The following is a 112,540-nucleotide window of genomic DNA, read 5'->3' as shown; positions in this document are numbered from 1 at the left end:
GGCATTTCCCCCACGCGCAGGCGCTCGCGGATGAGCGCGTCGGCGCGCTTTGACCTAGAATCGGCAGTCCCTGAACTCGCGTCCGCGCCCGCCGATGAAAACACTGCCGTTATGGATCGCCGTCCTGCTGCCGCTGGCCGCCACCGCCGCAGGCGCCGGCGACGATCCCCAAGTGGTCATCAGCGCCGAGCGCGATTCGGAGTGGAACAGCTACCGCCATGCCTACAAGGCGGCCGCCTTCTTCGCCTACTACACCCGCAGCCGGCCGCTGATCCAGGCCCACATGCAGATCCGCCCGCTCGACCCGGCCACCCCGCTCGACGGCCTGAGCCTGCACCTGGTGGGCGAGAAAACCGACGCCACCATCGCGGTCGACGCCATCGGCCGCGCCGAGCTGCCCATGCTCAAGCAAGCCTACCAGGACGACGCCGTGCTGCGCCTGAACCGGCAGAAAGGCAGTTACTACTTCAGCGGCCGCTACTCGATCCGCGAGCACGCCGACGGCGTCTACGACCTGGCCGAGCTGCGCGCCGCCTGCGAACAGCTGATCGGCGCGCAGCGCGAATCGGGCTACCGCATGCGCCTGTCCGGCAAGCAATGCCTGGGCATCAAGTTCGTCTATCCGGCCGGCGCCGCGCCGGAGGTGCGCATCCAGACCGACGGCCCCGGCGGCGCCTTGCCGCTGGTCGACGCCCATCCGTTCGAAGGCAATTCGATGGGCATCTACAAGGTGGCGCTGTACCGCTACGCCGACTGGCCGCAGCGCGGCAAGATCCAGACCCTCAGCGCGCCGCTGGCCATCGGCACGCTGTACGACTGAGGGCCCGCCCCGCTGCCTACTGGTAAGCCTTGAAGAAATCGCGCGCCGCCACGTTGCAGCCGGCGAAGGCCATGTAGCCGTGGTAGTTGTCCGGGTCGGCGGGATTGCCGTTGGAAGCGATCACCAGCCGCTTGGCTTCCGCAAACAGGTTCTTGGCGCCGGCGTAGGGATCGTTGGCCAGCACCGGCGTGTCGACATCGAGCACCGTCACCAGGCCGGCGCCGACGCCGTGGGCGTTGAAGTAGGCCTGCGTCAAGCTGGCGTTGTTGAACGGCACCTCATCGTCGCCATTGCCGCCGCACATCAGCACCGGCGCGGTCGGCACCCAGGTCCGCAGATCGTTCTTGAACCAGGCGGCGCGCATCGGATGCGCGTGGGCGCAATCGAGCGGCGCGGTGGACGAGTTCACCGGGCAGGGATGGCTGACGATATCGTTCAGCAGCGCCGTCAAGTAAGCCGACTTGAGCAGACTCTGTTCCGGCGTTCCATACGCCGCCTGCTCGGCCGCCGGCAGGCCGGCATAGCCCGGCATGTCGTTGGCCAGCAGGTGCGGCGGCAGCTTGCCGGTGGCGATCAGCCGGTTGATCGGCAGCAGCGTCGGCGCCAGCGTCTCCATGCTGGCCGCGTAGGCGGGCTGGTACAGCTCGGTCGGCGCCGCGTACAGATTGCCGTAGGCCTTCTGCCACGCGGTGAACTGCAGTGTGAGGTCGAGCATGGATTCGGCGCCGACCTGGGCCAGCCCACGCAGCAAGTCCGGCGAGCCCAGGCTGGTTTCGTAGCCGACGCTCTCGGCATAGTTACCGCTCAGCGGAGCCGCCGCCGTGACGCTGATGCCGGCCGCCTGCATCGCCCGGTGCGTGGCCATCGTCACATAGCCGCCTTCCGAATAGCCGGTCAGGAACAGCTTGCCGCTGTCGGCCACCGGGTGCGGCAGCTTGGCGAAGGCCTTGCGGGCGGCGGTCAGCGCGTCGATCATGTCCTTGGCGTTCTGCTCGGCCACGTGGTGCGCGTGGTAGCTCAGGGGCGAGCTGTCGTAGCCGGCGTAGTTGGGCGCGATCACGATGTAGCCCTGGGCCGCGTACAGCGCGGCGGCGGCGGCGCTGGTGGCGGAATATGGCGCGTCCGGACTCAGGTCGCCCATGCGGACGTTGCGCTGCAAGGAGCTGCCGTGGCCGTACATCAGCACCGGGCGCTTGCCGCTGCAGGCCGGGTCGCTGCCGTTGGGCACCATCAGCGAGCCGGAGGCGGTGGTGGTTTCGCCGCCGGCGCCGACGGTGCTGTATTCGAACTGGTGGAAATCGATGCTGCACTTGGGCTGGCCGGCGGCGCTGAGGATTTGCGCGCCCACCGTGCCGAGCCGGCCGAGCGCCTGCACCAGGCCGGCCGGGTCGAGCGACTGCGCCAGCGGTGGCGGGTTGTACAGCAGCGCGCCGCGCGCGCCCGAGGTGTCGGCCACGCCGGTGGGCGGGGTCGGCGTCACGGGCGCCGGGCTGGGCGCCGGCGTGGCGGCCGCCGGCGCGCTGCCGCCGCTACCGCAGCCGCCGAGCGCCGCGAGCAGCGTGGCCAATAAGAGTATGGGACCGGTCTGGTTCATGGAGTCTCCTGCTTGAGTTGGTTTCGTGGCCTACTGGTAGGTCTTGAAGAAATCGCGCGCCGCCACATTGCAGCCGGCGAAGGCCATGTAGCCGTGGTAGTTGCCCGGGTCGGCGGGATTGCCGTTGGCGGCGACCACCAGCCGCCTGGCTTCCGCAAACAGGTTCTTGGCGCCGGCGTAGGGATCGCTGGCCAGCACCGGCGTATCGACATCGAGCACCGTCACCAGGCCGGCGCCGACGCCGTGGGCGTTGAAGTAGGCCTGGGTCAGCGTGGCGTTGAAGAACGGCACCTTGGGGTCGGCGTGGCCGCCGCACATCAACACCGGCGCGGTCGGCACCCAGGTGCGCAAATCATTCTTGAACCAGGCGTTGCGCATCGGATGGCGGGAGGCGCAGTCCAGCGGCGCGACGGCCGACGTGGCCGGGCACGGATGGGCGGCGATATCGTCCAGCAGCGCCGCCACGTAGCGCGACTGGAGCAGGCTCTGCGCCGGCGTGCCATACGCGGCCTGCTCGGCCGCCGGCAGGCTGGCGTAGCCGGGCATGTCGTTGGCCAGCAGATGCGGCGGCAACTTGCCGGTCGCGATCAGCGTGGAGATCGGCACCAGGGTCGGCGCCAGCGTCTCCATCGACGCCGCGTAGGCGGGCTGGTACAGCTCGGTCGGCGCCGCGTACAGATTGCCGTAGGCCTTCTGCCAGGCGGTGAACTGCAGCGGGAACTCCAGCATGTCGATGCCGTAGAGCTGGGTCAGGGCGCGCTGGGCCTCGGCCGAGCCGAGCGTGGCTTCGTAGCTGGCGCTTTCGGCGTAGCGGCCGCTCATCGGCGCCGCCGCCGTGACGCTGATGCCGGCCGCCTGCATGGCGCGGTGCGTGGCCATCGTCACATAGCCGCCTTCGGAATGCCCGGTCAGGAACAGCTTGCCGCTTTCCGTCACCGGGTGCGGCAGCTTGGCGAAGGCCTTGCGCGCGGCGGTGAGCGCGTCGATCATGTCCTTGGCCTGTTGCTCGGCCACCTGGTGCGGGTGGTAAGTCAGGGTCGAGGTGTCGTAGCCGGCATAGTTGGGCGCGATCACGATGTAGCCCTGGGCCGCATACAGCGCGGCCGCGGTGGCGCTGGTTTCGGCATACGGCGCGCCGGGCGTCAGGTCGCCCAGGCGGACGTTGCGCAGCGCCGAGCTGCCGTGGCCGTACATCAGCAGCGGGCGCTTGCCGCTGCACGCGGGATCGGCGCCGCTCGGCACCATCAGCGAGCCGGAGGCGGTGGTGGTTTCGCCGGCCGCGCCGACGGTGCTGTACTCGAAGTGGTGGAAATCGACGCTGCACTTGGGCTGGCCGGCGGCGGTCAGGATTTGCGCGCCAGCCGTGCCGAGCCGGCCCAGCGCCTGCGCCAGGCCGGCGGGGTCGAGCGACTGCTCCAACGGCGGCGGATTGAGCAGCAAGGCGCCGCGCGCGCCGGAGGTATCGGCCACGCCGGTGGGCGCGGTGGGCGTCAGCGGCGCCGAGACCGGCGGTGGCGTCGCCGCTACCGGTGCGCTACTGCCGCTACCGCAGCCGCCGAGCAGCGCGGCCAGCGCCGCGAGTATGAGAGTGCAGCCTGTCTTGTCCATGGGGTCTCCTGAATGAGGCGGTTCGTCAGTGAACCAGCCTGCATTCTGGAGACGCCCTCAAGGACGCGCATGTGCCGGAAGATAGACGCTCAGGAACGGCGCTGCTTGCGGCGCGCCACCAGCCCGAGCATGGCCAGGCCGGCGCCCAGCATCGCGTAGGTCTCAGGCTCCGGCACCGGGATGACGCGGCCGATGGCTTCGAACTCCGACACGGAAAAATGGTTGTCGCCGGCGCCGGTGGTGCCGGAAATCATGAAGGCGGTGGCCGTCACCGGCGCGCCCAGCACCACGCTGCCGTTGTCCTGGCCCCAGGAGCGGTTGGGCGAGATCACGGCGGCGTCGTGCCAGACGTTGGCGGTGTCGCGATACTGGATCAGGTAATTGTTGTCGTTGTCGGCCTGCAGCTTGAGCTGGCTGACCAGGGCGGTCTGGTTCAGCGTCACCATGACGGTATCGGCGCCGACGGCGCCGGTCCAGAACACGGTGCCGGTATTCCATTGCGTGCCGATCGGCAGGTAGATGCCGTCGGTGACCGTGGACGCGGCCGCCAGCGCGCCACCACCCCAGCCGTCGCTGTTGCCGAAGCCGCTACCGGTCAAGGTGACGGCGCCATTCAGCGCCACGTTGTCTGCCAGCGCACTGCCGGCGCAGGCCATGCAGGCCAGCGCAATCGCAAGAATTTTCATATCTTCTCCTTAGGCAATATGGAATCAACACGATAGAAAAATCAGGATAGCATCAGCTCGCTTGAGTGCAAGTCCAGGCGTCTCGCGTGCGCGACACTGTCAGGGAAGCGTGGCCAGCCTGACGCCGAACACCGGCCCCGCCGTGTGGCCGGGCTCCGGATCGAAGCGCACCACCACGCTGCCCTTGCCGTGGGTGAGACGCTCGGGCACCGGATATTCCCGGTCGATGAACAGGCCCGGATTGCCGCCGTCGAGCTTGACGCGAGCAATCCGTACACCGTCGATACTGATGTGGAAGTCGCGGTTGCGCTCCTCGCCCCAGTAGCTCGCCTGCAGCAGCAGCGGGCCTTCGGCGCACTTCATGCGGAAGCTGAAATAGCCGCCGGTGCGGGCATCGCGTCCGTTGCGGCCACGGTAGGCAACGGGATAGGAGATGTCCGATTGCAAGTCGTGATCACGCTCCGGCTGCATCTCTCCCAGGTGCATGACATCCACCGAGCGCGCGGCCAGGTCCTTGAGGCGCGCCTCCTCCTTGCGAAAGACGACTTCCGACGCGGCCCATTCGGACTCCGTGTAGACATTGAAGTACACCGCCGCGCGCCGCTCGTACTGCGAGAAGAAGGGCGCAAACTTCATGTCGCCCGGCCGCCCGCTGCCCACGCTGCGGTACACGGCCTTGCCCTTGTCCGCTTCCGCAAACGAAGCCAGGATGTTGGCGCCCACCAGCGCCGGCGCCAGTCCGTCGAACGGCTTGTCGGCCGCGCCCAGGTCCGCCGCCAGCACCATCGGCCCACGCAGCAGCGCCACCACGTGCTCGTTGCCGGCTGTAGCTTCCAGCCGCAAGTCCAGCGGCAGCGACAGGCGCACGCTGTCGCCCGCGCGCCAGCGCCGGCGCAGCAGCAAGTAGCCCTTTTGCTTGCTGGCGGTCTGCGACTTGCCATTGACCAGCACCTGGTGGCCGCTGGCCCATGACGGAATGCGCAGCGCCAGCGTGAAGTGGCGCGGCCCCGCCAGGCGGCGCACCTTGAGTTCGATCTCGCCTTCGTATGGATAGCGGGTGTTCAGTTCCAGCCGTGCAGCCTTCCACTCCACCGTCGACGGAATGTACAGGTTGACGAACAACGTGTCGCCGTTCTCCCAGTAGATCGAATCGCCATGCTTGGCGTGGCTTTCCATGCCGGACAGGACGCAGCACCAGAAATCATTCTCCTCGCTGGAATATTCCCGCGCCACGCCGGACATCAACGGCGTCATGTACGTGAACATGCCGGTGCGCGGATTCTGGTGCGCAAGGATGTGGTTCAAATGCGTGCGCTCGTAGTAGTCGAAGTAAGCGGCATCGGGCGCCCAGCTGTAGAGGTGGCGCGTCATCTTCAGCATGTTGTAGCTGGCGCAGGCTTCGCAGGTCTGCTCGGTGATGTGGGCGGCGATGCTGTCCGGGGCGGAGAAGTATTCGCGGTCGCCGTTGCCGCCGATGACGTAGCTGTGGTGCTGCGTGACGCGCTTCCAGAAGAAGCCGACGGCGTCGGCGTCGCTGCGGCGGCCGGTCAGCTCGTGCAGGCGGGCCAGGCCGATCAGCTTGGGGATCTGGGTGTTGGCGTGCAGGTTGGCCAGTTCGTCGCGGCCTTGCGTCAGCGGCAGCAGCACCTTGGCGTGGTACAGCCGCTGCGCCAGCGCCAGCCAGCGCTGGTCGCTGGTGCGCGCATAGAGCTCGGCAAAGCTTTCGTTGATGCCGCCATGCTCGCAGGCCAGCACCTGCTGCACCTGTTCGTCGCTGAGCGCGGCAAACACCTTGTCGATATACACCGCCAGGCGCAGCGCCACTTGCAGCGCCTGCTCGTTGCCGGCGTGGGTCTGTGCATCGAACAGGCCGGCGAAGACCTTGTGCCAGTTGTACAAGGGCACCCAGCAGCCGTTCAGGTCGAAGCCTGCGGACCGGATCTCGCCGCGCATGATCTCCGGGAAGATTTCCTTGCCGTCGACCAGCGTGCCGTCCTGGCGCTTGCGCATGAAGCCGGCCGCATAGCCATCGCCATGCGCCTGCTGCACGCGCGCCAGTTCGGCGACGATGTAATCGATGCGCGGCTTGAGCGCCGGGTTGCCGGTTTGCGCGTGCATCAGCGACAGCGCGGACAGATAGTGGCCCAGCCCTTCACCGGCGATGGTGTCGGACTCCCAGCCGCCGTAGACGGCGCCCTTGATCGGCAGGCCGGCGAAGCAATGATAGTTGTGCAGGAAGCGGTCCGCGCTCAGGCGCAGCAGATAGGCCTGGTTGGCTTGCAACGCGTCGGCGTAGACCGAAGGCAGCAGCCGGACAGACGACAGCGGCAGCGCCTGGGCGGTTGGTGGAACGTCACTCAGCGGAGCGCTCCTGGCGGCGGTGGTCCAGCCGGAGATCAATCCCAGGCCGGCGGCGCCCCGCAATATCTGTCGACGATGCATACCTACCTCATGGTAAACGGTTACCCATCAATGTACGTGCATAGCCGGTGGCCGTCTTGTGATGGTGCCGCTAAAAGGATGACGAAATCCGCACAATCCGGACCGTATCGTTCACCACCCCATTTTCTGGCGGATGAACGCCGTCAGCTGGGCCGCGTTGGCCTGGTGCTGTTTGACGCGAGGATGGCCGCCAAAACCGGTCCACGGGAACACGATGGTGTCGATGCGCCGGTCCCCGCCTTGCCGGAGCTGGTCCACCGCCGCGCGCACATAGCCCGGCCATTTGGAGCCCTGCTGCACTGCGTCCATGCTGCCCAGCGCGCACACGATGTAAGCGCGCGGATACAGCGCGCGTATCTTTTGCACGAAGCTGCGGTAGGCCTGCACGCGCTGCGCGTCATCCGGCGCCGGCGACAGGCGTTGCTCGCGGTCGATCAGCCAGCGGTCGTTCTGGAACAGGTTGATGACCACCACGTCCGGCGTCCACGCGCCGAAATCCCAGCGGGTGTCGTTGTTGCCGACGGCGCTGAGCTGGTCATAAAAGTCCGGCATGGTGAAGGGGAACCAGCTGATCATCACGCCAATGCCGCTTTGCGAGATGATGTGCGCCTCCGCATCCAGCGCCCGCGCCGTGATCGAGGAATAGGACATGAAGTTGTTCTTGTCCTTCAGCAGATGATCGGGGCCGTCGTCGGGCGACTCGTCGCCCATGCCGGTGGTGATGGAATCGCCGAAGAACTCGATGCGGCGCTGCTTGGGCGCCGGCGGCGGCAGCAACTTGCCGCCGTCCGCCAACTCCAGGCCCTGGAAGACCGTGCCGCCCTCCTCGCCCTCGGTGCGCTTGGTGATCAGGAAGCGGTGCGCGCCCGGTCCCAGGGCGCTGGCCACCGCGTAGGTCTTGCCGCCCTGCGCGGCTTCGATGACCACCGGCCTGGCCAGGTCGCCATCGATGAAGACGTTGAAGAAGTTCTTGCCCAGCTGGTCGTCCAGCTTGACCGCCAGGCTGGCGCCGCTGAAGTTGCCTTCAATGCTGGTGCCGGGCCACGACAGCATCGGCCGCGCGCGGTTGGCAAAGTCGATGCGTCCGGTGTACTGCAATTGCGCGTCATCCGGCTGGACCGCCACGCCGGCCAACGCCTGCCCGGCCAACAACAATGCCGCCAATCCTGCCCTAAGCTTCATCAACCATCTCCCGCAACTTATAGGAACCGAGGTGTTATTTCGCGAAATTCACGATGCCCGCGATCGTACCATCCTGATGGGCCTGTTTGATCGCGCCATCGATTTCAGCGAGCGTGACATGTCCCTTGCGCGACACCGCGCAGCGCGTCGCGAACGACATGACAGGCAAGGGCGGATAGAGCTTGAGCGGCGATGGGCGCAGGCGTTGGCGATAATAAAGCACGCCCTTGGCGATCAGGATGTGATGCACCCGCCCGCGCGCGAGCTTTTCGAGATTGATTTCCATGTTGGGCGCGTCGTCGCGCACAAAATCCTTGCCCAGCACCTGCTCCATTTCTGGATGAGCGTAGCCGAGGATGGTACCGACGGGCTGACCGCGGACATCCTCGATCGAACGCGGAGCGGCGACGCTGGTATCGGTCACCAGCACTTCCTCGGCGGTGAGTATGGTCTGGCTCCAGAGGTAGTCGCCCGGCAGCCACTCCGGCGCATAACCGCACAGGATGTCCGCCTCGCCAGCCTGCAGGGCATGTGCAATGCGCTTGCGTGGCAGGATGACAAAGCGCACGTTTCGGCCCAGCTTGCGCGCCAGTGCTTCGCCCAGGCCTTTGTGTATGCCCGCGACCAGACTGCCGGACGCGAAGCCCGCCATCGGCATGTCCGAAGCGCGATCCACGAGCACGACCAGTTCCGCGGCTGGCACAGCCAGCGCGGGCAGCAGGCAGCAAATCAGGCAGATTAGGCGACGGGAGCGCATCTGCGCATGGTACTCGCTTTATGGCTGGCTGGCACAACCACCGCTACGACGACACTCAATCCGGGGTGGCCGAAAGATGCAGATGCAGGCGGCGATCCAGGCCCAGCGCCTTGATATCGGCGCCGAATACCTCGTCAATCAGGCGTGCTTTGAGCCCTGTGGCTTCCGCTTCCCTCAAAGCCCGTTCGATGATGGGCCGGTAGCTGGCGGCCGACGACGCCAGATAGAAACCAAAGTCGCCGGGGTACTCCATCAGCAGGTTTTGTTCCACCACTAATTCGGGATGCCTGCGCGCTTCCGCCGACACCTCGATGACGCCGCGCGGCAGATAATCGACGTGCCGGTTTCCCGCCGCCACCATCGCGTATATCGTGGTCCACGGCGCGGCGTGCTCATACAGCGGCAAGCCCGTCGCCTTCCATACTTTGGCATCGCCCCAGCCGGCGCCGAAGCCGGCGATCAGCCGGGTACGCTTCAAATCGCCCACTGATTTAAGCTGGGCAAAGACTTCCGTATCGGCTGGGCGGATCAACAACACCCGCTGGCCGATCAAGCCATTGGTCAAAGCGTTGCGCACCGGGACGATCTGCGCCTTGCTGTCCTTATCCTTGGTGCGCATGCCATAGAAGAGGTTGATGTCGCCTTTGTCCAGCATCCACCACATGCGGCGGGCGGGTATGTCCTTCACGTAGTGGAGATGGTAGGGCTGATGGATCAACCGCAATGACTCTTCCAGCAGGCGGATGAAGTAGTTGGCATGGCCATCGGACAGGACCGCGATGCGTAGTTCAAGCGGCGCGACGTCGGACGCTGGCGCAGACGCCGTCTCCGCCGCTCCGAGCGCAGGGAGCGGCACAAACAGCATGCAGGCGAAAAAACAGGCGAACCGCGGCATGAGGAACATATTCGCGACTCCAGCGAACCATCGGGCCTTGTAGACTACCACAGGGCTTGCTCCGCAACAGCCAACGTGGCCCACCTGGAATCCGGACAGTTCTAACCGCGGTACCCCGCTAGCCCAGGTTCAGCTCAGCTAAATTTCGTGAAGTCCGGCTTGCGCTTTTCAAAGAAGGCGGTGAACGCTTCCTTCGCTTCCGGGGCGGCCAGCATGGCGCCGAAGAATTTGTTTTCGGCGGCGATGGCTTCCGTCACCGGGCCTTTGCGGGCGGCCTTCATCAGCTGCTTGGTGGCGCGGATCGAGCTCGCTGGCAGTGCCACCAGCTTGGCCGCCTGGCCTTCGGCAAAGGCGCGCAGTTCGGCGGCCGGCACGATCTTCGAGACCAGGCCCATCTCCAGCGCTTCCTGCGCCAGGAAGGCTTCGCCCAGCATCAGCTTTTCGGCCGCGCGCGGGTAGCCGGCGATCTGCGTCAGCAGGATGCTGGAGGCGAACTCGGGACACAGGCCCAACTGCACGAACGGCATCGAGAACTTGGCGTTGTCGGCCGCGTAGACCAGGTCGCAATGCATCAGCAGCGTGGTGCCGATGCCGACCGCCGCGCCGGCCACCGCCGCCACCACCGGCTTGGTCGAGCCGCTCAGCGCCATCATGAATTTGTACACCGAACGCTCTTCGATGCCCGAACCGTCGGCCGGACGCGCGGACTTCATGAAGTCTTCCAGGTCGTTGCCGGCGGTGAAGATCTCCGGCTTGCCGACGATCAGGATGGCGCGCACGGCGGCGTCCTGCTCGGCTTCGTTGATGGCGTCGGCCATGCTCTGGTACATCGCCGAGGTGATCGCGTTCTTGCGCTCAGGGCGGTTGAATTCCAGCGTCAGCACGCCGTTGGTCTTGCTGCTCAAAATATCCATGTGATCTCCAAATGATTAAAGGGCGCCGTGGTTGAACCGCAGCGCCCTTCTTATGATTCCGTGCTTAGTTTACACGCGCGCTTTATACACGCTCAATGATACCTGCCGCGCCCATGCCTGCACCGACGCACATGGTGACCATGCCGTATTTCAGGTTGTTGCGGCGCAGTGCGTGCACCACGGTCGCAGCGCGGATCGCGCCGGTTGCGCCCAGCGGGTGGCCCAGGGCGATCGCGCCGCCCATTGGGTTGACCTTGGCTGGATCCAGGCCCAGGTCGCCGATGACGGCCAGTGCCTGTGCCGCAAACGCTTCGTTCAGTTCGATCCAGTCCAGCTGATCCTGGGTGATGCCGGCAGCCTTGCACGCATCTGGAATCGCGAATTTAGGACCGATGCCCATGATTTCCGGTGGTACGCCCTTGACAGCGAACGACGAGAACTTGGCCAGCGGAGTCAGGTTGTGCTCGCGCAGGAATTTCTCCGACACGACCAGCAGCGCGCCGGCGCCGTCGGACATCTGCGACGAGTTGGCGGCGGTGACCGAACCCTTGGCGGCGAACACTGGCTTCAGCTTGCCCAGCGATTCAACGGTCGAATCGGCGCGTGCGCCTTCGTCGGTGTCGACGGTGCGGGTCTTGATCTTGATCTCGCCGGTGGCCAGGTCAGGCGTGCGGGTGATGATTTCAACCGGGGTGGTCTCGTCCTTGAAGAAACCGGCCTGCTGCGCGGCGATGGCGCGGCGGTGCGATTCAACGGCGAACGCGTCCTGCGCTTCGCGCGAGATTTTCCATTGGGTCGCCACTTTTTCAGCGGTCAGGCCCATGCCGTATGCCATGCCGACGTTCTCGTCGGTGAACATGTTCAGGTTCATCGATGGGTGGTGGCCCATCATCGGCACCATCGACATCGACTCGACGCCGCCGGCGATCATCGCATCGGCTTCGCCAACGCGGATGCGGTCGGCGGCCATGGCCAGCGCGGTGATGCCCGATGCGCAGTAGCGGTTGACCGTGACGCCGCCGATGGTCTTAGGCAGACCGGCCAGCAGCACCGCTTGACGGGCGATGTTGAAGCCCTGTTCCGCTTCCGGGAACGAGCAGCCGATGATGGCGTCGGTGATCAGCGATGGATCCAGGCCAGGCACTTGCGCCAGGGCCGATTGCAGCACGCGCACCAGCAGGTCGTCCGGGCGGGTCTTGTTGAACATGCCGCGCGGCGCCTTGCCGATCGGGGTGCGGGTGGCAGAGACGATGTATGCGTCTTGAATTTGTTTGCTCATTTTGTTCTTTCGAAAATTTTTGATCGAAGACTTAGCGGGACGATTACGCCCGCTTCTCGGATAAATACCAATCCACTTGAACCTGTGCGGCCAGCGTGCCGGCGGCGTCGAAGATGTCGACTTCCACCGGGAACGCCACCTTGCCCTGCTCTTTCAGCTCGGCCTTCAGCGCGGCCAGGTCGCCAGGGACGCGGCCTTCGGCGCGGGTGGCGCCCTTGGCTACTTTCTGGTACTGGATGCGCGATTCCTTGGCGACCGGGCGCAAGCCCAGGATCAGCTCCGCGAAGCCGCCAGCCATGGCCGCGCCGGAAGCCGTTTCGGCCAGCGTGAACAAGGCCCCAGCGTGCTGCGTGCCCAGGTGGTTATTGAGCTTCGGGTCCTCCGGCATCGACACTTTCGAAGTGCCGCTGCCGATCTCGTCGATCCTGATCCCCAGCAAACGCACGAAGGGCAAGGTGTCCATCATTTGTTGCTTGATACGGTCATACACCATGCTTGGCCTCACGCGCAGTAGAACTCTAAATACGATTTTCAGGATCGACACGCAGTTCCTCGACTAGGATTAGTTGCGGACTGGCTTACCGGTCTGCATCATGCCCATGATGCGTTCCTGGGTCTTCGGATGGTTCAGCAGTTCCAGGAAGGCTTTACGCTCCATGTCCAGGAACCACTGCTCGCTCACGAACGAACCCTGGTCGATATCGCCGCCCGACACGATCTCGGCGATCATCTCGCCCAGCTTGAAGTCGTGCGCGGAGATGAAGCCGCCGTCGCGCATGTTGACCAGCTGGGCCTTGATGGTGCCCCAGCCGTAGCGGCCGGTCACCTGCACCGGGGTCTTCAACGGCGGACGATAGCCCTTGTCGAACATGGCGCGCGCTTCAACCTTGGCCACGTGCAGCAGCTCGTAAGGGTTGAACACGATCACGTCGTCTTCTTTCAGGTAGCCCATGGCCTGCGCTTCCAGTGCCGACTTCGACACGTTGGCGGTAGCGGCATTGGTGAAACCGGTCTTCAGGAATTGCAGGATGTCGGTGCCCTTGGCTTCCTTGAACGCGCGCACTGCCGCTTCTTTCAAGCCGCCGCCCGCAGGGATCAGGCCGACGCCCACTTCCACCAGGCCGATGTAGGATTCGATCGAGGCCACGCGCTTCGACGCGTGCAGCGCCATTTCGCAACCGCCGCCCAGCGCCAGGCCAGCAACAGCAGCCACCACCGGCACGTTCGAGTATTTCATCGCCATGAAGGTGTCTTGCAGTTCACGGATGATAGGGTCGACCGCTTTGGCGCCGCCCTGCATGAACGCAGGCAGTGCCGATTGCAGGTCGGCGCCGGCCGAGAACGCGCCGCCGTCGGCCGCGTCCGCGCTCCAGATCACCAGACCCTTGAAGTTCTTCTCGGCTTCGGCCAGTGCCTTGCGGAAGCCGGCGATCACGCCAGGGCTGATCACGTGCATCTTGGTCTTCAGCGAGATCACCAGCACGTCGTCGCCCGAGTGCCACAGGCGCACGTCGTCGTCTTCATGCACGGTGGTGCCGGCGGTGCGGCCGTCGATGGCGCCCGAACCCAGTACCGGTGCGCGGAAGGCCTGACGGTCGTACACGGCCAGCGACGAGCGCGGCACGAACGATTTCGACACGGCGGACCACGAACCTTCAGCGGTGTGGACGCCGCCTTTTTCAGCGACCGTACCTTCGAACACCCAGGCTGGCAGCGGTGCGTTGCACAGTGCGTGGCCGGCGTCGATGTCTTCCTTGACCCAGGTGGCCACTTGCGACCAGCCGGCTGCCTGCCACGTTTCGAACGGGCCGACGTTCCAGCCGAAGCCCCAGCGCATGGCGAAGTCGATGTCGCGCGCGTTGTCGGCCACGGTGTCCAGGTGGATCGCGATGTAGTGGAAAGCGTCGCGGAAGATCGCCCACAGGAACTGGCCTTGTGGGTTGGTCGATTCGCGCAGGGCCTTCATCTTCTTGACCGGATCTTTTTCCTTCAGGATGCGGGCGACGATGTCGGCAGCCTTGCCGCCGCCGGCGACGTATTCACCGGTGGCGAAGTCCAGGCGCTGGATTTCCTTGCCAACTTTTTTGTAGAAGCCGGCGCCGGATTTCTGGCCCAGCGCGCCTTTTTCCACCAGGCCAGCCAGCACGGCCGGGGTCTTGTAGACGGCGGCGAACGGATCGTTCGGCAGGTAGTCCTGCATGGTCTTGATCACATGGCCCATGGTGTCCAGGCCGACCACGTCCGCGGTGCGGAAGGTGCCCGACTTGGCGCGGCCCAGCTTGGAACCGGTCAGGTCGTCGACCACGTCGCACGACAGGCCGAATTTCTCCGCTTCGTGCACGATCGCCAGGATGCCGAACACGCCGACGCGGTTGGCGATGAAGTTAGGCGTATCCTTGGCGCGAACCACGCCCTTGCCCAGGGTGGTGGTCAGGAAGCCTTCCAGCTGGTCGGAAATTTCCGGCTTGGTGAACTCGGTCGGGATGATCTCGACCAGGTGCATATAACGCGGCGGATTGAAGAAGTGCACGCCGCAGTAGCGCGATTTCAGGTCGGCGTCGAAGCCTTCGGACAGCTTGGTGATCGACAGGCCCGAGGTGTTCGAGGCGAAGATCGCGTTAGGGGCGATGTGCGGAGCGACCTTCTTGTACAGGTCATGCTTCCAGTCCATGCGCTCGGCGATGGCTTCGATGATCAGGTCGCACTCGGCCAGCTTGGCCAGGTCGTCCTCGTAGTTCGCTACTTCGATCAGCGCGGCGTGGTCCTTGTTGCCCAGTGGCGCAGGCGACAGCTTCTTCAGGTTCTCGATGGCGCGCAGCACGATGCCGTTCTTCGGACCTTCTTTTGCAGGCAAGTCGAACAGTACGACTGGTACCTTGGCGTTGACGCAATGAGCGGCGATTTGCGCGCCCATCACGCCGGCGCCCAGCACGGCTACTTTTTTAACGATGAAATTGGTCATGTCGTTTCCTTTAAGTTCTTAGAACAGGTCGGCGTCGAGTGCCATCAGGTTGGCGGAGCCCGAACGTGCCTGGCGAATCAAGGTTGCAGTTTCTGGCTGCAGGCGGGCGAAGTAGAAGCGCGCCGTGGCCAGCTTGGCTTTGTAGAAATTGTCGCCGCTGTCTTCTTTGGCCAGGGCGATTTTCGCCATCTGTGCGAAGAAGTAGCTGTACACCATGTGGCCGACCACGCGCAGGTAAGGTACGCATGCCGCGCCGACTTCGTCCGGGTTCTGGAAGGCTTTCATGCCGATTTCCATGGTCAGCTTGGTGACCTTGTCGCCCAGGTCGCCCAGCGGGGTGACGAATTCGCTCATCGCTTCGTCGGTGCCGTTGTCTTCCACGAAGGCTTTGATCTTCTCGCCGAACTTGCGCAGCTTGGCGCCGTTGTCGCCCAGGATCTTACGGCCCAGCAGGTCCAGCGACTGGATGGTGTTGGTGCCTTCGTAGATCAGGTTGATGCGGGCGTCGCGCACGTACTGCTCCATGCCCCATTCGGAGATGTAGCCGTGGCCGCCGAACACTTGCATCGCTTCCGAGGTGGCGATCCAGGCGTTGTCGGTGATGAAGGCCTTGATGACCGGGGTCAGCAGCGCCACTTCGTCGGCGGCTTCCTTGCGCACTTCTTCGTCAGGGTGGTGCAGTTCGCGGTCGATCTGCAGCGCCACGTACGAGGTGAAGGCGCGCGCGCCTTCGGCGTAGGCCTTGCCGGTCAACAGCATGCGACGCACGTCAGGGTGGACGATGATCGGGTCGGCCGGCATTTCCGGATTCTTCACGCCCGACAGCGAACGCATCTGGATGCGGTCCTTGGCGTAGATCAGCGCGTTCTGATACGCGATCTCGGTCAGGCCCAGCGATTGCATGCCCACGCCCAGGCGGGCCGCGTTCATGAACACGAACATGGCGTTCAGGCCTTTGTTCGGCTGGCCGATGATCCAGCCACGCGCGCCGTCCAGGTTCATCTGGCAGGTCGAGTTGCCGTGGATGCCCATCTTCTCTTCGATGGCGCCGCAGGTGATCGGGTTACGTTCGCCGACCGAGCCGTCTGCCTTCGGCAGGAACTTAGGCACCAGGAACAGCGAAATGCCTTTCGAGCCTTCCGGTGCGTCCGGCACGCGGGCCAGCACCAGGTGCAGGATGTTTTCCGCCATGTCGTGCTCGCCGGCCGAGATGAAGATCTTGTTGCCGGTGATCAGCCACGAGCCGTCTTCCTGTGGCAGCGCTTTCGAGCGCAGCATGCCCAGGTCGGTGCCGCAGTGCGGTTCGGTCAGGCACATGGTGCCGGTCCATTCGCCGGAGACCAGCTTGGGCAGGTAGACTTCCTTCTGGTGGTCGGTGCCGTGTTCTTTCAGGCACTCGTAGGCGCCGTGCGACAGGCCAGGGTACATGGTCCAGGCCTGGTTGGCCGAGTTCAGCATTTCGTAGAAGGAGTTGTTCAGCACAACCGGCAGGCCCTGGCCGCCGTATTGCGGATCGCAGGCCAGCGCGCCCCAGCCCGCTTCAACGTACTGCTTGTACGCTTCCTTGAAGCCTTTAGGCGTGGTCACGGTGTGGGTCGCTGCGTCGTGCTTGCAGCCTTCGCGGTCGCCCGAGTGGTTCAGCGGGAACAGCACTTCGGCGGTGAATTTGCCGCCTTCTTCCAGTACCTGGTTGATGATGTCGGCATCGACTTCGGCGTAGTCCGGCAGCGACTTCAGTTCTTCTTCCACTTTCAGAAATTCGTGCAGAACGAATTGCATATCCCGGATTGGCGCGACGTATTGACCCATGATTTTCTCCTGATGACTTTTGTAATGACTACGATGTGAATGAGTGTTTTATTGCTGTGCCACCACCGCGGACGGCGTTTGCGGATTACGGTAGGTTTCGATCAAGCGTTCGAAGCCGGTGCCGGCCCGGCCCAGGCTGCCCGGAATGCGCAGGAAGCGCGCATCGTGGTGCAGTGCCAGGATCAGGCCGTACATTTCGTACACCAGCTGTTGCGGGTCGGTGTCTGCCTTGAGGTCGCCGCATTCGACGCACTGCTGCACGCAGCGCAGCAGCGCGCCCTGCCAGGCGCCGACCATGGCCATCAACTCTTCGCGGATCGGACCTGGACGGTCGTCATACTCCACCGCGCCGCTGATGTAGATGCAGCCCGAGGCCACTTCCACGCTAACCCGCTTGACCCAGCGCGCAAACATCGACTTGAGCCGCTGGATGCCGCGCGGCTCTTTGACGCTGGGGAAAAACACTTCCTGCTCGAAACGATGGTGGTACAGCTTCAGTACTTCCAACTGCAAATCTTCACGCGAGCCGAAGTGGGCGAACACGCCGGACTTGCTCATGTTCATCCTATCCGCGAGCAATCCGATGGTCAGGCCTTCCAGACCATCCCGGCTGGCCAAGTCCAGCGCCACATCCAAGATTGCCGCGCGTGTCAGTTCGCCTTTGCGCATAAATTTAGTTGAGGTATTAATAAGATTGCATCCCAAGGTAACATTCATGTGGAGAAAAGAGTATTCTGCTCCACTTGAATTTACTCCGTGTGAAAAGAATTGCGAACGCTCGTACTATTATCCACTGAGGGGTAAAAGTCAAACGCTAGTGTTAGAGGCGGGGTTCTATTACTGCGGCACAGCAACTAAGCCCGCGCGGCGCCCTGCCCACGGATGGGGCCGGGCCCCTCCGACATGGGGGTTAGTCGCTGAATTTGCCCAACTGACGGCGGTCGCGCTTGGTCGGCCGACCTTTGAAATCCGCGCTTGGTTCGCGGAACATTTTGCGCTGCTCGGCCACGGTGGCGCGGCGCGCGACGCTGGCATCGGTTTCCTCGTACAGGTTGCGCGCGATCGGCGCGGCCGCCCGCACGTCGGACAAATTCATCACGTCGACTTCCCAGCGGTCGGAGCCGTTGTCGATGTCCAGCGTGTCGCCGACGCGCAGCGCGCGCGCCGGCTTGACCTTGTCGCCGTCGAGCTTGACCTTGCCGCTGTCGACCGCCTCGGTGGCCAGCGAGCGGGTTTTAAAGAAGCGCGCGGCCCACAGCCATTTATCCAGTCTGACACTATCGCTCAAGCGTATTTCCCCACTGCGAAGATCCGCATCACCATCTTGTACGCGAAAAACGCGATCTCGTAGCCGATGCGGCGGAAGCGGCCGACGTGCTCGAAGTCGGCGTCATTGACCACCACGCCGTCGGCGATGGCGGCCTCGATGTGCTGGCGCAGGTTTTGCGCGAAGACCGCATCCTTGATCACCACATTCGCTTCCTGGTTTAAAAACAGGCTCAAGCCGTCCACATTGCTCGAGCCCACGGTGGCCCAGTCGTCGTCGATCACCGCCACCTTGGCGTGCAACTGGGTCTTGTGATATTCCACCACTTTGACGCCGGCCGCAAGCAGCTTCGGGTAGAAGGAATGCGCGACCGCGTCCTGCAGCCAGATTTCGCCGACGCCGATCAGCAGCGTGACCTCGACGCCGCGCTGGGCGGCCGCCGCCAGCGCGTGGCGGAACCTGGCGCCCGGCGCGAAATACGGATTGGCCAGCAGCACGCTCTTGCGCGCGCGCCCCAGCGCGTGCATGTAGGCGCGCTGTATCGTCCTGCGGTTGCGGAAGTTGTCGCGCACCACGAAGCCGGCCTGCACCATGTTCTCGCGCGCGATCTGGTTCACCTTGCGCATGTCGCGGAACAGGCCGATCCGCTTGATGATGCCCAGCTTGCCCAGACGGCGCCACTGGGTCAGCGCCTCCAGCTGGATGGCCGCCACCAGCGGCCCGCGCACCTGCACCGCGAAATCCCAGCGCGGCGCCGACAGGCTGACCGCGTGGTTGTAGTCGCAGTACATATCGTCGTTGATGTTGATGCCGCCGACAAAGGCGACCTCGCGGTCGACCACGCAGATCTTGCGGTGGGTGCGGGTGACGCCGCGCTTGAACCAGGGATTGAAGATGCGGTGCTCGACGCCGGCCTCGACCAGCCTGGCGTGCATGCTGTTGACCTGGCGGCGGCCGGTGCCCCACCAGTCGGTGATCATGCGCACCTGCACGCCGCGCTGCGCGGCGCCGCTCAGCGCGGCCAGCACCGCGTTGCCGGTGTCGTCGCCGGCAAAGATATAGGTCTCGAAATACACTTCGTAGCGGGCGGCGTCGATCACGGCTATCAGCGCCGGAAAGAAATCGGTGCCCGTGTGGAGCAAGGTGACTTCATTATCGGCGATAAAATTTACAGTGCGCATAGCTGGATTCTACCCTTGAGTTCCGAAAAATGGCGCGTCGCTGGAAACAAGTCTATAAAAAATTGCAAGCTCCCAGGAGCGCGACGCGGGGCCGCAAATAGCTCAGGCCAGCGTCAGGCTGGCGACGATGGGCGCGTGGTCGGACAGCTTGGCCCACAGGCTGCCGTGCATCACCTCCGCCGCCTCGACCTTGAAGCCGCGCACGTAGATGCGGTCCAGCCGGAAGAACGGCAGCGCCGCCGGAAAGGTGCGCGCCGGGTTGATGCCGGGCTTGACGCCCGGATTGATGCTGGCTTTGCGGCTCAGCGTGCGCACGATCTCGTCGAGCGCGGAGTTGGAGCCGATCTGGTCGAAGGCTTCGACCACGCCGAGCGCGTTGCGCAGTTCGCCGCCGAGGGTGTTGCGCCAGTCGTTGAAATCGCCGGCAATGATGACAGGCTCGCCGTCCGGCGCGGAGGCGCGCACGGCCGAGATCAGCGCCTGGGTCTGGCGGCGACGGCCCGCTTCGAACAGGCCCAGGTGCACCACATAGCAATGCACCGTGCCGTGCGGCGTGTTGAGCACGCAGTGCAGGATGCCGCGCTGTTCGTAGGCGTGGTCGGAGACGTCGTGGTTGGCCTGGTTGGCGATCGGGAAAGCGCTCAGCAGCGCGTTGCCGTGGTGGCCGTGGTCGTAGATCGCGTTCATGCCATAGGCGGCGTGGGCGTGGCGCGACTCACCGGCGAAATACTCGTGCTGCGCAGCGGCGGGCCAGTGCTTGTGGCCGAAGTGTTCGGCGCCGTACTTGGCGGCGTTCAAGTCATGCTTGCCCTGGACCTCTTGCAAAAAAACCACGTCGGCGTCGAACAGGCCGATCGCCTGCTTGAGCGCCAGTACCCGCGGCTCGCTGCGGATGGCGGATACGCCCTTGTGGATGTTGTAGGTCGCGACTCGGATTTTCATGCGACCATTCTAACCCTGAGTCCGCGATCGCGGCGTACGCCGCCGCACATAGGGATGGTCAGGCCCAGGCCGAAGCGTACTCGGCAGTGTTGCTGCCGACCAGCACCGCCTGCTGCGGGCCGGCGGCGGCATGGGCGCTGCCCAGCAGCGACACCACCGTCTGGATCACCGCGGCTTCGTAGCCGATGATGCTGGTGTTCTCGTGGACGCCGTCGAGCAGCGTGCGCGTGGTGTCCGCGGCCGCCTCGCCGACGAAGCTGTCCTGCTCGGCCTTGGTGTCCAGCAGCGCCGTGAAGTTGGAGGCGACCAGCAGGCGGTTGTTGACCACCTCGCCATCCAGCAAGCCCTGCGCCGAGGTATTGCCTTCCGCTCCCCCCATGATGTCCAGCGCCGCCACGCCGCGCGGCAGGCCGGCGTTAAGCGCGTTGACCCAGAAGTTGCCCCCCGCGTCAGGCGCGCGGCCCAGCAGGTGGACATAGATCGAGCTGACGAACTCCTGGTTGGTGCCGTGGTACAGCGCGGCGGATTCGCCGCTGTTGCCGAAGTTGTCCACCAGCGCCTTGAGGGGGGCATTGGTGTAGTAGGCGGCGACCAAATCCCGCGTGGCGATGGGCGCGTTGTCGGCCTTGAGCTGGGCGATCACGTTGGTCAGGCCGCCGGTATCGGCCGGACGGCCGAAAAAGGCGACGTAGAATTTCTGCGCCAACGCGACATACTGAGCCTGGACCGGATCGTCGTCCACGCTGGTCAAGTTCAGCGCCATGGCGCCGTCGGCAAAGGCCAGCCGCTCAATATTGCTCAGGCTGTCGCTCTGGCCCGGGTCGGTGCGCGACGCCACCGTATAGCCGCCGCTGACGGCGGCCAGCGTGTAATTGCCGAAGGCGCCGGTGTAGACGGCGGTGTCAGTGCCGGCGCCGCCGTCGATGATGTTGTGGCCGCCATTGCCTTGCAGGCGGTTGCTGCTGCTGTTGCCGATCAGCGTGTCGTCGCCGCTGCCGCCGATGGCGTTTTCGATCACCGTGCCGTAGGCGATCGCCAGGTTGTTGGTGCCGTCGTAAGTGCCGACCGGCGGATCGGTCTGCCAGTTGATGCCGGCGCCGGTGTCGGACGGGATGTGGATGGACGAGTAATGGCCCTGCTGCAAATCGATCACCGAACCGTTGCTGAAGTTGGCGATCGAAATGGTGTCGTTGCCGCCGGCGTCCCAGATGGTGCTCAGGAAGGGCGTGGACGGATCGAAAGTATAGGTGTCGTTGCCGGTGTGGTAGCTGGTATTGGCGCCGTACAGGTATTGCATCACCGCGATGTCGTACAGCATCGGCGAATTCGGCACCACCGTATAGGATTTCCACGATGCCGAATTGCTGGTCTGGGTGACATCGACGAACAGGCTGTGGGGCGCGTCGGTGTAGGCCATCAGCGAATACTGGCGGTTGGCGTGCGCGCTGTCGAGCACGGCGCCATCTTCAAACGGATGCTTGAGGCCGAGCGCGTGGCCCAGTTCGTGGATCAAGGACATGTAGTTGTACGAGCCCACCGACCAGTCGTTGTTGCTGAGGGCGCCGCCCGGATCGGTGCTGACCCAGACATCGCCGCCGGATGGGTAGTAGCTGTCGGGATAATTAGCCCAGCCCCAGGCGCCGCCGCCGCTGGCCGTCTGCGTGGCCGAGGTCCAGGCAAAGCGGATGTCGCCGACCGAGGTGGTGGTGTCCGCCACCAGCACCGGCTTGATGTTGGCGACATTGGCCCAGGCTTGCAAGGCCGCGGTCGCCGCCGCCTGCTGTACCGTGTTGAAGCCGTAATGTTCGCTGGCATGCGGTTCGTTGAGATCGGAATAGCTGCTCCCGCCCGGCCCGCTGAAAACCGCCGAGCCGCTGGAAAACGGGAAACTGTAAGTGACCGTGACGCCGCTGCCGGCCGCGCCTCCCCATTTGTCGCCGCCCAGCAGGGCGTCGAGGGTCAACGTGCCGGTATTACCGACCGACGTGGTTGGGCTGGATGTGGTGGGGCTGCTCATGCCGATTCTCCTGCGTAGCCACCAAGCGCGGCCGGTCCTTCAATTCTATGCAAAAAAAATCGCGAGGAATAGGAAACTTGCAGTCTGACTCATTATGACGGGTGACAATATTTTCGCAATTGTAATATTGCTTCGGCGTTGGAGGAGGAGAAGCATTTGTCGGCCGCTTCCAGGTAGGGCAGCCAGACGTGGTTCAGGTGCTCGCGCGGGGCCAGCTTGATGGCGATGTCGCGCGAGACCTCGACGCTGAAGACGTGCTCGGTATTTTCCGTCACGCCGGGCGCGTAGCGGTGGCGCCACACCGGGTAGATTGTGTAGATGTTGGACAGCCGCCAGTCGCGCAGCACGATGGTCTCGCCGTCGGCGACGATGCCGGTTTCCTCGAACAGTTCGCGGCGCGCGGTGTCCAGCAAGGGCTCGTCGGGCGCGTCCAGCGAACCGGTCACCGATTGCCAGTAGCCCGGACGGTCGGCGCGTTCGATCAGCAGCACTTGCAGGTCGGCCGTGTGGATCACCACCAGCACCGACTCGGGAATCTTGTAGGGCTTCATAGTTCAGTTAAAAGAAAAGGCGCCGAAGCGCCCTTTCCATTGCAAATTAGCTGGCTACTTTTGGCTCAGCCGCGCGCAGACGGATATGCAGTTCTTTCAACTGCTTCTCGTCCACTTCCGACGGCGCCTGGGTCAGCAGGCACTGGGCGCGCTGGGTTTTCGGGAAGGCGATCACGTCGCGGATCGAATCGGACTTGGTCATCAGGGTCACGATACGGTCCAGGCCGAATGCCAGGCCACCATGCGGCGGCGCGCCGTATTGCAGCGCGTCGAGCAGGAAGCCGAACTTCAGGCGGGCTTCGTCGGCGTCGATCTTCAAGGCGCGGAACACCTTCGACTGTACTTCCTCGCGGTGGATACGGATCGAACCGCCGCCCAGTTCCCAGCCGTTCAGGACCATGTCGTAGGCCTTGGCGATGCAGGCGCCCGGATTGGTTTCCAGCCAGTCTTCATGGCCGTCTTTCGGCGCCGTGAATGGATGGTGGGTCGCGGTCCAGCGGTCGGCTTCTTCGTCGTATTCGAACATCGGGAAATCGATCACCCACAGCGGCGCCCAGACGTCGTCGAACAGGCCGGCCTTCTTGCCAAATTCCGAATGGCCGATCTTGACGCGCAGCGCGCCGATGGCATCGTTGACCACCTTGGCTTTGTCAGCACCGAAGAAGATCAGGTCGCCGTCTTCGGCGCCGGTCAGTTCCAGGATCTGGGCCAGTGCGGCGTCGTGCAGGTTCTTGACGATAGGCGATTGCAGACCGTCGCGGCCCTTGGCCTTCTCGTTGACCTTGATGTAGGCCAGGCCGCGCGCGCCGTAGATGGCGACGAACTGGGTGTAGGCGTCGATTTCCGAACGTGGCATGTCGCCGCCCTTCGGTACGCGCAGGCCCACAACACGGCCGTTAGGCATGTTGGCGGCGCCGGAGAACACCTTGAAGTCGACGTCCTTCATCACGTCGGTCAGGTCGGTGAACGACAGCTTGACGCGCATGTCCGGCTTGTCCGAACCGTATTTGCCCATGGCCTCGGCGAAGTCCATGACCGGGAACGGGTTAGGCAGCTCGACGTTCATGGTGTTGCGGAACACCTTGCGGATCATGTCTTCGAACAGGTCGCGGATTTCCTGTTCGGTCAGGAACGAGGTCTCGCAGTCGATCTGGGTGAATTCAGGCTGGCGGTCGGCGCGCAAGTCTTCGTCGCGGAAGCACTTGGTGATCTGGTAGTAACGGTCGAAGTTGGCGACCATCAGCAGCTGCTTGAACAGCTGCGGCGATTGCGGCAGCGCGAAGAAGTTGCCGGCGTTGACGCGCGACGGCACCAGGTAGTCGCGCGCGCCTTCCGGGGTCGACTTGGTCAGCATCGGGGTTTCGATGTCGATGAAGCCCAGCTCGTCGAGGTACTTGCGCACTTCCATCGTGACCTTGTAGCGCAGGCGCAGGTTGTTCTGCATCTGTGGACGACGCAGGTCCAGCACGCGGTGGGTCAGGCGCGTGGTTTCGGACAGGTTGTCGTCGTCCAGCTGGAATGGAACGGCCACGGAGGCGTTCAGCACTTCCAGTTGCGAGCAGACCACTTCGATCTTGCCCGACGCCAGGTTGGCGTTGACGGTGCCGGCCAGGCGGTCCTTGACCACACCGGTGACGCGCAGGCAGAACTCGTTACGCACGGCTTCGGCGGCTTTGAATACTTCAGCCTGCTCCGGATTGCACACGATCTGCACCAGGCCTTCGCGGTCGCGCAGGTCGATGAAGATCACGCCACCGTGGTCGCGGCGACGATGTACCCAGCCGCACAGGCTGACAGTTTGGCCAAGCAGCGCTTCAGTGGTGAGGCCGCAGTAGTGAGTACGCATTGAGGACATGTTTATTTCTCGGTTCAGGTTAAGTTACTCAGTTATTTTATTTGGCGATTTCGATGGCCTTGGGCGCGTCTTCCGGCGACACCACGCCCATCGAAACGATGTACTTCAGCGCCGCGTCGACGGACATGTCGAGCTCGACCACGTCCTTGCGCGCCATCATCAGGAAAAAGCCCGACGTCGGATTCGGCGTGGTCGGAATATAGACGCTGACGTAGTCGCCCACCAGATGATTCTTGACGTCGCCGCCGGGCGTGCCGGTCAGGAAGGCGATGGTCCACGAGTTCTGGTGCGGATACGGGATCAGCACCGCCTTGCGGAAGGCATTGCCGGACGACGAGAACAGCGTGTCGGACACCTGCTTGACGCTCGAATACAGCGAACTGACGACCGGAATGCGGGTCAGCAGTTTTTCCCACAGCTTGACCACGTAGTTGCCGACCAGGTTGTTGGTCAGCAGGCCGGTCACGAACACGATCAGGACCGTCAGCACCGTGCCCAGGCCGGGGATATCGAAGCCGATCAGGGTACGCGGCTGCCAGCGTTCCGGCACAAACAGCAGGGACTGGTCCATGGTGCTGATGACCAGGTTGAGCACCCAGGCGGTAATCGCCAGGGGCACCAGGATCAGCAAGCCGGTAATGAAATATTTACGCATCGATTACTCTTAGAGTGGGTGGTGCTGCGGGGTGCTGCGGTCCGTGCTCAGTCCGACTTCGTGCCGGACGCGGGCGCGGCAGGCGCGGCCGCCGGCGTCTCGCTCGGGGCAGGCGCAGCCGGTCCGGTCGCGGTGCCGGTCGCCGGCGGCGTGCCGCCACGGAAATCGGTCACGTACCAGCCGGAACCCTTCAACTGGAAGCCGGCAGCGGTCAATTGCTTCTTAAACGTTTCTTTGCCACACGACAGGCAAACAGTCAGCTGCGGGTCGGAAATCTTCTGCAAGACATCCTTGGCAAAACCACACGCCTCGCAGCGGTAAGCGTAGATCGGCATCTATTACTCCGCAAAAATCATCAAAACCCTGAATTATAAAGCTTTTTGCCGGCCGCCTGCCTGTTTCCTCTGGTCAAGGGCGGCGGCGCCAGGCCATCCAGCGTTCCTTGCCCTCGAACACGGGGATGGAATCGCTGACGGCGTCGTCGGCGATGCACTCGAAATCGGCCTCCAGCAAGGCTTGCAGCTCGGCGCGCGTGATGCCGAACGGCGGGCCCTTGGGGGCGTCGTCGAAGAAGAAGTAGCCGGCCAGCAGCGCCCCCGGCGCCAGCAAGGCCGCCCAGCGCGCCGCCACCTGCGGCCGCATCCCGCGCGGCAAGGCGCACAGGAAGGCGCGCTCGTAGATCAGCTGCAAGGGCCGCTGCGGCTGCCAAGCGAAGAAATCCGCCTCGACCACGCGCGCCGCGTGCGGCCCGACCGCCGCCTTGCCCGCCGCCACTGCGGCCGGCGAGAAATCGATGGCCACCGCGTCCCAGCCCGCGTCGGCCAGGAAGGCCAGCTCGTAGGCCGAGCCGCAGCCCGGTATCAAGGTCGTCAGCGGCGCGCTGGCGGCGGCGAAGTCGCGCAGCGCCTGCGGCACGCCGCCCCGGTCCCAGGGCGTGAACTGGCGCTCGAAGCGCTCGTCCCAGAACGCCGGCGAGCTCGGATCGCGCTGTGCGAAGTCCACCATGGTCAGAGGAAGTGATGCCAGCGCAGGTACAGCTGGTAGCCGGCGACGCCGATGCCAAAGGCGCCGGCGAAGTAGATCACCAGGCTCAGCAGACGGTTGGTGCGCTGCTGTTCGTGGATCAGCACTTTGATCAACTCGGTGTTATCGGCCGGCTTCTCGCCGCCCTGCTCCAGCGCGCGGTGCAGCAAGCGCGGCAGTTGCGGCAGGATGTGGGTGTAGCGCGGCGCTTCCGCCTTCAGGCGCTGCCACATGCCCTGCCAGCCGACCTGCTCGGCCATCCAGTTTTCCAGGTAGGGCTTGGCGGTCTTCCACAAGTCCAGGTCGGGGTCGAGCTGGCGGCCCAGGCCTTCGATGTTGAGCAAGGTCTTTTGCAGCAGCACCAGCTGCGGCTGCACTTCGACGTTGAAGCGGCGCGAGGTCTGGAACAGGCGCAGCAGGATCTGGCCGAAGGAGATGTCCTTCAGCGGCCGGTCGAAGATCGGCTCGCAGCAGGCGCGCACGGCGGACTCGAGCTCGTCGACCCGGGTTTCCTTGGGCGCCCAGCCGGACTCGATGTGGGCCTCGGCCACGCGCTTGTAGTCGCGGCGGAAGAAGGCCAGGAAGTTCTGCGACAGGTAATCCTTGTCGAAGTCGTTCAAGGTGCCGACGATGCCGAAGTCGAGCGCGATGTAGCGGCCGAAGGTGGCAGGGTCGATCGACACCAGGATGTTCCCCGGATGCATATCGGCGTGGAAGAAACCGTCGCGGAACACCTGCGTGAAGAAGATCTCGACGCCGTCGCTGGACAGTTTTTTCAGGTCGACGCCGGCCGCCTCCAGGCGGTCGATCTGCGACACCGGAATGCCGTGCATGCGCTCCATCACGATCACGCTGTTGGAGCAGTAATCCCAATGCATTTCCGGCACCAGCAGCAGCTTGGAATCGGCGAAGTTGCGGCGCAGCTGGCTGGCGTTGGCCGCCTCGCGCATCAGGTCCAGCTCGTCGTGCAGGTATTTGTCGAACTCGGCGACCACTTCCTTCGGCTTCAAACGCTTGCTGTCGGCCCAGATGCGGCCTATCCATTCGGCGGCGATGTGCATCAGCGCCACGTCCTCGTCGATGGACTTCTTCATGCCCGGACGCAGCACCTTGACCGCCACCTGCTTGCCGTCCTTGAGCGTGGCGAAGTGCACCTGCGCGATCGAGGCCGACGCCACCGGCGTGCGCTCGAAGCTGGCGAACAGCTGGTCGGGATGGGCGCCCAGCGACTTGCGGATCTGCGCGATGGCCAGGTCGGAATCGAAGGGCGGCACGCGGTCCTGCAGGTGCGACAGTTCCTCGACCAGGTCGGCCGGGATCAGGTCGCGGCGGGTCGACAGCACCTGGCCGAACTTGACGAAGATCGGGCCCAGGTCTTCCAGCGCCATGCGCAGGCGCACGCCGCGCGGCGCCGACAGGTCGCGCCAGAAGAACACGGTGTCGATCAGCTTGGCGATGCGCGGTTTTTTCAGGCCGGAAATGGCGATTTCGTCGAGGCCGTATTGCACCGATACCCGCAGGATCTTCAGCAGGCGTAAAAATTTCAACATCATTTGAGGTCCAATTTCTGTTCCAGTTTGGCCAGGCGCTTGGCGGCGCGCTCAACGTCGTCGCGCAGGCGCACCACGTCGGCCGAGAAGGCTTCCACCGTTTGCGGGCGGATCAGCACAGGTTTTTCGTCAAGCAGGAATTCAGCGACGTTTTCGGCCAGCTTCTGGTGGCCGTTCTTGACCGCTTCAAATACCGACCGGGCGCCGGAGACCATGCGCACGGCGGCGATCGGGCCCACCACTTTTTCCAGGTCGTGCTCGGCTTCCCAGCGCAGCGACTTGCTGAGGTTGGAGATGGCGTTGGCGAACTCGGCGTCGCCCTCGATCTGCACGTAGGAGAACGCGCGCTCGCGGTTCTGCGCGATCAGCGGCAGATCGGACAGCTTGACGCGAATGGTGACGCGGGCCGGCTCTTCCGGCGCCGCCGCTTCCAGCATGCCGTCGGCCGTCACGCGCAGGCGCAGCACGACGGCGCCGGTGTCGATGGCGGCGATCTTGCCGGCGTGGCGCTGCAACTCCTTGCGCGCCCACGGCTCCTGGGCCAGCAAGTGATTGATGGCGGCGCTGGCCGGCGCCGCGGCGGAGAAATTCGGTGGTGTCATTCGTCTACCGTGAAAACAAAAACCGCAAAACAAAACCGCCCGAAAATACGGGCGGTCTTGATCTTACCAGCTTGCCGGGAATTGTCGGCAATTACGCGAGCTGTTGAATACCAGCCAGCAGCCAGCCAGACGCGCCGGAGACTGGCTTGGACAGGTTCCACACCTCGTTGAACGGCTCGGCCAGCGCATCCGGCGCGGGCTTGATGGTGCCGGTGAACTTGACGCTGGCGAGGTAGTCGCTGTCGCTGGTTTCGATGCCCAGCAGCTCGGCGTCGATGGTGACGACGTCGGTGTAGTCCTTTTGCGCGCCGCGCTCGCTAATCTGCATCTTCAGCTCGGCAAACACCTCGGGGGTGGTGAATTCGCGGATATCGGCCGAATCGCCCTTGTCCCAGGCCGCTTGCAGGCGGATGAAATTGCTCTTGGCCACGCGCAGGAAGGCTGGCGCGTCGAAGTCGGCCGGCACGCCCCACGGCGTGTGGGCGACCGGCGCGGCGGCCTGCTGCATTGGCTCAGGCTGCAGGCGCGAACCGATCTCCGGCGTGCCGCTGGCTGGCGGCATCGCGTACACATTGTTGCCGCCGTTGTTGCCACCGAACGCGGCGGGCGCAGGCTGCGAACGGCCGCGGATCAGGCGTATGACGAAGAACACCACGCCGGCCAGCAGAGCCAGCATGATCAGCGAGCCGAACATGCCGCCCATGGCGCCACCCAGGCCGAAGTGCGAGAACAGTGCGCCGATGCCCAGGCCCAGCAGCGCGCCGCCCAGGATGCCTTTCCATGGGCTGGCCGGCTTCGGCGGGATCGCGGCAGGCGGAGCGGTCGGCGCAGGCGCGGCCTGGCGCGGCGCGGTCGGCGCCGGCGCGGCGGCCGGCGGCATGCGGTTGACGCTTTGCGATTGACGTCCGATCGAACGGCCGCCGCCCATCGGACGGGCCAGCGCCTCGCCCAGCATCGACAGTGCGGAAGCGGCCAATACGGCGCCGATCAGGATTTTCTTGATGTTCATGCTACTCCTATGACTACAGTTTGATACCGGTGTGTAAAGCGGCCACACCTGCCGTCAGGTTGTAATACGTGACCCGTTCCAGGCCCGCCTCTTCCATCATGGTCTTCAGCGTTTCCTGGTCCGGATGCATGCGGATCGACTCGGCCAGGTAGCGGTAGCTTTCGGCGTCGTTGGCGATCTTCTGGCCCATCCACGGCAGGATCTTGAACGAATAGAAATCGTAAGGCTTCTGCAGCGGCTCGGCCACTTTCGAGAATTCCAGCACCAGCAGCTTGCCGCCCGGCTTGAGCACGCGGCGCATTTCCGCCAGCGCCTGGTCCTTGTGGGTCATGTTGCGCAGGCCGAAGGCGACGCTGACGCGGTCGAAGTAATTGTCCGGGAACGGCAGTTTTTCTGCGTCACATAACAATGTGGGGGTCAACAGGCCGCGATTCAAGAGGCGGTCGCGGCCGACGCGCAGCATCGACTCGTTGATATCGGTGAGCCAGACTTCGCCGGTCGGGCCGGCCTGCTTGGCGAACACCTTGGCCAGGTCACCGGTGCCGCCGGCGATGTCCAGGCACTTGAAACCGGGGCGCACGGCGGCGTTGGCGATGGTGAAGGTCTTCCACAGGCGGTGCAGGCCGGCCGACATGACGTCGTTCATGATGTCGTACTTGGCGGCGACAGAATGGAAAACCTTGGCGACTTCGCGGACTTTGTCGTCTTCCGCGACGGTTTTGTAACCGAAGTGAGTGGTATTGGTCATGTTGGGCGGGCCTGTTAGTTTGCCTGCATTATACAAGACCCTACTGCGCATTCAGGTGGCGCCACTCCAGTCCCAGCGCGGTGCGCGGGCGAAAACCCTTCCACGGGGCCGGATCGGGCTTGATGGTGCCGTCCGCGCCCAGCGGCGGCAGCGCCAGATACGGCTGCAGGGGCTGCTGTTTGAGGTGGAGGCCGAGGAAGGCCGTGACGAAATGCTGGTTGATGTTGTTGATGCGGCGGCTGTCCCAGACCGGCTCGGAGTAGGACATGAAATCGTCGAAGTTGGCCAGCATGGCCGGCGACGGCGGATTCGGCGCGGAATTGTGGCGGCCGCCGACGTAGGTCAGCAGGTAGCGGTCGGCGTGGATGGCGCCCTGGAACAGGCGCAGCACGCCGTCCTGGTAGCCGGCCACGTCGTCCTGGTCGCCGCTGACGAACAGCGTCGGCGTGCGCACGCCGGCCAAGCCGGCCGGTTCCCACACTTGGTGCGCCCCGCCCCACGGCGCGAACGCCACCACCGCCTTGATGCGCGGATCGCGCCGCGCTTCATATTGCGCGTTGCCCCGCTGATTGACGGCCAGTTTGCCGCCCGGGACATAGGCCACCGCCACCGGGCTGACGCCGGCGCCGACGGTGTTGAGCGCGCCGTAGCCGCCCATCGAATAGCCGACCAGTGCCGTGTTGTCGGCGTCGACCAGGCCGGACAGGAAATGCCCGCTGCCCGGCTTGCCCCAGGCGGCCACGGTTTGCAGCACGAACAGATCGTCCTGCGCGCGGTTGAGCAAGGTGCTGGCGAAACCGGCCTTGTCGGCGCGGGTCGATTCGGGATGGTCGATCGCCACCACGATGTAGCCCTTGGAGGCGAGGTTCTCGGTCAGGTAGCTCATCTGCAGGCGCGAGCCGGGATAGCCGTGCGAGACGATCACCAGCGGATAGCCGCCGGCCGGCGCGGTGGCGGCAGGGGCCTGCGGCACCGCATCGCGCGCGGCGCGGCCGTTGAAGGTGAACGGCGTGTTGGGGCGGGCAGCATCGTTAGCGCCGGAGCCGAGCACATCGGTATAAACCGTATGTTCTTTTTGGCCGGACTGGAGCCGGGCCGGATACCAGACTTCCAACGTCAGCTTGCGGCTGTAGCGCGGGTTGGGCGCGGCGTCGCTGTAGCGCAGGATGTCGAGCTGGTCCGCATGCTCGGCGACCAGCGTGCGCACGCCGACCGGCAACGGCCCACGCGCCGCCAGCTCCGGCGCATCGGGCCGGGCATCGCCGAAATACTCTTGTGCGCCCAACGGCGCGGCGATCAAGGCCACGGCCAACATCAACACCTTGCAAACATCCTTCATGCCATCTCCCATCCAGCGCGATAAAACCGCCAACTATCCCACGACGCTGTGACAGCTTGATGAAATGAAGACGCGTTCGTTTGATATAGCCGAAACCGTGGCCATACGGACGGGCTAATCTGGCCGGAACCATCCGAGGTCCAGCCATGCCGCCAACCGTCTATCTCGACACCTCGGTCATTTTGCACCTGACCGATCCGCCGAGTCCCAACCCGATCACGCGCGCCTGCCAACAGCTGACTCAGCTTTGGTGGGATACCCGTTGCGATGCAAGCAGAACTTATGTTTCCAGGTATGTCATTGCAGAGATAAAGCATGGCGATCCACTCAACATGGCACGCCGCATGAGAATGATTGAATTTCTTCCCCGCCTGCCAGACGGCGCACGGACGGAAGGCGTTGCCGAACTTTTAATCTGCGGCGGCGGTCTAAACGCAAGAGCGATGAAATGCGCTGAACACATTGCTTGCGCAGCGCAAAACCGGAGTGAAATTCTTCTCACATGGAATTGCCGGGACATCGCGAACGCCAGACAACTTCGGCTTCTGAGGGTACTGATCCACGCACAAAGACTGCATCTTCCCGAGTTGGTAACGCCCTTTGAACTGATGGAGAATCGCTATGAAAATATATGACGTGGAAATTCCTCCGGACTTGGAGATTCCAGAACTCGACGAACATTCGCGGGCCGAGATTGACGCATTGCATGAAGAAATCGCACGCGACAGGGCCGAACGCAAACGGCGAGCAGAGATGTCGCCATACAAGGATGTGGGGGAAGCCTGGCAACGGCCTTCGGCAGCACATCCCCCTGACCCAGAGCCATCCATCGACGTCGAAGCACTGCGCCAGCTACCTCTGCATGTGCGGGCGATATTTGCCTACGTGCTGCGAGAGCACGTCACGCGCTGAGGCGCTTAGTGTTTGTGGCCGCAGCCTGTGTGGTTCTTCGAGCCCGGGCCGGTCAAGGTGACGCCCGTTTCCCGGCCGCTGTCGCCTTCGAAGCCGGACGCGTGCAGGCGGTCCATGTAGTCGGCCCACAAGGCGTCTTTTTCATTGCCCAGCTTGTACAGGTAGTCCCAGGTGTACAGCCCGGTGTTGTGGCCGTCGGTGAAGGTCGGCTGCACCGCGTAGTTGCCGACCGGGTCCATCGCCGCGATGCCCACTTCGCGCTTGCCCACCTGGAGCACCTCCTGCCCCTCCCCGTGTCCCTTGACCTCGGCCGACGGCGAATACACGCGCAGCAGCTCGAACGGAATCGAGAACGAGGCGCCGTCGTCAAATTCGATGTCCAGCACTTTGGACTTGTTGTGGACGGTCAGGCCGGTGGGTTGCTTGCTCATAGGGAGTCTTTCAAACGTTCGATGATCGCGGCGTGCAGGGCCGGCAGCAGCGCGCGGCGCGCGGCCAGCACTTCCGGCGCCGACGCACGCTGCGCAACAGCCCAGGTCGGATTCGGGAAGTGGGCATCGTCCACATAACGCGGAATCACATGCCAGTGCACATGGGGCGTCATATTACCAAAGCTGGCCAGGTTGATTTTTTCCGGCGACATCAGCGCGCGTTGTGCGGACTCGACCGCCCACACCACGTCCATCACACGACTGCGTTCAGCCGGCGACAGATCCGTCATTTCCTTGACGTGGGCGTTCCACACCACGCGCGTGAAGCCCGGATATTCGGCCTCGTCCACGGCGACCACCGACAGCTGGTGGTCGCTCCAGACCACCACGCCGGCGGCGGGCGCCGCCAGCAAGGCGCACAGGTCGCAGGCCATTACACCAGCACCCGTTCGATGCCGCCGTCGTTGGCGCGCTTGACGTAGTCGGCCATCCAGTTCTCGCCCAGCAGGTGCTTGGCGATCTCGACCACGATGTAGTCGGCCGTGGTGCCGGCATCCTCGCCGTAGCGCGACACGCCGCCCAGGCAGGCCGGGCAGCTGGTCAGGATCTTCACTTCGCCCTCGAAGCCGTCGGCGCGCAGCTTGTCGGCGCCCTTGATGACTTCCTCTTCCTTGCGGAAGCGCACTTGCGTCGAGATGTCGGGACGCGCGATCATCAAGGTGCCAGAATCGCCGCAGCAGCGGTCGTTCTTCTCGATCTTGACGTTGTCGTGCGTCTGGATCAGCGTGTTGACGGTCTTGGTCGCCTCCTGCATCTTCATCGGCGTGTGGCAAGGCTCGTGGTACATATAGCGCGTGCCGGTCACGCCTTCCAGCCGGACCTGCTTCTCCATCAGGTATTCATGGATGTCCATGATGCGGCAGCCCGGGAAGATCTTGTCGAACTCGTAGGTCGCCAATTGGTCGTAGCAGGTGCCGCACGAGACCAGCACGGTCTTGATGTCCAGGTAGTTGAGCGTGTTCGCCATGCGGTGGAACAGCACGCGGTTATCGGTCATCATCTTCTCGGCCTTGTCGTACTCGCCGGCGCCGCGCTGCGGATAACCGCAGCACAGATAGCCCGGCGGCAGCACGGTCTGCACGCCCACTTCCCACAGCATCGCCTGCGTCGCCAGGCCCACTTGCGAGAACAGGCGCTCCGAGCCGCAGCCCGGGAAGTAGAACACCGCTTCCGTATCCGCATTGGTGGCCTTGGGATTACGGATGATCGGGATGACCTTGTCGTCCTCGATGTCCAGCAAGGCGCGCGCGGTTTTCTTCGGCAGGCCGCCCGGCATCTTCTTGTTGATGAAGTGAATCACCTGCTCGCGCACCTTCGGCTTGCCCACGCTTGGCGGCGGCGCCTTGGTCTGCTTCTTGGCGAATTTCTTCAGCAAGTCATTGCCCAGGCGCTGGGCCTTGTAGCCGATGCCGACCATCGCCGCGCGGGTGGCGTTGATGGTGGCCGGGTCGGTGGCGTTGAGGAAGAACATCGCCGCCGACTTGCCGGGATTGAAGCTCTTCTTGTCCATCTTGCGCAGCAGGTTGCGCATGTTCATCGACACGTCGCCGAAGTCGATGTTGACCGGACATGGCGTCACGCACTTATGGCAGATCGTGCAGTGGTCGGCCACGTCCTCGAATTCTTCCCAGTGCTTGATCGAGATGCCGCGGCGGGTCTGCTCTTCGTACAGGAAGGCTTCGATCAGCGACGAGGTCGCGAGGATCTTGTCGCGCGGCGAGTACAGCAGGTTGGCGCGCGGCACGTGGGTCGAGCAGACAGGCTTGCACTTGCCGCAACGCAGGCAGTCCTTGACGCTGTTGGCGATCTCGCCGATATCGCTCTGCTGCATGATCAGCGATTCGTGGCCCATCAGGCCGAAGGAAGGGGTATAAGCATTCGACAAATCGGCTTCCATGCCGGCCAGGTTCAGCAGCTTGCCCTTGTTGAAGCGGCCTTCCGGATCGACCCGCAGCTTGTAGTCGCGGAACGGGCCGATTTCTTCCTCGGTCAGGAACTCCAGCTTGGTGATGCCGATGCCGTGCTCGCCCGAGATCACGCCGTTGAGCGAACGGGCCAGCTTCATGATGCGCGCGACGGCCTGGTGCGCCAGCTGCAGCATCTCGTAGTGATCCGAGTTGACCGGCAGGTTGGTGTGCACATTGCCGTCGCCGGCGTGCATGTGCAGCGCCACGAACACGCGGCCGCGCAGCACGCGCTTGTGGATCGCGGTCGCTTCGTCGAGGATCAGCTTGTAGGCGGCGCCGTTGAAGATCTGGCGCAGCTGGGCGCGGATCTCCTGCTTCCAGGTGACGCGGATGGTGCGGTCCTGCACCACGTCGAACAAGGTGGCGTCCGGCTGGGTCTTCAGGCGTTCCTCGAACACCGGCAGCAGGCGCTCCAGGCCCAGTTCGGCCAGTTGCGCGGTGGCGGCGGTCAGCGGTTTGTCGAGCTCGGCCAGCAGGAAGGTCCAGCGTGCCACCACCTGGGTCAGCAGCGCTTGCGCCTGCTGCGCGCGGTCGCCCAGCATTTCCGCGTCGCCCACGGCGTCGTCGGCGTCGTCGCTCTTGCCGATCGGCAGATTGCCGGCGGCGAAGAACTGCTGCAGTTCATCGGCCAGTTGCAGCTTGTTCTTGATCGACAGTTCGATGTTGATGCGCTCGATGCCGTCGGTGTATTCGCCCATGCGGTTGAGCGGAATGACCACGTCTTCGTTGATCTTGAAGGCGTTGGTGTGCTTGGCGATGGCGGCGGTGCGGGCGCGGTCCAGCCAGAATTTCTTGCGCGCTTCCGGGCTGACGGCGACAAAGCCTTCGCCCACGCGGGTGTTGGCGATGCGCACCACTTCCGATGCGGCCAGGGCGACGGCGTTTTCATCGTCGCCGACGATGTCGCCGAACAGCGCCATCTTCGGCAGCACGCCGCGTTTGGACTTGGTGGCGTAGCCGACCGCGCGCAGATAGCGCTCGTCCAGGTGCTCCAGGCCGGCCAGGCGCAAGGTGCTGAACTGCTCGCCCTTGGCCGGCAAGCCGTCCAGGTAATCCTTGATCTCGACGATGGACGGGATCGCGTCGCGCGCCTGGCCGAAGAACTCCAGGCAGACGGTGCGGGCGAACTTCGGCATCTTGTGCAGGATCCAGCGGCTCGACGTGATCAGGCCGTCGCAGCCCTCTTTCTGGATGCCCGGCAGGCCGGCCAGGAATTTGTCGGTGACGTCCTTGCCCAGGCCTTCCTTGCGGAACTTGCGGCCTTCGATTTCCAGCAGCTCGGTCTTGAACGGTTCGCCTTTCGATTCGCCGCGCGCGGTCGGATGGGTCCACTCCAGCTTGAAGCGGGCCAGCGGCGTGTCGTGGATCTTCGACAGGTTGTGGTCGAGGCGGGTGACTTCGAGCCAGTCGCCGTTCGGGTCGACCATGCGCCACGAGGCCAGGTTGTCCAGCGCCGTGCCCCACAGCACGGCCTTCTTGCCGCCCGCGTTCATCGCGATATTGCCGCCGATGCAGGAAGCGTGGGCCGAGGTCGGATCGACCGCGAACACGAAGCCGGCCTTCTCGGCCGCTTCGGACACCTTGTGGGTGATGACGCCGGCGCCGGTGTAGATGGTCGCGTATTCACGGTCCAGGCCTGGCAGCACTTTCATTTCCACCGCGCCCATGTTGAGCAGCTTCTCGGTGTTGATGACGGCCGACATCGGCGTCAGCGGAATCGCGCCGCCGGTGTAGCCGGTGCCGCCGCCGCGCGGGATGATGGTCAGCCCCAGCTCGATACAGCCCTTGACCAGGCCGGCCATTTCTTCCTCGGTGTCCGGGGTCAGCACCACGAACGGATACTCGACGCGCCAGTCGGTGGCGTCGGTCACGTGCGAGATGCGCTTCATGCCGTCGAAGCAGATGTTGTGCTTGTCGGTGTAGCGGCCCAGCACCTTGTTGGTGCGCTTGCGCAGATCGTAGACTTGCTTGAATTCCTCGCCGAAGTCGGCCACCGCCTTGCCGGCCGCGCGCAGCAGCTTGGCGACGTTGGCGCTGCGTTCGCGCGCGCCCTCGTCGCCGGCGTCGTCGACCGTCAGGCGGCGCTTGTCCACCTCGGCCAGGCGGTGATGCAGCGCGTCGATCAGTTCCTGGCGGCGTTTCGGGTTGTCCAGCATGTCGTCCTGCAGGTACGGATTGCGGCGGACGGCCCAGATATCGCCCAGGACTTCATACAGCATGCGCGCCGAGCGGCCGGTCTGGCGGGCGCCGCGCAAGGCATCCAGCAAACTCCACGACTCCTCGCCCAGCAGCCGGATGACGATCTCGCGATCGGAAAACGACGTGTAGTTATAAGGAATTTCACGAAGGCGCGTGGCCTCGGGACCGTGGGGCGTTTCCGCCAGCAAAGCTTGGATTTGTGCAGGGGCATTCATTGTGAGATTGGACTTGTAGACTGAACCCGGGAGGGTCATTCTAGCGTATTGCGGCGCACCACGCCGTAACACCCCTTGGCGGCCGAGGGGCTATCCGGGCTGCAACAACCCGCCAAAAATTTGCAAATTCCGGATTTTATTGGCAATAACGGATAAATACTCGCTATAAAACTGAACGAAATTCATGCGCAAGAGCATATGGCAATATGATAGCTTGCACCAAATTAGCCGAGCAATTGGCCTATCCGATGCCAAACCCCGTCCGGCACGTACAACAGCAGAGCGGTCATGGTCAGGTAGCGCAGCAATTTTCCGATCGCCATATAGGCGATGCTGGGCCAGAAAGGCAGCCTGAGCCAGCCGCCCAGGGTGCACAGCGGATCGCCGATGCCGGGCAGCCAGGCCAGCAGCATGGTCTTGGCGCCGTAGCGTTCCAGCCAGTGGAACCAGCGGCTTTTGCGCTCCTTGGAGAAAGTCTGCTTGGCCTGGTAGCCCATCCAGTAATCGATGGCGCCGCCCAGCGTATTGCCGACGGTGGCGACGGCGATGACGCTCCAGAACAGGGCCGGATTGGCCTTGATGACGGCAAACACCGCCGGTTCCGAGCCCAGCGGCAGCAACGTAGCGGAGATCAAGCTGATGATAAAGACCGAAGTCAGGCCCACTTCCGGCGCCGCCAGTACGTGCAGCAGCCAGGTGATTGCAGAGTCGATCATCGGTTTCTTTGAGCGGAAGGAAAGGTGTCCATTATAATGAGTCGCACACCGCATGATTGAACAGTCGTACCGCGCACCCATCCGCGCGCGGCCCGCGCCCCTGCTTCACCCGGTCACACGCCGGATAGTTAGCACTGAATGAGCAAAGCACCCTGGGGGTCAGGTCTGCCCCCCAGAGCCCCGGAATCACTATGTTTGCAAACCATGACTATCGACTATCTGAAGAAAATCCTGACCGCGCGCGTCTACGACGTCGCTACTGAAACCCCGCTGGAACTCGCGCCGACGCTGTCGCAGCGCTTCGAGAACCGAATTTATTTCAAGCGCGAGGACATGCAGAGCGTGTTCAGCTTCAAGATTCGTGGCGCCTACAACAAGATGGCCCACCTCAGCGACGCCCAGCGCAAGCGCGGCGTGATCTGCGCTTCGGCCGGCAACCACGCCCAGGGCGTGGCGCTGTCGGCGGCGCGCATGGGCTGCCGCGCGGTCATCGTGATGCCGACCACCACCCCGCAAGTGAAGGTGGAGGCGGTCAAGGCGCGCGGCGGCGCCGATGTCGAGGTGGTGCTGCACGGCGAATCCTATACCGACGCCTACAACCACGCGCTATTGCTGGAACAGGAACAGAAGCTGACCTTCGTCCACCCGTTCGACGATCCCGACGTCATCGCCGGCCAGGGCACCATCGGCATGGAAATCCTGCGCCAGCATTCCGGCCCGATCCACGCGATCTTCGTGCCGATCGGCGGCGGCGGCCTGATCTCCGGCATCGCCGCCTACGTCAAGCAGATCCGCCCGGACATCAAGATCATCGGCGTGCAAAGCCTCGATTCCGACGCCATGGCGCGCAGCGTCAAGGCCGGCGAGCGCGTCACGCTGTCCGACGTCGGCCTGTTCGCCGACGGCACCGCGGTGCGCCTGGCCGGCGAGGAAACCTTCCGCCTGGTGCAGCAGTATGTGGACGACATCATCCTGGTCGATACCGACGCCATCAGCGCGGCCATCAAGGATGTGTTCAGCGACACCCGCTCGATCCTGGAGCCGTCCGGCGCGCTGGCCATCGCCGGCGCCAAGGCCTACGTCGAGCGCGCCGCGCTGAGCAAGGACCCGATCAAGAACGAAACGCTGATCACCATCGCCAGCGGCGCCAATATGAACTTCGACCGTCTGCGCTTCGTCGCCGAACGCGCCGAGCTGGGCGAAGCGCGCGAGGCGGTGTTCGCCGTCACCTTGCCGGAACAGCGCGGCAGCTTCAAGCGCTTCTGCGAGCTGGTGGGCCCGCGCAATGTGACCGAGTTCAACTACCGCATCAGCGACAAGGACGAGGCCCATGTGTTCTGCGGCGTACAGATCGCCGACCGCAGCGAATCGGGCACGCTGGCACGCATCTTCGAGCAGAACGAGTTCAAGACGCTGGACCTGACCCACGACGAGCTGGCCAAGGCCCACATCCGCCATCTGGTGGGCGGCAAGAGCGCGCTGGCCAAGGACGAGTTGCTGTACCGTTTCGAATTCCCCGAGCGTCCGGGCGCGCTGATGCGCTTCCTCAATTCGATGGCGCCGAACTGGAATATCTCGCTGTGCCACTACCGCAGCCAGGGCGGCGACGTCGGCCGCATCCTGATCGGCCTGCAGGTGCCGGCCGGGGAAATGGACCAGTTCGCGCAATTCCTGACCACGCTGGGCTACCGCTACTGGGATGAGAGCGCCAACCCGGTGTACAAGCTGTTCCTGGGCTAACCGCAGCACGACGGCATGGTTTGCGCTACCATGCCGTCCTTCACTGAAACACCACACATCGCCATGACCAACACCGTCGACTTGTCCCCACTGGGAAAAACCTCCGCCTACCGCACCGACTACGCGCCGGAACTGCTGTTCCCGATCGCGCGCCAGGGCAAGCGCGACGAGCTCGGCCTGACCGGCACCCTGCCCTTCTTCGGCGTCGACATCTGGAACGCCTACGAAATCTCGTGGCTCAACGCGCGCGGCAAGCCGCAGGTGGCGATCGCCCGCATCACCGTGCCGGCCGACTCGCCCAACATCATCGAGTCGAAGTCCTTCAAGCTCTACCTGAACTCCTACAACCAGACCCGCCTCGACAACGTGGTCGCGCTGAAGAACCTGCTGCAACAGGACTTGTCGAACGGCTTCGGCGCCAACGTGCACATCTCGCTGACCCAGCCGGAGGAATTCGGCATGGTGGAAATGGGCGAGCTCGACGGCCTGCTGCTGGACCGCCTCGACATCGAGGTCGACCACTACCACCCGGCGCCGGAGCTGCTCAAGGCGGCGCTGGACGAGGAGCCGGTGGAGGAAAAACTGATCTCGCACCTGCTCAAGTCGAACTGCCTGGTCACCGGACAGCCGGACTGGGCCAGCGTGCAGATCCATTATTCCGGTCCGCAGATCGACCAGGAAAGCCTGCTGCGCTACCTGATCGGCTTCCGCGAGCACAACGAGTTCCACGAGCAATGCGTGGAGCGCATCTTCACCGACATCCTGCGCCAATGCCAGCCCCAGCAATTGTCGGTGTACGCCCGCTACACGCGGCGCGGCGGACTGGACATCAACCCCTGGCGCAGCAACTTCAGCACAGCACAGAAACCGCCCAATCTTCGTGGCGCACGTCAATAAAACTGGCGCTTTTTCCAATCAAACAGGAAAAATCAGGCGTATGATGTGCACATGGCGCGCGGTTGTTGACCACCGCGCGCCATACGGCCCCACCGGCCTGAAAACGCGCAAATAATCGGAAATTCGCCCCAGCCCCTGGCGAAAAACCGGCGTTTTCCGTGATTTCTATTCAGAAATAGCGATTCCTTTCTTTGCTGCATTTCATTCCAGCCCGCGCGCCGGCTGGCCGACACAAGCGTTACAACGGGCGCGAGCGATTTCCTGTTACATGGCGCAGAAACAAGCCTATAATTCTGCTCGCATGCCACCTTTGTGCGTTGCAACATTCTATGTCGCGTTATGAATAACCTGAGCAAAATACTTTCACTGGAAAACGTGTTGTTGGATCTGGAAGTCTCCAGCAAGAAGCGCGCTTTCGAGCAAGCCGGCCTGATCTTCGAGAACAACTGCGGCATCGCCCGCTCCACCGTGTCGGACAACCTGTTCGCGCGCGAGCGCCTGGGTTCGACCGGACTGGGGCATGGCGTCGCCGTCCCGCATGGCCGCATCAAGGGCATGAAAAGCCTGAAATCGCCGCTGGCGGCCTTCGTGCGCCTGGCCGAGCCGATCCCGTTCGAATCGCCCGACGGCAAGCCGGTCAATCTGCTGTTCTTCCTGCTGATCCCGGACCACGTCACCCAGCAACACCTGGAGATCCTGTCCGAGATCGCCGAGATGTTCTCCGACGACGCCTTCCGCACCGCGCTGAGCACGGACGCGGATCCGAAATCGGTGCACTCGCGCATCATCAACTGGATGCCGAGCCTGCAGGCCGCGGGTTGAGATTGTCTTGGTCGTCATACAATAGGTTAAACTAGGCTTCAGTTCATCCTCATGTAAAGACGACCCATGCTGCAAACTCCGCTGACGATCCAACGCCTCTACGACGACAATCGCGAAAGTTTGCAGCTAGGCTGGTTCGCCGGCTTCCCCGGCGGCGAACGCCTGATCTCGGGCGACGTCGCCTCGGCCGCCGACCAGGTCGGCCACCTGAACACCATCCACCCGGGCCGCATCCAGGTCTTCGGGCACCAGGAAATCAACTACTACCAGCGCCTGAAGTCGCTGACGCGCGCCCACGTCATCGGCGAGCTGATCGCCGGCGGTCCGCCGGCGCTGATCATCGCCCAGGGTCTGGAGACGCCGCCCGACATCCTCGCCATCTGCGACGAGAAAAACATTCCGCTGTTCTCCACGCCGCTGCCGGCCGCGCAGGTGATCGACTTCCTGCGCGTCTACCTGTCGAAGAAGCTGGCGCAACGCATCATCATGCACGGCGTGTTCATGGACGTGCTGGGCGTGGGCGTGCTGATCACCGGCGACTCCGGCCTCGGCAAGAGCGAGCTGGGCCTGGAGCTGATTTCGCGTTCGCACGGCCTGGTGGCCGATGACGCGGTGGAGTTCTCGCGCATCGCGCCCAACATGATCGAAGGCCGCTGCCCGGCGCTGCTGCAAAACCTGCTGGAAGTGCGCGGGCTGGGGCTGCTGGACATCAAGGCCATCTTCGGCGAGACCGCGGTGCGCCGCAAGATGCGCTTGAAACTGATCGTGCACCTGGTGCGGCGCGGCGCGGCCGACGAGGAAGTCGAGCGCCTGCCGTTCCAGTTCCCGACCGAAGACGTGCTGGGCCTGCCGATCCGCAAGGTGGTGATCCCGGTGGCGGCCGGCCGCAACATCGCGGTGCTGCTGGAAGCCGCCGTGCGCAACACCATCCTGCAACTGCGCGGCATCGATACGCTGCAGGAATTCATGGAGCGTCAAAGACAAGCGATGAGCGGCGACTAAGCCGGCACCCATAGCTTTTCCGCATCATTGCGAAAACTAAACATGGTCATTCTGGGCAAGTAAGTCCGGCCTGCGGTATCATCGTGGCCTATGCGCATCGTACTCATTACCGGTATTTCCGGCTCCGGCAAGTCCGTGGCCCTGAACGTCCTGGAAGACACTGGACACTATTGCGTCGACAATCTGCCGCCAGCCCTGCTGTCGAGCCTGGTGGACACCCTGGTCGCCGACGGTCTGGAGGCGCTGGCCGTGGCGGTCGACGCGCGCAGCGCCGAATCGCTGGCCACGCTGCCGGCGGCCGTCGAGCGCCTGCGCGAGCTGGGGCACGACGTCAAGGTCATGTTCCTGACCGCGAACACGCACTCGCTGGTGGCGCGCTTCTCGGAAACGCGGCGCAGCCACCCACTGTCGCACGAACTGCGGCCGGGCCATAACCCGGCGGCGCGCCGCACGCTGATCGAGTGCATTTCGGAAGAGCGCGAGCGGCTGTCGGCCATCGAACAACTGGGCCATGTGATCGACACCTCGGAGCTGAGCGCCAACAAGCTGCGCGCCTGGGTCAAGGACCTGGTGGCAATCGAGCGGGCGCCGCTGATCCTGTTCTTTGAATCGTTCGCCTTCAAGCTGGGCGTGCCGCTGGACGCGGACTTCGTGTTCGACGTGCGGGCGCTGCCGAACCCCTACTACGACCTGACCTTGCGTCCGCTGACCGGCCGCGACGCGCCGGTGATCGACTTCCTCAACGCCCAGCCGAGCGCGCTGGACCTGATGAACGACATCCGCGTCTTCATCGAGAAATGGCTGCCGTCCTTCAAGACCGACAACCGCAGCTACCTGACGGTGGCGGTGGGCTGCACCGGCGGCCAGCACCGCTCGGTCTTCATGGCCGAGCAACTGGCGGCCTACTTCCAGCAATCCGAACGCGTCATCCTGCGCCACCGCGAACAGGCCTGATCAGCGGCTCCAGTGCACCACTTCGATGGTGTGGCCGTCCGGGTCCTTGATCATGGTGCCGAAGTAGCGCTCGTTGATGTCCGGCCGCAAGCCGGGCTCGCGCAGCGGTGTCGCGCCAAGCCCCATCGCCGCGTCGAAAAACTCCCTGGCCGCCTGCCGGCTGGGCGCGGCGACGGCCACATGGGCGCGGTCGCCGGCCAGCACGTCCTCGCTCACCGACGGGTAGAGGCAAAAACTCCAGGCGCCATCGGCGCCGTAGATCACCTGGGTGGCGTCGCTGTGCTGCAAGGTGTAGCCCAGCGGCGCGAAGCAGGCGGTGTAGAAATCCGTGGCGCGCGGCAGTGCGCGGGTGCCGATGGAAACGTGGTCGATCATGATGCTGTCCTCCTGAAGTTGGAAGGCCCATCATACTGAGCGGCGGTGAGACAACATTGCAATCTCACCCGCCGCGATGCAAGAATTACTCGATCTTCACAGCGGCACTTTGGTCTCGAACTTGGCGCAGTTCATGGCCAGCAAACTCTTGTAGTTGCTGACGTTATTATTCGACGTGAACACGCGCCGGGTGAAGGCCTGGAACGCTTCCATCGACACCGCCGTCACCACCAGCATGAAGTCGAACTCGCCCGCCACTTCGTAGCAGGCCATGACGTCGGGCTCTTCGCGCATCAGCGACTCGAACATTTTCAACAGCGAGGTATTCTGCTGCTCCAGCTGCACCGTGACGAACGCGGTCAGCGGGCGGCCGACGCGCACCCGGTCCACCAGCGCCACCTCCTTGACCAGCACGCCGCTGGCGCGCAACTGCGCGATGCGGCGCTGGCAGGTGGCGGCGGACGCGTGCACCAGCCCGGCGATGCGCCGCAGCGGGATGCTGGCGTCCTCCTGCAGCAGGTTCAGTATCTGGATGTCGAGTCGGTCCAGTTCCACGGCCATCGGCGCTTAGTCCAGGTGGCGCAGCGGGTGGGCGTAGTCCGGCCACACCGGCTGGAAGAAGCGCCGCACCATCGCCTCGTCGACCTCGTCCAGCGAGGCCGGCTTCCACTGCGGCGCGTTGTCCTTGTCGATGACCAGCGCGCGCACGCCTTCGATCACTTCGCCGTCCTCGAAGTTGTGGCGCACCAGCGTGCGCTCCATGCGCAGGCAATCGGCCACGCCCATTGCGGCGCCGCGCCGGACCAGCTCGTGCGTCACGCACATCATCAGCGGCGAGCGGGTGGCCATCACCTGCAGCGTCTTTTGCGCGAAGGCGCTGTCGTCGGTTTTCAGCGAGGCGATGATGGCGGGCACCGAGCCGGCGCCGAAGTGGCGGTCGATAGCGGCGCGCTCGGCCGCCAGCTTGCTGTCGCCGGCAGCGGCCCTGAACGGCGCCGCGAAAGCCGCGATGGCCTCGGCCAAGCCCGCGCCCGGCGTCGACTCAAGCAGCGCCGACAGCGCCGCCATGTCGCTGCCCGGCACAAAGTGATCGGCCAGCCCCGCATGCAGCGCATCGGCCGCACCGATGGTGACGCCGGTGACGCCCAGGTAGCAGCCCAACTTGCCCGGCGCGCGCGCCAGGAAATAGCTGCCGCCCACATCCGGGAACAGGCCGATGTTCACTTCCGGCATGGCCATCTTGGTCCGCTCGGTGACGATGCGCACGCGGCAATCAGGACCGCCCTGCGCCACGCCCATGCCGCCGCCCATGACCACGCCGTCCATCAGCGCGACGTAGGGCTTGGGATAAAAATGGATCAGGTGGTTGAGCGCGTATTCCTCGGTGAAGAAATCCTCCACCAACGCGCTGCCGCCCTGCGGCGTGGCGCGGCCGGCGTCGTAGAAGAAGCGGATGTCGCCGCCGGCGCAGAAGGCCTTTTCGCTGCTGCTGCGGATGACCACGGCGGCCACGCCGCTGTCGTCGCGCCACGCCATCAGCGCCGCCGTGATATCGCGCACCATCGCCAGCGACAAAGAGTTCAAGGCCTTGGGCCGGTCCAGCGTGATGAAGCCGGTTCCGTTGCTGACGCTGGTGTGGACGTATTCGCTCATGGAGTCTCTAGGGTCGTGGTGAAAACCCTATTTTACTGCGGGCGCAAAAAAGGGCGCCTCTGCGCCCTTAGTTGGATGGTGCCGGGGCCGTTGTTATAGGGCGGCGGCAGCGGGTTCGTAGCTATCCGGGAGATGCTTGATCGCATCGTGGCCGTGCTCTTGGACCTTGGCTTTGTACTTCATGACCTGCCGATCCAGCTTGTCGATCAAGGTATCGATGGCGGCGTACAGGTCTTGCGACAGGCTTTCCACGTAGACGGTCTTGCCCGACATGCGCAGGTTGATTTCAGCCTTCTGGCGTTTCTCTTTCTCTTTGAGGTTATCTACAGTCAGGATGACAGCAATATCAATCACTTGATCAAAGTGGCGGGTGACGCGTTCCAGCTTGTTCTGCACGTATTCACGGATGGCCGAGGTCACTTCGAGATGATGTCCACTGATGGTGAGATTCATACACACTCCTAAAGATAATGTCGCTTCTTACGGTTAGTGCGGAGCCCATTACCGCCGGGCGCGCAGGAACCAAGTAACTACAAAGATTTACGGAGACTGACTGGCGGGATCTTCAACGCTTCGCGATATTTGGCAACAGTGCGTCGCGCAATCACCATGCCTTGTTCTCCCAGCATGTCCGCAATCTTACTGTCGGATAAAGGATTTTTCGGGTCTTCTGCTCCTGTCAATTGCACGATGAGTGCACGTATCGCCGTCGAACTTGCTTCCCCCCCCGCTTCGGTGGCGACATGGCTACCAAAGAAATATTTCAACTCAAACATGCCATGCGGGGTCAGCATATATTTTTGAGTTGTTACACGAGAAATAGTGCTCTCGTGTAGACCCAGTGTATCAGCAATTTCACGAAGCACAAGGGGGCGCATGGCAACCGCGCCATGGGAGAAAAAGTTCTTTTGTCGTTCTACTATCGCTTGTGCAACGCGCAAAATCGTGTCGAAACGCTGGCGCATATTCTTGATCAGCCACTTCGCTTCCTGCAGCTGCGCGCCCATCGCGCCCTCGCCTTTTCCCTGCTTGAGCAGGTTGGCGTACATGGCGTTCACGCGCAGGCGCGGCATGACGTCGTTGTTCAGGCTCACTTGCCAGCCGTTGCGCGCTTTTTTGACGATCACGTCCGGCACCACGTAGTCCGACACGTCCGACGCGAACGCCGAACCCGGATGCGGATTGCACTGGCGGATGACGGTTTGTGCTTCGCGCAAATCTTCGTCGTCGCACAGCAGCGCCTTCTTCAGTTTGTTGAAATCGCGCTGGGCAAACCAGGTCAAATGATTTTCAACAATCGCCAGCGCCATGCGCCGCGTGACCATCGGAATCGCCGGCAGACGCTTGATCTGCAGCGCCAGGCATTCGGACGCGTTGCGCGCGCCCACGCCCATCGGATCGAAGCTTTGCAGCATCGACAAGGCGGTCTGCAATTCGTCGAGCTCCAGTTCCAGTTCTTCCGGCAGGCGGGCCAGGATTTCTTCCAGCGATTCCTCGAGGTAGCCGTTTTCGTCCAGCGCGTCGATGATCAGCTCGACCAGCGCGCGGTCGCGCATCTCCAGCACCGTCACCCGCATCTGCTCCATCAGGTGTTCGCGCAAGGTGCAGTGGCTGGCCTCCAGTTGCGGCCGCGAGTCCTCGTCGTCGGGCGCCTTGCTGCGGCCGGCGTCGCTCCAGTCGACATCGGCGTCGCTGCTGGTGCTTTCGGTGTCGGCGGCCGGGCCGTCGTAGTTGTCGGCGTCGGCGGCCGGCGCCTCCTGGGCGTTGGGCGGGCCCTCGGGCGGCGCGTCGCCGACCGGGGCTTGTTGGCTGATGGCGCCGTCCGACAGCAGCCGCAGCGAGCGGTCCAGCGGGTCGTCGAGGCGCTCCAGCAGCGGATTATCGGTCAGCAGCTGTTCCAGTTCCTGGTGCAGCTCCAGCGTCGACAACTGCAGCAGCCGGATCGACTGCTGCAACTGAGGTGTCAGCGCGAGGTGCTGCGACGTGCGCAGTTGCAAAGACTGTTTCATGGGTTTTACATGCGGAAGTGTTCACCCAGATACACGCGACGCACCGATTCGTTGGCGATGATGTCGTCTGGCCGGCCTGAAGCCAATACCGTGCCCTGGTTGATGATATATGCGCGGTCGCAGATGCCCAGCGTCTCGCGCACATTGTGATCGGTAATGAGGACGCCGATGCCGCGTTCCTTGAGGAAGCGCACGATGCGCTGGATCTCAATCACGGCGATCGGGTCGACCCCGGCGAATGGTTCGTCGAGCAGCACGAAGCGCGGGTTGGTCGCCAGTGCGCGCGCGATCTCCACGCGGCGGCGCTCGCCGCCCGACAGCGACAGCGCCTGGTTCTCGCGCAGTTTTTCGATTTGCAAATCGGCCAGCAGGGTATTGAGCCGTTCATCAATGGCAGCCTTGGATAAAGGCTTGCCGTCCACTTTCTGGATTTCGAGGACGGCGCGGATATTTTCTTCCACCGTCAGCTTGCGGAACACCGACGCTTCCTGCGGCAGGTAGGACAAGCCGAGCGAGGCGCGGCGGTGGATAGGCAGCGAGGAGATATCGGTGCCGCTGATATCGATGCTGCCGGCGTCCGACGGCACCAGGCCGACGATCATGTAGAACGAGGTGGTCTTGCCGGCGCCGTTGGGGCCGAGCAGGCCCACCACTTCGCCGCATTCGACTTGCAGGGACACGTCATGCACGACCTGGCGCTTGCCATAGGTCTTTTGCAGGCCGCGCACGATCAGGGTGCTACCGCAGGATGGTTCCATGCTTACTTCTCCGTGGCCGGCGGCGTCGATGCGGCCGGTGCGGGTGCCGCCGGCGCGGCCGGACGGATGGTCGGCTGGATCACCATGGTGCCGCGGCCGGCGCCCGGCTTGCTGACGCCGGAGACGTTGTTCTTGACGTCGAAATGTTCGGTGCGGCTGTCGTAGGAAATGAACTCGCTGTTGACTTCGCTGGTCATGCGCGGGCCTTCCAGCTGGCGCACCCTGGCTTTCGAGAACAGCTTGACCAGGTCGGTCTTGTCGCTGTATTCGATGCGCTCGGCTTCACCCTCGATCCACTGGTCGCCGGCGCCGTCGCGCTTCTGGCGGAAGGTCGACAGCGTGCCCGGCGTGCTGGTCAGCACGACGAAGTTATAGCCTTCGGGATCGGTGGTCACCACCGCCTTCGGCGACTTCATCAGCAAGGTGCCGCGCGTCAGCACGACATTGCCGATCAGCGTCTTGATTTGCTTGACGTCGTCGATTTGCAGGTCGTCGTAATCGATCTTGGTCGGCTTGTTGGCATCGGCTTTTTCCGCGTGGGCCACACCGGCCGCCATCAACAACATCGCCGCCGAGAGTATCAGTTTCTTCATCGTCATTCCATTCATCATCATTGTTTCCTCAATGGCCGGCGCGCGGCGGCATCGTCAGTTGTCCGCGTCCGCCCAGCTGCACTGCGCGGGTGGCGTTATTGGCCTTCATGCCGACGCCATTGGCGCTGGCGTTGCCCATTTCCAGCGCCACCGGGCTGGCGGTTTCCATGCGTTCTTCGTCCGGGTAGACGGTCAGCGCCGGCGTGGTCATGCGCATCGCCTGCGCTTGCGGCCCGGCCGGACGCACCACGCTCACATTACCGTTGAGCTTGACGCGCGTATTGCCCTGGTCGACATGGGCGGTGTCGGCATTGATATTCATCGGCGGCTGGTCGCCGGACAGGCTGTGCACAGTCGGCTTGTCGATGTCGGAGGCATCGTCGACCGGCCGGTGGGTCAGCTTGTCGCCGGAGATGATGTAGGCCGGCTGGCCGGCCTTGTTCATGCGCACCATGCTGAAGCGGTCGATGATGTAGTCCGGCTCATTGCGATGCTGGTCCACCTGCGCATCCTGGCCGGCCTGGTTGACCACCTGCACCAGCCAGAAGCTGCCGACGGCGACAAACACGCCGACCATCATGATGACGGTAAGCTGCCAGCGATGGGCTGTTTTTTTACGCATGCTCGATCCTCGTCAAACCAGGAACTGCGCCATCACGCGCTCGTACGTACCCTGCGCGTGCATCAGCAGCTCGCACACTTCGCGCACCGCGCCGCGGCCGCCGGCGGCCACCGTGGTGTGGTGGGCGCGCTCCAGCACTTCGGCGCGGCCGTTCGGCACGGCGACGGCGAAACCGACGCGCGTCAGGATCGGCAGGTCGACCACGTCGTCGCCGATGAAGCCGACCTGGTCGGCGGTGAGGCCGGTCTTTTCCAGCAGCGCCTTGAACGGCGTCAGCTTGTCGTGGCCGCCCTGGTGCAGGTGGACGATGCCGAGGTCGGCCGCGCGCTTGATCACCTGCGGCGAGGTGCGCGCGCTGATGATGGCGGTCTGCACGCCGGACTCCTGCAGCAGCTTGATGCCCAGGCCGTCGTGCACATTGAAGGTCTTCAGCGCTTCGCCGTCGGCGCCGTAGTGCAGGCTGCCGTCGGTCAGCACGCCGTCGACGTCGAAGATCATCAGCTTGACGCGCGCGGCGCGTTCCACATAAGTCAGATCGGCCATCAGATCACCTTGGCACGGGTCAGGTCGTGGATGTGCAGCGCGCCGACCAGCTTGCCGTCGGCGTCGGTCACCAGCATCTGGTTGATGCGGAACTGTTCCATCACGGCCACGGCGTCGACCGCCAGTTTTTCCGGCGAGATGCTGCGCGGGTTGGCGTGCATCACGTCGCGGATCACCACCTTGGTGAAGTCCTGGACCTTCTCGATCATGCGGCGCAGGTCGCCGTCGGTGAACACGCCGATCGGCTTGTCGTCGGCGTCGACCACGGCGGTCATGCCCATGCCCTTGTGCGTGATTTCCAGCAGCGCGTCGGTCAGCTTGACATCGGCGGTCACGCGCGGCACGGCGTCGCCGCTGCGCATGACGTCGCGCACATGGGTCAGCAGGCGGCGGCCCAGCGCGCCGCCCGGATGGGAGCGGGCGAAGTCTTCTTCCTTGAAGCCGCGCAGGTCCAGCAGCGCGACGGCGATGGCGTCGCCCAGCGCCAGCGTGACGGTGGTCGAGGTGGTCGGCGCCAGGTTCATCGGGCAGGCTTCCTTGGCCACGGCCACGTTCAGGTGGACGTCGGCGATCCCGGCCAGGCTGGAGCCGGGCTTGCCGGTCATGGCGATGACCTTGCTGCCCATGCGCTTGACCACCGGCAGGATGGTCATCAGCTCGGCGCTTTCGCCGGAGTAGGAAATGGCGATGAAGGCATCGTCGGCGGTGACCATGCCGAGGTCGCCGTGGGCCGCTTCGGCCGGGTGCACGAACAAGGCCGGGGTGCCGGTCGAGGCCAGCGTGGCGGCGATCTTGCGGCCGATATGGCCGGACTTGCCGATGCCGGACACGACGACGCGGCCCTTGCAGTTCAGCAGCAATTCGATGGCCTGCACCACGCTGTCGTCGGCGTCCATGCGGGCGTTCAGGGCCGCGATCGCCTCTGCTTCGTTCTGCAGGGTGTCGCGGGCCAGCCGCAACGCATGCGCGGCCATATTTGCGTCAAAAGCTTTCAGCATTGTTTTTTCATGGGTTACACTCATGCCCAAGTATAGCCGAATTGAGAAAGCAAAAAACTTGCCAGTTACAACATAACGGCCCGCACCGGCCCACAAACAACGAAATAATATTTTCTGGCGATGTTGATATGACGTTTTCACCTTTGGAATTAACCTTGTTGTTGCTGGGCAGCGCGGTGCTGGGCGTCGTCGCTTTCCGCATGATGCATTTGCCGCCCATGCTGGGCTACCTGGCGGTCGGCATCCTGATCGGCCCCCACGCGCTGGGCCTGGCCGAGTCGAGCGAAGCGTTCCACTCGCTGGCCGAATTCGGCGTGGTGTTCCTGATGTTCTCCATCGGCCTGGAGTTCTCCCTGCCCAAACTGATGGCCATGCGCGGCATCGTGTTCGGGCTGGGCATGGCGCAGGTGGTGCTGACCATCGTCGCCACCATGCTGTTCGGCTGGGCCCTCGCCACCCAACTGCCCGCGGGCATCCACATCGGCTGGCAAGCCTCGTTCGCGCTGGGCGGCGCGCTGGCCATGTCCTCGACCGCCATCGTGTCAAAAATGCTGACCGAGCGGCTGGAGCTGGAGAGCGAGCACGGCCGCAAGATCATCGGCATCCTGCTGTTCCAGGATCTGGCCGTGGTGCCGCTGCTGATCCTGATTCCTTCGCTGGGCCAGCGGCCGGACGCGCTGGTCGAGACCCTGGCCTGGGCCGGCGTCAAGGCCGTGATCGTGCTGGCGCTGTTGCTGTTCTTCGGCCAGAAGCTGGTGCGCGGCTGGTTCACCATCGTGGTCAAGCGGCGCTCGCAGGAGCTGTTCATGCTGAACCTGCTGTTGATCACCCTGGGCGCGGCCTGGATCACCGAGCGCGCCGGCCTGTCGCTCGCGCTGGGCGCCTTCGTGGCCGGCATGCTGATTTCCGAGACCGAATACAAGCACCAGGTGGAAGAGGACATCAAGCCCTTCCGCGACGTGCTGCTGGGACTGTTCTTCATCACCATCGGCATGCTGCTCAATGTGCAGATGGTGCTGGCGCACTGGTGGCTGGTGCTGGTGCTGCTGGCCGGGCCGGTGCTGCTCAAGTTCGCGCTGATCGCCGGCCTGGCCAAGCTGTTCGGCGCCTCGGACGGCGTGTCGATGCGCACCGGCCTGGCGCTGGCACAGGCGGGCGAGTTCGGCTTCGTGCTGCTGAACCTGGCGGGCGGCAGCCACCTGATGGACCCGTTCATCATCCAGGTGGTGCTGGCGTCGATGGTGCTGTCGATGCTGGTGGCGCCGTTCATCATCTCCAAGTCGGACCAGATCGTGATGAAGGTGTCGAGCAACGAGTGGATGATGCAATCGCTGGCGCTGACCAAGATCGCCAGCCGCACCATGTCGACCAACAAGCACGTGATCGTGTGCGGCTTCGGCCGCAGCGGCCAGAGCCTGGCGACCTTGCTGGGCGAAGAGCATATCGACTACCACGCGCTGGACCTGGACCCGGAGCGGGTGCAGGAAGCGCAGAGCGCCGGCCGCCACGTGTCCTACGGCGACGCCGCGCGGCGCGAAAGCCTGGTGGCGGCCGGCATCTACCGCGCCAGCGCGGTGGTGATCACCTACGCCAGCACGGCGTCGGCGCTGAAAGTGCTGCATCTGGTGCACGAGCTGGCGCCGGCCTTGCCGGTGATCGTGCGCTCCCACGACGACACCGACCTCGACCGGCTAAAAGCGGCCGGCGCGGCGGAAGTGGTGCCGGAGCTGATGGAGGGCAGCCTGATGCTGGCCTCGCACGCGCTGGTGATGCTGGGCGTGCCCTTGCGGCGCGTGGTGCACCGGGTGCAGACGGCGCGCGAAGAACGCTACGCCTCGTTGCGCGGCTACTTCCACGGCGCCAGCGACGCCGGCGAGGAGGCCGACCTGGAGCGGCTGCATTCGGTCACGCTGAGCGGCAGCGCGGTCAGCGTGGGCAAGTCCTTGGGCGAGACCGACGTGGCCGGCGCGGGCGCCGTCGTGAGCAGCATCCGGCGCGGCAAGGGCCGGCTGGAAGTGGCGCCCGAACTGGTGCTGGAAGCGGGCGACGTGGTGGTGTTGCGCGGCACAGCCGAAGCCGTCAACCGCGCCGAGCAGCGCCTGTTGCGCTAACCCCGGGGTTCTGGATCGCGGCTGATTACGCGGTTGCGGCCGGTTTCCTTGGCGACGTACAGCAAGGTGTCGGCGTGCGCCACCCAGGCGCGCGCGACGGCCGCCGGGTCGCCTTCGGCTTCGCCCGGATTCAAACAGGCCACGCCGATCGATACCGTCACCGACAACTGCAATTCCTGCGATAAGGCGATCATGCTGCCGGCCACGCTGGCGCGGATGCGCTCGGCGACGAAGGCGGCGCTGTCGAGGTTGGCGTCGATCAGCAGCACGACGAATTCCTCGCCGCCGAAACGCGCCAGCGCGTCCGACGTGCGCAGCTCGTTCTTGATGCGGGTCGCCACTTCGCGCAGCACGTCGTCGCCGCCGCCGTGGCCGACGGTGTCGTTGACGCGCTTGAAATGGTCGATGTCGATGTACATGAAGGAGATCGGATACTGCTGGCGCCGCGCGCGCGCGATCTCTTCCAGCAAGCGCCGGTCGATATAGCGCCGGTTGTAGACGCCGGTCAGCGAATCGGTCAGGCCGATGTACTTGAGCATCTCGTTGCTGATGACGTTTTCCAGGCAGATGGCGATGATCGACGCCATGTGCTCGATGAAATCCGTGCCCAGGCTGGGCGTGAAGCGGGTCGGATCGCAGCTGCCCAGGTTGAGGCAGCCGATGATGCGCTTGTTGCGCAGCAGCGGCACCAGCGCCACGCTTTGCAGGCCGGCCGGCGGCTGCGGGAACGGCGCCGCATGGCGCCGCGCGTCGTACATGCCCAGCAGCGGCTTGGGCGTCGGCGAGTAGGCGTTGCGCTGGCCGAGATCGAAACCCAGGCCGTCGAGCGTTTCAACAAAAATCAGTTCGGGGAAATCCGCAAACACCACGTCCAGCTTGGCCATGACGGTGCGGATGTCGGCGTCTTCGTCGATCAAGGTCAGGGTCACGCTGTCGAGCTCGGAGATCACCGGCAGCACGCGGAAGATGGTGCCTATCAGTTCGGGAAAATTGGCGGCGCTGACGATGTCCAGGTCGAAGGCCTGGTGGCGGGTCATGATGGAGTGGTTGCGCTCGGCCTGCTCCAGCAGGTAAGCCATGCGCGCACGCAGGGCCTGGTTTTCGGCCGCCAGATCGACCGCGCGCGCGGCGTGGTCAGTCTGCGGCGAGAACTTGCCGGTTGCGGTTTGCGTCATATATGCCCTTACTCATCAGCTTGTTTCATGCCAGATGCCACATTACGCCAAGTTTTAACGCTTGGGAATGCCTGGCTGCATTAAAACGCCAAGCTAACGACGATTTCCTGCCCGACCCGCACGTGCTGGCCCTCGCCGGCGATCAGGATGCTGTTCATGCCGAAGCACAGGGCGCCGTCCAGCTCCGGCTTGGCGCGGTAGCCTTGCATCAGGTCCAGCGGGTCGGGACCGAACTCGCCGGTGGCCTGGTCGACCGATGGCATGGGGCAACGCGAACAGGGCTTGACCGGCTTCAGCAATGCATCGCCCAGCTGGAACGTGTCAACGTAGTCCTCTTCGTAGGCCTCGATGCCGGCCACGACCAGGTTGGGACGGAAGCGGTTCATCGGGATGGCGTCGCGGCCGGCGCGGCGCAGCTTGTCGTTCAGGTCGTCCAGCGAGGCGGCGCCGGCCACCAGCATCGGATAGCCGTCCGAGAACATGGTGGTGGCGGCCACGCCGCTGGTCCACTTCTGGCTGACGGCGCGTTCGGCCTTGGCGTGGAAGCGCGCCAGACGGCACGGCACGCCGATCGCCCGGCTGAACCATTCGGCGGTCAGCTCGTCGCAGTCGTAGGCCAGCACGGTGTCGTCCCAGACCTGGGTGCTGAGGGTGGGCGCCTGATCGGGATCGGGCAGGTCGAGCGGGATTTCCAGGCGCAGCATGCCGGGCGCGCGCAGTTCCAGCGTGCTGCCCTTGAGGCTGGGGGTGATCAGCGCCATGCGCGGGTGTTCGCGCTGGGTCAGGCAGACGCCGGCGCCGTCGACCACCATCCATTCGCGGTCGTAGATCTGCGCGGTCATCAGGCCGGTGACGGTCAGCGTGGCTTCCTGCAAGGAGATGCCGCCGCAGGATTTGATCGGATACAGCGTGATTTCGGAAAGGATGGGCATGCTCGGCACCAGTCGTTAGGCAGATGAAAACATTGCCATTATACGATCAACCGCGCGATCAACCGCGCGAGCGGCTGCGGCGGGCCGCTGGCGGCCCGCCCCTCCCCGTCCGGGATTACTCCTCGGTCTTGGCCGCGGCCTTGGCGGGACGCGGCGCGCGCGGCGCGGCCGGCTTGCGGGCCGCCGGCTTGGCGGCCGCCTTGGCCTTGGCAGGCTTGGCCGCTGGCTTGGCGTCGGCCTCGGCCGCAGCGACCGGAGCCGATGCTGGCACCGGCGCCGCCGCCGCGTCAACCGGCGCCGGAGCTGGCGCCGCCGGCGGTTCGCCATGGGCCGCTACCGCACCCTTGGCGCCACGAACGTTTTTCGCATTCTTGCCGCCCTTGGCAGGCGCCGCAGCGTCGTCCTTCGGCTTGGCAGCCTCTTTCAGCTTGCGCGCAGGCGGTTTCGGACCGCCCTTTTTCTTGGCGGGCGCTTCGTCGGCCACCACCGGCGCTTCGACCGCAGCCTGCGCCACCACCGGCGCTTCGACGGCGGCGACGGCATCCTGCTGGCCCTGGCGCTCGCCCTGCTTGCGGCCGCCGCGATTGCCGCGACCACGGCCACGACCGCGCTCGGCGTCGCTGGCCGGTGCGGCCGCTGGCGCCTCAAATGCTTCAGCCGTTTCCGGCTGGCCGGCCAATTGCTCCGGTTCGACGTAGCGTGGCGCTGGCTGCTCGGCGTCGTCCTCGTCGCCATCGGTTTGCCCGGCGGCGCGTGCCTGCTGCGCCTGGCGCTCGGCCTGGCGTTCGGCGAAGCGCTCGGCGGCGGTGCGGCCACGGCCGCGGCTGCGGCGCGATTCCTGCTTGCCGCCGTCCTGCGCCTCGGCCGGCGCGCCGTCCACCGACGACTCGCCCGGCGTCGCCACGCCGGTGCCGCGATACACATAGGCGCCGGACTTCTCGTCACGGCCGAATTCCAGCAGGCCGCGCGCCTTGCATTCCTCGATCAGGTTGCCGAAGGTGCGGAAGCCATAGTAGGACTCGCTGAAGTCCGGCTTGCGGCGCTTGATCGCCTCTTTCAGCACCGAGGCCCAGATCTTGCCGCTGTCGCCGCGCTCGGAGACCAGCGCCTCGAAGGTGTTGGCGGCGATTTCCACCGCCTGGTTGCGGCGCTTGTCCATTTCTTCGCGGCGTACGCGCTCCTCTTCCGGCGAACGCTTGACGGCCGGCTTGGCTTCCGGGCTGGCTTCGCGCTTGGCGCGGCGGCTTTCGCGCACCAGGTCGTCGTAGAAGATGAATTCGTCGCAGTTGGCCACCAGCAGGTCCGACGTCGACTGCTTGACGCCGACGCCGATCACCTTCTTGGCGTTCTCGCGCAGCTTGGACACCAGCGGCGAAAAATCGGAATCGCCGGAAATGATGACGAAGGTGTCGACGTGCGACTTGGTGTAGCACAAGTCGAGCGCGTCGACGACCATGCGGATGTCGGCCGAGTTCTTGCCGGACTGGCGCACATGCGGGATTTCGATCAGCTCGAAGTTAGCCTCGTGCATGGGAGCCTTGAAGGCTTTGTAGCGGTCCCAGTCGCAATACGCCTTCTTGACCACGATGCTGCCCTTGAGCAGCAGACGTTCCAGCACCGGCTTGATGTCGAACTTGTCGTAGTTGGCGTCGCGCACACCGAGCGCCACGTTTTCAAAATCGCAGAACAGCGCCATGCTGACGTTATCGTTGGAAGATGCCATGAAGAGTAATTTTCTAGTGAAGGGTGAGACGGGCGCGGAAGGCAGACGCTGCGGTCCGGCGATCAGGCAATCCGGCGATTATACCCAACAAAGCCGCCCGCGCGACGAACACGACAACGAGCGCCGCATCCAGCGGCGCGCAGCGCCGGCGCCGGGGCGGCGCGGCGGCAGCGGCCGGCAGGCGGCGCCCCGGCCGATTACTCCGTCTTGGCGAACTTGCCGACCATCGCCGTGACGTCGCGGCCGACGCCGCGATAGCCGATGAAACGGCCGGTTTCGTCGAACATGGGCTCGCCGCTCACCTGCAGATATTGCAGCACGCCGCCTAGGGTCCGGCTGTAGACGAAGTCCAGGAAGGCCTTGCGCTCGGCGATGTTCGATTGCAGCAGCGCATGCTCGGCCACGTCCCAGCCGCCGGTGTCGCTGCCGCCGATGCCCACCATGTCGGCCACCGGCCCGAACCAGTTGGTCAGCTGGCCGTCGACATCCTGCTCCCAATACCAGTCGGTCGACAGTTCGGCGAAGCGCTGGAAGCGCGCCTCGCTGGCGCGCAATTGCGCCGTGCGTTCCAGCACCGTGTATTCCAGCTGCTGGTTGTAGCGCTGCAGCTTGCGGTGCAGCAGGCGCACTTCCAGCAGATTGTGGATGCGGGTCTCCACCTCGACCAGCTCGAACGGCTTGCCGACGAAATCCTTGGCGCCGGCCTGCAGGGCGCGCAGCTTGTGGTTCGGCTGCGCCGTCACCACCAGCACCGGCACGTAGCCGTCCGGCTCGATGTCCTTGAGCGCTTCCAGCACGGCGAAGCCGTCCATGCCGGGCATTTGCAGGTCCAGCAGGATCAGGTCGTAGTGGTGCTTCAGGTGCAGCTCGCACACGGTGTACGGGTCCATCGTGCTGCTGACATTGGTGTAGCCGGCGTTGGCCAGCATCTGCTCCAGCAGCATGACGTTGGCTTCCTGGTCGTCGACGATCAGGATTTCGGCGCCGAGTATTTCAGATGAATCTATCATGATGCGCTTCCGTAGGTACTGGTGTGCAGGCTGCCGTGTTCGGCGGCGAATTCCAGCGCCAGGTCCAGCGCGCCCATGAATTCGACCACATTGATCGGCTTGGTCAGGTAGCGGAAGAAGCCGGCCTCAACCCCTTTTTCTATATCGCGCGGCATGGCGTTGGCCGACAGCGCCATCACCGGAATGTGGGCCGTGGCGGCATCGTCCTGCAAGATCTTCAGGCAGCCGTAGCCGCTCACGCCGGGCAGGTTGATGTCCATCAGGATCACGTCGGGCTGGTAGGCGCGCGCCAGCTGGATGCCGCTGTGGCCGTCGATCGCGGTCAGGAGCTTGAGATCGCTGCGACGCTGGATCAGCTGCTCCACCAGGCTCAGGTTGGCCGGGTTGTCTTCGATGTACAGCAGCGTTCTCTGCGTGGCGTGGTCCTGGCCGTCGCGCCCCATCGCACTGTCGAAGGCGGTCGTTTCCAGCACCGGTTCATTGCTGGCGGCCAGCTCGATCCAGAAGGTGGTGCCGACGCCGATTTCGCTGCGCACGCCGATCGCTCCGCCCATCAGCTCGGTCAGTTGCTTGGTCACCACCAGGCCGATGCCGGTGCCCTCTTCCGCGCCGTCTTCCTGGCCCAGGCGGTTGAAGGGCTGGAACAGCTGCGCCATCTGCTCGGCGCTCAGGCCGGCCCCGGTATCGCTGACGCTGATGCGCACCATGCCCTTGCTGCCGGCCGCGCACTCCACCGTCACCGTGCCGCCGCGCCGGTTGTATTTGATGGCGTTGGACAGCAGGTTGATCATTACCTGCTTGACGCGCGTGCGGTCGGCGTGCACGAAGAAGGGCTCGCTCAGCGAGGCGAAGAACAAACGGATGCCGCGCTTTTCCGCCTGCGGGCCGATCAGCGCCTGGCAATCCCGCAGCACTTCGGACAGGCCCATCGATTCCTGCGACATCGTCACTTTGCCCGATTCGATCATCGCCAGGTCGAGGATTTCATTAATCAACTGCAGCAGGTACCAGCCGCCCTTGAGGATCTGGTCCAGCGAGCGCTGCTGCGAGGCGCTGGGCGGCGGCTTGTCCGACGCCAGCAGCTGCGCAAAGCCCAGCACCGCGTTGAGCGGCGTGCGCAGTTCATGGCTCATGGCCGACAGGAATTCCGACTTGGCGCGGTTGGCCGTCTCGGCCAGCGCGCGCGCCGCCTCCAGTTCCACATTGGTGTCCTGCAGCGCCAGCTGCTGCTCGCGCAGGCGCTGGTCCAGCAGAGCTTGTTCGCGCTCGACCTGCTTGCGGGCCGTGTTGTCGGTGCCCATCAGCAGATAGCCGATGACTTTTTCCTCGGCGTCGCGCAGCGGGCTGACCGAGACGATCGCCGGGAAGCGGCTGCCATCCTTGCGGATATAAGTGAGCTCGTAGATGTCTTCGATGCCGCGCGAGGCCTTGAACACCAGCGCCTCGAAGCCCGGCAAGATGGTCACGCCCGCTTCGATGCTGAGCGCGGCGGCGCGCGCGATGATTTCCTGCGCGTCGGAGATGCCGGCCGGCGTGATCTGGTTCACTACTTCGGCGGCGCTGTAGCCCAGCATGCGCTCGGCGCCGACGTTGAAGATCTGGATCACGCCCTGGGCGTCGGTGGCGATGCTGGAGAAGTTGGCGCTGTTGTGGATCGCCAGTTGCAGCGCGTCGGCCTTGAGCAGCGGACCCGCGGACGGTTTATTGGTTTTCATTTCAGTCCCTGGCGTTGGTGCACGTCCGACATCAGGCGCGCGAATTCTTTTTTGACCACGCCATAGCATTCGCAGACGTCGTTTTCCAGGCCGCTGCGGTCCAGCACGGAAATATGGCCACGGCGGTTGCTGATATAGCCGTTGGCCTGCAAGCGGCCGGCCGCCACCGTCACCCCTTCGCGCCGCACGCCCAGCATGCTGGCGATCAGTTCCTGGGTCATGGTCAGCTCGCTGGTCGGCAGGCGGTCCAGCGTCAGCAGCAGCCAGCGGCACAGCTGCTGTTCCACCGTGTGATGGCGGTTGCAGATCGCCGTCTGCGACATCTGGGTGATCAGCGCCTGGGTGTAGCGCAGCAGCAGGCGCATGACGGGCCCGGCGCGGTTGAACTCTTCCAGCAGGATGTTGGCCTTCAGGCGGTAGCCATGACCGGCGGTCTGGACCACGGCGCGGCTGGGCGTGGTGTTACCGCCCATGAACAGCGAGATGCCGAGGATGCCCTCGTTGCCGACGCCGGCGATCTCGGACGAGCTGCCGTTCTCCAGCACATAGTGCAGCGAGACGATGGCCGAGGTCGGGAAATACACGTGATCGAGCTTGCCGCCGGATTCATACAACACATCGCCCAGCCGCATCATGATCGGTTCAAGGTGGGGCGACAGGCGGTCGAACTCGGCGTCTAGCAGCGCGGCCAGCAGGTGGTTCTGGTTGGGGTCGTTAAGACGCATTGAAACATTCCTTGTTCCAGTCGTCAGCTAGGCGGGGGAGCGGGGACGGCAAACGATGACCGTTCGTCAGGGTAACACACATGGGTGCAAATGCCCGGTTTGCCGCAAGTCTGGCGTGCGCGCGGATTTCGGGCTGCAATCGTGCTAGTCTGAAGCACACATAGGCATTCGGGAGAGCTTGTATGTCAATTTATCGTGCCGAGGGGCTGGAAGCATTCCGCGACTACGAGGCCGCGCTGGCGGAAGAGCATGCGATGGCGCACGAACTGGCGCAATGCGCCAAGATCGAGGTCTACAATTTGCTGGCCGCCGACCTGTTCGAGCGCGTGACGGCGGCCCGCGCCAGGACGCAGGCGGCGTTCAAGCTGGTCGAGAGTTTCAAGTCCTGACGCGAGCGCCCCGCCACGGCGCATGCTTATTTCGGCGGCACGGCGCCGGCGACGGGACTTCCGGGGACCACCGCGATATTCGTATTATGGGCGGCGCTAATCAACCAATGACCGCCGCGCTTGATAAACACCTGGGTAAACAAACCCTCGCGCGGCGTGCGCGCCGTGCCATCGGGATTCTTGTCGCCGCGCAGCCCCCACGTTTGGTGGGCAATGGCGACGTCCGGCTTGAGAAACCGTATGTCCAATTTCAGGTTGGTCCACACGCTGTCCTTGAACATCATTTCGTGGACCAGTGCGTGGTTTTTCTTGATCTCGGCCGGTCCGATCCATCTCCGCCCGTTAACTTGGACAAAATCGGCGTCATCGGTGAAGAGGCTGGAAAGCGCCTCCATATCGTGGCGGTTCCAGGCGTCCTGCCAACGATTTTCGACTTGCTGGATCGCCAGCTCGTCATCCGCAGGGGCCGCCTGTACGGGCGACAGATCCATCGCCGTCAGGGTCATGAGTAACGCTAGCTTGAGTGGAAATCGCATCAGGGCTCCCCATTGCAAATCATGTCACGTTGATAGTTTAGTCATGATCCAGTCTTAGTCAAGGGCGATCAAAGCGGCCACGGCAGAAACAAAAAAGCCCTGTATCGACAGGGCTTTTTCACGATGCGAATGCGTTAGACGTTAGACGTTGAACAGGAAGTTCAACACATCGCCATCCTTGACCACGTATTCCTTGCCCTCGGCGCGCATCTTGCCCGCTTCCTTGGCGCCGCTCTCACCCTTGTACTGGATGAAGTCGTCATAGGCGATGGTTTGCGCGCGGATGAAGCCGCGTTCGAAGTCGGTGTGGATCACGCCGGCCGCTTGCGGCGCGGTGTCGCCCACGTGGATGGTCCAGGCGCGCACTTCCTTCACGCCGGCGGTGAAGTAGGTTTGCAGGCCCAGCAACTTGTAGGCGGCGCGGATCAGACGGTCCAGGCCTGGCTCTTCCATGCCCATGTCGGTCAGGAAGGCGGTCTTGTCGGCGTCGTCCAGGTCGGCGATTTCCGCTTCGATCGAGGCGCAGATGGCGACGATCGGGGCGTTCTGGGTGGCGGCGTAGGCGGTCAGCTGGTCCAGCAGCGGGTTGTTCTTGAAGCCGGTGTCGGAGACGTTGGCCACGTACATGGCCGGCTTGGCGGTGATCAGGCACAGCGGCTTGATCAGGGCCATTTCGTCGGCGTCCAGGCCCATGGCGCGCACCGGCTTGGCTTCGTTCAGGTGCGGCACGATGCGCTCCATGATGGCCAGCAGCTTGGCGGCGTCCTTGTCGCCGGAACGGGCTTTCTTGTTTTCGCGGTGGATGGCTTTTTCCACGGTGCCCAGGTCGGCCAGCGCCAGCTCGGTCTGGATCACTTCGATATCGTCGAGCGGGCTGACCTTGCCGGACACGTGGATCACGTTGTCATCTTCAAAGCAGCGCACGACGTTGACGATGGCGTCGGTTTCGCGGATGTGCGACAGGAACTGGTTGCCCAGGCCCTCGCCCTGCGACGCGCCCGCCACCAGGCCGGCGATGTCGACGAACTCGACGATGGCGTTGACCATGCGTTCCGGCTTGACGATCTCGGCCAGCGCGCCCATGCGCGGATCCGGCACTTCGACTACGCCGACGTTAGGCTCGATGGTGCAGAACGGATAGTTCTCGGCCGGGATGCCGGCCTTGGTCAGGGCGTTGAAGAGGGTGGACTTGCCGACGTTAGGCAGGCCGACGATGCCGCATTGTAAAGACATGGAATTCCTTGTTAAATCAATTGGTTAGCGGTGCCTCAGATCGTTAGTCACGCCAACAATATTGAGTTAGGCCGAATTTCGAAGTTGCACAAAGAGCGGGAAACTGGAGCAAACCGCACGTGACGCCGCAGTTTCTTCCCCATGCTGTCCCTGATAATGAGCATTATAACTCTCTCGGATGCCTTGATCCAAAGGCTCATGGCGGCGATGCCAAGGTTTCCAAGCAATGAAAGCATCTTGACGTGATATCACTAGGAGATGATAATTGACTCAATCTCAGAAGTGGGAAGTGTTTTTTCACGACGAATTTGACCCCGAATTCGATGCCTTCTCAAAAGATGTTCAAGATGAATTGCTTGCGGTTGCTGTCGCGGTGAGGGAACTCGGACCAGCTGCCGATCGTCCACACGTGGGAACGCTGGAGAATCCGAGGCATCCCAATATGAAAGAGCTACGTTTCAAGGCCAACCATGGTTCGGAAATTTGGCGGGCTGCATTTGCCTTTGATCCTCATCGCCAAGCGATCATCCTGGTTGCCGCCGACAAGCAGGGAATGGATGAGAAAAAGTTTTATAAAGACCTATTGAAGAAGGCAAATGAGCGCTTCGATAAACACCTGAAAAACTTGAAGTCCGCCGAAGCGGCTCAGCCAGCCAAAGTGCAGACGAAAAGCAGCAAAGGTAAGAAATAGGAGTTTGCCATGGGACGAAATCTGAACGATGTCATCAACAACCTGCCGGCTGACCGTCAGAAGAAGATTGCGGCGCTTTCTCATAAAAAAATTGAAGAGATGATTGCGCACGCGGCGACGCTTACCGATTTTCGCAAGGCGGTAGGTAAAACCCAGGTTGAAGTAGCCAAGGACCTGGGCATCAACCAGAACGCGGTTTCTCAACTTGAAAAACGTTCCGATACCTATGTTTCAACGTTACGCCGATTTCTGAAATCTTTGGGATTGACGCTTGAACTATCGGTTCTCGACAAGAACGGCGTTCGAATTGACTTGCAAAATTTCCTACAATGGTCTGACAGGTCGGTCGGCGACGATGCCGAAACATTCGCGCGTGCCGCCAAGCCGCCAGCCAGAAAAACCGCTGTGAAGGCTCCGACAAAAAAACCAGTTGCCGCAGCCAAGAAACGAGCAACGCCGCGCGCAAAACGTGCGGGCGCCTAGCGCAACGCGTCATTTAAAAGGAATAGGAACTTGCATTCCGTCGGCAATCCCGTCGATCCATCGCATTCCGCCCTGCCCGGCCATTCTTCCCGGCTACAATTGCCGCCATGAATATTAGTCCCTCTTTTCAACTGGCCTGGCGCTCGTTCTGGGTGTTAAAAAAGCATCGCCAGGAGCCGCTGTGGGCGCAGCTGGCGGTCGGCGCCGCCCTGGCGCTGCCGATCGGCTCCGTCATGATGCTCATTAACGGCATGCTGACCGGCCGCGTGAGCGATCCCGGCTGGTGGCGCGCTTCGCTGCTGTTCAACCTGTTCATCTGCCTGACGGTCGCCTACAGCATGCTGGCGATCACCCGCATCGTCGAAAAGCTGCTGCCCGCCGCCAGCATCGAGCGGATGTCCGAGGCGGCCGACTGGCGCGCCGCGCTGGTCATCAACGCCATCGCCGTCGGCGGCGTGGTGTTCGGCGCCGCGTTCAGCCTGAGTCTGTACTGCTGGCTCAGCGGCTGGGATGGCTGGTTCCTGTTCCTGCACCACCGCATCGCCCAGACCGAATTCCTCGCCTTCGTGCTGGTGGTGGCGGCGGCCAACTGGTCCTGGTGGCGCCTGCGGGTCAAGCAGGACCGGCTGCTGCACCAGGCGATGGAAGCCCAGCTGCGCCTGCTCCAGGCGCAGATCGAACCGCACTTCCTGTTCAACACGCTGGCCAATGTGCAAAGCCTGCTCGATCGCGACACGCCGCGCGCCCGGCTGATGCTGGAAACCTTCACCGACTACCTGCGCGCCAGCCTGGGCCAGCTGCGCCACACCGACAGCACGCTGGCGGCCGAACTAGCGATGGTGCGCAGCTACCTGACCTTGCTGCAGATCCGCATGGAAGACCGGCTGCGCTTCGACATCGAAGCCAGCGACGATGCGCTGGCGGCGACCTTGCCGACGCTGCTGCTGCAACCGCTGGTGGAAAACGCCATCGAACACGGCCTGGAGCCCAAGATCGAAGGCGGCCGCATCCGCATCCGCGCGCGCGTCGTCGACGGCCAGCTCGACATCTGCGTCGATGACGACGGCCTCGGCCTGGACGGCGCGCGCCGTCCGCGCAAGCGCGGCAGCGGCGTGGCCCTGCCCAACATCCGCGAACGGCTGCGCACCCGCTACGGCGCCAAGGCGGCGCTGACGCTGGCGCCGCAGGCGGTGGGCATGCAAGCCTCGCTGTCCATCCCCTACCGGACGCTGGCATGACGCGCGCGCTCATCGCCGACGACGAACCGCACCTGGCGCTGTACCTGAAGGAGCAGCTGGAACTGCTGTGGCCGGAACTGGAGATCGTGCACCTCGCCCGCAACGGCGTCGAGGCGGCCGCATGCATCGAGGAACTGGAGCCGGACCTGGCCTTCCTCGACATCCAGATGCCGGGCCTGAGCGGGCTGGAAGTGGCGCAGGGCATCGAAGGCGACACCCGCGTGGTGTTCGTCACCGCCTTCGACACTTATGCGGTGCAGGCCTTCGACCATTGCGCGCTCGACTACCTGCTCAAGCCCCTGAAGACCGACCGGCTGACGCAGATGATCGAACGGGTCAAGGCCACGCTGGCCCTGCAGGCGGCCGGCCGCAGCGCGCAGCCCGACGCGCGCCTGTCGCAAGCGCTGCACCAGTTGACGCGCGGACCGGCGGCGCCGGCGCGGTTGCGCTTCGTGCGCGCCGGCCAGGGCGAACTGGTGCACCAGATCGCCGTCAGCGACATCCTGTACTTCCATGCCGACGACAAGTACACGGTGGTGCAGTCCACCGGCGGCGAACACCTGATCCGCACCACCATCGTCGAGCTGAGCGAACAACTTGATCCCGAACAGTTCTGGCAGGTGCACCGCTCCACGCTGGTCAACCTGGACTACCTGGCCGGCACCCGGCGCGATGAAAGCAGCCGCCTGTTCCTGCGTGTCAAAGGCCATGCGCGCGAGTTGCGCGTCAGCCGGGCCTACGTCCACCTGTTCCGGGCGATGTAGGCCGCTGGCGATTCGTCGGCGCCGCTGTCGATTCGTCGCTTGCCGCTGCCGTCCGCGCTGCCCCTGTGGGATCGTTGTCTTCTCGCAAACATTGATCCCACAGGACTCTTCCATGAAAAAAACCCTCTCGTTGTTGTCGATGCTGATGTTGAGCGGCCCGCTGTTCGCGGCCGACACCGCCCTGCTCACGCCCTCCATGGTCACGCTCAAGGGCGGCGAATTCGTCATGGGCAGCACCGCCAATCCGAAGGACGATGGCTATCCGAACTCGGAGCCGCTACATACCGTCAACATCAAGAGCTACCGCCTGTCCCGCTACGAAACCACGGTCGGGCAATTCCGCCAGTTCATCGACGCCACCGGCTACAAGGCCGACGGCGATTGCTGGAAGCTGGCGGCCAACGACTGGGGCATGGAAAGCGGCAAGACCGGCTGGAACGCCGCCGTCAACGCGCCCGGCGACTATTACCCGGTGATGTGCGTGAGCTGGGACGACGCCCACGCCTACCTGCAATGGCTGTCGAAGCAAACCGGGCGCCACTTCCGCCTGCCCAGCGAAGCGGAATGGGAATACGCGGCGCGCGCCGGCAGCAACAGCCGCTATCCGTATGGCGACGATCCGGCCGCACTGTGCCAATACGCCAATGTTTATGACCGCAGCGGCAAGACCGCCATCACCCGCCTGACCGGCAAGGACAGGAAGGAAATCGCCTGCGACGACCAGGCCGAGCTGACCACGGTGGTCGGCATGTACCAGCCCAATGCCTGGGGCCTGTACGACATGCTCGGCAACGCGGGCGAAGTGGTCGAAGACTGCCAGCACCTGAACTACCAGGGCGCCCCCGGCAATGGCGCGCCGTGGACCACCGGCTGTGAGCTGTTCCACGGCTCGTCCATGGTCATCCATCGCGGCGGCAGCTACAACAGCGGCCCGGCCGGCGCCAGCCCGACCTACCGCGGCCATACCGGAACGGACAACCGCAGCAGCGTGGGCGAAGGCTTCCGCATTGCCGAGGATGTCAGTGGGGACGTGGTCCAGGATGCCGCCGCAAGCGCCTTCGAGGCCGGCCTGGCGAAGGCGCAGGCAGCCGAACGCAGCCGCCGCGCAAAATAGGCCCGCGCAACACCACACAAAGGAATAGTGGACTTATTGCCGTATAGCACTATCATACAGACAGTGCTATCTGCAGGAGTCCACGCCATGCCAGCAATCGCCGCAACGGCCCCGATCTACATGCGCAGCAGGCGATTCGATCGCCTGTTCGTGCTGGGCATTCCCCTGCTCGCGCTGGCCGTGGGCGCGCTGGCGCTCGGCTTCCCGCAATACTTTGTGCTGATTATTTCGCTGGACCTGGCCTTGCTGGGTTACCACCATGTCATTTCCACCTACACCCGCCTGCTGTTCGACCTGAAGTCGGCGCGCCAGCACTGGGCCCTGCTGCTGCCCTTGCCGGTGGCGGTATTCGCCGGAGTCTACCTGCTGATCGTCTGGGGTGGTTTGGCGGCGGTCGCCACGCTGTACATGCACTGGCAGTGGTATCACTACACGCGGCAAAGCGAGGGCATCAACAAGGCCTATGGCATGAAGACGCGCAGCGTCCAGGCCGGCAACGCCGGGTTCAACCGCGTCACGTTCTACCTGGTGCCGGCCGCCGCCTTCCTGATGATGAGCGCGCGCCCGGATTCCACTTTCCTGTCGATGGAAGTGTGGAAGCTGCCGGTGCCGCAATGGCTGGCCCTGGCCACCTTGGCTGCGGCGGGCGCCTGCCTGGCCTGGTGGCTGGCGGCGCAGGTGCGCGCGCTGCGCGACGGCACGCTGGGCCGGCTGCATTTCGCCTACCTGTGCTCGCACTACCTGATCTACCTGGTGTCGTATGTCGCGATCCACGACATCACCAGCGGCTGGCTGGTCATCAACGTCTGGCACAACGCGCAGTACATCGCCTTTGTGTGGCTGTTCAATTCCAACCAGTTCAAGGGCGGCGTCAACCCCGAGCAGCGGGCGCTGTCCTGGCTCAGCCAGGAAGGCCGCTGGCCGCTCTACCTGATGGCCTGCCTGGCGCTGACCGGCGTGGTGTACCGCTCGATCGACATATCCAACGCCTACTTCGCCAACTACACGCTGGTGCCGCTGGTCGTGATCGCCTACCAGGGCATCAACTTCCATCACTACATCGTTGACTCGATCATCTGGAAGCTGCGCAAGCGCGATGTCCAGAGCGCGCTGAAGATCGTCTGACCATGCCGCACACCGGACTGGCCGGCAAGCCGGGCCGCTACCCCGTCCTCGATGCGCTGCGCGCCTTCGCGATCCTGCTGGTGCTGGCGCGGCATTGGGCGGTGGCGTCGCAGGCCACATTCGGCGTCGTGCCCGGCGGTCCGCTGGCGGTGCTGTCGGCCAATGGCTGGATCGGCGTCGACCTGTTCTTCGTGTTGAGCGGTTTCCTGATCGGCAGCCACTTCGCCGGGCCGCATGCCGCGCCGTTCGAGCGCGCCTCGGTGCTGGACTTCTACCGCCGCCGCGCCTTCCGCACCTTGCCGCTGTACTGGGGCGTGATCCTGCTTTGCTGGCTGGCCGCGCCGTGGACGCTGGGTGCGGGGTACTCGAGCCTGTCCTTCGCCACGCACCTGCTGTTCTTGCAGGATTATCTGGGTTCGGATGTGATGGTCACGCTGTGGTCGCTGGCGGTGGAAGAGAAGTTTTACCTGGCCACACCATTGCTGCTGTTGCTGCTGACGCGGATGAGCACGCGCTCCGCCTGCATGCTGCTGGCGGCGGTGATGGGTGGGTTATGCTGGGCTATGCAGGCCAGCGCCCAGAGCATCGCGCCGGGCGACTACCCGGCCTTCTTCTGGGCGATACGCGCGCCGTTCCACCATGCCGTGCTGGGCATCCTGGCGGGCGTGCTGGTCGCCGTCCAGCACGGCGCGTCCGGTGCGCGCCACGCGCCGCGCACGCTGTTCCTGGCGCTGGCGGTACTGCCGCTGTTGCTGTTGACGTACCGGGACTGGCTGGCACAGGGCGACTGGCCGACGGTCTGCTGGATCATCGCGTTGTCGTCCATGCTGTTTGCGCTGCTGGTGCGCTGCGGCCTGGCCGTCAATGCCCAGCTGCCTTCGTTCGGCGCCGCGCGTCCGCTGCGCTACATCGCCAGGCTGTCCTACGCGCTGTATCTGGTGCACTACCCGCTGATCGGACCTGCCACAAAACTGTGCCAGGCCCTGCTTGGCGGCATGCAGCAAGCGCCCGTGTTGGGCAGTCTGCTGTTCCTGGCGAGCTACGGCGCCATGTCCTGGGCCGCCGCGTGGCTGCTGCACGTCGCGCTAGAAAAACCGTTCCTGCTGCTGCGCGACCGTGCCGGCGCGCCCCGACTCAACGTTCCTTCACGAACAGCGCGGTGATCATGCCGATCACGCTCACGGCGATGACATAGTAGGCAGGCGCCAGCGGATTATTCTTCAGCATCAACGCCACCACCACCGGCGTCAGGCCGCCGAAGACGGCGTACGCCACGTTGTACGAGAACGACATGCCGGAGAAGCGCACCTGCGCCGGGAACGCCTTGACCAGCACGCAAGGCACGGCGCCAACCACGCCGACCGTGAAGCCAACCAGCGCATACAAGGGCAGCAGCAAATCCGGCCGTGCGTGCAGCGTGGTGTAGAACACGTAGGTGCTGATCGCCAGCAGCAAGGCGCCGCCGAACAAGGTAGTGCGCGCGCCGATGCGGTCGGCCAGCACGCCCGCCACCAGGCAACCGATGGACAGGCACAGCGTCGCCAGGGTGTTCGCCACCAGCGAGGTATGCGGATCGAAGCCGTATATTTTTTGCAGCAAGGTCGGCGTCATCAGGATCACCACGACGATGGCGGCCGACAGCATCCACGTCAGCAGCATCGACACCACCACCGCGCCACGGTGATTGCGCAGCACGGTCTTGAGCGGCATTTCGGCGGCCAGCGCCTTGCGCTGCTGCAGCTCGGCGAAGACCGGCGTCTCATGCAGCCAGCGGCGCAGGTACATCGCGCCCAGGCCAAAGAAGCCGCCCAGCAGGAACGGCAAGCGCCAGGCGCCGTCGAGCACCTGCTCCGGCGTGAAGGCGGTGTTGATGCCGGTGGCGACCACCGAGCCCAGCAAGATGCCGGCGGTCAGGCCGGCGGTCAGCGTGCCGCAGGCATAGCCGATATGGCGCGCCGGCACGTGCTCGGACACAAACACCCACGCGCCCGGCACCTCGCCGCCCACGGCCGCGCCCTGCATCACGCGCAGCAGCAACAGCAGCATGGGCGCCGCCAGGCCGATGCTGGCGTAGGTCGGCAGCATGCCCATCAGCAGCGTCGGCACCGCCATCAGCAGGATGGACATGGTGAACATTTTTTTCCGGCCAAACAGATCGCCGAAGTGCGCCATGATGATGCCGCCCAGCGGACGCACCACGTAGCCGGCGGCGAAGATGCCGAAGGTTTGCAGCATGCTCAGCCAGCCCGGCATAGCCGGCGGGAAGAACAGCTTGCCGATCACGGCGGTGAAGAAGACGAAAATAACGAAGTCATAGAACTCCAGCGCGCCGCCCAGGGCGGCCAGCGACAGGGTCTTGTAATCCTGGCGGGTAAGCGCTCGGGCGGGTGTGGCGCCGTGGTCCATGCCGGAGGCTGGGGCGATGGCTGCTGCGTTATCTTTTATCTGCATGTCTGGTCTCGCTTTTGTTTGCGTTGTTATCGGTAGCCGGTTCGCGGCAAGCATAGAATACGCAATTTTTCCGGCGATGAGTAAACCGGATCGACAAATGCTAGACTGCTGGGCGAAAATCCATCTCCCTATTCGAGGACACCTATGCCATCCGCCCGCCCGCTTGCCGCGCTGACCACTTCCGCCCTGATTGCCGCCTTGCTGATGGGCGTGCCACCCGTGATGGCGGCCGCCAAGCCGGCGACCACGCAGCAGGCCGGACAAGCCCAGAAGCAGCTGGCCAGGCTGGCGGCGGCCTTCCACACGGCGCGCTGCAAGTTCGATCCACTGCTGTTCGCCACCGCCAACGGCGACGGCCGTTATGACGACCAGCTCGGCCTGGCCATCTCGCCCAAGGTGCGCGCGCAGCAATTCGCGCTGTACCGCCAGATGCAGAAGCAGCTGATGACGGTGCGCCGCGACCAGCTCGGCCAGCAGGAGCAGCTGACCTACGACCTGCTGTCCTACGAACTCAACAACGCGATGCAGCTGGAGTCCTTCCCGGAACACCTGCTGCCGCTGAACCAGCTCGACAACGTGCCCAGCGTCCTGGCCAACTACGCCGACGGCAACGGCTCGCAACCGCTGGGCACGGTCAAGCAATACCAGGCCTACCTGAGCCGCCTGAACCAGTTGCCGGCATGGATAGACCAGGCCATCGCCAACATGAAGCTGGGCATGCGCAGCGGCATCGTGCAGCCGAAGGCGATCACGGTGGCGATGCTGCCGCAGTTCCAGAACCTGCGCAGCGAAACGCCGGAAACGAGCATCTACTACTCGCCGGTGACGCGCTTCCCGGCCGGCTTCTCCGACGCCGACAAGCAGAAACTGACCGCCGCCTATTTGCAGACGGTGGACAGCAAGATCGCGCCGGCGCTGACCCGCCTGGTCAGCTTCCTGGAAAACGAATACCTGCCGGCCAGCCGCGCCAGCACCGGCTGGAGCGCGCTGCCGAACGGCGCCGCCTGGTACGCCGCCCGCATCAAGGACAGCACCAACCTGCCGCTGACGCCGGACGCGGTGCACGCGCTGGGCTTGAAGGAAGTGGCGCGCATCCAGCAGCAGCTGGCCGCGCTGGGCCCCAAGCTGGGCTACGACGGTCCGGAAAAACAATTACCGCAGTGGGTGGCGGCGCAGGAAAAATTCAAAATCTTCACCACCGACGAGCAGGTGCTGGACGCCTACCGCGACATCTACGCGACCGTGCAGACCAAGCTGCCGACCTACTTCAGCCTGATCCCGAAAGCCAAGCTGGAGCTGCACCTGGAGCCCGAGCTGACGCGCGCCACCGCGTCCGACCACTACACGCCGTCGGCGGCCGATGGTTCGCATCCTGGCGTGTTCTGGCCGGTGGTCAACGATCCGAAGAAATACAGCCGGGTCGACATGGTCAGCCTGTTCCTGCACGAAGGCGTGCCCGGCCACCACCTGCACGCGGCCTTGCTGAAGGAACTGGACTTGCCGGATTTCCGCAAATTCAGCACCGAGAATCCGAACAGCGCGGCCTACACCGAAGGCTGGGCGCTGTACTCGGAAACGCTGGGGCGGGAGATGGGCTTGTATGAAGATCCGGTGGCCTACTACGGCCACCTGAACGCGGAAATGCTGCGCGCCGCGCGGCTGGTGGTCGACACCGGCATGCACGCCAAGGGCTGGAGCCGCGAGCAAGCGATCGCCTACCTGGCCGACACGCTGGGCTGGAGCGAAGCGCGCGCCAAGAACCAGATCGAGCGTTACATGGTGTGGCCGGCGCAGGCGCTGAGCTACAAGATCGGCTCGCTGAAGATCCTGGAACTGCGGGCCCGCGCGCAGCAGGCGCTGGGCGACAAGTTCAGCTACCAGAAATTCCACGAAGTCGTGATCGGCGACGGCACGCTGCCGCTGCCGATCCTGGAAGCGCGCGTCGACCGCTGGATCGCCACCAAATAAAATTGGGGTCAAGTCTGACATTCGGACACGGCCTCTTCCGTAATGGCCGTTACGGAAGAGGCCGTGTCCGAATGTCAGACTTGACCCCCGCTTATATGGTCGTTTCGATTGAGGCAATGTTGCAAATGTGATAGCTTGCGATATTGCCTCAGGAGAGCCGTTCATGGAATTCCTTTTGTTTATCTTCGGCGTGTTCACGCTGAGCGTGGCCTGGCGCGCGCGCACGGAAGCGAAGCAGGCGCGCAAGATCGCCTCGGAATTGCAGCGGGAAGTGGACGCGCTGCGCGCGATGCAAACGACGATGCAGCGCACCGCCGCGCCGCAAGCACCACCGCAAACAGCGCAGCCCGCGCGCCCGGCTGCAGCGACGCCTGTCTATGGGCCGATACAGGCCACCATCTTGTCGCCGCGTCCACCGCAGCCCGCGTCCGTAACCGCGCCGGCTCCGGCAGCAGTGGCTACGCCGGCACCAGTGGCAACGCCGGCGCCGGTAGAGGCGCCAGCGCCCACAGCCCCATCGCCCCGCCCCGCTCCCGCCGAACCAGCGCCACCACCTGCACCCCGACCTGAGCCAACGCCGCCGCGCTGGCTGGTGGCCGCCAAAACCTGGCTCTTCGGCGGCAACCTGGTCGCCAAGCTCGGCTTGCTGATCCTGTTCATCGGCGTCAGCTTCCTGCTCAAGTACACCGCCGCCCGCGTGACGGTGCCGATCGAATTCCGCCTGGCCGGCATTGTGCTGGCCGACCTCGCGCTGCTGGCCTGGGCCTGGCGCATCCGCCTGAGCCGTCCCGCCATCAGCCTGCCGGTGCAGGGCGCGGCGCTGGCCGTGTTGATGCTGGTGACCTTCGGCGCGTTCCGCCTGTACCAGCTGATCCCCGGCTCGCTGGCCTTCGCGCTGCTGTTCGTGCTGACCGTCTTCACCTGCCTGCTGGCGGTGCTGCAGGACGCCATGTGGCTGGCCATCTTCGGCATCGTCGGCGGCTTTGCCGCGCCCATCCTGGCCTCCACCGGCGGCGGCAGCCACATCGGACTGTTCTCGTACTACGCGCTGCTCAACGCCGGCGTGTTCGCGCTGGCCATGCTGCGCTCGTGGCGCCTACTAAACCTGCTGGGCTTCGCCTTCACCTTCGCCATCGGCACCGCCTGGGGCGTGCTGCGCTACACGCCTGAAAATTATTTGTCGGTGCAACTGTTCCTGCTGCTGTTCTTCGCCTTCTACGTCTCGATCCCGCTGGCCTATGCAAGCCGGCAATCGGTCAAACTGAAAAACTACGTCGACGGCACGCTGGTGTTCGGCACGCCGATGCTGGGCTTCGGCCTGCAATTTGGCCTGGTGCACGGCTACCCGTTCGGCGTGGCCTACTCGGCGCTGGCGCTGGGCCTGTTCTACATCGGCCTGGCCACCGTGCTGCGCCGGCGCGACAAGGTCGCCCTGCTGGCCGACGCCTTCCTCGCGCTGGGCATCGTGTTCGGCACGCTGGCGATACCGTTCGCGCTCGACGGCCGCTGGACTTCCGCCGCCTGGGCGCTGGAAGGCGCGGGCATCGTCTGGATCGGACTGCGCCAGAAGCAGACGCTGGCGTGGATGTTCGGCCTGCTGGTGCAAGCCGGCGCCTGGCTGTCGTTCTTCGGCACCGTCACCGGCATGTCGCCGGAAAGCGCGCTGGAATCGAATCTGTGGCTGGGCTTCATCCTGCTGTCGATCACCGCCTTCCTGATGGCGACCCGCTTCCGCGCCCAGCAAGACAGCGGCACCAAATTGTTTGCCGCGCTGGCGGCGCTGTTCCTCGCGTTCGCATCGATCTGGATGGTCGCCGGCGCCTGGACCGAAATCTTCCTGCGCACCGACGGCGCCAGCCAGGCCAACCTGCTGGTGGTCAGCGCGCTGGTGGCGGCGGCGGCGCTGTACTTCATCGCCCGCAAGATGGCGTGGCAACTGGCCAGCGGCTTCGCCTTGGTTGCGCAAGCCGTCGCGGGCGTGATGCTGGCCATCCTGGCGCTGACGCAATGGAACTGGGCCTCGGCGACACCCGACCTGTTCGACCGGCCGATACTGGGCGCGGCCATGATCTGCGCCGGCGCGCTGTTCAGTAGCTGGGCCTTGATGCGGTATGACGGCCAGCAAGCCGGCACTGCCGGCTACGGCCTGTCACGCCTGGCGATGTTGTGGGCCGGCCTGTGGTGGTTCGCCCTGATCCTGCCCGACCTGGCCGGCTGGCTGTCGATCCGCTACCAGATCATGACCACCGGCGCATGGGCCAGCGACGACGTCCTCGGCCCCGGCATCTACGGCATGCTGGTCGCCGCAGGCACGGTGGCGATCGTGATGCTGGCGCGCCGCCTGCAATGGCGCAGCCTGCGCGCGCTGACGGCGCCGGCCTGGGGCGCACTGGCCGTCGCCAGCGCACTGATGCTGGGCGGCCTGTATGTCGACAACCGCCTGCCCGTTGCGTCCACCTGGCTGGCCTACGCCGCGCTGTGGCTGGCGGGCGAATGGCTGCTGCGCGTCTGGCCCGCCAACGGCTGGACGCTGCGCGACATCCCGCTGCAACTGCTGCACATCGTGCGCACCGGCGGCCTGTGGTTGATGATCTGGCCGGTCGCGGCGATCTGGATCACGCGCTGGCTGCACAGCGCCAACAGCGCCGAAGCGCGGCTGCTGGCCGACGCCGGCTGGGAGACCAGCGCCAGCTGGGCGCGCTTCATTCCGGCCTGGCTGATGATGGCCGCCGTCGGCTGGCTGATGCAGCGCAGCCGCGCCGGCGGCTGGCCGGTCGCGCCGCTGGCTTCCTGGTATCGCCGCCGCCTGATCCCGCTGGCCTGCGGCTGGGCGCTGCTGCTGGTGGCGGTCTGGAACCTGTCGCAGAACGGCGCCATGGCGCCGCTGCCCTACCTGCCGTTGCTGAACCCGCTGGACCTGACGACCTGCTTCGCCATGCTGATGGCCTACGGCTGCTACCGCCTGCTGCGCGACAAGGATGAAGCCGGCACGCTGCGCCAGAACCTGCTCACCGCCTGGCCGCCGAACTGGGTGGCGCCGCTGCCGCTGCTGGCCGCGCTGGCCGGCTATGGCTGGCTCAACCTGGCGCTGCTGCGCACCGTCTCCAACTACATGAAGGTGCCGTATGAATTCGACGCCATGTTCGCCTCGCAATTCGTGCAGGCGATGCTGTCGCTGGTGTGGAGCGTCACGGCGCTGCTGATGATGCGCTACGCCGCCAGGCGCGTGCTGCGCGCCGTGTGGATAGGCGGCGCGGTGCTGCTGGCCCTGGTGGTCGCCAAGCTGTTCCTGGTCGACCTGTCCAACGTGGGCGGCGTCGAGCGCATCGTTTCCTTCGTCGGCGTGGGCGCGCTGATGGTCGGCATCGGTTACCTGGCGCCCTACCCTACAGAAACGGAAAAAGCATGAAAACCATCCTGATCGCGGCAGCGGCCGCATCGGCCATCGCATCGGCGGCGGCTAGCGACACGCCGCAGGACTACACCCACCTGCTGCCGCTGACCGCCGGCGCCAAACAGGGCGTGCTGCAAGTGCGGCTGCCCAAGGACGTCTACCTGCATGCGCGTTCGCCGCTGCTGGACGACGTGCGGGTGTTCGACGCCAGCGGCGCCATGCAACCGTTCGCGCTGCGCACGCCGGCGCCGGCCACGCGCACCAGCCGGCGCGAGCTGCCGTCGGCCATCTTCCCGCTGTTGAGCACGGCCACATCGGCCGGGCAGCTGGACCTGGATGTCAGCACGGCCACCGACGGCCGCCTGCTGTCGGTCAAGGTCCGTCCCGACAACGCGCGCGACCAGGCCGCCCAGCCGCCGCACCTGGCGGGGCTGGTGCTCGACCTGGGCAAGGATGCGGCCGACACACCGGTCAGCGCGCTGCGCTTCACGCTGCCGTCCGGTCAGCACGAGTACAGCGCACAAGTCTGGCTGGAGACCAGCGCCGACATGAAGCACTGGGATACCGTCGGCGCCGCCGACCTGAACTGGCTGGTCAACCAGGATGCGCAAACGCTGTCCAACGACCGCCTGGAGTTCGACGCGCGCAGCTTCCGTTATGCCCGGCTGAACTGGCGCAGCGGCACGCCGATCCAGTTCGCCGCCATCACGGCCGAGCAGTTGGTCCATGCCGATGTCGCGCAACCCACCGAGCAACTGCTGCTGCCAGCGGCGACCGGCAGGCAGGCGCAAGACCTGGTCTATGCCGTGCCGCCGGCCGTGGCCCCGAGCAAGGCCGGGCTGCAATTCAGCGAATCAAATATTGTGCTGTCCGGCACGCTGGGCACCTATCGCGAACTGCCGGCAAGGCAAGCTGGACAAGGCCCGGCCTGGCGCTTCGATCCGCTCGCCAGCGCGACGTTTTACCGCATCGCCCAGGGCGAGCAGGCGCGCAGCTCCGGCGACATCGAAGTGCCTCCCGTGCATGCGACGCAATGGGTGCTGCGGACCACGGCGCCAGCAACGGCAAGGCCCGCTTTACGATTGAGCTGGCAGCCGGCCACGCTGATCTTCCTCGCCAACGGCAACGGTCCCTACACGCTGGCGGTCGGCCGCGAGCGCGCCGCGCCGGTGGTGCGCGAGTTGAGCCAGGTCGCGCCTGGCTTCTCCGATGCGGAATTGCAGAAATTGGAACAAGCCAGCGCCGGGCCAGCGAAGCAGCAACAAGGCAGCGGCGCGCAGGACGCCACCGCCGCGCTGACTGCGGCCAGCGCCGCCCGGCAGCGCCTGGTGGTGCTGTGGGGCGTGTTGCTGCTGGGCGTGGCCGTGCTGGCGTTTATGGTTTGGCGCTTGCTGCGCCCATCACGTTCATGACGGCCAGGGTCATCGCCTGGGCGGCGGTCTTGATCGACGGTTCCGGCACCGGCGCGTAGTACGGCGAGTGGTTGAAGGCGATCGGTTTGCCGCCCGGCTTGGCCGCTTCGGCCACCGCTTTCGGATCGTAGACGCCGGTGAAGAAGAACATGCCCGGCACGCCCTCGTTGACGTAGGCCGAGAAGTCTTCGCTGGCCGTCATCGCCGGCATGCGCGAGACGTTGGCGTCGCCGAAGGCTTTCTTCAACACACCCTCGGTGCGCTTGACCAGCGCGTCGCTGTTGTCGATCGCTGCGCCGCCGGTGATCAGCTCGACATCGGGCGCCGGCGCGTCGGCCATCGCGGCCGAGGCGTTGGCCACGCGGCGCACGCCGGCCAGCAGTTTCGCCCGTACTTCCGGGCTGTATGAGCGTATCGTGCCGCGCACGCGCACGCTGTCGGGGATGATGTTGCCGACCGTGCCGCCGTTGATCGCGCCGATGGTGACGACGCCGAATTCCTTGGGATCTTTCTCGCGGCTGATCACGGTCTGCACGTCGACCACGAAGCGGGCGGCGATGGTGATCGGATCGAGCGCCTTGTCCGGCGCCGAGCCGTGCCCGCCGCGGCCCTTGAAGGTGATCTCGATGGCATCCGAATTCGACGACACCGGCCCGCTGTTGTAGCCGATGGTGCCGTGGGCCAGCGGCCAGGTATGCAACGCGAAGGCGTAGTCCGGTTTCGGGAAGCGCTTGAACAGGCCGTCGTCCAGCATGGCCTTGGCGCCGCTGACGGTTTCCTCGGCCGGCTGGCCGATGAACATCAAGGTGCCCTTCCACTGCGACTTCAGCGCCACCAAGGTACGCGCCGCGCCCAGCCAGGCGGTCATGTGGACGTCGTGGCCGCAGCTGTGGGCCACCATCGTGTCCTTGCCATCCAGCAGCGCGTGGGCCTTGCTGGAATAGGCGTAGCCGGATTTCTCCTCCATCGGCAGGCCGTCCAGCTCGGTGCGCACCAGCACCGTCGGGCCGGGGCCGTTCTTGTAGATGGCCACCACGCCGGTCTTGCCGACTTTTTCCGTCACCTCGAAGCCGATCGCGCGCATCTCGGCGGCCAGCTTGGCGGCCGTGCGTTCTTCCTGGAAGGCGATTTCGGGATGCGCGTGCAGATCCTTGTAGATCGCGTCGAGCTTGGAATACATGCCGTTGATCTGGCTGGCGACGGCGGAGGAGGCGTCCTGCGCCTGGGCGGCATGGACGATCAATAATGCGGCAAGCGGGAGCAGCTTCATCGGTGGTTTCCTAGTCTGGGGATAAGCAAACCAGCATACCACCGGCGGATCAGGCTGTATGCAACTTCATCGTGGCGGCGTCGAACTTGCCTTCGACGATGAGCGGCATCACCAGCAGCGACTTGTCGATCGCCTGCTCGATCAGCTCCTGGTCTTCGCGGCGCGGGCGGTGCAGCACGAAATCGGCCACCTGCTGCGCCAGGCTGAGCGTGCGCGGATGGCCGATGCCCAGGCGCAGGCGCCAGTAATCCTGCGTGCCGAGCGCGGCGGTGATGTCCTTCAGGCCGTTGTGGCCGCCCGAGGAGCCGCCTTTTTTCAGGCGCGCGGCGCCGGGCATCAGGTCCAGCTCGTCGTGCACGACCAGCACTTCGTCCGGCAGGATCTTGAAGAAGCGGCACAGGCCGCCGACCGACTGGCCGGAGCGGTTCATATACGTCTGCGGTTCCAGCAGATAGACTTCCTGGCCGGCGACCGCGCCCTTGGCCATCAGCGCGTTGTACTTGGTCTCGCGCTGCAGGCGGGCGCCGATGTCGTTGGCGAGCTTGTCCACCAGCCAGAAGCCGGCGTTGTGACGGGTTTGTTCGTATTCGGGGCCGGGATTGCCGAGGCCGACGATGAGACGTATAGGCATGACGTGAGGTCGTTAAAAGAGAAACGTGATTATCGCTTAAAAACAAAAACCCCCGCTGGCATGACGCACTGGCGGGGGTTTTCTGCTGCAACCGCCCGGAGGCGGCGTCAGTGATTACTTCTTGGCCTTGGCGGCTGGCTTAGCGTCAGCAGCTGGAGCTTCAGCGGTTGCAGCGGCTTCAGCAGCTACGTGACCAGCAGGTACCGAAGCGGTAGCGATGGTCAGGTTCGAACCGTGGGTGATCGCGGTCACGCCGGCTGGCAGGACCAGGTCAGCGATGTGCAGCGAGTGGCCAACGTCGATGTTCGACAGGTCAACGGTGATGAACTCTGGCAGGTCTTTTGGCAGGCACGTCACTTCGATTTCGTTGGCGACGTGGCTGATGGTGGCGCCGTGCAGTTTGACTGCTGGGGACACGTCAGCGTTAGCGAAGTGCAGAGCCACTTTCATGTGCACTTTGGCGTTTGCATCAACGCGCTGGAAGTCAGCGTGCAGAACCAGTTGCTTGAACGCGTGGACTTGGAAGTCGCGCAGCAGAACTTGCTGGGTGACGCCGTCGATTTCCAGATCCAGGATCGACGAGTGGAAGGCTTCTTTTTTCAGCGCGTGGTACAGCGCGTTGTGATCCAGCGAGATGGTCACTGGCGCTTCGGTACCGCCGTAGATGATGCCAGGGGTTTGGCCCGAATTGCGCAGGCGGCGGCTCGCTCCGGAACCTTGCAATTCGCGTTTGAATGCAACAACTTTCATGTGTAACTCCAAAAAATAACAGGGCTCGCGCCCCGTGTTATGAAGCCCCCGCGACCAGGGTGCTTCGAAAATGAGCTGACTGCGCTCATGAAACTGGGAAAAGCAAAGGCGCGACAAGCTTTTTCTGCCTGTCGCGCCATGAAAAACCGGCTAAATCGTTTATCTTTAGTCGATAAACAGGGAGATCACGGAATCGCCCTTGATGATGCGTTTGAACGTCTCGGCCAGCAGCGGTGCGCAGGTCAGCTGGCGGATCTTGCCGCAAGCCTTGGCCGCGTCGGACAGCGGTATCGTGTCGGTCACGACCAGCTCGTCCAGCGACGAATTGGTGATGCGCTCGATTGCCGGGCCGGACAGCACCGGGTGCGTGCAATACGCGACCACTTTCTTCGCGCCGCGCTCTTTCAGCACTTCGGCAGCCTTGACCAGGGTACCCGCGGTGTCGACCATGTCATCCATGATCACGCAGTTACGGCCTTCGACTTCACCGATGATGTTCATCACTTCCGACACATTGGCCTTCGGACGACGCTTGTCGATGATGGCCAGGTCGCAGCCCAGGCGTTTTGCCAGGGCGCGCGCACGTACCACGCCGCCGACGTCCGGCGACACCACCAGCAGGTCCTGGTAGTTCTTCTTCTGCAGGTCGCCCAGCAGAATAGGCGAAGCGTAAATATTGTCAACCGGGATATCGAAGAAGCCCTGGATCTGGTCTGCGTGCAGATCCATGATCAGGACGCGCTCGACGCCCGCTTCTTCCAGCATGTTCGCGACCACTTTGGCCGAGATCGCAACGCGCGCCGAACGTGGGCGACGGTCTTGACGGGCATAGCCGAAGTAAGGAATCGCTGCGGTGATACGGCCAGCGGACGCGCGTTTCAGGGCGTCGACCATCAGGATCAACTCCATCAGGCTGTCGTTGGTTGGGGCACAAGTCGATTGCAGAACGAAGACGTCTTTACCGCGCACGTTTTCGTTAATCTCAACCATCACTTCGCCGTCCGAGAATTTCGAAACGTTTGCCTTGCCGAGAGGGATGCCGAGATTTTTAGCGACTCCTTCTGCCAATGCAGGATTAGCGTTGCCGGTAAAAACCATCAGGTTTTCGAAAGCCATTGGGAGTCCCAGAGATAGTCTATGAAATTTTTTGAAAAGTCGCCAGCGAAAACCGCGTGGCGCTGTACTTAGAACTTGGTGTATGGTTCGCGCTGGGGCGACGCCATCTTTGCTCTATCTGGCCGGAGATAAGTTACGCCTCGACGGATCCAGATACAAACGAATGGCAGGGGAACAAGGATTCGAACCTTGGTATGCTGGAATCAAAATCCAGTGCCTTAACCAGCTTGGCGATTCCCCTACGCAACTGACTGCTTGTCGTTACATGGCCGGTATTTTACAGCCATTTTCACGCTAAGCCAAATTTTTTTACTGCCTCACAACTTTTCGATGATCGGGTGGCGATCCAGCGCTTTTGCTTTCCAGGCCTTCCACTTCGCCGGCACTTTTGCAAGCACCGCATCCGCTTCGTTCTCGGTTGCTACCGCACTGAACACACAAGCACCGGAGCCAGTCATCCTGGCGTCACCGTAAGCGCTGAGCCATTCTATCGCCTCTGCCACCGGCGGGAATAACTTCGTTGCTACTTGTTGCAAGTCGTTCTTTCCAAACCCTTTTAAACCGATTCGATTTTCGAGGTGGCTGGAAAAGTCCGTTATTATGACGACCGGAGTATCCCTTGTCAAATATTCTGAGCAAAAAATTGCTGCCGTCGGCACCGCGACGCCCGGCTCGATGACGACATACCAACAATCCGGCGCCGTTACCGGCCGCATCGCCTCCCCCACACCTTCGGCAAAGGCGGTCTGGCCGAAGATGAAAAAGGGGATGTCCGCGCCCAGCGGCAGGCCCAGCGCCATCAGTTCTTGCTTGCTTAGACCGGCCCGCCACAAATGGTTCAACGCCATCAGCGTGGTGGCCGCGTCGGACGAACCGCCGCCCAGGCCGCCGCCCATGGGCAACACCTTGTCGATCGCGATGTCGACGCCGGCCGGCAGCGCGCCTTGGCGGCGCAACACTTCGGCCTGCAGCAGCCGCGCGGCGCGGATGATCAGGTCGCTCTCTTCCGGCACGCCGGGCAGCTCGGTCACGCGGCGGATCTGGTGGTCGCCGCGCAGCGCGAAGTGCAGCGTGTCGCCGCGGTCGATCAACTGGAACACGGTTTGCAGCAAATGGTAGCCGTCGGCGCGGCGGCCGTTCACGTGCAGGAACAGGTTCAGCTTGGCCGGAGCCGGGCAATTCTTCAGACTGGTCATGGTGCTTCTTATTCTGCGTTCGGGCGGATGGCGATGCGGATCGCCATGTCATCGACCTGCCCCGCGCCCAGGCGCGTGAGGTCGATGCGTTTCGGTTGCGGCGCGGCCGCTGTGTCGTCCTGCCAGGTGACGTATTCGACTTTCCAGCCGTCGCGGGTGATCACGCTGTCGTTGGCCGGCGAGGCGACGAAGCGCTTGCCGCTGGCGTCGGTGGCATAGCCTTGCAGCCAATCGCGCAGGCCGGAGACCGGCAGCGTCCAGCCCAGCGTCTGCGCGGTCAGGCTGTCGAGGTCGGGCGCGGTGCGCGGCTGCTTGCCGCTTTGCGTCAACGTGGCCGATCCCGGCGCCACATGGATGACGGCGACGATCTGGCCGGTCGGCGAGATCATGCTGACATCGGTGGCGGCCTTGGTCTGCTGCCAGGTGAATTTGCCGCTCAGCGATTCACGCTTGCCGTCCTTGCTGTAGTTGATGGCGATGCCGCCACCGAGCTCGATGCTGTCGCGGTAAGGCGCGACCACGGCGGCCGAGCGCGGTGCGGAGGTGGTGGCGCAGCCGGCCAGCAGCACGGAAGCGGCCAGCATGGCGGCGGACGCGCCGCGGCGCAGGTGGAATATGGTCATCGGGTATCGCTTACAGGCTTAGCTTCAAACGGGCGAGCGTGCTTTTCAGCGCGTCGTTCTTCGGGTCTTTGGTTTGCGCTTCCTGCCACATCTGCTGGGCGCCGGTCTTGTCGCCCTTGACGAACAGTACTTCGCCCAGGTGGACGGCGATTTCAGGATCGCCGCGCAGGGCGTAGGCGCGGCGCAGCAGCGCTTCCGCTTCGTTCAGGTTGCCCATCCGGTACTGCACCCAGCCCATGCTGTCCATGATGAAGGGATCGCCCGGCGCCATCTTCATGGCCTTGTCGATCAGCGAGTAGGCTTCCGGCAGGCGCTCGTTGCGCTCGGCCAGCGAGTAGCCCAGCGCGTTGTAGGCGTGCTGGTTGTCGGGCGCGGCGATCATCACCTGGCGCAGCGCCTTTTCCATCAGCTCCACCTGGCCCAGCTTTTCGGCGACCAGCGCGAAATCGTACAGCAGGTCGGGATTGTCCGGGTAGCGCTTGACGGCGTTTTCCAGCACCACGTAGGCGGCGCGGTGGTCGCCGGCGTCGCGCAGGATCTGGGCGTCGGCCTGGAAGATCTGCGCCTGGTCGACGGCTTCGGACGGCTTCAGTTCGGCCAGCTGCTTGCGGGCTTCGTCGACATTGCCTTTGCGGGCCGTCAGCTGCGCCATCTTCATGCGCGCGGCCAGGTAGATTTTTTCATCGGCGCCGTCGACCTTGTCGAGCCAGTTGTAGGCGGCGTCGAAGTCGTTGCGCTGCTCGGCGATCTGCGACAGTATCATCAGCACCTTGGACGGGTCGCGCTCGTCGCTCGGATGATCGGCCAGCACCTTGACGAAATCGGTGAAGTACTTCTCCGCGTTGGGAATGTCGTTGGACTGCATCGCTATCACGCCCAGCGCGTACAGCGTGGCCAGGTTGTCCGGCTGGTCTTTCAGCAGGGTCAGGAATTCCTTGCGGGCCGGTTCGGTCTGCTTGGCGTCGGCCAGGATGCGGGCATAGGCGGCGCGCACTTCACGCGACTTCGGATACGTATCCAGGAAGGTGGACAGCACTTTCAACGCGGTGTCGATATCGCCGGACACTTGCGCCGTGGTCAGGATGGCCAGCTCGGAATCGGGCTTGATGCGCAGCGCCAGTTCGGCCTCGGTGCGGGAGTGCTCGTTGTCGCCCAGCGCGAAGGCGCCCTGCGCCAGGATCAAATGGCTTTCCAGCGTGCCGCTGTACGGCGCCAGCACGCGCTCTTCCAGCGCGAAGGCGGCGCTCTTGTCCTTGGCGCGCAGCAGGAATTGCTGCATCTGGAACATCGCCAGCGGACGCGCCTGCACCGGCGCGGCCTTCAGGCGTTCGACAAAGATCTGTTCCGCCTCGCTCAGGTCGTCGTTGACGACGGCGAAGCCGAGGAAGTATTGGGTGGCCTCGTCCGAGTCCGGCGCCAGGCTGCGCCACAGGCGGATGGCCGACAGCGCTTCCGTACCCTGCTTGGCGGTCAGCGCCATTTCGGCGGCGCGGCGCGCCAGGCGCGGATCGCGCGTCTGCTGGGCCAGCGCCAGCAGGGTGATGTAGGCGCCCTGCCACTGCCCCTGCTTGAACTCCAGCTCGGCCTTGGTGATGCGGAACAGCATGTCGCTGGTCAGCTCGACATTGGGCAACGCCTCCTCGACCGGCGCCGGTGCGGCGGCGAGCGGCGCAGGACTCTCCGCCGCCGCGTCGGCCGGCGCCGCGGTGGCGGACTCCGGCTCCTTTTGCGGCGCGACGGCGCACGCGGACAGCAAGGCGGAGAGGGTTACAATGGCGAAAGCGTTTTTCAAGGGAAGATCCTGGCAAGTCGGCAAAAGGTACAGATGCTATCGGATTCTACGCGTAACACACCGATTGCGTCTTTTGACTAGTGTAACCAAATATTCCGCCACGACCAGAGTCAGCCGCCTCATTATTTCGACTGTTTGCGAACCAGATGCCAGAATTACCAGAAGTTGAAGTCACCCGGCGCGGCGTTGCGCCGCATATCGAGGGGCGCACCGTGCATCAGGTGGTGCTGCGCCGCGAAGGCTTGCGCTGGCCGTTTCCGGCGCAGCTGCCGCAGCTGCTGGCCGGCCACCAGGTGCTGCGCACCGGCCGCCGCGGCAAGTACCTGCTGCTGCACTTCGACCATGGCACGCTGATCATCCACCTCGGCATGTCGGGCCACCTGCGCATCATGCCGACCGATATCGCACCGGAAAAACATGATCATTTTGATCTCGTGGTCGAGACCCCGGACGGCCTGCGCGTGCTGCGCATGAAGGACCCGCGCCGCTTCGGCGCGGTGCTGTGGCACGACGACGCCGACGGTCTGCTGGAGCACCACGCGCTGCTGCGCGAACTGGGCGTGGAGCCGCTGGAGGCTGGCTTCAGCGGCAAATTGCTGTACGATCAAACCCGGCAGCGCAGCGCGCCCGTCAAGCAGGTGCTGCTGGCGGGCGACATCGTTGTCGGAGTCGGCAATATTTATGCTTCGGAAAGCTTGTTCCGCGCCGGCATCAACCCGAAGACGCCGGCCCGGCGCATCAGCCTGGCGCGCTACGACAAGCTGGCCCAGGCCGTGCGCGAAATCCTGGCCGAAGCCATCGTCCAGGGCGGCAGCACCTTGCGCGATTTTATTAGCGTCAACGGCCAATCCGGGTATTTTCAGCAGAGTTATTTCGTCTATGATCGTGCAGGTGTTCCCTGCAAGGTATGCGCGGCGCCGATACGGCAGATCAAGCAGGGGCAACGGTCCACATTCTACTGTGTGAATTGCCAAAAATAAGGGCTGAACATGATGGTCAGGGATTTCGAGCAATACAGCGCCTGGCGGCAAGGCGTCGTCACGGCGTTGAAAGATTATCAATCCTGGGTGGCTGGCGCGTCCCTGACCGACGCCGCCACCGACCAGCGCATCGTGCGCACCCTGGCGCGGCTGGCCGACGACAAATTGTCGGTGGCCTTCGTCGCCGAATTCTCGCGCGGCAAATCGGAGCTGATCAACGCCATTTTCTTTGCCGACTACGGCCAGCGCATCCTGCCGTCCGCCGCCGGCCGCACCACCATGTGCCCGACCGAGTTGATGTACGACGCCAGCTTCGCGCCGTCGATCCGGCTGCTGCCGATCGAGACGCGGGCCGAGAACCTGTCCACCAGCGACTACCGCGACCAGCCCGCCGCCTGGACCGTGCTGCCGCTGAACCTGGACGCCGGCGCCGACATGCACGAGGTGTTCAAGCAGGTCAGCATGACGCGCCATGTGCCGGTGGAGGAAGCCAAGCGCTACGGCCTGTACGACGAGGACGATCCCGACATGCCGGTCACCTTGGACGACGCCGGCCTGGTCGAGATTTCGCTGTGGCGCCATGCGATCATCAACTTCCCGCATCCGCTGCTGAAGCAGGGCCTGGTGATCCTCGACACGCCGGGCCTGAACGCCATCGGCACCGAGCCCGAGCTGACGCTGAACCTGATCCCGAACGCGCACGCGGTGCTGTTCATCCTGGCCGCCGACACCGGCGTGACCAAGAGCGACATCGAAGTCTGGCGCAAGCACATCGGCGCCGGCGCCGGCCGCCTGGTGGTGCTCAACAAGATCGACAGCATGTGGGACGAGCTGCGCAGCGAGGCCGAGATCAACATCGAGATCGAGCGCCAGCAGGCCAACGTGGCGCACGTCTTGGCGCTGGAGCCGCGCCAGGTGTTCCCGGTGTCGGCGCAGAAGGCGCTGGTGGCCAAGATCAACCAGGACCCGGCGCTGCTGCAACGCAGCCGCCTGCAGACCCTGGAAGGCGCGCTGTTCAACGAGCTGATTCCGGCCAAGAAGGAAATCGTGCGCAAGCAGCTGAGCGAGGAATTGCACGCGCTGAGCACCGCGCAGCTGGCGATGGTCAACGCGCGCAGTCGCGGCGTGGTCGAGCAGCTGCATGAGCTCAAGGGCTTGCGCGGCAAGAACCAGAGCGTGATCGCCCACATGATGCGCCGCATCGATGTGGAGAAAAAGGAGTTCGACGCCAGCCTGTTCAAGCTGCAGGCCACGCGCGCCGTGTTCACGCGGCTGTCCACCGAGCTGTACACCAGCATGGGCATGGACATCGTGCGCGACGACATCGAACTGGTGCGCCAGGAGATGCAGCGCAGCCGCTTCTTCACCGGCGTGCGCGAGGCGGTGCGCAACTACTTCGAACGCATCCGCGCCAGCCTCGACGCGGCCGAGCACAAGACGGTGGAAATCAGCGAGATGATGGGCGTGATGTACCGCCGCTTCTCCAACGAGCACGGGCTGACCTTGGCCTTGCCGATGCCGTTTTCGCTGGAGCACTACCGCGAGGAGATCGAGGCGATCGAGGCGATCTACTACAAGCAGTTCGGCACGGCGACCTTGCTGACCACCAGCCGCGTGGTGTTGATGGAGAAGTTCTTCGACACCATCGCCTCGCGCGTGCGCGGCTGCTTCCGCGCCGCCAACAACGACGCGGAGGCGTGGCTGAAGGTGATCATGGCGCCGCTGGAGGCGCAGATCCGCCAGCACAAGGATCAGTTGAAACACCGGCTGGCGTCGATCCAGCGCATCCACGATGCGACCGACAGCCTGGAACAGAAAATCGACGCGTTTGAAGGCAGCCAGCAGGAGCTGGAGGCGCAGAAGGCGCGGCTCAATGAATTGGCGGGGCAGATCAGCATCGCCATCAACGCGGAATTCGTGGCGCTGGACGCCGCCGCTTAGCATTTTAGGAAAAGAATGAAAGTTGTAGCAGGTGAGAATTTTGCGGATCCCAGTTTCTCGGCCGATCTGATCGGCTGGCAAAAAGTGCATGGACGCCATGTGCTGCCGTGGCAGAACACGCGCGACGCGTATCTGATCTGGCTGTCGGAAATCATGTTGCAGCAGACGCAGGTGTCGGCGGTGCTGGGCTATTACGCGCGCTTCCTGGAGCGCTTCCCCACCCTGCGCGACCTGGCCTCCGCGCCGGTCGAGGATGTGATGGCGCAGTGGAGCGGCCTGGGCTACTACACCCGGGCGCGCAACCTGCACAAGTGCGCGCAGCGCGTGGTGGCCGAGTATGACGGCGTGTTCCCTTCCGATCCTTTGCTGTTGGCGGAGTTGCCCGGTATAGGCCGTTCGACGGCGGCGGCGATCTCGGCGTTTTCCAGCGGCACGCGGGCGGCCATCATGGACGGCAACGTCAAGCGCGTGTTCGCGCGCGTGTTCGGCATCGACACCTATCCCGGCGAGCGCAAGACCGAGGAAGCGATGTGGCGCCGCGCCGAGGCGCTGTTGCCGGAGCAAGGCATCGAATCGTACACGCAGGGCTTGATGGACATGGGCGCGACCTTGTGCACGCGCAGCAGTCCGTCGTGCGAGCGCTGCCCGATGCAGCCGCGCTGCGTGGCGTTTTCCACCGACCGCACCAAGGACCTGCCGGTGCGCAAGCCGAAGAAGGTCAGCCCGGAAAAACATGCGGTGATGCTGGCGATTATCGACGGCGGCCAGGTGCTGCTGGAACAGCGTCCGCCAAGCGGCATATGGGGCGGTTTGTTGTCGCTGCCGGAGCTGGACGGCCATCTTCTGGCCGAGGACGATGAGGTGGAAGCGGTCGATGATGCCGCGCTAATGCTGGCGGTGGGCAAGTTCGGCGAGATGGAATCGCACGAGCGGCTGTCGACGGTCACGCATGTGTTCACCCACTACAAGCTGCACATCGCGCCCTACCGCGTGACCCTGGCGCGGCGGCTGTCGATGGCGGCCGAGTCCGGCCACGTCTGGTACGACGCCGCCAAAATCCCCGACGCCCCGCTGCCGGCGCCGATCAAGAAGCTGCTATTGGAATTGGTCGGCGACAGCAAGGCCGCGCAGCAAAGGATGTTCTAAGGCCAGATCTTGACGACGCCAACCACCACACCGGAAACGGTAATGATGGTTGCCAGAGACCAGCGCATCATACGTTTTTCCAGCTCGGAGATCTGCAACCTTAACGCCGCTATTTCGACGCTCAGCCTCTTGTCCACGGCGGCCAGATCCTCTTTCGTCACGTAGTTGGATTGAATGATGGCCACTCGCTTTTCCAACAGGGCCAAATCCTCCTTCGTCGTGTAGTTGGATTGGATGATGGCCACCCGTCCGTCCAGCTTAGCCATATCTTCCCGTGTGACAAACTGAACGCGCGTGGCCGACGCCTCGGCCGCAAGTGCAGCCACCTCGACCTCAACCGAGGTCAGGCGCCGATCCAGTTGTGTGATTTGCTCGTCCATCGAGCCATCATGCGCCGAACACCGTTGACGCTCAAGACCGCACGATTGAGTCCACTCAAAGTTCGTCGAGCGAGAACAGCCGGCGGTGTTCGCGGATGGCGTAGCGGTCGGTCATGCCGGCGATGTAGTCGGCGATCTTGCGCGCCTGCTTGCCGACGTCGCCCGATTTGTCCTGGTAATCCGGCGGCAGCAGCACCGGCTCGGCCATGAACGAGTGGTACAGCTCGCGCACGATGCGGCTCGCTTTCACCCGCATGCGGTTGACCTTGTAGTGACGGTAGAGATTCTCGCGCAGGAAGCGCTTGAGCTCGGTCGCGTCCTTGCGCATCGGATCGGAAAAACGGATCAGCGGCGGCGCGGCGCGCACTTCGTCCAGGCTCTTGGGCGCGGCGTCGGCCAGCAAGGCGCTGGAGGTGGCGATCAAATCGTCGGCCAGCGCGGTGATCAGGCGGCGCAGGGTTTCATAGATCGCGCGCCGGCCCGACAGGCCGGGGAACGTCACCTGCACGTCGCGCCACAGCCGCGCGAAGAACTCCACCTGCTCCAGCTGCTCGATGGTGATCAGGCCGGAACGCAGGCCGTCGTCGATATCGTGGCTGTTGTAGGCGATCTCGTCGGCGAGGTTGGTCAGCTGCGCCTCCAGCGACGGCTGGGTGCGGTCGATGAAGCGCTGCGCCACCGGCCCCAGCAAGCGCGCATTGTTCAGCGAGCAGTGCTTGAGGATGCCCTCGCGGGTCTCGAACATCAGGTTCAGGCCGTTGTAGGCGCCGTAGTGTTCTTCCAGCTCGTCCACCACGCGCAGGCTTTGCAGGTTGTGCTCGAAGCCGCCGTGGTCCTGCATGCATTCGTTGAGCACGTCCTGGCCGACGTGGCCGAACGGCGTGTGGCCCAGGTCGTGCGCCAGCGAGATCGCCTCCACCAGGTCCTCGTTCAGGCGCAGGTTGCGCGCCAGCGAGCGGCCGATCTGCGCCACCTCCAGGCTGTGCGTCAGCCGGGTGCGGAACAGGTCGCCTTCGTGGTTGAGGAACACCTGGGTCTTGTATTCCAGCCGGCGGAAGGCCGAGGAATGGATGATGCGGTCGCGGTCGCGCTGGAACTGGCTGCGCGAGGCGTGCGCCGTTTCGTCGTAGCGGCGCCCCGCGCCGCCCGCCGAATGGGCCGCGTAGGGGGCGAGGAATTCGTCGGGCAGCATGGCGGCTTAGATGCTGGCGGCCAGCGTGGCCAGCAGCAGCTCCTGCGGCGCGTTGGTGATGCTTGGCGCGCCCAGCGGTTTCAACAGGATGAACTTGATGGCGCCGCCCTCGTTCTTCTTGTCGACCTCCATCAGCTCCAGCCAGCGCTCGGTGCCCAGGTCGGGCGCCTTGACCGGCAGGCCGGCCGCCACCACCAGCGCGCGCATGCGCGCCACGGTGGCCGCGTCGACCAGGCCCATGCGGTGCGACAGGTCGGCCGCCATCACCATGCCGCAGCCGACGGCCTCGCCGTGCAGCCACTCGCCGTAGCCCAGGCCGTTCTCGATGGCGTGGCCGAAGGTGTGGCCGAAATTCAGGATGGCGCGCAGGCCGCCTTCGCGTTCGTCCTGGCGCACCACCTCGGACTTGATCTCGCACGAGCGGGCGATGGCGTAGGCCAGCGCGCCCTTGTCGCGCGCCATCAGCTTGACGATATTGGCTTCGATCCAGTCGAAGAAGGCGGCGTCGATGATGGCGCCGTGCTTGATCACCTCGGCCAGGCCGGCCGACAGCTCGCGCGCCGGCAGGGTTTCCAGGGTCGAGGTGTCGGCGATCACCGCGCGCGGCTGGTAGAACGCGCCTATCATGTTCTTGCCCAGCGGATGGTTGATGCCGGTCTTGCCGCCCACCGAGGAATCGACCTGCGACAGCAAGGTGGTCGGCACCTGGATGAAATCGACGCCGCGCATATAGCTGGCGGCGGCGTAGCCGGTCAGGTCGCCGATGACGCCGCCGCCCAGGGCGATCAGCGTGGTCTTGCGGTCGGCCTTGGCGGCCAGCAGCGCATCGAAGATCTGCATCAGGCTGGACCAGTTTTTATACTCTTCGCCGTCCGGCAGCACGATGGCCGTGACCTGCTTGCCGGCCTGGCGCAGGCCGGCCTCGACGCGCGCCAGGTACAGCGGCGCGATGGTGGTGTTGGTGACGATGGCGACCTTGTCGCCGTTGACGTGGCGGGCCAGCAGCATGCTGTCTTGCAGCAGCGCCGGGCCGATCGAGATGGGGTAGCTGCGCTCGCCCAGCTCGACATTTAACAGGATGGTGGATTCTTCGTTCATCGATGGTTCGGCTTGTGTGACGCAGTTGGGCGAGGCTACACAAGCCCGGGTTTCCAGCTGGGTCAGGATGGATTGAACCATCGATTGTACGTTAGGTCGGCCGGTATCGATGACGATATCGGCAATTTCCATGTACAAAGGATCACGGGTGGCCATCAATTCTTCGAGTTTTTTGCGCGGATCGGCCGTTTGCAGCAGCGGCCGGTTCTTGTCGTGCGCGGTGCGCTGCAAGATGCTGTTGACGGTGGCGCGCAGATAGATCACGGTGCCGCGCGCCTTCAGGTAGGCGCGGTTGTCCGGGTTCAGGATGGCGCCGCCGCCGGTGGCCAGCACCAGGTCGGGCTGGGCGGTCAGCTCGCGGATCACGTCGGCCTCCCGCCGGCGGAAGCTCTGCTCGCCCTCGATTTCAAAAATCCACGGGATCGAGGCGCCGGTGCGGGCCTCGATCTCGTGATCGGAATCGATGAAACGCAGACCCAGTTTGCGGGCCAGGATGCGGCCGATGGTGGTTTTTCCTGCCCCCATCAGGCCGACTAGAAACACATTAGGCATGAACGTTAATTAGAGTTGCTACACGAAGTTGAGGTGCCGTACGGGCTGGTGTAACCCGGCGGCCGCACAGTTTTCGTCGCGTAATCGACCGCGGCGCCCGGCAAGTGTACCAGAGCCGTATAGGAAGACTCGGTGCCATTTGCCTGGCCGCGCACCGTCAGGTTCAGATCGAGCCAGTAGGCGTTGTCCTTGGTGTAGGTCAGCGAGACCAGGGCCTGGCCCTTGGCGTCGGTGGTCACATTGGTCGTGACGGTGACCGGAATGCCCGGGGTGAGCGTGCCACTGCCGTTGACATCCTCGCCGGGGTCCAGGATGCCGTTGCCGTTGGTATCCTCGTTGGCGCAGGCGAGCTTGCTCGCCGGCGTCCATGGGCCTTGCGGCTCGGGGAAGAACATGGTGCCCTTGAAATAGGTCAGCGGCAGCGCCGACGCGGTCAGCTTCACGCCCGGCACCGCGTTGCCGGCGGCGTCGGTCACCAGGATCGAATAGTCGAGCTGGTACAGCGTGGTGGTGTCGGTCGGAATGATCACGGTATTGCCGGTGCCGGCGCTGATGAACAGCGATTTCTGCGCCACCGTCAGGCTGGCGATGGCGCTGGCCTTGGAACCGGCAACCAGCTTGGCCTGCACCTGCACGCCATTGAGGGCCGACGGATTGCTGCCGGCGATAAAGCTGACCGTGGCGGCGCCGTCGGCGCCGGTGGTCACCACGTTAGGCTGGCTCAGGGTGCCGCCGCTCGGATCGGCAGCGATGGTGAAGGCCACGGTGGCGTTCTTGACCACGTTGTTGAGCGCGCTGCCGTCGCGCACCACGGCGCGCAATGTGGCCTGCTGGGTCGTGATGCCCTTGGGATTGACGCCGATCACAGCCGGATCAGCCTGCACCGAAATGGTGGAGATATCGGTCAGCGGCGCGACAAACTCCAGGTCGGTCTGGGTATTGAGCGAGCCGGAGGTGGCCGTCAGCGTGGCCACGCCGGGGCCGCTGGCGTTGACATAGGCGGTGGCGGCGCCGCCGCTCAATGGCATAGCTCCGCTGAGCTTGGTGGTACAGCCGGCATCGCTGTACACATCGCCGCGCGAGGTGTTGATGGTGACGCTGGCGGGCGAAGGCGGACCGCCGGTCACGGCAACCTGCTGGCAGCCGCCGATGTTGGCGACGGTTTCCACATTACCGTTGAGGTCGAGCACCTTGATCGCGAAGGTCGAGGAATTGATGACGATGCCGACCGTGGCTATTTCACCGCCGGCGCGCACGGTGATCTGGTCGGCCGTGCCGCTGGAGGCCGCATAGGTCAGCACCAGCTGGCCGGCCGAATTGGTGACGGCGGCGCCGCCGTTCTTGACGGTCAGCGCGTTGGAGTTGGAGCCAAACGTCACCACTTTGTTGATCAAGCCGTTGCCAGCCGAGTCGACCAGCTTGAGGGTGACGTCGGCGCTGGCGCCGACATTGATGGTCGGTTGGGCGTTGATGGTCAGCTTGTTGCCGGTCACGGGGACCACGGTGGTCTTGGAGACCGCCCCCGGCGCGCTCGCGGTGATCTTGATGTCGCGCGAGGTTGGATCGTCGCCGGTGCCGAGCTTGGCGGTCGCCCGGCCCTGCGCGTCGGAGGCCACGTTGGCCAGCGACAGGCTGCCCGAGTCGGCCTTGAGGTTGACCGTCACGCCGGCCATCGCGGCGTTGTTGGAGTCGCGCACCAGCACAATCACATCGACTTCACTGCCGGCCGTACCGACCGAAGCCAGCGAACCGGCGGACGTGGTCAAGGTCAGGCTGGGCACGGCGCTGATCACATCGACCGTGATCTCGCTCGACTTGATCGCGCCGCCATTGGCGCTGGCGCTGATGGTGATGGTGCGGGTGCTGGGATCGCCCTTGACGCTGAGCTTTTCAAGCACCTGGCCGGAGGTGTTGGTGATGCGGTTGGTGTTGCTGATGGTGCCGGAGCTGGCGCTGAAGTTGACCGTCTCGTTCGGCAGCGCATTGCCGCCGGCGTCCTTGACGATGGCCGTCAGCGTCACTTCGGTGCCGTCCAGGCCGGACGAGGCGATGGTGTTCGCGCTGGCGGTCAGCACCACGGAAGCCGCCTTGGACGGCGTCACGCCATTGCCGTTGGCGCCGGCCGAGCCGCCGCCGCCGCCGCAGGCGGACAAGACACTGGCGCATGCCAGCAGGGCCAGCCATCCGGTGATTTTTTTCATGATGCGAATTCCCTTAGTGTTCATAAATAAGCTTGCGTTGCGTGAGCTGGCGATGCGCTGCCGCGGCCTAGCGGGTCGAGAGCCGCTCGGCGACGATCTTGGGCGTGATAAAGACCAGCAATTCGGTCTTGTCGTTGGTGCGGCTGTTGCTGCGGAACAGATAACCGAGCACCGGCACATCGCCCAGCAGCGGCACCTTGTCGGTGGTGTTGCGCTCGGTCTGCTGGTAGATGCCGCCCAGCACCACGGTGCCGCCGTTCTCGACCATGACCTGGGTCTTGACGTGCTTGGTGTCGATGGCGAAGCCGGCGCGGGTTTCCTGGCCGACGCTGTCCTTGTTGACGTCGACGTCGATGACGACGTTGCCGTCCGGCGTGATCTGCGGCGTCACTTCCAGCCGCAGGTTGGCCTTGCGGAACATGATCGAGGTGGCGCCGCTGCTGGTGGCCACCTGGTAGGGCAGCTCGATGCCCTGCTCGATCAACGCGATCGCCTTGTCGGCCGTGATCACGCGCGGGCTGGAGATGATCTTGCCGGTGCCGTCCGCTTCCAGCGCCGACAGCTCCAGGTTGAGGAAGCGGTTGGCGGCCGACGAGAACAGGCTGACCGCCAGGTTGCCGGCCTGGGCGCCGTTGATCGCGCCGGCCGGCAGGCTGATGAACTGGCTGTTGCTGTAGCTGGCGTCGGAAGCCTTGATCTGGCCGGTCGTCTCGCCCACGCCGTTGATGTTGCCGCCGATGGCGACCCGGGTGTTGCTGGTGCCGAGCTGGTAGCCGGAGTCGCCGCCGCGCTGGGTGCGCAGGTCGGCAAAGCCCAGCTTGGCGCCGAGGTTGCGGGTGAAGGTGTCGCTGGCCTCGACGATGCGGGCCTCGATCAGCACCTGCTTGGAGGCGATGTCGGTCTTGGCGATCAGCTTGCGGATGTCGTCCAGCTTGGAGGCGATGTCGGTGACGAACAGCTGGTTGGTGCGCGGCTCGATGATGGCGCTGCCGCGCTTGGACAGGATGCGGTTCTTGCCGTCGCCGCCGCCCTCCAGCCCGAACACGGTCTTGAAGGCGTCGGCCTTCTGGTAGTTCAGCTGGAAGATCTCGGATTTCAACGGCTCCAGGTCGGCGATCTGGGCGCGCTGCTCCAGCTCCAGCTTTTCCTTGGTCAGCAGTTCTTCCTTGGGGGCGATCCACAGCACCGAGCCGTTCTTGCGCATGTCCAGGCCCTTGGCCTGCAACACCACGTCCAGCGCCTGGTCCCACGGCACTTCCTTCAGGCGCAAGGTCAGGTTGCCGCTGACGCTGTCGCTGGTGATGATGTTCAGGCCGGAGATGTCGGCGATCGCCTGCAGCGCCGCGCGCACCTCGACGTTCTGGAAATTGAAGGACAGCTTCTCGCCGCGATAGCCCTGGGTGCCCTGGGTCAGCTTGTTCGGGTCTTCCTTGATCGGCTTGACGTCGATCACCAGCTGGGTGTCGCTCTGGTAGACGGTCTGTTCCCACAGGCCGCGCGCCTCGATCGTCATGCGCGTGTTGTCGCCCTGCGGCACGGTGGTGACCAGCGCCACCGGGGTGCCGAAGTCGCTGACGTCGAGCCGGCGGCGCAGGCTTTCCGGCACGCCGGTCTTGAGGAAATCGACCACCACGCCGTTCGGGGTCTGGCGCACGTCGACCGCCACCTGGCTGTTGGGCAGGTCGACCACCACCCGGCCTTCGCCGTTGGCGCCGCGGCGGAAGTCCATGTCGCGCAGCAGTTGGCGACCGGCAGGCACGGCCGGCGCGGCCACCGCCACCGGCAAGCCGCGGGCGTCGACCGCCTGGGCCAGGCCGCCGGAACCGTCGATGGTCAGGATCACGGCGTTGCCGTCGATGGCGGTGGCGTAGTTCAGGCTGCGCTTCAGGTTGAACACCAGGCGCGAGCGTTCGCCGGCCTGCACCACGTTGACGCCGCGCAGGTCGCCCAGGCTCAGCTCCTGCACGGTCTTGCCGGTGGCGTTGGAGGTGGCGCCGAAGTCGAGCGCGATGCGCGGCGGATTGGTGATGGCGAAGCCGATCGGCAGCTTGCCGGGCGCGTTCTTCAGCGCGATCTTGACGATCACGTTCGAGCCCTGCTGGTTGGCGCTGATCGACTCGATGGCGTTCGACGGCGGCGCCTCCGGCGCGGCCTGGGCGCGGACCACGCCGGCCACCTGCATGGCCAAGGCAAAAGCGAGCACCGGCATCCAGCTGGCGACGGCCAGGGCGCGCCGGGGCGTGATGTGAGTGGTCATTTGGTGTTCTCCTTGCTTTCCTGCAATTCCAACTTGGACATGCGTTCGACCCAATCGCCGCCCGCATCCTGTACGATTTCCTTGACGCTGACGCTGTTGTCGTTGATGGCGGTGATCAGGCCGAAATTCTGGCCCACGTGCTGCCCGACGACCACATGGTGCAGGTTGCGGTCGACCTGCAGCAGCCCGTACAACAAGCCTTTCTGCTGCACGGTGCCGACCATCTTGACGGTGTCGAGCGGGAAGCTCTCCAGCAATTCCTTGCGCCGCTCCGTGTCCGGCTTGATGCCGTTGGTCCCCTTGGCCGAGGCCTTGGCCAGCTCGGCGAGCAGCTTGTTGGGATTGAAGGGGTCGATCGCCTCGGCCTGGGCGTAGGCGAAGGGGATGAAGGTCTTGGGTTCGGCCAGCGGCGGCACCGCCACCTTGGCCTGGGAATCGACCTGCTTCATCCAGGCGCGCACTTCCTGCACGTCGCTGTCGCCGCAGCCGGCCAGCAGCGCCAGCACGGGGGCCAGCAGCATCGCGGGGATCAGGGTTCTCATGATTTTTTCGCCGCCTTCTTCTTGTCGGCGGCGGCCTTGCGCTGGGCGCTGACCTCCTCGGGGTCGAGATAGCGGAAGGTCTTGACCACCGCCTCCAGGGTCAGCACGCCGTCCTTGCCGGTGTTCAGGCTCATGTTGTTGAGCGTGACGATGCGCGACAGGTTGGCCATGTTGCCGGCGAAGGCGCCGATGTCGTGGTAGCTGCCGGTGACGCGGATGTCGATCGGCAGTTCGGCGTAGTAGTCCTTGACCACCGCCTGGGCCGGCTTGAAGGACTCGAACTGCAGGCCGCTGCCGGTGCCGGCGCGGCCGATGTCCTTGAGCAGCGCGTCCATCTCGGCCTTGCTCGGCAGCTGTTTCTGCAAGCGGTCGACGTACTGGTCGACCTGCACTTTCTGCGCCCGCAGCGCTTCCAGGTTGACCGCCTGCGAGGTCTTGAACTTGTACTCGTCGCGCAGCTTGAGTTCGGCCTGGGCGCCGGCCTCCTGCTCGTCGAACTGCGAGCTCCAGTAGCCGAAGTAGCCGGCCACCACCACCGCCGCCGTCACGCCGATGCTGCACAGCACGCGCGGCGCCAGCGGCCACTGGCCCGGATGGCGGTCGCCGAGGTTGCGGAACTGGTCGGCCATTTGCTCGCCCAGCAGATTGAGATTCAGCTTGGCCATGGTTATCCGCGCTCCTGGCTCTTGGCCGGCGCCGGGCCGCCGGCCGGGGCGTCCTTGCCCTTGACACCGTTGGCGGCCGCATCCTTGTCGCGCGGACGCTTGATGTTGACCGACAGGTTGAACTCCACCACCTTCTTGGCGGTCTTGCCCTGGCCCAGGCCGGTGGACTTGACTTCGACCAGCTCCGGCCGCTCCAGCCACGGCGACACGCCGGCCAGGTTGCCCAGCAATTCGGAGACCCGCTCCTGCGACTGCGCATAGCCGCCGATCGCCACTTTCTGGCCTTCCTGCTTGAAGCCCTTGAGGTAGACGCCGGACGGGATCTGCTTGACCAGCTCGTCGAGCAGATAGACCGGCTGGTTGCGGTCGCCCTGCAAGTCTTCCACCGCCTGCTGGCGCGCCTTCAGCGCTTCGATTTCCTGCTTCAGCGTGGCGATCTCGGCGATCTTCTTGTCGAGGCCGGAGATCGCGGTCTTGATCACGTGGTTGCGTTCGTTCTGGATGGAGATGGCGCGGGCGTTGTAGCCGCCCACCAGCAGCACCACGCCGACGCCGACGATGGCGCCCAGCGCCAGCAGCGCGAAGAAGGCCGCCTTTTTCTGTTTGCGCTTTTCCTCGCGGTGCGGCAGCAGGTTAATTTTAATCATCAGCCGAACCTCCGCATGGCCAGGCCGCAGGCGACCAGGTAGGCCGGGGCGTCGCTGCGCAGCTGCGATTCGCGCACCGAGGCGGCCAGCTGCATGCCCTTGAACGGCGAGATCACGGCGCTGTTGATCTTGGTGCGGCTGGCCACCAGTTCCAGCAGGCCGGGCAGCAGCGCGCAGCCGCCGGCCAGGAACAGCTGGTCGACCCGCGTGTAGGGCGTGGAGGTGTAGAAGAACTGGATCGCCCGCGTCACTTCCAGCGCCGCGCTTTCCAGGAAGGGCGTCAGCAGCTCGGCGTGGTAGTTGTCGGGCAGGTCGCCGGATTTCTTGCGCGTCTCGGCCTCGTCAAAGCTCATGCCGTAGGAACGCACGATGTCCTGGGTTAGCGCGTTGCCGCCGAAGGGCTGCTCGCGCTCGTAGACGGTGACGCCGTCCAGCATCACGGAGATATGGGTGACCTGGGCGCCGACCTGGAACAGCGCGATCACCTGGCCGGCGCCCGCTTCGGGCAGCTGGGCGGTCACGCGGTCGAGCGCGGAGCGGGCGGCGTAGGATTCGATGTCCATCACGGTGGCCTTGAGGCCGGACGCCTCGGCGATGGCGACCCGGTCCTCGACCTTCTCGCGGCGCGAGGCGGCCAGCATCACTTCGATGTCTTCCGGCGAATTGGCGGCCGGGCCGATGACGTCGAAGTCCAGGCTGACCTCGTCGAGCGCGAACGGGATGTACTGGCTGGCTTCGGATTCGACCTGCACTTCCAGCTGGTCTTCCGACATGCCGGCCGGCAGGATGATTTTCTTGGTGATGACGGAAGCGGGCGGCATGCCCAGCGCGACCAGCTTGGTGCGGGTGCCGCTTTTCTTCCACACCCGGCGCACCGCGTCGACCACCTGGTCCATGTTTTCGATATTGCCGTCGACCACGGCGCCGCGCGGCAGCGGCTCGGCGGCGTAGCGCTCCAGCCGGTATTCGCCCTTGCCGCCCTGGGCCAGCTCGACCAGGCGCACGCTGGAGGTACTGATGTCGATGCCCACCAGCGGCGGGTTGCCCTGCCCCAGCAACGCCTTGATGTCCATCATACGAGCCTCCCGGCGCCATGGCTGGCGCCAGTGCTTCTTTGCCGCCGAATCAACATTCGAACAGTTTGCATTGTGGAACTCGTTTGAAAACCAGCGTTTAGACAGCTTATGTAAGACCGTACATTAAATCCTGCCTATATAAGTGTAAAGGTATTTCTATTGTGCACAATTGCCTTGGTGTGAGGGTTTCACCACACTTTTTTTGCGTGCCGTAGCCTCAAAAACAACTCAGTTGTTTTGTTACCCACAAGCAAAAATCCCTGACGTCTGGCAGCGCGCGCCGTGGCACTTGCCGCTCGCTTATAATGGCTCGCATACATAACAGAAAGATCGAACTGCATGGCTTCTTCCAATTCGGCACCTCCACCATCGAATCCGCCTGACGCCTCCTCCAAAGGCAAACCCGCATCGCGTTTCTTCCTCCTGGCCGGCCTGTCGGTGGTCGGCTTGGGGCTGGTCGGGCTGCTGCTGGTGGTGTTCGGCCTGGCGATGGCCTACCCCAACCTGCCCGAGCTCGACACGCTGACCGACTACCGGCCGAAAATGCCGCTGCGCATCTTCTCGGCCGATAACGTGCTGATCGGCGAGTTCGGCGAGGAGCGCCGCAACCTGGTGCGCATCAAGGACATCCCCGATGTGATGAAGAAGGCCGTGCTGGCGATCGAAGACGACCGCTTCTACGAGCATGGCGGGGTCGACTACACCGGCATCCTGCGCGCGGCCGTGCACAACGCCACCGGCGGCGCCAAGCAGGGCGCCTCCACCATCACCCAGCAGGTGGCCCGCAACTTCTTCCTGTCGAGCGAACAGACGCTCAAGCGCAAGGCTTACGAGGTGCTGCTGGCCTGGAAGATCGAAAAGAACCTCAGCAAGGACCAGATCCTCGAGGTCTACATGAACCAGATCTACCTGGGCCAGCGCGCCTACGGTTTTTCGTCGGCCGCACAAATCTATTTCGGCAAGAATCTGAAAGACATTAGCGTGGCCGAAGCGGCCATGCTGGCCGGCCTGCCGAAAGCGCCGTCGGCCTACAACCCGGTGGTCAACCCGAAGCGCGCGCGCACCCGCCAGCAGTACATCCTGCTGCGCATGCACGACCTCGGCTACATCACCGACAAGCAGTTCGAAACCGCCAAGGCCGAGGAACTGAAGGTCAAGACCGACAGCAGCGAGTTCGGCGTGCACGCCGAGTACGTGGCCGAGATGGCGCGCCAGCTGGTCTACGAGCAGTTCAAGGAAGACACCTACACCCGCGGCCTGAACGTCTTCACCACCATCACCAAGGCCGACCAGGACGCCGCCTACCTGGCGCTGCGCAAGGGCGTGATGGACTACGAGAAGCGCCACGCCTATCGCGGCCCGGAAGCCTATATCGACATCCCGCAGAGCAAGGAAGAAGCCGACGACGCGGTCGAAACCGAGCTGGCCGACCACCCGGACAGCGACGACATCGTGGCCGCCATGGTGCTGGCCGCGACGCCGCAGCTGATCACCGCCGTCACCGCCACCGGCGAGGAAATCAAGATCAGCGGCGCCGGCCTGGAGATGGGCCGCTCATGGCTGTCCGACAAGGCCGCGCCGAACAAGCGCATCCGCCGCGGCGCGGTGATCCGCGTCATGCAGGAGGGTAAGGACTGGCAAGTGACGCAGCTGCCGGAAATCGAATCGGCGTTTGTCGCGGCCGACACCCACGACGGCGCCATCAAGGCCATGGTGGGCGGCTTCGACTACAACCGCAGCAAGTTCAACCACGTGACCCAGGCCTGGCGTCAGCCGGGCTCGTCGTTCAAGCCCTTCATCTATTCGGCCTCGCTGGAGCGCGGCCTGTCGCCGGCCACCATCATCAACGACGCGCCGATCTCGTTCGACGCCGGCCAGACCGGCGGCCAGGCCTGGGAGCCGAAGAACTACGACGGCAAGTATGAGGGCCCGATGACCATGCGGCGCGGCCTGACCAAGTCCAAGAACATGATCTCGATCCGCATCCTGCACAAGATCGGCGCCAAGTACGGCCAGGAATACACCACCCGCTTCGGCTTCGACGCCGACAAGAACCCGCCCTACCTGACGCTGGCGCTGGGCGCGGGCAACGTCACGCCGCTGCAGATGGCCGGCGCCTACGCGGTGTTCGCCAACGGCGGCTACAAGGTCAGCCCCTACCTGATTTCCAAGGTGACGGACGCGGACGGCAAGATCCTGTCGCAAGCCAATCCGGACAAGGCCGGCGACGAGAAGAACCGCGTCATCGACGAGCGCAACGCCTTCCTGATGGACAGCATGTTGAAGGACGTGGTGCGCTTCGGCACGGCGACCAAGGCGCTGGTGCTCAAGCGTCCCGACCTGTCGGGCAAGACCGGCACCACCAACGATTCGATCGACGCCTGGTTCGCCGGCTACCAGCCGCACCTGGTGGGCATCGCCTGGATCGGCTACGACCAGCCCAAGAACCTGGGCAACAAGGAAACCGGCGGCGGCCTGGCGCTGCCGATCTGGATCAGCTACATGCAGAAGGCGCTGAAGAACATCCCGATCGAGGAACGGGCGGTGCCGGAAGGCGTGATGCTGGTGGGCGACGAGTACTACTACGCGGAGAATCCGCCGGGCACCGGCGTGCACAACATCGACGGCGCCTCGCACGGCACGCCGGCCGAGGAAAAAGCCAAGGACGCCGTGAAAAACGAGTTGTTTTAAAATTAAAGGGGCCGCTGCCCCTTTTTTACGCTTCTAAAATCACCGGGCTGCCGCCCTGGGCCGTGACCATCTCCGACAGCGAGTAGAACAGCTCGGAACCGTCGCGGGTATTGAGCCACTTGCCGTCCTTCTGCTTGTAGTGGTAGCCGCCCGAACGGGAGGCCACCCACAGCTCCTGCATCGCCGCCTGGCTGTTGACGATGATCTTGGAACCATTGTCGATAAACTCGATTTCCAGCACATTGCCGCTGCGGCTGCACTCGACGTCGAGCATGTCCTCGTCGTTCAAACGGTCCAGCGCGGCGGCGATGGTGGTGAGGGTGGCCTCGGCCTGCGCCAGGAATTCTGATTCGCCCATGCTACACTCCAGTATCTATAGTCAATCCATGATTTTATCGTGAAGTCCACATTCCGTTTGTTTATCGGCTCAGTTAGCGGCATAACCGCCCTGTGCCTGACCGTCTTGTTGAGCGGCTGCGGCCAACCCGGCCCGCTGTACCTGCCCAAGGCTCCACCGGCCAAGCCTGCCAAGAGCACTGAAGCTGCCCCGGTTCCATCCACTCCAGCACCCCAACAATAATCCTTATGTCGCAATTTTCCTATGTAAATGGCGTGCTGCACGCCGAGGGCGCGTCGCTTGCCGCCATCGCCGAGCAGTACGGCACCCCGACCTATGTCTACTCGAAGGCGGCGCTGCTGGCCAACTTCGCCTCCTACGCCGACGCCTGCGCCGGCCGCGACGCGCTGGTCTGCTACGCCATGAAGGCCAACTCCAACCTGGCCATCCTCGACCTGCTGGCGCGCCAGGGCGCCGGTTTCGACATCGTCTCCGGCGGCGAGCTGCTGCGCGTGCTGGCGGCCGGCGGCGATCCGCGCAAGGTGATCTTCTCCGGCGTCGGCAAGAGCGTAGACGAAATGCGCCTGGCGCTGTCGCACGACATCCTGTGCTTCAACGTCGAATCCATCCCCGAATTGCACCGCTTGAACGAGGTGGCCGGCGCCATGGGCAAGACCGCGCGCGTCTCGCTGCGCGTCAACCCCAACGTCGACGCCAAGACCCATCCCTACATCGCCACCGGCCTGAAGGCCAACAAGTTCGGCGTGGCCTTCGACGACGCGCTGGAGACCTACCGCGCGGCCGCCAAGCTGCCACATCTGGAAGTGGCCGGCATCGACTGCCACATCGGCTCGCAGCTGCTGGACGACGCGCCGCTGCTGGAGGCGCTGGACCGCCTGATCGAGCTGATCGACAAGCTCGGCGAGGAAGGCATCGTGCTGCACCACCTGGACATCGGCGGCGGCATCGGCATCAACTACGGCGAAGCGGGCGAAGCGGCGCCGGTGCCGGTGGGAGACTACCTGGGCCGCCTGTTCGCCAGGATCGACGCCTGGCGCGCGGCGCGCTACGACGGCAAGCCGATCAAGGTGATCTTCGAGCCGGGCCGCTCGATCGTCGGCGACACCGGCGTGCTGCTGACCAAGGTGGAGTTCATCAAGCATGGCGAAGAGAAGAATTTCTGCGTGGTCGATGCGGCGATGAACGACATGGCGCGTCCGGCGCTGTACCAGGCGTGGATGGACATGCAGCCTGTGGTGCAGGGCAAGGCTGGCGCGTTGACGTATGACGTGGTGGGGCCGATCTGCGAATCGGGCGACTGGCTGGCGCGCGACCGCGAGCTGGCGGTGGAAGCCGGCGACCTGCTGGTGATGCACAGCGCCGGCGCCTACGGCATGACGATGGCGTCCAACTACAACACGCGCGGCCGCGCGGCGGAGATCATCGTCGACGGCGCGGTGTGCCACGTGGTGCGCCAGCGCGAGAATCCGGCCGACCTGTACGCGCTGGAAGCGCTGATCAAGTAAGCCGTTCAGCTCGCAAGCAAAAGCCGTCCGCCTCACCGCCGGCGGCTTTTTTCATGCGGGCACGTCCTCAACAAAAATGTCCTTGATGTTCTTCGCATCGAAAATCCGGTCGAACCAACGATCCAGATCATCCATTTCCGCGTACTCGATACGGCCATTCAGTCTTGCCGGTATCTTTCCAAAGCGCTTCGCAAGCAATTTCCTCAAGCGCTCACGATGTTCATACAGAGCCGCCTCATAACGCCACGCATCGGCGAAATTTTTGATAACAGGAACACTCATCGCATGGCCCTCCTCAGCCACATTAGCTATCTTGATCTTACGCTCGCGAGTGAGCCGCTGCAATCGGCGCGCGCTCCAGCGGCTCAACCCAGACCATACGGCTGTGCTATCCGCGAAATCAGGCAACGTGCACCACGCATTTAACTCATCAACAATTTCCATACCGGGGCGCGGCAATTCGTGGCGCTTGATCAGATCCTGGTACAGCAAACCAATGTAGACCTGCATACGCAGCGCCATCCAGTGGTCAGCGCGGGACTGGAATTCGAGCAGCAGGTAGATGTAGATCCAATCTCCAGCCAGGCGCACGCGCCAGACCATGTCGCTGTGGCGGTGATCGCCACCATCGCTGACGTAGCTGCCGTTGACGCGCTCAAAACTGCTCAGGTCCAGTTGATGCACCCAGTCGCCGGGGACGAAGCCCAATAGCAGGTCGCGCACCATTTCTGGATGCGCGAACAGTTGCTTGTATGCGGTGTCGTCCTCGCTGGCCATCGGCCCAGTGTAGCGAGGTGCAGCGCGCCGCTGTTGGGCGCGCTCAAGGGGCGTTAGCGTGCCGCCGCCAGCGCCTTGCTGCGCGCCCAGACCACGCGCATCAGCAGCAGCGATCCGAGGATCACGCCGAAGATGATCGGTTGCGTGAAGTTGTGCTTGCCCGCCTTCATCCACCAGAAGTGCAGGATGGCCAGCGGCGCGATCACGTACACCAGACGGTGCAGCCACTGCCAGCGCTTGCCGCCCAGCCGCTTGACCATGGCGTTGGTGCTGGTCGCCGCCAACGGCAGCAACAGCACGAAGGCGATGAAGCCCACCGTGATGAACGGCCGCTTCAACACATCCTTCCACATCTCCTGCAGATCGAAGAAATGGTCGAACCACAGGAAGGTCATGAAGTGCAGCAAGCCGTAGAAGAACATGTACAGCCCCAGCATGCGGCGCAGCTTGATCAGCCAGTTCCATTTGCTCAGCTTGCGCAGCGGCGTCACGGCCAAGGTGAAGCACAGGAAGTACAAGGTCCAGTCGCCGGTGCCGCGCGTGATGAATTCCAGCGGCTCGACCAGTTGCCCGGTCAAGGTCAGATACACCATGCGCGCCAGCGGCACCAGCGCCAGCACGAAGATGGCGGCCTTGATCAAACCGGCCTGACGCGGTGAAGGATTGAACGCCATACGCTTAGAAGAACTTCTTCAGGTCCATGCCCGCATACAGCGGCGCGACGTCGGCGTAGCCGTTGAACATCAGGGTCTTGCGCTTGCGGGCCAGGAAGCCGTCCTCGCCGATGCGGCGCTCGGACGCCTGCGACCAGCGCGGGTGGTCCACCTCCGGATTCACGTTCGAATAGAAACCGTACTCGTTCGGCGCCGACAGGTTCCATGAGGTGCGCGGCTGTTCCTTGACGAAGCGGATCTTGACGATGGACTTGGCCGACTTGAAGCCGTATTTCCACGGCAGCACCATGCGCACCGGCGCGCCGTTCTGGTTGGCCAGCGTTTCGCCGTACATGCCCAGGGTCAGCAAGGCCAGCGGATGATTGGCTTCGTCGATGCGCAAGCCTTCGGTGTACGGCCATTGCAGCACGCGGCTGCCGACGCCCGGCATCTGCTTCTTGTCGGCCAGCGTGACGAACTCCACGTACTTGGCGTTGCCGGTCGGCTCGACCTTCTTGATGATCTCGGAGAAGGAATAACCGATCCACGGAATGACCATCGACCAGCCCTCGACGCAGCGCAGGCGGTAGACGCGCTCTTCCAGCGGCGCCAGCTTCAGCAGCGCGTCGATGTCCAGGATCATCGGCTTCTTCACTTCACCTTCGATGCTCACCGTCCACGGACGGGTCTTGAGCGTGTTGGCGTACATCGCCGGCTCGCTCTTGTCGGTGCCGAATTCGTAGTAGTTGTTGTAGCTGGTGGCGTCCTTGTAGGGCGTCTGCTTGTCGAGCGCCGAATAGGAGGGATTGAGCCTGGCGGCCAGCTTGGGGTTGACGCCCTGGGCGAAGGCTTCGCGGTTGGCCATCTCCAGCAGCGCGGCGCTGCCGATGGCGCCGGCGGCGATCTGCTTGATGAAGCTGCGGCGCGATTCGTAGACTACACGCGAGGTGATTTCTGATGAAAACGGCAATTCGATGCCGTTGGGGCTACGCTTGATCAGCATGCTGACTCCAAAGAAAGTGCAAGGTTGAGACTTGGTCGCCCCAATAGCCTGAACCTTACACCAATCTTGGCCAGCAAAAGTTCACATCGCGTTTACAACTTGCCGTAGGAGTGCAGACCGGACAGGAACATGTTCACGCCCAGGAAGGCGAACGTGGTCACCACCAGGCCCACCAGGGCCCACCAGGCCGCCGGACGGCCGCGCAGGCCCGTCATCAGGCGCATGTGCAGCCAGGCCGCGTAGTTGAGCCAGACGATCAGCGCCCAGGTCTCCTTCGGGTCCCACGACCAGTAGCCGCCCCACGCCTCGGCCGCCCACAACGCGCCGAGGATGGTGGCGATGGTGAAGAAGGCGAAGCCGGCCGAGATGGCCTTGTACATGACGTCGTCCAGCACTTCTTCCGACGGCAGGCGGTCGACCAGGTGGCCGGAGGTCTTCAGCAGATAGGCCGCCGCCACCATTGCCGCCAGGGCAAAGTTGCCATAACCGATAAAGTTGGCCGGCACGTGGATCTTCATCCACCAGCTTTGCAACGCCGGCAGCAGCGGCTGGATGTCGGCGGCGTCGCGCGAGGTGGTGTACCAGAACAGGAAGCCGATCGCGGCGGTGATCACCATGGTGACGAAGGCGCCCAGCTGGCGGGTGGCGTAGCGCTGCTCGAAGTACAGGTAGAACATCGCGGTGATCAGCGAGAACAGGATGAACACTTCGTACAGGTTCGAGACCGGGATGTGGCCGACGTCGGCGCCGATCAGGTAGGACTCGTACCAGCGCACCATCATGCCGGTCAGGCCCAGCACCACGGCGGCCCAGCACAGCTTGGAGCCGATGCTGGAGGCCGAATCCGAGCGCGCGGCCAGGCCGATCACGTAGAACAAGGTCGACAGGCAAAACATCACGCTCATCCACAGGATCGCGGACTGGCTCGACAGCATCATGCGCAGCCAGAATTTCTTGGTGCCGTTATCCAGCTCGCCGGCGTACATGGCGATCGCGCCCAGCGCCAGCAAGGCCACCAGCGGCATCAGCCAGCGCGCCGGCTTCCAGTGCCAGCCGAGCGCGGCGAACGCCGGCGCGGCGGCCAGCAGGATGCCCTTCTCGTAGACGTCCATGTAGTGGCCGTAGGTGCTCAGGCCGTACAGCGAGCCGGCCAGCAGCGCCAGCGCGAACAACCAGTCGAACGCGGTCAGGCGCTTGAAGTAGCCGGGCGCCTGGCTATAGGTTTGTGTCGATTGCGTCAGTTCCATCATTTATCTCCGTGGCTGCTACAGCTTACGCCGATTGCGGCAGCTTTTCTTTCAAAGTTTCAAACTCGCGTTCGAAGTCCAGCGTTTTGCGCTGGGTGCTCATGGCCATCAACGCTTCGGCGCCATCGCCGTCGTCCTTGATCCAGACCCACAGGCGGCGCTCGCGGATGTAAAACATCGAGAATACACCCAGCACCAGGAACACACAGCCCAGGTAGACCACCTTCTTGCCCGGCGAACGGGTGACCTGGAACACCGAGGCCTGGACCTGGGTGAAGTCGTCCAGTTGCAGGTAGACCGGGGCGCCGTAGAAGTAGGCGTCCGACAGGGCGTTGGTGGCCAGTTGCAGGAAGCGGGCGTGCTGCTCGTCGGCGCTGACCGGCTCCAGGCCGTCCTTGGCGCGCGCGGCCTGCCACAGGTCCCACAGGCTGCCGTTGAGGATCTTCATGAACACGTCGGCGGCCTTTTCCTGCTCGGCGCCGGGGATCTTTTCCAGGAACTGCGAAATGGCGACGAAGCCGGCCGCCTTGTCGTTGCCGGCGAAAATGGTCAGGCTCTTCTCGGCCGAGGCTTGCAACTGGCCGCGCAGCGCGTCGCCATTGGCCGACTGCGGCGTGGCGCGTTCGGCGTAGTGTTTGGCGGCGGCGGCGCGCAGGCCGGGGTCGCTGAGGGCGGCGCGCAGGCGCATCCATTCGTTGACGCTGTGGGCGTCGTCGGCCGGAATGCGCAGGAAGCTGAACGGGTCCGACGGATTGATGCGCATGCCGGCCAGGAACACCGTGGCGCCGTCCACCGTCACCGGCTGCATATAGTTCTGGTATTCGCGCGCCTGGCCGGTCTTGTCGCGCAGCTTGTAGGTCACGCTGGGGCCGACGTTCTTCAAGTCCTTGTTGTGGGCGTTGCGACCGGCCGAGCCGGTGTGCTTGTCCAGGCCGTTGGCGAACTGCTCTTCCAGGCTCTTGCCCTTGGTGACGGCGCGCGCGTCCTGCGCGGCGGCCAGGTTCTCGACGTTGAACGGGCGGAAGCCCGACCACTCGACGGTGTAGGTGTCACCCATGGCCGTGCTGCTGCCCACTTCGCCGGCGATGTCGAACTTGGTGGTGGCCGCGCCCGCCATCGGGAAGCCGGTCAGCTTGAGCTTGCTGCCACCGTCGTCAAAGCTGGACTGGTAGATGGCCAGGCCCTTGTACAGCAAGGGTTTGTTGACTTCGATGACGGCCTTGACCACCTCGCCGCTGGCGTGGTCGCGCACTTCCACCGCGCTGGCGAACAGCTTGGGCATGCCGGTGGTGTAGAAGTCGATGGTGAATTTTTTCAGGCTGATGGTGAACGGCAGGTCCTGGATCAGCACGCCGTCGGGACGGGTGATGATGGCGCTTTCGCTGGACTGCCCTTCCGGGATCATGGTGTTGCCGCGGAAGGTGGGATTGCCCAGGCCGAGGCGGCTCTGCGCCGGCACCGCCGAGATCAGGCCGCTGCCGTTGAACGGCACCTTGCCGAGGAACCATTCCTGCAGGCGGATCGGCACGTCCGAATCGAGCAGGCCGCCGATGCAGATGATGACGATGGCCGAGTGCGCGAAGATGTAGCCGAACTTGTTGGCCGCGCCCTGCTTGGCCGCCACCAGCGTGCCGTGCTCCTTGTCGACCAGCTTGACCTTGTAGCCGGCGTCGGCCAGGCGGGCGGCGGTCTGCTGCGTCAGCGCGGCGCGCGCCAGCGGCGAGCGCCATTGCATCTTGTGGTGGAAATTGCGCAGCGAATTCTCGCGCACGTTCTCGCGCCAGCTGCGCATGTCCTTGAGCATCTTGGGGGCGTTGCGGATGATGCACAGCGAGGTCGAGGTCACCAGCGCCGTCATCAACAGCAGGAACCACCAGGCCGAGTACACGCCGTACAGGCCCAGCTTGCCGAACACCTCGAACCAGAACGGCCCGAACTGGTTGATGTAGTTGTTGGTCGCCTCGCCCTGCTTCATCACGGTGCCGACGATGGCGGCGATGGCGATCATCGCCAGCAGCGCGATGGCGAAGCGCATGGAGGAAATCAGTTCGACCAATTCGCCGACGATGGGGCGGCGGGTCTTCAGTTCGATGCCGGTGGTGCTGGGGCTGCTGCTCATGCTGGAACTATCTCAAAAAAAGTATGCTGCCGGCAGCATATCAACAAAAAGGGCAGCCCGCTTACGCTGCCGCCCTCTATGCACTATCAGCTACGCCGCAACCCGGGGGCGCGGCCAGCTGCTTATTTCAAGCCGGCGACGTAATCGGCCACGGCTTTCATTTCTTCGTCCGACATGCGCTTGGCGATGGTGGTCATCTGCGCGCTGTTCTTGCGGCCACCGGCCTTGAACAGGCCCAGCTGGGCTACCGTGTAATCCTGGTGCTGGCCGCCGATGCGCGGATATTGCACAGGGATGCCGGCGCCGGCCGCGCCGTGGCAGCTGGCGCAGGCTGGGACGTTCTTCTCGGCGATGCCGCCGCGATAGATCTTCTTGCCCAGTTCAACCGTGTCCTTGTTCTTCGCTGCACCCGGCTTTTGCGCCTGGGTGGCCAGCCAGGCCGAGATGTTGTGCTTTTCCTCGTCCGTCAGCATCTTCGCGTAGGTCGTCATGATCGGTTGATTCCGGTCATCGCCCGAAAAGTTCACCAGCTGCTTGTACAGATAGCCTTCGTGCTGGCCGGCCAGTTTCGGATTGACTGCGATGGTGGAGTTGCCGCCGGCGCCGTGGCAGGAGACGCATGCCGGCAGGCCGCGCGCGTTGTCGCCGCTGTCAAACAGGGTGCCGCCTTTGGCTGCGTCGACTTTAGGCGCTGCCGCTTCGGCGTGGGCCGGTTTTTTTTCTTCTGTGGCGCTTGCGGTGCCCGCAATTGCCAGCAGGCCGACCAACAAGGAAGTTACAAACGGTGAAAACGCACGATTCATTCAAGCACCCTCAAAAAAGTTTGTCGAAAGTATGCCGCAGGCTTGGCACGAGATGCTATGGCAACACTTCGTAACCACTCATTGTACAATAGCTTTCCAGCATATTTGCTCCCTTTTGTTGCATTTTTCCCCATCCCATGTCCAAACTCTGGCAAGCCCGCTTCTTTACGACCGTTAACCAATTGCGCGATCTGCCCGACACTCACGTGCCGGAAATCGCCTTTGCAGGTCGCTCCAACGCCGGCAAATCGACCGCCATCAACATCCTGTGCAACCAGAAAGGCCTGGCGTTCGCGTCCAAGACCCCTGGCCGTACCCAGCACATCAACTACTTCTCGATCGGCGGCGCGCACATTGCGCAGCACCGCAAGGATCCGACGATCGTCGAGGAAATCGAGTGCCTGCTGGTCGACTTGCCGGGCTACGGCTACGCGGAAGTGTCCGGTTCAGCCAAGCTGCACTGGCAACGCCTGCTGGGCGACTACGTCCAGCGCCGCGAACAGCTGGCCGCGCTGATCCTGATCATGGACTCGCGCCGCCCGTTCACCGACCTCGACATCCAGATGCTGGAATGGTTCGCCCCGACCGGCAAGCCGATTCATTGCATCCTGACCAAGGTTGACAAATTGAACCGCAACGAATCCGTCAACGTGCTGCGCCAGGCGAAAGCCAAGCTGGCCAGCTATGTCGACGAAGACGGCGAAGGTTTCCCGTTCACCGTACAACTGTTCTCCGCGCTCAAGCGCGTCGGCATCGAAGAAGCCAACGACAAGATCCTGGAACTGGCCGGCGTCACCGACGACGAAGCCGCCGCCCAGGTGCAATTGATCGAGATGGAAGACGACGCCGAGCCCGACGAGCAATAACCCCACAGTTTCAGGAAAGTTTTAGCGATGCCCACTCCACACGTTTCCGCCCAATTCCCCGCCATCCGCATGCGCCGCATGCGCCGCGACCCGTTTTCGCGCGCCTTGATGCGTGAAAACAACGTCACGGCCTCGGACTTGATCTATCCGGTGTTTATCCTGGAAGGCACGCAGCAGCGCGAGCCGGTGTTGTCGATGCCGGGCGTGGAGCGGGTGTCGGTGGATGTGCTGCTGAAAGTGGCGCAGGAATGCGTGGAACTGGGCATTCCGGTGCTGGCGCTGTTCCCGGTGATCGACGCCGCCAAGAAGACCCCGGACGGCATCGAAGCGACCAATCCGGATGGCCTGGTGCCGCGCGCGGTGCGCACGCTGAAGCAGGCTTTCCCGCAGCTGGGCATTTTGACCGACGTCGCGCTGGACCCGTACACCAGCCACGGCCAGGACGGCCTGATCGACGACAACGGCTACGTGATCAACGACGTCACCACCGACATGCTGGTGCGCCAGGCCTTGTGCCAGGCCGATGCCGGTGTCGACGTGGTGGCGCCGTCGGACATGATGGACGGGCGCATCGGCGCGGTGCGCGCGGCGCTGGAAGCGCACGGCCACATCCACACCCGCATCATGGCGTATTCGGCCAAGTATGCGTCGGCCTTCTACGGCCCGTTCCGCGACGCGGTCGGCTCCGCCAAGAACCTGGGCAAGAGCGACAAGAACACCTACCAGATGGACCCGGCCAACAGCGACGAAGCCCTGCGTGAAGTGGGACTGGACCTGGCCGAAGGCGCCGACATGGTGATGGTCAAGCCGGGCATGCCCTACCTGGACATCGTGCGCCGGGTGAAGGACGAGTTCAAAGTGCCAACCTTTGCCTACCAGGTCAGCGGCGAATACGCGATGATCAAGGCCGCCGCGCAAAACGGCTGGCTCGACCACGACAAAGTGATGATGGAAGCCATGCTGGCGTTCAAGCGCGCCGGCGCCGACGCCGTGCTGACCTACTTCGCGCTGGACGTCGCCCGCCTGCTGAAGGCGTAAAAACAATCGGGGGTCAAGTCCTGAACCTTCCCCTCAAATTTTGAAGATAGCGATTAACGATCTCAGCTCGCCAAGAGCGATGG

The 112,540-nt window shown here is 64.2% G+C and carries 101 protein-coding genes and 1 tRNA gene; 28 read left to right on the top strand and 74 right to left on the bottom strand.

All coding sequences use genetic code 11. The features are described 5' to 3' along the window. Positions 1–94 precede the first annotated feature (94 nt). Positions 95–820 carry a hypothetical protein gene (locus AC07OK_RS22120; protein ID WP_494692304.1) on the top strand — a complete coding sequence of 242 codons (726 nt, stop codon included), beginning with the start codon at positions 95–97 and terminating at the stop codon, positions 818–820. 16 nt (positions 821–836) lie between these two features. On the opposite strand, the gene AC07OK_RS22115 is transcribed toward AC07OK_RS22120, so the two are convergent. From AC07OK_RS22115 to AC07OK_RS21985, 27 genes are all read right to left on the bottom strand, one after another. Next, positions 837–2,414: an alpha/beta hydrolase family protein gene (locus AC07OK_RS22115; protein WP_494692303.1), complete on the bottom strand. Its 1,578-nt coding sequence runs from the start codon at positions 2,412–2,414 to the stop codon at positions 837–839. 30 nt (positions 2,415–2,444) lie between these two features. Then, positions 2,445–4,022: an alpha/beta hydrolase family protein gene (locus tag AC07OK_RS22110; RefSeq protein WP_494692302.1), complete on the bottom strand. Its 1,578-nt coding sequence runs from the start codon at positions 4,020–4,022 to the stop codon at positions 2,445–2,447. Positions 4,023–4,111: 89 nt separating this feature from the next. Further along, on the bottom strand, positions 4,112–4,708 hold the full coding sequence (locus AC07OK_RS22105) for a PEP-CTERM sorting domain-containing protein (protein ID WP_494692301.1): 597 nt from the start codon (positions 4,706–4,708) through the stop codon (positions 4,112–4,114). Between the two features lie 99 nt (positions 4,709–4,807). Further along, positions 4,808–7,150 (bottom strand): beta-L-arabinofuranosidase domain-containing protein, encoded by a 2,343-nt coding sequence (locus tag AC07OK_RS22100; RefSeq protein ID WP_494692300.1) that lies wholly within the window; start codon positions 7,148–7,150, stop codon positions 4,808–4,810. A gap of 111 nt (positions 7,151–7,261) precedes the next feature. Next, on the bottom strand, positions 7,262–8,332 hold the full coding sequence (locus AC07OK_RS22095; RefSeq protein ID WP_494692299.1) for an SGNH/GDSL hydrolase family protein: 1,071 nt from the start codon (positions 8,330–8,332) through the stop codon (positions 7,262–7,264). Between the two features lie 34 nt (positions 8,333–8,366). After that, a complete protein-coding gene (locus AC07OK_RS22090) occupies positions 8,367–9,089 on the bottom strand; it encodes a substrate-binding periplasmic protein (protein WP_494692298.1) in 723 nt (240 codons plus the stop codon). A 55-nt stretch (positions 9,090–9,144) separates the two neighbouring features. Continuing rightward, positions 9,145–9,993: a hypothetical protein gene (locus AC07OK_RS22085; protein ID WP_494692297.1), complete on the bottom strand. Its 849-nt coding sequence runs from the start codon at positions 9,991–9,993 to the stop codon at positions 9,145–9,147. Positions 9,994–10,118: 125 nt separating this feature from the next. After that, complete coding sequence (locus AC07OK_RS22080; RefSeq protein WP_217942401.1) at positions 10,119–10,898, bottom strand: enoyl-CoA hydratase; 780 nt, start codon at positions 10,896–10,898, stop codon at positions 10,119–10,121. Positions 10,899–10,980: 82 nt separating this feature from the next. Further along, positions 10,981–12,177: an acetyl-CoA C-acyltransferase gene (locus AC07OK_RS22075; protein WP_494692296.1), complete on the bottom strand. Its 1,197-nt coding sequence runs from the start codon at positions 12,175–12,177 to the stop codon at positions 10,981–10,983. Positions 12,178–12,220: 43 nt separating this feature from the next. Continuing rightward, a complete protein-coding gene (locus tag AC07OK_RS22070) occupies positions 12,221–12,670 on the bottom strand; it encodes a PaaI family thioesterase (protein ID WP_026334897.1) in 450 nt (149 codons plus the stop codon). Positions 12,671–12,739: 69 nt separating this feature from the next. Next, complete coding sequence (locus AC07OK_RS22065) at positions 12,740–15,139, bottom strand: 3-hydroxyacyl-CoA dehydrogenase/enoyl-CoA hydratase family protein (RefSeq protein WP_494692295.1); 2,400 nt, start codon at positions 15,137–15,139, stop codon at positions 12,740–12,742. A gap of 18 nt (positions 15,140–15,157) precedes the next feature. Beyond that, the gene (locus AC07OK_RS22060; protein ID WP_116992709.1) at positions 15,158–16,948 is read right to left on the bottom strand and encodes an acyl-CoA dehydrogenase C-terminal domain-containing protein; all 1,791 of its coding nucleotides are present in this window, start codon (positions 16,946–16,948) and stop codon (positions 15,158–15,160) included. A 48-nt stretch (positions 16,949–16,996) separates the two neighbouring features. After that, a complete protein-coding gene (locus AC07OK_RS22055; RefSeq protein ID WP_494692294.1) occupies positions 16,997–17,617 on the bottom strand; it encodes a TetR/AcrR family transcriptional regulator in 621 nt (206 codons plus the stop codon). 241 nt (positions 17,618–17,858) lie between these two features. Further along, positions 17,859–18,236 (bottom strand): RNA-binding S4 domain-containing protein, encoded by a 378-nt coding sequence (locus tag AC07OK_RS22050; protein WP_494692293.1) that lies wholly within the window; start codon positions 18,234–18,236, stop codon positions 17,859–17,861. Beyond that, complete coding sequence (gene clsB, locus AC07OK_RS22045; RefSeq protein WP_494692292.1) at positions 18,233–19,396, bottom strand: cardiolipin synthase ClsB; 1,164 nt, start codon at positions 19,394–19,396, stop codon at positions 18,233–18,235. Before clsB ends, AC07OK_RS22050 begins: the two co-directional genes overlap by 4 nt. A gap of 102 nt (positions 19,397–19,498) precedes the next feature. Beyond that, positions 19,499–20,338, bottom strand: coding sequence for an endonuclease/exonuclease/phosphatase family protein (locus tag AC07OK_RS22040; protein ID WP_494692291.1), 840 nt, complete (start codon positions 20,336–20,338; stop codon positions 19,499–19,501). Positions 20,339–20,396: 58 nt separating this feature from the next. Continuing rightward, positions 20,397–22,355 carry a M10 family metallopeptidase C-terminal domain-containing protein gene (locus AC07OK_RS22035; RefSeq protein ID WP_494692290.1) on the bottom strand — a complete coding sequence of 653 codons (1,959 nt, stop codon included), beginning with the start codon at positions 22,353–22,355 and terminating at the stop codon, positions 20,397–20,399. 92 nt (positions 22,356–22,447) lie between these two features. Then, positions 22,448–22,906 carry a dihydroneopterin triphosphate diphosphatase gene (gene nudB / locus AC07OK_RS22030; RefSeq protein ID WP_494692289.1) on the bottom strand — a complete coding sequence of 153 codons (459 nt, stop codon included), beginning with the start codon at positions 22,904–22,906 and terminating at the stop codon, positions 22,448–22,450. A 46-nt stretch (positions 22,907–22,952) separates the two neighbouring features. After that, positions 22,953–24,752: an aspartate--tRNA ligase gene (gene aspS, locus AC07OK_RS22025; RefSeq protein ID WP_020704473.1), complete on the bottom strand. Its 1,800-nt coding sequence runs from the start codon at positions 24,750–24,752 to the stop codon at positions 22,953–22,955. Positions 24,753–24,798: 46 nt separating this feature from the next. Further along, entirely contained in the window at positions 24,799–25,416 is a 618-nt protein-coding gene (locus AC07OK_RS22020) for a DUF502 domain-containing protein (RefSeq protein WP_494692288.1), read from the bottom strand. A 47-nt stretch (positions 25,417–25,463) separates the two neighbouring features. Beyond that, the gene (locus AC07OK_RS22015) at positions 25,464–25,751 is read right to left on the bottom strand and encodes an FmdB family zinc ribbon protein (RefSeq protein WP_217942423.1); all 288 of its coding nucleotides are present in this window, start codon (positions 25,749–25,751) and stop codon (positions 25,464–25,466) included. A gap of 73 nt (positions 25,752–25,824) precedes the next feature. Further along, complete coding sequence (locus AC07OK_RS22010; protein WP_494692287.1) at positions 25,825–26,421, bottom strand: methyltransferase domain-containing protein; 597 nt, start codon at positions 26,419–26,421, stop codon at positions 25,825–25,827. A gap of 2 nt (positions 26,422–26,423) precedes the next feature. Continuing rightward, positions 26,424–27,992, bottom strand: coding sequence for a ubiquinone biosynthesis regulatory protein kinase UbiB (gene ubiB, locus AC07OK_RS22005; protein WP_217942426.1), 1,569 nt, complete (start codon positions 27,990–27,992; stop codon positions 26,424–26,426). Further along, the gene (locus AC07OK_RS22000; RefSeq protein ID WP_494692286.1) at positions 27,989–28,591 is read right to left on the bottom strand and encodes a ubiquinone biosynthesis accessory factor UbiJ; all 603 of its coding nucleotides are present in this window, start codon (positions 28,589–28,591) and stop codon (positions 27,989–27,991) included. Before AC07OK_RS22000 ends, ubiB begins: the two co-directional genes overlap by 4 nt. Positions 28,592–28,682: 91 nt before the next feature. After that, positions 28,683–29,600, bottom strand: coding sequence for a Tim44 domain-containing protein (locus AC07OK_RS21995; RefSeq protein WP_494692285.1), 918 nt, complete (start codon positions 29,598–29,600; stop codon positions 28,683–28,685). 13 nt (positions 29,601–29,613) lie between these two features. Beyond that, complete coding sequence (gene ubiE / locus AC07OK_RS21990; RefSeq protein ID WP_116992725.1) at positions 29,614–30,348, bottom strand: bifunctional demethylmenaquinone methyltransferase/2-methoxy-6-polyprenyl-1,4-benzoquinol methylase UbiE; 735 nt, start codon at positions 30,346–30,348, stop codon at positions 29,614–29,616. Between the two features lie 40 nt (positions 30,349–30,388). Next, positions 30,389–31,687 carry an alpha/beta hydrolase family protein gene (locus tag AC07OK_RS21985; protein ID WP_494692284.1) on the bottom strand — a complete coding sequence of 433 codons (1,299 nt, stop codon included), beginning with the start codon at positions 31,685–31,687 and terminating at the stop codon, positions 30,389–30,391. 146 nt (positions 31,688–31,833) lie between these two features. Between AC07OK_RS21985 and AC07OK_RS21980 the strand changes: the two genes are divergently transcribed. Both AC07OK_RS21980 and AC07OK_RS21975 read left to right on the top strand, forming a co-directional pair. Next, on the top strand, positions 31,834–32,322 hold the full coding sequence (locus tag AC07OK_RS21980; protein WP_494692283.1) for a PIN domain-containing protein: 489 nt from the start codon (positions 31,834–31,836) through the stop codon (positions 32,320–32,322). Then, a complete protein-coding gene (locus AC07OK_RS21975; protein WP_494692282.1) occupies positions 32,309–32,599 on the top strand; it encodes a hypothetical protein in 291 nt (96 codons plus the stop codon). Before AC07OK_RS21980 ends, AC07OK_RS21975 begins: the two co-directional genes overlap by 14 nt. Before the next feature lie 5 nt (positions 32,600–32,604). Here the strand turns inward: AC07OK_RS21975 and AC07OK_RS21970 are convergent, their stop codons facing one another. From AC07OK_RS21970 to AC07OK_RS21955, 4 genes are all read right to left on the bottom strand, one after another. Further along, entirely contained in the window at positions 32,605–33,030 is a 426-nt protein-coding gene (locus AC07OK_RS21970; protein WP_494692281.1) for a gamma-butyrobetaine hydroxylase family protein, read from the bottom strand. After that, on the bottom strand, positions 33,027–33,464 hold the full coding sequence (locus AC07OK_RS21965) for an HIT family protein (RefSeq protein ID WP_494692280.1): 438 nt from the start codon (positions 33,462–33,464) through the stop codon (positions 33,027–33,029). Before AC07OK_RS21965 ends, AC07OK_RS21970 begins: the two co-directional genes overlap by 4 nt. Continuing rightward, positions 33,464–37,471: a DUF3683 domain-containing protein gene (locus tag AC07OK_RS21960; RefSeq protein ID WP_494692279.1), complete on the bottom strand. Its 4,008-nt coding sequence runs from the start codon at positions 37,469–37,471 to the stop codon at positions 33,464–33,466. The genes AC07OK_RS21965 and AC07OK_RS21960 overlap by 1 nt, the downstream gene beginning before the upstream one ends. A 224-nt stretch (positions 37,472–37,695) precedes the next feature. Continuing rightward, a complete protein-coding gene (locus tag AC07OK_RS21955; RefSeq protein ID WP_494692278.1) occupies positions 37,696–38,187 on the bottom strand; it encodes a YqaA family protein in 492 nt (163 codons plus the stop codon). 204 nt (positions 38,188–38,391) lie between these two features. On the opposite strand from AC07OK_RS21955, the gene ilvA reads away from it, so the two are divergent. From ilvA to rapZ, 5 genes are all read left to right on the top strand, one after another. After that, positions 38,392–39,927 (top strand): threonine ammonia-lyase, biosynthetic, encoded by a 1,536-nt coding sequence (gene ilvA / locus AC07OK_RS21950; protein ID WP_494692277.1) that lies wholly within the window; start codon positions 38,392–38,394, stop codon positions 39,925–39,927. Positions 39,928–39,990: 63 nt separating this feature from the next. Beyond that, on the top strand, positions 39,991–40,824 hold the full coding sequence (gene queF / locus AC07OK_RS21945) for an NADPH-dependent 7-cyano-7-deazaguanine reductase QueF (protein WP_494692332.1): 834 nt from the start codon (positions 39,991–39,993) through the stop codon (positions 40,822–40,824). 339 nt (positions 40,825–41,163) lie between these two features. Further along, a complete protein-coding gene (locus AC07OK_RS21940) occupies positions 41,164–41,646 on the top strand; it encodes a PTS sugar transporter subunit IIA (protein WP_020704458.1) in 483 nt (160 codons plus the stop codon). A gap of 66 nt (positions 41,647–41,712) precedes the next feature. Continuing rightward, positions 41,713–42,648, top strand: a complete 936-nt coding sequence (gene hprK, locus AC07OK_RS21935; protein ID WP_008444515.1) for an HPr(Ser) kinase/phosphatase — start codon at positions 41,713–41,715, stop codon at positions 42,646–42,648. A gap of 90 nt (positions 42,649–42,738) precedes the next feature. Further along, complete coding sequence (rapZ, locus tag AC07OK_RS21930; RefSeq protein WP_494692276.1) at positions 42,739–43,602, top strand: RNase adapter RapZ; 864 nt, start codon at positions 42,739–42,741, stop codon at positions 43,600–43,602. On the opposite strand, the gene AC07OK_RS21925 is transcribed toward rapZ, so the two are convergent. From AC07OK_RS21925 to AC07OK_RS21880, 10 genes are all read right to left on the bottom strand, one after another. Then, positions 43,603–43,977 carry a VOC family protein gene (locus AC07OK_RS21925; protein WP_494692275.1) on the bottom strand — a complete coding sequence of 125 codons (375 nt, stop codon included), beginning with the start codon at positions 43,975–43,977 and terminating at the stop codon, positions 43,603–43,605. 96 nt (positions 43,978–44,073) lie between these two features. Continuing rightward, positions 44,074–44,532 carry an Lrp/AsnC family transcriptional regulator gene (locus tag AC07OK_RS21920; RefSeq protein ID WP_494692331.1) on the bottom strand — a complete coding sequence of 153 codons (459 nt, stop codon included), beginning with the start codon at positions 44,530–44,532 and terminating at the stop codon, positions 44,074–44,076. Positions 44,533–44,544: 12 nt separating this feature from the next. Next, positions 44,545–45,630, bottom strand: coding sequence for an enoyl-CoA hydratase/isomerase family protein (locus tag AC07OK_RS21915; RefSeq protein WP_494692274.1), 1,086 nt, complete (start codon positions 45,628–45,630; stop codon positions 44,545–44,547). 93 nt (positions 45,631–45,723) lie between these two features. Next, positions 45,724–46,083, bottom strand: coding sequence for a ribosome hibernation-promoting factor, HPF/YfiA family (gene hpf / locus AC07OK_RS21910; protein ID WP_026334892.1), 360 nt, complete (start codon positions 46,081–46,083; stop codon positions 45,724–45,726). A 77-nt stretch (positions 46,084–46,160) separates the two neighbouring features. Then, on the bottom strand, positions 46,161–47,639 hold the full coding sequence (locus AC07OK_RS21905; RefSeq protein WP_116992741.1) for an RNA polymerase factor sigma-54: 1,479 nt from the start codon (positions 47,637–47,639) through the stop codon (positions 46,161–46,163). A gap of 5 nt (positions 47,640–47,644) precedes the next feature. Beyond that, positions 47,645–48,397: an LPS export ABC transporter ATP-binding protein gene (gene lptB, locus AC07OK_RS21900; RefSeq protein WP_020704452.1), complete on the bottom strand. Its 753-nt coding sequence runs from the start codon at positions 48,395–48,397 to the stop codon at positions 47,645–47,647. A 2-nt stretch (positions 48,398–48,399) separates the two neighbouring features. Further along, complete coding sequence (lptA, locus tag AC07OK_RS21895; RefSeq protein WP_494692273.1) at positions 48,400–48,990, bottom strand: lipopolysaccharide transport periplasmic protein LptA; 591 nt, start codon at positions 48,988–48,990, stop codon at positions 48,400–48,402. Positions 48,991–49,018: 28 nt separating this feature from the next. Beyond that, on the bottom strand, positions 49,019–49,612 hold the full coding sequence (gene lptC, locus AC07OK_RS21890; protein WP_494692272.1) for an LPS export ABC transporter periplasmic protein LptC: 594 nt from the start codon (positions 49,610–49,612) through the stop codon (positions 49,019–49,021). A gap of 12 nt (positions 49,613–49,624) precedes the next feature. After that, positions 49,625–50,155, bottom strand: a complete 531-nt coding sequence (locus AC07OK_RS21885) for a KdsC family phosphatase (RefSeq protein ID WP_494692271.1) — start codon at positions 50,153–50,155, stop codon at positions 49,625–49,627. Continuing rightward, positions 50,155–51,153, bottom strand: coding sequence for a KpsF/GutQ family sugar-phosphate isomerase (locus tag AC07OK_RS21880; RefSeq protein ID WP_494692270.1), 999 nt, complete (start codon positions 51,151–51,153; stop codon positions 50,155–50,157). Before AC07OK_RS21880 ends, AC07OK_RS21885 begins: the two co-directional genes overlap by 1 nt. 128 nt (positions 51,154–51,281) lie before the next feature. Here AC07OK_RS21880 and AC07OK_RS21875 point away from each other — a divergent pair, with 128 nt between their 5' ends. Next, positions 51,282–53,264: a monovalent cation:proton antiporter family protein gene (locus AC07OK_RS21875; RefSeq protein ID WP_494692269.1), complete on the top strand. Its 1,983-nt coding sequence runs from the start codon at positions 51,282–51,284 to the stop codon at positions 53,262–53,264. Here the strand turns inward: AC07OK_RS21875 and AC07OK_RS21870 are convergent. From AC07OK_RS21870 to AC07OK_RS21845, 6 genes are all read right to left on the bottom strand, one after another. Further along, entirely contained in the window at positions 53,261–54,439 is a 1,179-nt protein-coding gene (locus tag AC07OK_RS21870) for a GGDEF domain-containing protein (RefSeq protein WP_494692268.1), read from the bottom strand. The two genes, AC07OK_RS21875 and AC07OK_RS21870, sit on opposite strands and share 4 nt — an antisense overlap. Before the next feature lie 80 nt (positions 54,440–54,519). After that, positions 54,520–55,371 (bottom strand): MOSC domain-containing protein, encoded by an 852-nt coding sequence (locus tag AC07OK_RS21865; RefSeq protein WP_494692267.1) that lies wholly within the window; start codon positions 55,369–55,371, stop codon positions 54,520–54,522. Between the two features lie 115 nt (positions 55,372–55,486). Further along, on the bottom strand, positions 55,487–57,094 hold the full coding sequence (locus AC07OK_RS21860; protein ID WP_494692266.1) for an NYN domain-containing protein: 1,608 nt from the start codon (positions 57,092–57,094) through the stop codon (positions 55,487–55,489). A 197-nt stretch (positions 57,095–57,291) separates the two neighbouring features. Continuing rightward, positions 57,292–58,104, bottom strand: coding sequence for a response regulator (locus tag AC07OK_RS21855; protein WP_494692265.1), 813 nt, complete (start codon positions 58,102–58,104; stop codon positions 57,292–57,294). Continuing rightward, entirely contained in the window at positions 58,101–59,819 is a 1,719-nt protein-coding gene (locus tag AC07OK_RS21850) for a hybrid sensor histidine kinase/response regulator (RefSeq protein WP_494692264.1), read from the bottom strand. Before AC07OK_RS21850 ends, AC07OK_RS21855 begins: the two co-directional genes overlap by 4 nt. After that, positions 59,816–60,544 (bottom strand): Crp/Fnr family transcriptional regulator, encoded by a 729-nt coding sequence (locus tag AC07OK_RS21845; RefSeq protein WP_494692263.1) that lies wholly within the window; start codon positions 60,542–60,544, stop codon positions 59,816–59,818. The genes AC07OK_RS21850 and AC07OK_RS21845 overlap by 4 nt, the downstream gene beginning before the upstream one ends. Before the next feature lie 182 nt (positions 60,545–60,726). On the opposite strand from AC07OK_RS21845, the gene AC07OK_RS21840 reads away from it, so the two are divergent. Next, a complete protein-coding gene (locus tag AC07OK_RS21840; RefSeq protein WP_494692262.1) occupies positions 60,727–60,933 on the top strand; it encodes a hypothetical protein in 207 nt (68 codons plus the stop codon). Positions 60,934–60,959: 26 nt separating this feature from the next. Here the strand turns inward: AC07OK_RS21840 and AC07OK_RS21835 are convergent, their stop codons facing one another. Further along, positions 60,960–61,469, bottom strand: coding sequence for a YybH family protein (locus AC07OK_RS21835; RefSeq protein WP_494692261.1), 510 nt, complete (start codon positions 61,467–61,469; stop codon positions 60,960–60,962). Positions 61,470–61,610: 141 nt separating this feature from the next. Beyond that, positions 61,611–62,702, bottom strand: a complete 1,092-nt coding sequence (gene ychF / locus AC07OK_RS21830; RefSeq protein WP_494692260.1) for a redox-regulated ATPase YchF — start codon at positions 62,700–62,702, stop codon at positions 61,611–61,613. A 265-nt stretch (positions 62,703–62,967) separates the two neighbouring features. Between ychF and AC07OK_RS21825 the strand changes: the two genes are divergently transcribed. The 7 genes from AC07OK_RS21825 (at position 62,968) to AC07OK_RS21795 (ending at position 69,280) form a co-directional block, all read left to right on the top strand. Then, on the top strand, positions 62,968–63,393 hold the full coding sequence (locus AC07OK_RS21825; protein ID WP_494692259.1) for a type II toxin-antitoxin system RelE/ParE family toxin: 426 nt from the start codon (positions 62,968–62,970) through the stop codon (positions 63,391–63,393). 9 nt (positions 63,394–63,402) lie between these two features. Beyond that, on the top strand, positions 63,403–63,876 hold the full coding sequence (locus AC07OK_RS21820) for an XRE family transcriptional regulator (protein ID WP_494692258.1): 474 nt from the start codon (positions 63,403–63,405) through the stop codon (positions 63,874–63,876). Positions 63,877–63,983: 107 nt separating this feature from the next. Continuing rightward, positions 63,984–65,114 carry a sensor histidine kinase gene (locus AC07OK_RS21815; RefSeq protein ID WP_494692257.1) on the top strand — a complete coding sequence of 377 codons (1,131 nt, stop codon included), beginning with the start codon at positions 63,984–63,986 and terminating at the stop codon, positions 65,112–65,114. After that, positions 65,111–65,878, top strand: a complete 768-nt coding sequence (locus AC07OK_RS21810) for a LytR/AlgR family response regulator transcription factor (protein ID WP_494692256.1) — start codon at positions 65,111–65,113, stop codon at positions 65,876–65,878. The genes AC07OK_RS21815 and AC07OK_RS21810 overlap by 4 nt, the downstream gene beginning before the upstream one ends. Positions 65,879–65,990: 112 nt before the next feature. Then, on the top strand, positions 65,991–66,992 hold the full coding sequence (locus AC07OK_RS21805) for a formylglycine-generating enzyme family protein (RefSeq protein WP_494692255.1): 1,002 nt from the start codon (positions 65,991–65,993) through the stop codon (positions 66,990–66,992). Between the two features lie 87 nt (positions 66,993–67,079). After that, entirely contained in the window at positions 67,080–68,117 is a 1,038-nt protein-coding gene (locus AC07OK_RS21800; protein ID WP_494692254.1) for a hypothetical protein, read from the top strand. 2 nt (positions 68,118–68,119) lie between these two features. Then, the gene (locus AC07OK_RS21795; RefSeq protein ID WP_494692253.1) at positions 68,120–69,280 is read left to right on the top strand and encodes an acyltransferase family protein; all 1,161 of its coding nucleotides are present in this window, start codon (positions 68,120–68,122) and stop codon (positions 69,278–69,280) included. On the opposite strand, the gene AC07OK_RS21790 is transcribed toward AC07OK_RS21795, so the two are convergent. Then, positions 69,252–70,523, bottom strand: a complete 1,272-nt coding sequence (locus AC07OK_RS21790; protein WP_494692330.1) for an MFS transporter — start codon at positions 70,521–70,523, stop codon at positions 69,252–69,254. The two genes, AC07OK_RS21795 and AC07OK_RS21790, sit on opposite strands and share 29 nt — an antisense overlap. 189 nt (positions 70,524–70,712) lie before the next feature. Here AC07OK_RS21790 and AC07OK_RS21785 point away from each other — a divergent pair, with 189 nt between their 5' ends. The 3 genes from AC07OK_RS21785 to AC07OK_RS21775 all read left to right on the top strand — a co-directional run bounded on the left by AC07OK_RS21785 (position 70,713) and on the right by AC07OK_RS21775 (position 77,342). Continuing rightward, a complete protein-coding gene (locus tag AC07OK_RS21785; RefSeq protein WP_494692252.1) occupies positions 70,713–72,536 on the top strand; it encodes a DUF885 domain-containing protein in 1,824 nt (607 codons plus the stop codon). Positions 72,537–72,699: 163 nt separating this feature from the next. Further along, positions 72,700–75,945: a DUF2339 domain-containing protein gene (locus tag AC07OK_RS21780; RefSeq protein ID WP_494692251.1), complete on the top strand. Its 3,246-nt coding sequence runs from the start codon at positions 72,700–72,702 to the stop codon at positions 75,943–75,945. Further along, complete coding sequence (locus AC07OK_RS21775) at positions 75,942–77,342, top strand: DUF3999 family protein (RefSeq protein WP_494692250.1); 1,401 nt, start codon at positions 75,942–75,944, stop codon at positions 77,340–77,342. The genes AC07OK_RS21780 and AC07OK_RS21775 overlap by 4 nt, the downstream gene beginning before the upstream one ends. On the opposite strand, the gene AC07OK_RS21770 is transcribed toward AC07OK_RS21775, so the two are convergent. From AC07OK_RS21770 to AC07OK_RS21735, 8 genes are all read right to left on the bottom strand, one after another. Then, positions 77,305–78,612 carry an amidohydrolase gene (locus AC07OK_RS21770; protein WP_494692249.1) on the bottom strand — a complete coding sequence of 436 codons (1,308 nt, stop codon included), beginning with the start codon at positions 78,610–78,612 and terminating at the stop codon, positions 77,305–77,307. The two genes, AC07OK_RS21775 and AC07OK_RS21770, sit on opposite strands and share 38 nt — an antisense overlap. A 49-nt stretch (positions 78,613–78,661) precedes the next feature. Further along, the gene (pth, locus tag AC07OK_RS21765) at positions 78,662–79,243 is read right to left on the bottom strand and encodes an aminoacyl-tRNA hydrolase (protein ID WP_492929660.1); all 582 of its coding nucleotides are present in this window, start codon (positions 79,241–79,243) and stop codon (positions 78,662–78,664) included. Positions 79,244–79,357: 114 nt separating this feature from the next. Beyond that, entirely contained in the window at positions 79,358–79,993 is a 636-nt protein-coding gene (locus AC07OK_RS21760; protein ID WP_494692248.1) for a 50S ribosomal protein L25/general stress protein Ctc, read from the bottom strand. A 165-nt stretch (positions 79,994–80,158) separates the two neighbouring features. Further along, positions 80,159–81,109, bottom strand: coding sequence for a ribose-phosphate pyrophosphokinase (locus AC07OK_RS21755; RefSeq protein WP_332853291.1), 951 nt, complete (start codon positions 81,107–81,109; stop codon positions 80,159–80,161). A gap of 164 nt (positions 81,110–81,273) precedes the next feature. Continuing rightward, positions 81,274–81,350 (bottom strand) — tRNA-Gln (locus AC07OK_RS21750). Between the two features lie 76 nt (positions 81,351–81,426). Further along, positions 81,427–82,305, bottom strand: coding sequence for a 4-(cytidine 5'-diphospho)-2-C-methyl-D-erythritol kinase (ispE, locus tag AC07OK_RS21745; RefSeq protein ID WP_494692247.1), 879 nt, complete (start codon positions 82,303–82,305; stop codon positions 81,427–81,429). Between the two features lie 8 nt (positions 82,306–82,313). Next, a complete protein-coding gene (gene lolB, locus AC07OK_RS21740) occupies positions 82,314–82,928 on the bottom strand; it encodes a lipoprotein insertase outer membrane protein LolB (RefSeq protein WP_494692246.1) in 615 nt (204 codons plus the stop codon). A gap of 10 nt (positions 82,929–82,938) precedes the next feature. Continuing rightward, positions 82,939–84,720 (bottom strand): tetratricopeptide repeat protein, encoded by a 1,782-nt coding sequence (locus AC07OK_RS21735; RefSeq protein WP_494692245.1) that lies wholly within the window; start codon positions 84,718–84,720, stop codon positions 82,939–82,941. 146 nt (positions 84,721–84,866) lie between these two features. On the opposite strand from AC07OK_RS21735, the gene mutM reads away from it, so the two are divergent. The 3 genes from mutM to mutY are packed head-to-tail and all read left to right on the top strand — an operon-like array spanning position 84,867 to position 88,787. Continuing rightward, complete coding sequence (gene mutM / locus AC07OK_RS21730) at positions 84,867–85,700, top strand: bifunctional DNA-formamidopyrimidine glycosylase/DNA-(apurinic or apyrimidinic site) lyase (RefSeq protein ID WP_494692244.1); 834 nt, start codon at positions 84,867–84,869, stop codon at positions 85,698–85,700. Between the two features lie 12 nt (positions 85,701–85,712). Continuing rightward, positions 85,713–87,641, top strand: coding sequence for a dynamin family protein (locus tag AC07OK_RS21725; RefSeq protein ID WP_494692329.1), 1,929 nt, complete (start codon positions 85,713–85,715; stop codon positions 87,639–87,641). A 15-nt stretch (positions 87,642–87,656) separates the two neighbouring features. Continuing rightward, the gene (mutY, locus tag AC07OK_RS21720) at positions 87,657–88,787 is read left to right on the top strand and encodes an A/G-specific adenine glycosylase (protein ID WP_494692243.1); all 1,131 of its coding nucleotides are present in this window, start codon (positions 87,657–87,659) and stop codon (positions 88,785–88,787) included. Here the strand turns inward: mutY and AC07OK_RS21715 are convergent. From AC07OK_RS21715 to AC07OK_RS21675, 9 genes are all read right to left on the bottom strand, one after another. Beyond that, positions 88,784–89,167: a hypothetical protein gene (locus AC07OK_RS21715; RefSeq protein WP_494692242.1), complete on the bottom strand. Its 384-nt coding sequence runs from the start codon at positions 89,165–89,167 to the stop codon at positions 88,784–88,786. The two genes, mutY and AC07OK_RS21715, sit on opposite strands and share 4 nt — an antisense overlap. A 55-nt stretch (positions 89,168–89,222) precedes the next feature. Beyond that, entirely contained in the window at positions 89,223–90,359 is a 1,137-nt protein-coding gene (locus AC07OK_RS21710) for a deoxyguanosinetriphosphate triphosphohydrolase (protein ID WP_494692241.1), read from the bottom strand. 6 nt (positions 90,360–90,365) lie between these two features. Next, positions 90,366–92,009 (bottom strand): bifunctional shikimate kinase/3-dehydroquinate synthase AroKB, encoded by a 1,644-nt coding sequence (gene aroKB, locus AC07OK_RS21705; RefSeq protein ID WP_494692240.1) that lies wholly within the window; start codon positions 92,007–92,009, stop codon positions 90,366–90,368. A gap of 5 nt (positions 92,010–92,014) precedes the next feature. Beyond that, positions 92,015–94,210, bottom strand: coding sequence for a beta strand repeat-containing protein (locus AC07OK_RS21700; protein ID WP_494692239.1), 2,196 nt, complete (start codon positions 94,208–94,210; stop codon positions 92,015–92,017). Between the two features lie 67 nt (positions 94,211–94,277). Then, entirely contained in the window at positions 94,278–96,467 is a 2,190-nt protein-coding gene (locus tag AC07OK_RS21695; RefSeq protein WP_494692238.1) for a type IV pilus secretin PilQ, read from the bottom strand. Then, entirely contained in the window at positions 96,464–97,009 is a 546-nt protein-coding gene (locus tag AC07OK_RS21690) for a pilus assembly protein PilP (RefSeq protein WP_494692237.1), read from the bottom strand. The genes AC07OK_RS21695 and AC07OK_RS21690 overlap by 4 nt, the downstream gene beginning before the upstream one ends. Next, on the bottom strand, positions 97,006–97,674 hold the full coding sequence (locus AC07OK_RS21685) for a type IV pilus inner membrane component PilO (RefSeq protein ID WP_494692236.1): 669 nt from the start codon (positions 97,672–97,674) through the stop codon (positions 97,006–97,008). The genes AC07OK_RS21690 and AC07OK_RS21685 overlap by 4 nt, the downstream gene beginning before the upstream one ends. Positions 97,675–97,676: 2 nt before the next feature. Next, entirely contained in the window at positions 97,677–98,321 is a 645-nt protein-coding gene (locus AC07OK_RS21680; RefSeq protein ID WP_494692235.1) for a PilN domain-containing protein, read from the bottom strand. Next, complete coding sequence (locus AC07OK_RS21675; protein ID WP_494692234.1) at positions 98,321–99,397, bottom strand: pilus assembly protein PilM; 1,077 nt, start codon at positions 99,395–99,397, stop codon at positions 98,321–98,323. The genes AC07OK_RS21680 and AC07OK_RS21675 overlap by 1 nt, the downstream gene beginning before the upstream one ends. Positions 99,398–99,736: 339 nt before the next feature. Here AC07OK_RS21675 and AC07OK_RS21670 point away from each other — a divergent pair, with 339 nt between their 5' ends. Continuing rightward, positions 99,737–102,088, top strand: coding sequence for a penicillin-binding protein 1A (locus AC07OK_RS21670; RefSeq protein WP_494692233.1), 2,352 nt, complete (start codon positions 99,737–99,739; stop codon positions 102,086–102,088). 25 nt (positions 102,089–102,113) lie between these two features. Here AC07OK_RS21670 and cyaY read toward each other — a convergent pair whose 3' ends face one another. Further along, positions 102,114–102,446, bottom strand: a complete 333-nt coding sequence (cyaY, locus tag AC07OK_RS21665; protein WP_494692232.1) for an iron donor protein CyaY — start codon at positions 102,444–102,446, stop codon at positions 102,114–102,116. Between the two features lie 39 nt (positions 102,447–102,485). Here cyaY and lptM point away from each other — a divergent pair, with 39 nt between their 5' ends. Further along, positions 102,486–102,668 (top strand): LPS translocon maturation chaperone LptM, encoded by a 183-nt coding sequence (gene lptM / locus AC07OK_RS21660; RefSeq protein ID WP_494692231.1) that lies wholly within the window; start codon positions 102,486–102,488, stop codon positions 102,666–102,668. Positions 102,669–102,673: 5 nt separating this feature from the next. Then, positions 102,674–103,951 (top strand): diaminopimelate decarboxylase, encoded by a 1,278-nt coding sequence (lysA, locus tag AC07OK_RS21655; RefSeq protein WP_494692230.1) that lies wholly within the window; start codon positions 102,674–102,676, stop codon positions 103,949–103,951. A gap of 51 nt (positions 103,952–104,002) precedes the next feature. Here lysA and AC07OK_RS21650 read toward each other — a convergent pair whose 3' ends face one another. The 6 genes from AC07OK_RS21650 to AC07OK_RS21625 all read right to left on the bottom strand — a co-directional run bounded on the left by AC07OK_RS21650 (position 104,003) and on the right by AC07OK_RS21625 (position 110,553). Further along, a complete protein-coding gene (locus AC07OK_RS21650) occupies positions 104,003–104,728 on the bottom strand; it encodes an Rpn family recombination-promoting nuclease/putative transposase (RefSeq protein ID WP_494692229.1) in 726 nt (241 codons plus the stop codon). 53 nt (positions 104,729–104,781) lie between these two features. After that, on the bottom strand, positions 104,782–105,402 hold the full coding sequence (msrQ, locus tag AC07OK_RS21645) for a protein-methionine-sulfoxide reductase heme-binding subunit MsrQ (protein ID WP_494692228.1): 621 nt from the start codon (positions 105,400–105,402) through the stop codon (positions 104,782–104,784). A 4-nt stretch (positions 105,403–105,406) separates the two neighbouring features. Beyond that, entirely contained in the window at positions 105,407–106,384 is a 978-nt protein-coding gene (gene msrP / locus AC07OK_RS21640; RefSeq protein WP_494692227.1) for a protein-methionine-sulfoxide reductase catalytic subunit MsrP, read from the bottom strand. Between the two features lie 92 nt (positions 106,385–106,476). Further along, positions 106,477–107,631 (bottom strand): c-type cytochrome biogenesis protein CcsB, encoded by a 1,155-nt coding sequence (ccsB, locus tag AC07OK_RS21635; RefSeq protein ID WP_494692328.1) that lies wholly within the window; start codon positions 107,629–107,631, stop codon positions 106,477–106,479. Between the two features lie 25 nt (positions 107,632–107,656). Next, positions 107,657–109,750 (bottom strand): cytochrome c biogenesis protein ResB, encoded by a 2,094-nt coding sequence (locus AC07OK_RS21630; protein ID WP_494692226.1) that lies wholly within the window; start codon positions 109,748–109,750, stop codon positions 107,657–107,659. Positions 109,751–109,872: 122 nt separating this feature from the next. Further along, positions 109,873–110,553 carry a c-type cytochrome gene (locus tag AC07OK_RS21625; RefSeq protein WP_494692225.1) on the bottom strand — a complete coding sequence of 227 codons (681 nt, stop codon included), beginning with the start codon at positions 110,551–110,553 and terminating at the stop codon, positions 109,873–109,875. A 137-nt stretch (positions 110,554–110,690) separates the two neighbouring features. On the opposite strand from AC07OK_RS21625, the gene yihA reads away from it, so the two are divergent. Further along, positions 110,691–111,419 carry a ribosome biogenesis GTP-binding protein YihA/YsxC gene (gene yihA / locus AC07OK_RS21620; protein WP_494692224.1) on the top strand — a complete coding sequence of 243 codons (729 nt, stop codon included), beginning with the start codon at positions 110,691–110,693 and terminating at the stop codon, positions 111,417–111,419. A 27-nt stretch (positions 111,420–111,446) separates the two neighbouring features. Then, positions 111,447–112,457 (top strand): porphobilinogen synthase, encoded by a 1,011-nt coding sequence (hemB, locus tag AC07OK_RS21615; protein WP_494692223.1) that lies wholly within the window; start codon positions 111,447–111,449, stop codon positions 112,455–112,457. The last annotated feature ends 83 nt before the right edge of the window (positions 112,458–112,540 follow it).

It is taken from the genome of Duganella sp. GW821-FHT07G03, from assembly GCF_059418605.1.
This window is presented reverse-complemented; position numbering and strand designations above follow the sequence as displayed.

Excerpts from the sequence above, each read along its gene's own strand:
- AC07OK_RS21785 (WP_494692252.1), top strand. The coding sequence starts at position 70,713 with ATGCCATCCGCCCGCCCGCTTGCCGCGCTGACCACTTCCGCCCTGATT.
- AC07OK_RS21680 (WP_494692235.1), bottom strand. The coding sequence starts at position 98,321 with ATGATTAAAATTAACCTGCTGCCGCACCGCGAGGAAAAGCGCAAACAG.
- AC07OK_RS21690 (WP_494692237.1), bottom strand. The coding sequence starts at position 97,009 with ATGAGAACCCTGATCCCCGCGATGCTGCTGGCCCCCGTGCTGGCGCTG.
- AC07OK_RS21885 (WP_494692271.1), bottom strand. The coding sequence starts at position 50,155 with ATGGCCGATCTGACTTATGTGGAACGCGCCGCGCGCGTCAAGCTGATG.
- AC07OK_RS22085 (WP_494692297.1), bottom strand. The coding sequence starts at position 9,993 with ATGTTCCTCATGCCGCGGTTCGCCTGTTTTTTCGCCTGCATGCTGTTT.
- AC07OK_RS22035 (WP_494692290.1), bottom strand. The coding sequence starts at position 22,355 with ATGAGCAGCCCCACCACATCCAGCCCAACCACGTCGGTCGGTAATACC.
- hemB (WP_494692223.1), top strand. The coding sequence starts at position 111,447 with ATGCCCACTCCACACGTTTCCGCCCAATTCCCCGCCATCCGCATGCGC.
- AC07OK_RS21780 (WP_494692251.1), top strand. The coding sequence starts at position 72,700 with ATGGAATTCCTTTTGTTTATCTTCGGCGTGTTCACGCTGAGCGTGGCC.
- yihA (WP_494692224.1), top strand. The coding sequence starts at position 110,691 with ATGTCCAAACTCTGGCAAGCCCGCTTCTTTACGACCGTTAACCAATTG.
- AC07OK_RS21860 (WP_494692266.1), bottom strand. The coding sequence starts at position 57,094 with ATGGCATCTTCCAACGATAACGTCAGCATGGCGCTGTTCTGCGATTTT.
- AC07OK_RS22020 (WP_494692288.1), bottom strand. The coding sequence starts at position 25,416 with ATGCGTAAATATTTCATTACCGGCTTGCTGATCCTGGTGCCCCTGGCG.
- AC07OK_RS21855 (WP_494692265.1), bottom strand. The coding sequence starts at position 58,104 with ATGATAGATTCATCTGAAATACTCGGCGCCGAAATCCTGATCGTCGAC.
- AC07OK_RS22080 (WP_217942401.1), bottom strand. The coding sequence starts at position 10,898 with ATGGATATTTTGAGCAGCAAGACCAACGGCGTGCTGACGCTGGAATTC.
- lolB (WP_494692246.1), bottom strand. The coding sequence starts at position 82,928 with ATGACCATATTCCACCTGCGCCGCGGCGCGTCCGCCGCCATGCTGGCC.
- AC07OK_RS21715 (WP_494692242.1), bottom strand. The coding sequence starts at position 89,167 with ATGGACGAGCAAATCACACAACTGGATCGGCGCCTGACCTCGGTTGAG.
- ychF (WP_494692260.1), bottom strand. The coding sequence starts at position 62,702 with ATGTCTTTACAATGCGGCATCGTCGGCCTGCCTAACGTCGGCAAGTCC.
- AC07OK_RS21710 (WP_494692241.1), bottom strand. The coding sequence starts at position 90,359 with ATGCTGCCCGACGAATTCCTCGCCCCCTACGCGGCCCATTCGGCGGGC.
- AC07OK_RS21795 (WP_494692253.1), top strand. The coding sequence starts at position 68,120 with ATGCCGCACACCGGACTGGCCGGCAAGCCGGGCCGCTACCCCGTCCTC.
- ccsB (WP_494692328.1), bottom strand. The coding sequence starts at position 107,631 with ATGGAACTGACGCAATCGACACAAACCTATAGCCAGGCGCCCGGCTAC.
- AC07OK_RS22090 (WP_494692298.1), bottom strand. The coding sequence starts at position 9,089 with ATGCGCTCCCGTCGCCTAATCTGCCTGATTTGCTGCCTGCTGCCCGCG.
- AC07OK_RS21865 (WP_494692267.1), bottom strand. The coding sequence starts at position 55,371 with ATGCCCATCCTTTCCGAAATCACGCTGTATCCGATCAAATCCTGCGGC.
- AC07OK_RS22015 (WP_217942423.1), bottom strand. The coding sequence starts at position 25,751 with ATGCCGATCTACGCTTACCGCTGCGAGGCGTGTGGTTTTGCCAAGGAT.
- mutY (WP_494692243.1), top strand. The coding sequence starts at position 87,657 with ATGAAAGTTGTAGCAGGTGAGAATTTTGCGGATCCCAGTTTCTCGGCC.
- AC07OK_RS21850 (WP_494692264.1), bottom strand. The coding sequence starts at position 59,819 with ATGAAAACCAATAAACCGTCCGCGGGTCCGCTGCTCAAGGCCGACGCG.
- AC07OK_RS21725 (WP_494692329.1), top strand. The coding sequence starts at position 85,713 with ATGGTCAGGGATTTCGAGCAATACAGCGCCTGGCGGCAAGGCGTCGTC.
- AC07OK_RS21880 (WP_494692270.1), bottom strand. The coding sequence starts at position 51,153 with ATGCTGAAAGCTTTTGACGCAAATATGGCCGCGCATGCGTTGCGGCTG.
- AC07OK_RS22000 (WP_494692286.1), bottom strand. The coding sequence starts at position 28,591 with ATGACACCACCGAATTTCTCCGCCGCGGCGCCGGCCAGCGCCGCCATC.
- AC07OK_RS21770 (WP_494692249.1), bottom strand. The coding sequence starts at position 78,612 with ATGAAGCTGCTCCCGCTTGCCGCATTATTGATCGTCCATGCCGCCCAG.
- AC07OK_RS22040 (WP_494692291.1), bottom strand. The coding sequence starts at position 20,338 with ATGAAAATCCGAGTCGCGACCTACAACATCCACAAGGGCGTATCCGCC.
- ubiE (WP_116992725.1), bottom strand. The coding sequence starts at position 30,348 with ATGACCAATACCACTCACTTCGGTTACAAAACCGTCGCGGAAGACGAC.
- AC07OK_RS21925 (WP_494692275.1), bottom strand. The coding sequence starts at position 43,977 with ATGATCGACCACGTTTCCATCGGCACCCGCGCACTGCCGCGCGCCACG.
- hprK (WP_008444515.1), top strand. The coding sequence starts at position 41,713 with ATGCTGCAAACTCCGCTGACGATCCAACGCCTCTACGACGACAATCGC.
- AC07OK_RS21960 (WP_494692279.1), bottom strand. The coding sequence starts at position 37,471 with ATGAATGCCCCTGCACAAATCCAAGCTTTGCTGGCGGAAACGCCCCAC.
- AC07OK_RS21970 (WP_494692281.1), bottom strand. The coding sequence starts at position 33,030 with ATGAGCAAGCAACCCACCGGCCTGACCGTCCACAACAAGTCCAAAGTG.
- AC07OK_RS21820 (WP_494692258.1), top strand. The coding sequence starts at position 63,403 with ATGGGACGAAATCTGAACGATGTCATCAACAACCTGCCGGCTGACCGT.
- AC07OK_RS21675 (WP_494692234.1), bottom strand. The coding sequence starts at position 99,397 with ATGATGGACATCAAGGCGTTGCTGGGGCAGGGCAACCCGCCGCTGGTG.
- AC07OK_RS21805 (WP_494692255.1), top strand. The coding sequence starts at position 65,991 with ATGAAAAAAACCCTCTCGTTGTTGTCGATGCTGATGTTGAGCGGCCCG.
- AC07OK_RS22065 (WP_494692295.1), bottom strand. The coding sequence starts at position 15,139 with ATGACCAATTTCATCGTTAAAAAAGTAGCCGTGCTGGGCGCCGGCGTG.
- AC07OK_RS21800 (WP_494692254.1), top strand. The coding sequence starts at position 67,080 with ATGCCAGCAATCGCCGCAACGGCCCCGATCTACATGCGCAGCAGGCGA.
- ubiB (WP_217942426.1), bottom strand. The coding sequence starts at position 27,992 with ATGATGTTGAAATTTTTACGCCTGCTGAAGATCCTGCGGGTATCGGTG.
- queF (WP_494692332.1), top strand. The coding sequence starts at position 39,991 with ATGACCAACACCGTCGACTTGTCCCCACTGGGAAAAACCTCCGCCTAC.
- AC07OK_RS21695 (WP_494692238.1), bottom strand. The coding sequence starts at position 96,467 with ATGACCACTCACATCACGCCCCGGCGCGCCCTGGCCGTCGCCAGCTGG.
- rapZ (WP_494692276.1), top strand. The coding sequence starts at position 42,739 with ATGCGCATCGTACTCATTACCGGTATTTCCGGCTCCGGCAAGTCCGTG.
- AC07OK_RS21630 (WP_494692226.1), bottom strand. The coding sequence starts at position 109,750 with ATGAGCAGCAGCCCCAGCACCACCGGCATCGAACTGAAGACCCGCCGC.
- AC07OK_RS21955 (WP_494692278.1), bottom strand. The coding sequence starts at position 38,187 with ATGATCGACTCTGCAATCACCTGGCTGCTGCACGTACTGGCGGCGCCG.
- AC07OK_RS21700 (WP_494692239.1), bottom strand. The coding sequence starts at position 94,210 with ATGAAAAAAATCACCGGATGGCTGGCCCTGCTGGCATGCGCCAGTGTC.
- nudB (WP_494692289.1), bottom strand. The coding sequence starts at position 22,906 with ATGAAGCCCTACAAGATTCCCGAGTCGGTGCTGGTGGTGATCCACACG.
- cyaY (WP_494692232.1), bottom strand. The coding sequence starts at position 102,446 with ATGGGCGAATCAGAATTCCTGGCGCAGGCCGAGGCCACCCTCACCACC.
- lptA (WP_494692273.1), bottom strand. The coding sequence starts at position 48,990 with ATGAAGAAACTGATACTCTCGGCGGCGATGTTGTTGATGGCGGCCGGT.
- AC07OK_RS22095 (WP_494692299.1), bottom strand. The coding sequence starts at position 8,332 with ATGAAGCTTAGGGCAGGATTGGCGGCATTGTTGTTGGCCGGGCAGGCG.
- AC07OK_RS22075 (WP_494692296.1), bottom strand. The coding sequence starts at position 12,177 with ATGAGCAAACAAATTCAAGACGCATACATCGTCTCTGCCACCCGCACC.
- AC07OK_RS22055 (WP_494692294.1), bottom strand. The coding sequence starts at position 17,617 with ATGCGCAAAGGCGAACTGACACGCGCGGCAATCTTGGATGTGGCGCTG.
- AC07OK_RS22110 (WP_494692302.1), bottom strand. The coding sequence starts at position 4,022 with ATGGACAAGACAGGCTGCACTCTCATACTCGCGGCGCTGGCCGCGCTG.
- AC07OK_RS21810 (WP_494692256.1), top strand. The coding sequence starts at position 65,111 with ATGACGCGCGCGCTCATCGCCGACGACGAACCGCACCTGGCGCTGTAC.
- aroKB (WP_494692240.1), bottom strand. The coding sequence starts at position 92,009 with ATGCCTAATGTGTTTCTAGTCGGCCTGATGGGGGCAGGAAAAACCACC.
- AC07OK_RS22010 (WP_494692287.1), bottom strand. The coding sequence starts at position 26,421 with ATGGTGGACTTCGCACAGCGCGATCCGAGCTCGCCGGCGTTCTGGGAC.
- pth (WP_492929660.1), bottom strand. The coding sequence starts at position 79,243 with ATGCCTATACGTCTCATCGTCGGCCTCGGCAATCCCGGCCCCGAATAC.
- AC07OK_RS21980 (WP_494692283.1), top strand. The coding sequence starts at position 31,834 with ATGCCGCCAACCGTCTATCTCGACACCTCGGTCATTTTGCACCTGACC.
- AC07OK_RS21870 (WP_494692268.1), bottom strand. The coding sequence starts at position 54,439 with ATGACGCAAACCGCAACCGGCAAGTTCTCGCCGCAGACTGACCACGCC.
- AC07OK_RS21775 (WP_494692250.1), top strand. The coding sequence starts at position 75,942 with ATGAAAACCATCCTGATCGCGGCAGCGGCCGCATCGGCCATCGCATCG.
- lptC (WP_494692272.1), bottom strand. The coding sequence starts at position 49,612 with ATGCGTAAAAAAACAGCCCATCGCTGGCAGCTTACCGTCATCATGATG.
- AC07OK_RS21625 (WP_494692225.1), bottom strand. The coding sequence starts at position 110,553 with ATGAATCGTGCGTTTTCACCGTTTGTAACTTCCTTGTTGGTCGGCCTG.
- AC07OK_RS22105 (WP_494692301.1), bottom strand. The coding sequence starts at position 4,708 with ATGAAAATTCTTGCGATTGCGCTGGCCTGCATGGCCTGCGCCGGCAGT.
- AC07OK_RS22060 (WP_116992709.1), bottom strand. The coding sequence starts at position 16,948 with ATGGGTCAATACGTCGCGCCAATCCGGGATATGCAATTCGTTCTGCAC.
- AC07OK_RS22100 (WP_494692300.1), bottom strand. The coding sequence starts at position 7,150 with ATGCATCGTCGACAGATATTGCGGGGCGCCGCCGGCCTGGGATTGATC.
- ilvA (WP_494692277.1), top strand. The coding sequence starts at position 38,392 with ATGACTATCGACTATCTGAAGAAAATCCTGACCGCGCGCGTCTACGAC.
- msrP (WP_494692227.1), bottom strand. The coding sequence starts at position 106,384 with ATGCTGATCAAGCGTAGCCCCAACGGCATCGAATTGCCGTTTTCATCA.
- AC07OK_RS21915 (WP_494692274.1), bottom strand. The coding sequence starts at position 45,630 with ATGAGCGAATACGTCCACACCAGCGTCAGCAACGGAACCGGCTTCATC.
- AC07OK_RS21790 (WP_494692330.1), bottom strand. The coding sequence starts at position 70,523 with ATGGACCACGGCGCCACACCCGCCCGAGCGCTTACCCGCCAGGATTAC.
- AC07OK_RS21845 (WP_494692263.1), bottom strand. The coding sequence starts at position 60,544 with ATGCGTCTTAACGACCCCAACCAGAACCACCTGCTGGCCGCGCTGCTA.
- AC07OK_RS21975 (WP_494692282.1), top strand. The coding sequence starts at position 32,309 with ATGAAAATATATGACGTGGAAATTCCTCCGGACTTGGAGATTCCAGAA.
- AC07OK_RS21985 (WP_494692284.1), bottom strand. The coding sequence starts at position 31,687 with ATGAAGGATGTTTGCAAGGTGTTGATGTTGGCCGTGGCCTTGATCGCC.
- lptB (WP_020704452.1), bottom strand. The coding sequence starts at position 48,397 with ATGGAACCATCCTGCGGTAGCACCCTGATCGTGCGCGGCCTGCAAAAG.
- AC07OK_RS21755 (WP_332853291.1), bottom strand. The coding sequence starts at position 81,109 with ATGGCTTTCGAAAACCTGATGGTTTTTACCGGCAACGCTAATCCTGCA.
- AC07OK_RS22115 (WP_494692303.1), bottom strand. The coding sequence starts at position 2,414 with ATGAACCAGACCGGTCCCATACTCTTATTGGCCACGCTGCTCGCGGCG.
- AC07OK_RS21815 (WP_494692257.1), top strand. The coding sequence starts at position 63,984 with ATGAATATTAGTCCCTCTTTTCAACTGGCCTGGCGCTCGTTCTGGGTG.
- AC07OK_RS21840 (WP_494692262.1), top strand. The coding sequence starts at position 60,727 with ATGTCAATTTATCGTGCCGAGGGGCTGGAAGCATTCCGCGACTACGAG.
- AC07OK_RS22070 (WP_026334897.1), bottom strand. The coding sequence starts at position 12,670 with ATGGTGTATGACCGTATCAAGCAACAAATGATGGACACCTTGCCCTTC.
- AC07OK_RS21650 (WP_494692229.1), bottom strand. The coding sequence starts at position 104,728 with ATGGCCAGCGAGGACGACACCGCATACAAGCAACTGTTCGCGCATCCA.
- lysA (WP_494692230.1), top strand. The coding sequence starts at position 102,674 with ATGTCGCAATTTTCCTATGTAAATGGCGTGCTGCACGCCGAGGGCGCG.
- clsB (WP_494692292.1), bottom strand. The coding sequence starts at position 19,396 with ATGCGCACTGTAAATTTTATCGCCGATAATGAAGTCACCTTGCTCCAC.
- aspS (WP_020704473.1), bottom strand. The coding sequence starts at position 24,752 with ATGCGTACTCACTACTGCGGCCTCACCACTGAAGCGCTGCTTGGCCAA.
- mutM (WP_494692244.1), top strand. The coding sequence starts at position 84,867 with ATGCCAGAATTACCAGAAGTTGAAGTCACCCGGCGCGGCGTTGCGCCG.
- hpf (WP_026334892.1), bottom strand. The coding sequence starts at position 46,083 with ATGAATCTCACCATCAGTGGACATCATCTCGAAGTGACCTCGGCCATC.
- AC07OK_RS21685 (WP_494692236.1), bottom strand. The coding sequence starts at position 97,674 with ATGGCCAAGCTGAATCTCAATCTGCTGGGCGAGCAAATGGCCGACCAG.
- AC07OK_RS22120 (WP_494692304.1), top strand. The coding sequence starts at position 95 with ATGAAAACACTGCCGTTATGGATCGCCGTCCTGCTGCCGCTGGCCGCC.
- AC07OK_RS21760 (WP_494692248.1), bottom strand. The coding sequence starts at position 79,993 with ATGAAAGTTGTTGCATTCAAACGCGAATTGCAAGGTTCCGGAGCGAGC.
- AC07OK_RS21905 (WP_116992741.1), bottom strand. The coding sequence starts at position 47,639 with ATGAAACAGTCTTTGCAACTGCGCACGTCGCAGCACCTCGCGCTGACA.
- AC07OK_RS21875 (WP_494692269.1), top strand. The coding sequence starts at position 51,282 with ATGACGTTTTCACCTTTGGAATTAACCTTGTTGTTGCTGGGCAGCGCG.
- AC07OK_RS21940 (WP_020704458.1), top strand. The coding sequence starts at position 41,164 with ATGAATAACCTGAGCAAAATACTTTCACTGGAAAACGTGTTGTTGGAT.
- ispE (WP_494692247.1), bottom strand. The coding sequence starts at position 82,305 with ATGACCAGTCTGAAGAATTGCCCGGCTCCGGCCAAGCTGAACCTGTTC.
- AC07OK_RS21995 (WP_494692285.1), bottom strand. The coding sequence starts at position 29,600 with ATGAACATCAAGAAAATCCTGATCGGCGCCGTATTGGCCGCTTCCGCA.
- AC07OK_RS21965 (WP_494692280.1), bottom strand. The coding sequence starts at position 33,464 with ATGGCCTGCGACCTGTGCGCCTTGCTGGCGGCGCCCGCCGCCGGCGTG.
- AC07OK_RS21670 (WP_494692233.1), top strand. The coding sequence starts at position 99,737 with ATGGCTTCTTCCAATTCGGCACCTCCACCATCGAATCCGCCTGACGCC.
- msrQ (WP_494692228.1), bottom strand. The coding sequence starts at position 105,402 with ATGGCGTTCAATCCTTCACCGCGTCAGGCCGGTTTGATCAAGGCCGCC.
- AC07OK_RS21835 (WP_494692261.1), bottom strand. The coding sequence starts at position 61,469 with ATGCGATTTCCACTCAAGCTAGCGTTACTCATGACCCTGACGGCGATG.